At 68.3% G+C, this 110,549-nt stretch carries 113 protein-coding genes and 1 other RNA gene (1 of these 114 running past the window's edge); 52 read left to right on the top strand and 62 right to left on the bottom strand.

Features of this window, described 5'->3' with window-relative positions; all coding sequences use genetic code 11:
* Positions 1 to 694, bottom strand: the 5' portion of a protein-coding gene (locus tag IFE19_RS12680; protein WP_207822848.1) for a murein L,D-transpeptidase catalytic domain-containing protein. 11 nt of this gene lie to the left of the window's left edge; 694 of the gene's 705 nt are visible here — the first part of the coding sequence; its start codon is at positions 692 to 694; the stop codon falls past the left edge of the window.
* 127 nt (positions 695 to 821) lie between these two features.
* Between IFE19_RS12680 and IFE19_RS12675 the strand changes: the two genes are divergently transcribed.
* Together IFE19_RS12675 and IFE19_RS12670 are read left to right on the top strand one after the other, a co-directional pair.
* Complete coding sequence (locus IFE19_RS12675) at positions 822 to 2,138, top strand: metal-dependent hydrolase family protein (protein ID WP_207822846.1); 1,317 nt, start codon at positions 822 to 824, stop codon at positions 2,136 to 2,138.
* Positions 2,139 to 2,190: 52 nt separating this feature from the next.
* The gene (locus IFE19_RS12670) at positions 2,191 to 2,679 is read left to right on the top strand and encodes a DUF4136 domain-containing protein (protein ID WP_207822844.1); all 489 of its coding nucleotides are present in this window, start codon (positions 2,191 to 2,193) and stop codon (positions 2,677 to 2,679) included.
* Positions 2,680 to 2,682: 3 nt separating this feature from the next.
* On the opposite strand, the gene IFE19_RS12665 is transcribed toward IFE19_RS12670, so the two are convergent.
* From IFE19_RS12665 to IFE19_RS12635, 7 genes are all read right to left on the bottom strand, one after another.
* Positions 2,683 to 4,983 (bottom strand): CHASE2 domain-containing protein, encoded by a 2,301-nt coding sequence (locus IFE19_RS12665; protein WP_207822842.1) that lies wholly within the window; start codon positions 4,981 to 4,983, stop codon positions 2,683 to 2,685.
* 3 nt (positions 4,984 to 4,986) lie between these two features.
* Positions 4,987 to 6,333, bottom strand: coding sequence for a FecR domain-containing protein (locus tag IFE19_RS12660; RefSeq protein ID WP_207822841.1), 1,347 nt, complete (start codon positions 6,331 to 6,333; stop codon positions 4,987 to 4,989).
* An 11-nt stretch (positions 6,334 to 6,344) separates the two neighbouring features.
* Entirely contained in the window at positions 6,345 to 7,079 is a 735-nt protein-coding gene (locus IFE19_RS12655) for a response regulator transcription factor (protein ID WP_207822839.1), read from the bottom strand.
* A gap of 123 nt (positions 7,080 to 7,202) precedes the next feature.
* Positions 7,203 to 8,222, bottom strand: a complete 1,020-nt coding sequence (lpxK, locus tag IFE19_RS12650) for a tetraacyldisaccharide 4'-kinase (protein ID WP_207822838.1) — start codon at positions 8,220 to 8,222, stop codon at positions 7,203 to 7,205.
* Positions 8,219 to 9,520, bottom strand: a complete 1,302-nt coding sequence (locus IFE19_RS12645; RefSeq protein WP_207822836.1) for a 3-deoxy-D-manno-octulosonic acid transferase — start codon at positions 9,518 to 9,520, stop codon at positions 8,219 to 8,221. The genes lpxK and IFE19_RS12645 overlap by 4 nt, the downstream gene beginning before the upstream one ends.
* 3 nt (positions 9,521 to 9,523) lie before the next feature.
* Positions 9,524 to 10,210: a lysophospholipid acyltransferase family protein gene (locus IFE19_RS12640; RefSeq protein WP_207822834.1), complete on the bottom strand. Its 687-nt coding sequence runs from the start codon at positions 10,208 to 10,210 to the stop codon at positions 9,524 to 9,526.
* Complete coding sequence (locus tag IFE19_RS12635) at positions 10,207 to 12,063, bottom strand: ABC transporter ATP-binding protein (RefSeq protein ID WP_207822832.1); 1,857 nt, start codon at positions 12,061 to 12,063, stop codon at positions 10,207 to 10,209. Before IFE19_RS12635 ends, IFE19_RS12640 begins: the two co-directional genes overlap by 4 nt.
* Positions 12,064 to 12,154: 91 nt before the next feature.
* On the opposite strand from IFE19_RS12635, the gene IFE19_RS12630 reads away from it, so the two are divergent.
* Positions 12,155 to 12,820: a fused DSP-PTPase phosphatase/NAD kinase-like protein gene (locus IFE19_RS12630; RefSeq protein ID WP_207827623.1), complete on the top strand. Its 666-nt coding sequence runs from the start codon at positions 12,155 to 12,157 to the stop codon at positions 12,818 to 12,820.
* 12 nt (positions 12,821 to 12,832) lie between these two features.
* Here the strand turns inward: IFE19_RS12630 and IFE19_RS12625 are convergent, their stop codons facing one another.
* From IFE19_RS12625 to folE, 17 genes are all read right to left on the bottom strand, one after another.
* A complete protein-coding gene (locus tag IFE19_RS12625) occupies positions 12,833 to 13,033 on the bottom strand; it encodes a hypothetical protein (protein WP_207822830.1) in 201 nt (66 codons plus the stop codon).
* Entirely contained in the window at positions 13,030 to 13,218 is a 189-nt protein-coding gene (locus IFE19_RS12620) for a hypothetical protein (protein WP_207822829.1), read from the bottom strand. Before IFE19_RS12620 ends, IFE19_RS12625 begins: the two co-directional genes overlap by 4 nt.
* 99 nt (positions 13,219 to 13,317) lie before the next feature.
* On the bottom strand, positions 13,318 to 13,566 hold the full coding sequence (locus tag IFE19_RS12615; protein ID WP_207822828.1) for a DUF4170 domain-containing protein: 249 nt from the start codon (positions 13,564 to 13,566) through the stop codon (positions 13,318 to 13,320).
* Positions 13,567 to 13,598: 32 nt separating this feature from the next.
* Positions 13,599 to 14,393: a 3'(2'),5'-bisphosphate nucleotidase CysQ gene (locus IFE19_RS12610; RefSeq protein ID WP_207822823.1), complete on the bottom strand. Its 795-nt coding sequence runs from the start codon at positions 14,391 to 14,393 to the stop codon at positions 13,599 to 13,601.
* Entirely contained in the window at positions 14,390 to 15,736 is a 1,347-nt protein-coding gene (locus IFE19_RS12605) for a TldD/PmbA family protein (protein WP_207822822.1), read from the bottom strand. Before IFE19_RS12605 ends, IFE19_RS12610 begins: the two co-directional genes overlap by 4 nt.
* Positions 15,737 to 15,779: 43 nt before the next feature.
* On the bottom strand, positions 15,780 to 16,181 hold the full coding sequence (locus tag IFE19_RS12600; protein WP_404822172.1) for an MAPEG family protein: 402 nt from the start codon (positions 16,179 to 16,181) through the stop codon (positions 15,780 to 15,782).
* The gene (locus IFE19_RS12595) at positions 16,178 to 17,956 is read right to left on the bottom strand and encodes a M14 family metallopeptidase (protein ID WP_225910269.1); all 1,779 of its coding nucleotides are present in this window, start codon (positions 17,954 to 17,956) and stop codon (positions 16,178 to 16,180) included. Before IFE19_RS12595 ends, IFE19_RS12600 begins: the two co-directional genes overlap by 4 nt.
* A gap of 113 nt (positions 17,957 to 18,069) precedes the next feature.
* Positions 18,070 to 18,690, bottom strand: a complete 621-nt coding sequence (locus IFE19_RS12590) for a hypothetical protein (protein WP_207822816.1) — start codon at positions 18,688 to 18,690, stop codon at positions 18,070 to 18,072.
* Positions 18,691 to 18,721: 31 nt separating this feature from the next.
* The gene (locus IFE19_RS12585) at positions 18,722 to 20,251 is read right to left on the bottom strand and encodes a UbiD family decarboxylase (RefSeq protein ID WP_207822814.1); all 1,530 of its coding nucleotides are present in this window, start codon (positions 20,249 to 20,251) and stop codon (positions 18,722 to 18,724) included.
* A gap of 10 nt (positions 20,252 to 20,261) precedes the next feature.
* Positions 20,262 to 20,900 (bottom strand): Pr6Pr family membrane protein, encoded by a 639-nt coding sequence (locus IFE19_RS12580; protein ID WP_207822812.1) that lies wholly within the window; start codon positions 20,898 to 20,900, stop codon positions 20,262 to 20,264.
* Complete coding sequence (locus IFE19_RS12575) at positions 20,900 to 21,148, bottom strand: helix-turn-helix domain-containing protein (protein WP_207822810.1); 249 nt, start codon at positions 21,146 to 21,148, stop codon at positions 20,900 to 20,902. Before IFE19_RS12575 ends, IFE19_RS12580 begins: the two co-directional genes overlap by 1 nt.
* Before the next feature lie 39 nt (positions 21,149 to 21,187).
* Entirely contained in the window at positions 21,188 to 22,042 is an 855-nt protein-coding gene (locus tag IFE19_RS12570) for an aldo/keto reductase (RefSeq protein WP_207822808.1), read from the bottom strand.
* A 44-nt stretch (positions 22,043 to 22,086) separates the two neighbouring features.
* The gene (locus tag IFE19_RS12565) at positions 22,087 to 22,953 is read right to left on the bottom strand and encodes an alpha/beta hydrolase family protein (protein WP_207822806.1); all 867 of its coding nucleotides are present in this window, start codon (positions 22,951 to 22,953) and stop codon (positions 22,087 to 22,089) included.
* Between the two features lie 51 nt (positions 22,954 to 23,004).
* Complete coding sequence (locus tag IFE19_RS12560) at positions 23,005 to 23,805, bottom strand: hypothetical protein (RefSeq protein WP_207822804.1); 801 nt, start codon at positions 23,803 to 23,805, stop codon at positions 23,005 to 23,007.
* 24 nt (positions 23,806 to 23,829) lie between these two features.
* Complete coding sequence (locus IFE19_RS12555) at positions 23,830 to 25,665, bottom strand: gamma-glutamyltransferase family protein (protein ID WP_207822802.1); 1,836 nt, start codon at positions 25,663 to 25,665, stop codon at positions 23,830 to 23,832.
* A 137-nt stretch (positions 25,666 to 25,802) separates the two neighbouring features.
* Entirely contained in the window at positions 25,803 to 26,243 is a 441-nt protein-coding gene (locus tag IFE19_RS12550) for a biopolymer transporter ExbD (RefSeq protein WP_207822800.1), read from the bottom strand.
* A 185-nt stretch (positions 26,244 to 26,428) separates the two neighbouring features.
* A complete protein-coding gene (gene folE / locus IFE19_RS12545; protein ID WP_207822797.1) occupies positions 26,429 to 27,046 on the bottom strand; it encodes a GTP cyclohydrolase I FolE in 618 nt (205 codons plus the stop codon).
* A gap of 133 nt (positions 27,047 to 27,179) precedes the next feature.
* Between folE and cysS the strand changes: the two genes are divergently transcribed.
* The gene (gene cysS, locus IFE19_RS12540) at positions 27,180 to 28,646 is read left to right on the top strand and encodes a cysteine--tRNA ligase (protein WP_207822795.1); all 1,467 of its coding nucleotides are present in this window, start codon (positions 27,180 to 27,182) and stop codon (positions 28,644 to 28,646) included.
* Positions 28,647 to 28,715: 69 nt separating this feature from the next.
* On the opposite strand, the gene IFE19_RS12535 is transcribed toward cysS, so the two are convergent.
* The gene (locus IFE19_RS12535; protein WP_207822793.1) at positions 28,716 to 30,002 is read right to left on the bottom strand and encodes a lytic murein transglycosylase; all 1,287 of its coding nucleotides are present in this window, start codon (positions 30,000 to 30,002) and stop codon (positions 28,716 to 28,718) included.
* A gap of 368 nt (positions 30,003 to 30,370) precedes the next feature.
* Between IFE19_RS12535 and ykgO the strand changes: the two genes are divergently transcribed.
* The 3 genes from ykgO (at position 30,371) to IFE19_RS12520 (ending at position 31,570) form a co-directional block, all read left to right on the top strand.
* Positions 30,371 to 30,496, top strand: a complete 126-nt coding sequence (gene ykgO / locus IFE19_RS12530) for a type B 50S ribosomal protein L36 (protein WP_006274063.1) — start codon at positions 30,371 to 30,373, stop codon at positions 30,494 to 30,496.
* A gap of 220 nt (positions 30,497 to 30,716) precedes the next feature.
* Positions 30,717 to 30,995: a DUF2312 domain-containing protein gene (locus tag IFE19_RS12525; RefSeq protein ID WP_114817882.1), complete on the top strand. Its 279-nt coding sequence runs from the start codon at positions 30,717 to 30,719 to the stop codon at positions 30,993 to 30,995.
* Positions 30,996 to 31,267: 272 nt separating this feature from the next.
* Positions 31,268 to 31,570 (top strand): hypothetical protein, encoded by a 303-nt coding sequence (locus IFE19_RS12520; RefSeq protein WP_207827621.1) that lies wholly within the window; start codon positions 31,268 to 31,270, stop codon positions 31,568 to 31,570.
* A 393-nt stretch (positions 31,571 to 31,963) separates the two neighbouring features.
* On the opposite strand, the gene IFE19_RS12515 is transcribed toward IFE19_RS12520, so the two are convergent.
* Entirely contained in the window at positions 31,964 to 32,158 is a 195-nt protein-coding gene (locus IFE19_RS12515; protein WP_207822791.1) for a hypothetical protein, read from the bottom strand.
* Between the two features lie 89 nt (positions 32,159 to 32,247).
* Between IFE19_RS12515 and IFE19_RS12510 the strand changes: the two genes are divergently transcribed.
* Complete coding sequence (locus IFE19_RS12510; protein ID WP_207822790.1) at positions 32,248 to 32,829, top strand: DUF805 domain-containing protein; 582 nt, start codon at positions 32,248 to 32,250, stop codon at positions 32,827 to 32,829.
* 4 nt (positions 32,830 to 32,833) lie between these two features.
* On the opposite strand, the gene IFE19_RS12505 is transcribed toward IFE19_RS12510, so the two are convergent.
* The 3 genes from IFE19_RS12505 to IFE19_RS12495 form a co-directional block, all read right to left on the bottom strand.
* Positions 32,834 to 34,285, bottom strand: a complete 1,452-nt coding sequence (locus IFE19_RS12505; RefSeq protein WP_207822788.1) for a sigma-54-dependent transcriptional regulator — start codon at positions 34,283 to 34,285, stop codon at positions 32,834 to 32,836.
* Between the two features lie 113 nt (positions 34,286 to 34,398).
* Positions 34,399 to 36,195, bottom strand: a complete 1,797-nt coding sequence (locus tag IFE19_RS12500; RefSeq protein ID WP_207822786.1) for a DUF4153 domain-containing protein — start codon at positions 36,193 to 36,195, stop codon at positions 34,399 to 34,401.
* Positions 36,196 to 36,262: 67 nt separating this feature from the next.
* Positions 36,263 to 36,736, bottom strand: a complete 474-nt coding sequence (locus IFE19_RS12495; RefSeq protein ID WP_207822784.1) for a DUF1203 domain-containing protein — start codon at positions 36,734 to 36,736, stop codon at positions 36,263 to 36,265.
* An 83-nt stretch (positions 36,737 to 36,819) separates the two neighbouring features.
* Between IFE19_RS12495 and IFE19_RS12490 the strand changes: the two genes are divergently transcribed.
* A complete protein-coding gene (locus tag IFE19_RS12490; RefSeq protein WP_207822781.1) occupies positions 36,820 to 38,619 on the top strand; it encodes a M3 family oligoendopeptidase in 1,800 nt (599 codons plus the stop codon).
* Positions 38,620 to 38,624: 5 nt separating this feature from the next.
* On the opposite strand, the gene IFE19_RS12485 is transcribed toward IFE19_RS12490, so the two are convergent.
* Positions 38,625 to 39,443, bottom strand: a complete 819-nt coding sequence (locus IFE19_RS12485) for a universal stress protein (RefSeq protein ID WP_207822779.1) — start codon at positions 39,441 to 39,443, stop codon at positions 38,625 to 38,627.
* Positions 39,444 to 39,604: 161 nt separating this feature from the next.
* Here IFE19_RS12485 and IFE19_RS12480 point away from each other — a divergent pair, with 161 nt between their 5' ends.
* From IFE19_RS12480 to IFE19_RS12445, 8 genes are all read left to right on the top strand, one after another.
* Complete coding sequence (locus IFE19_RS12480; protein WP_225910268.1) at positions 39,605 to 39,853, top strand: aa3-type cytochrome c oxidase subunit IV; 249 nt, start codon at positions 39,605 to 39,607, stop codon at positions 39,851 to 39,853.
* 228 nt (positions 39,854 to 40,081) lie between these two features.
* Entirely contained in the window at positions 40,082 to 41,215 is a 1,134-nt protein-coding gene (locus IFE19_RS12475; RefSeq protein WP_207822777.1) for a Re/Si-specific NAD(P)(+) transhydrogenase subunit alpha, read from the top strand.
* Positions 41,215 to 41,541 (top strand): NAD(P) transhydrogenase subunit alpha, encoded by a 327-nt coding sequence (locus IFE19_RS12470; protein ID WP_207822775.1) that lies wholly within the window; start codon positions 41,215 to 41,217, stop codon positions 41,539 to 41,541. The genes IFE19_RS12475 and IFE19_RS12470 overlap by 1 nt, the downstream gene beginning before the upstream one ends.
* Positions 41,538 to 41,822: a hypothetical protein gene (locus tag IFE19_RS12465; protein WP_207822773.1), complete on the top strand. Its 285-nt coding sequence runs from the start codon at positions 41,538 to 41,540 to the stop codon at positions 41,820 to 41,822. Before IFE19_RS12470 ends, IFE19_RS12465 begins: the two co-directional genes overlap by 4 nt.
* A gap of 11 nt (positions 41,823 to 41,833) precedes the next feature.
* Positions 41,834 to 42,211 carry a hypothetical protein gene (locus IFE19_RS12460; RefSeq protein ID WP_207822772.1) on the top strand — a complete coding sequence of 126 codons (378 nt, stop codon included), beginning with the start codon at positions 41,834 to 41,836 and terminating at the stop codon, positions 42,209 to 42,211.
* Between the two features lie 32 nt (positions 42,212 to 42,243).
* Positions 42,244 to 43,662 (top strand): NAD(P)(+) transhydrogenase (Re/Si-specific) subunit beta, encoded by a 1,419-nt coding sequence (locus IFE19_RS12455; protein ID WP_207822770.1) that lies wholly within the window; start codon positions 42,244 to 42,246, stop codon positions 43,660 to 43,662.
* A gap of 68 nt (positions 43,663 to 43,730) precedes the next feature.
* Entirely contained in the window at positions 43,731 to 44,462 is a 732-nt protein-coding gene (locus IFE19_RS12450) for a hypothetical protein (RefSeq protein WP_225910267.1), read from the top strand.
* On the top strand, positions 44,456 to 44,923 hold the full coding sequence (locus tag IFE19_RS12445) for a hypothetical protein (RefSeq protein ID WP_207822766.1): 468 nt from the start codon (positions 44,456 to 44,458) through the stop codon (positions 44,921 to 44,923). Before IFE19_RS12450 ends, IFE19_RS12445 begins: the two co-directional genes overlap by 7 nt.
* Here the strand turns inward: IFE19_RS12445 and IFE19_RS12440 are convergent.
* Complete coding sequence (locus IFE19_RS12440) at positions 44,872 to 45,483, bottom strand: hypothetical protein (protein WP_207822764.1); 612 nt, start codon at positions 45,481 to 45,483, stop codon at positions 44,872 to 44,874. The two genes, IFE19_RS12445 and IFE19_RS12440, sit on opposite strands and share 52 nt — an antisense overlap.
* A 140-nt stretch (positions 45,484 to 45,623) precedes the next feature.
* Here IFE19_RS12440 and IFE19_RS12435 point away from each other — a divergent pair, with 140 nt between their 5' ends.
* Genes IFE19_RS12435 through IFE19_RS12425 form a run of 3 tightly spaced genes read left to right on the top strand, consistent with a single transcriptional unit; the run spans position 45,624 to position 47,930 of the window.
* Positions 45,624 to 46,016 (top strand): cupin domain-containing protein, encoded by a 393-nt coding sequence (locus tag IFE19_RS12435; RefSeq protein WP_207822762.1) that lies wholly within the window; start codon positions 45,624 to 45,626, stop codon positions 46,014 to 46,016.
* Positions 46,009 to 46,422 carry a DUF1801 domain-containing protein gene (locus tag IFE19_RS12430; protein WP_207822761.1) on the top strand — a complete coding sequence of 138 codons (414 nt, stop codon included), beginning with the start codon at positions 46,009 to 46,011 and terminating at the stop codon, positions 46,420 to 46,422. The genes IFE19_RS12435 and IFE19_RS12430 overlap by 8 nt, the downstream gene beginning before the upstream one ends.
* A gap of 41 nt (positions 46,423 to 46,463) precedes the next feature.
* A complete protein-coding gene (locus IFE19_RS12425; RefSeq protein ID WP_207822758.1) occupies positions 46,464 to 47,930 on the top strand; it encodes an amidohydrolase family protein in 1,467 nt (488 codons plus the stop codon).
* On the opposite strand, the gene IFE19_RS12420 is transcribed toward IFE19_RS12425, so the two are convergent.
* Together IFE19_RS12420 and IFE19_RS12415 are read right to left on the bottom strand one after the other, a co-directional pair.
* Positions 47,908 to 48,486, bottom strand: a complete 579-nt coding sequence (locus tag IFE19_RS12420; RefSeq protein WP_207822756.1) for an HdeD family acid-resistance protein — start codon at positions 48,484 to 48,486, stop codon at positions 47,908 to 47,910. The two genes, IFE19_RS12425 and IFE19_RS12420, sit on opposite strands and share 23 nt — an antisense overlap.
* Before the next feature lie 97 nt (positions 48,487 to 48,583).
* Entirely contained in the window at positions 48,584 to 48,826 is a 243-nt protein-coding gene (locus IFE19_RS12415; RefSeq protein ID WP_207822754.1) for a hypothetical protein, read from the bottom strand.
* A 93-nt stretch (positions 48,827 to 48,919) separates the two neighbouring features.
* Between IFE19_RS12415 and IFE19_RS12410 the strand changes: the two genes are divergently transcribed.
* The 3 genes from IFE19_RS12410 to IFE19_RS12400 all read left to right on the top strand — a co-directional run bounded on the left by IFE19_RS12410 (position 48,920) and on the right by IFE19_RS12400 (position 52,322).
* On the top strand, positions 48,920 to 49,909 hold the full coding sequence (locus IFE19_RS12410) for a WYL domain-containing protein (RefSeq protein WP_225910266.1): 990 nt from the start codon (positions 48,920 to 48,922) through the stop codon (positions 49,907 to 49,909).
* Positions 49,910 to 49,977: 68 nt separating this feature from the next.
* Positions 49,978 to 51,411, top strand: a complete 1,434-nt coding sequence (locus IFE19_RS12405) for a hypothetical protein (RefSeq protein ID WP_207822752.1) — start codon at positions 49,978 to 49,980, stop codon at positions 51,409 to 51,411.
* A 77-nt stretch (positions 51,412 to 51,488) separates the two neighbouring features.
* Complete coding sequence (locus tag IFE19_RS12400; RefSeq protein WP_207822750.1) at positions 51,489 to 52,322, top strand: universal stress protein; 834 nt, start codon at positions 51,489 to 51,491, stop codon at positions 52,320 to 52,322.
* Between the two features lie 180 nt (positions 52,323 to 52,502).
* Here the strand turns inward: IFE19_RS12400 and IFE19_RS12395 are convergent, their stop codons facing one another.
* Complete coding sequence (locus IFE19_RS12395) at positions 52,503 to 53,933, bottom strand: helix-turn-helix domain-containing protein (RefSeq protein ID WP_207822748.1); 1,431 nt, start codon at positions 53,931 to 53,933, stop codon at positions 52,503 to 52,505.
* A gap of 154 nt (positions 53,934 to 54,087) precedes the next feature.
* Between IFE19_RS12395 and aceA the strand changes: the two genes are divergently transcribed.
* Entirely contained in the window at positions 54,088 to 55,365 is a 1,278-nt protein-coding gene (gene aceA / locus IFE19_RS12390; protein ID WP_207822746.1) for an isocitrate lyase, read from the top strand.
* 14 nt (positions 55,366 to 55,379) lie between these two features.
* Positions 55,380 to 55,589: a hypothetical protein gene (locus IFE19_RS12385; RefSeq protein ID WP_105562892.1), complete on the top strand. Its 210-nt coding sequence runs from the start codon at positions 55,380 to 55,382 to the stop codon at positions 55,587 to 55,589.
* A gap of 13 nt (positions 55,590 to 55,602) precedes the next feature.
* Here IFE19_RS12385 and IFE19_RS12380 read toward each other — a convergent pair whose 3' ends face one another.
* Positions 55,603 to 57,888 carry an ATP-binding protein gene (locus IFE19_RS12380; RefSeq protein ID WP_207822744.1) on the bottom strand — a complete coding sequence of 762 codons (2,286 nt, stop codon included), beginning with the start codon at positions 57,886 to 57,888 and terminating at the stop codon, positions 55,603 to 55,605.
* A gap of 147 nt (positions 57,889 to 58,035) precedes the next feature.
* Here IFE19_RS12380 and IFE19_RS12375 point away from each other — a divergent pair, with 147 nt between their 5' ends.
* The 12 genes from IFE19_RS12375 to IFE19_RS12320 all read left to right on the top strand — a co-directional run bounded on the left by IFE19_RS12375 (position 58,036) and on the right by IFE19_RS12320 (position 70,203).
* The gene (locus tag IFE19_RS12375) at positions 58,036 to 59,460 is read left to right on the top strand and encodes a sensor histidine kinase (RefSeq protein ID WP_207822742.1); all 1,425 of its coding nucleotides are present in this window, start codon (positions 58,036 to 58,038) and stop codon (positions 59,458 to 59,460) included.
* 152 nt (positions 59,461 to 59,612) lie between these two features.
* Complete coding sequence (gene pstC / locus IFE19_RS12370) at positions 59,613 to 61,043, top strand: phosphate ABC transporter permease subunit PstC (RefSeq protein WP_207822741.1); 1,431 nt, start codon at positions 59,613 to 59,615, stop codon at positions 61,041 to 61,043.
* Entirely contained in the window at positions 61,036 to 62,331 is a 1,296-nt protein-coding gene (pstA, locus tag IFE19_RS12365; RefSeq protein WP_207822739.1) for a phosphate ABC transporter permease PstA, read from the top strand. Before pstC ends, pstA begins: the two co-directional genes overlap by 8 nt.
* A 4-nt stretch (positions 62,332 to 62,335) precedes the next feature.
* Positions 62,336 to 63,205, top strand: a complete 870-nt coding sequence (gene pstB / locus IFE19_RS12360; protein ID WP_207822737.1) for a phosphate ABC transporter ATP-binding protein PstB — start codon at positions 62,336 to 62,338, stop codon at positions 63,203 to 63,205.
* Between the two features lie 10 nt (positions 63,206 to 63,215).
* Positions 63,216 to 63,965 carry a phosphate signaling complex protein PhoU gene (gene phoU / locus IFE19_RS12355; RefSeq protein WP_207822735.1) on the top strand — a complete coding sequence of 250 codons (750 nt, stop codon included), beginning with the start codon at positions 63,216 to 63,218 and terminating at the stop codon, positions 63,963 to 63,965.
* Positions 63,966 to 64,008: 43 nt separating this feature from the next.
* Positions 64,009 to 64,698 carry a phosphate regulon transcriptional regulator PhoB gene (gene phoB, locus IFE19_RS12350; RefSeq protein WP_207822733.1) on the top strand — a complete coding sequence of 230 codons (690 nt, stop codon included), beginning with the start codon at positions 64,009 to 64,011 and terminating at the stop codon, positions 64,696 to 64,698.
* 49 nt (positions 64,699 to 64,747) lie between these two features.
* Complete coding sequence (locus IFE19_RS12345; RefSeq protein WP_225910504.1) at positions 64,748 to 65,227, top strand: YcgN family cysteine cluster protein; 480 nt, start codon at positions 64,748 to 64,750, stop codon at positions 65,225 to 65,227.
* A gap of 28 nt (positions 65,228 to 65,255) precedes the next feature.
* Complete coding sequence (locus IFE19_RS12340; RefSeq protein ID WP_207822730.1) at positions 65,256 to 67,685, top strand: PAS domain-containing protein; 2,430 nt, start codon at positions 65,256 to 65,258, stop codon at positions 67,683 to 67,685.
* A gap of 121 nt (positions 67,686 to 67,806) precedes the next feature.
* Positions 67,807 to 68,250 carry a hypothetical protein gene (locus IFE19_RS12335; RefSeq protein WP_207822727.1) on the top strand — a complete coding sequence of 148 codons (444 nt, stop codon included), beginning with the start codon at positions 67,807 to 67,809 and terminating at the stop codon, positions 68,248 to 68,250.
* Positions 68,251 to 68,382: 132 nt separating this feature from the next.
* The gene (locus tag IFE19_RS12330; protein WP_263972774.1) at positions 68,383 to 69,393 is read left to right on the top strand and encodes a phage terminase large subunit family protein; all 1,011 of its coding nucleotides are present in this window, start codon (positions 68,383 to 68,385) and stop codon (positions 69,391 to 69,393) included.
* 23 nt (positions 69,394 to 69,416) lie between these two features.
* Positions 69,417 to 69,680 carry a phage tail assembly chaperone gene (locus IFE19_RS12325; RefSeq protein WP_207822725.1) on the top strand — a complete coding sequence of 88 codons (264 nt, stop codon included), beginning with the start codon at positions 69,417 to 69,419 and terminating at the stop codon, positions 69,678 to 69,680.
* Positions 69,673 to 70,203, top strand: coding sequence for a phage tail tape measure protein (locus tag IFE19_RS12320; RefSeq protein WP_207822724.1), 531 nt, complete (start codon positions 69,673 to 69,675; stop codon positions 70,201 to 70,203). Before IFE19_RS12325 ends, IFE19_RS12320 begins: the two co-directional genes overlap by 8 nt.
* Positions 70,204 to 70,308: 105 nt before the next feature.
* On the opposite strand, the gene IFE19_RS12315 is transcribed toward IFE19_RS12320, so the two are convergent.
* Both IFE19_RS12315 and IFE19_RS12310 read right to left on the bottom strand, forming a co-directional pair.
* On the bottom strand, positions 70,309 to 71,013 hold the full coding sequence (locus tag IFE19_RS12315) for a DUF805 domain-containing protein (RefSeq protein WP_207822722.1): 705 nt from the start codon (positions 71,011 to 71,013) through the stop codon (positions 70,309 to 70,311).
* Positions 71,014 to 71,138: 125 nt separating this feature from the next.
* Complete coding sequence (locus IFE19_RS12310; RefSeq protein WP_207822720.1) at positions 71,139 to 71,777, bottom strand: DUF805 domain-containing protein; 639 nt, start codon at positions 71,775 to 71,777, stop codon at positions 71,139 to 71,141.
* 84 nt (positions 71,778 to 71,861) lie between these two features.
* Here IFE19_RS12310 and IFE19_RS12305 point away from each other — a divergent pair, with 84 nt between their 5' ends.
* From IFE19_RS12305 to IFE19_RS12270, 8 genes are all read left to right on the top strand, one after another.
* Positions 71,862 to 72,473: a DUF2460 domain-containing protein gene (locus tag IFE19_RS12305; RefSeq protein WP_207822718.1), complete on the top strand. Its 612-nt coding sequence runs from the start codon at positions 71,862 to 71,864 to the stop codon at positions 72,471 to 72,473.
* A gap of 2 nt (positions 72,474 to 72,475) precedes the next feature.
* Positions 72,476 to 73,012: a DUF2163 domain-containing protein gene (locus IFE19_RS12300; RefSeq protein ID WP_318780447.1), complete on the top strand. Its 537-nt coding sequence runs from the start codon at positions 72,476 to 72,478 to the stop codon at positions 73,010 to 73,012.
* Between the two features lie 113 nt (positions 73,013 to 73,125).
* On the top strand, positions 73,126 to 73,569 hold the full coding sequence (locus IFE19_RS12295) for an NlpC/P60 family protein (RefSeq protein ID WP_207822716.1): 444 nt from the start codon (positions 73,126 to 73,128) through the stop codon (positions 73,567 to 73,569).
* Entirely contained in the window at positions 73,570 to 77,253 is a 3,684-nt protein-coding gene (locus IFE19_RS12290; protein ID WP_207822714.1) for a baseplate multidomain protein megatron, read from the top strand. It abuts the gene before it with no gap.
* 81 nt (positions 77,254 to 77,334) lie between these two features.
* On the top strand, positions 77,335 to 78,240 hold the full coding sequence (locus IFE19_RS12285) for a DnaJ C-terminal domain-containing protein (protein WP_207822712.1): 906 nt from the start codon (positions 77,335 to 77,337) through the stop codon (positions 78,238 to 78,240).
* 37 nt (positions 78,241 to 78,277) lie between these two features.
* Positions 78,278 to 79,438 carry a phosphoserine transaminase gene (locus tag IFE19_RS12280; RefSeq protein ID WP_207822709.1) on the top strand — a complete coding sequence of 387 codons (1,161 nt, stop codon included), beginning with the start codon at positions 78,278 to 78,280 and terminating at the stop codon, positions 79,436 to 79,438.
* A 78-nt stretch (positions 79,439 to 79,516) separates the two neighbouring features.
* Positions 79,517 to 80,812, top strand: a complete 1,296-nt coding sequence (locus tag IFE19_RS12275) for an adenylosuccinate synthase (protein ID WP_207822707.1) — start codon at positions 79,517 to 79,519, stop codon at positions 80,810 to 80,812.
* A 127-nt stretch (positions 80,813 to 80,939) separates the two neighbouring features.
* A complete protein-coding gene (locus tag IFE19_RS12270; RefSeq protein ID WP_207822706.1) occupies positions 80,940 to 81,746 on the top strand; it encodes a response regulator in 807 nt (268 codons plus the stop codon).
* Between the two features lie 44 nt (positions 81,747 to 81,790).
* Here the strand turns inward: IFE19_RS12270 and rpoH are convergent, their stop codons facing one another.
* Positions 81,791 to 82,675, bottom strand: a complete 885-nt coding sequence (gene rpoH / locus IFE19_RS12265; protein WP_207822703.1) for an RNA polymerase sigma factor RpoH — start codon at positions 82,673 to 82,675, stop codon at positions 81,791 to 81,793.
* Positions 82,676 to 82,902: 227 nt separating this feature from the next.
* The gene (locus IFE19_RS12260) at positions 82,903 to 83,904 is read right to left on the bottom strand and encodes an RluA family pseudouridine synthase (protein ID WP_207822702.1); all 1,002 of its coding nucleotides are present in this window, start codon (positions 83,902 to 83,904) and stop codon (positions 82,903 to 82,905) included.
* Positions 83,905 to 83,983: 79 nt separating this feature from the next.
* On the opposite strand from IFE19_RS12260, the gene IFE19_RS12255 reads away from it, so the two are divergent.
* Positions 83,984 to 84,622, top strand: a complete 639-nt coding sequence (locus tag IFE19_RS12255) for a DUF2799 domain-containing protein (RefSeq protein ID WP_207822699.1) — start codon at positions 83,984 to 83,986, stop codon at positions 84,620 to 84,622.
* A gap of 65 nt (positions 84,623 to 84,687) precedes the next feature.
* On the opposite strand, the gene fba is transcribed toward IFE19_RS12255, so the two are convergent.
* The 11 genes from fba to tkt all read right to left on the bottom strand — a co-directional run bounded on the left by fba (position 84,688) and on the right by tkt (position 97,032).
* Positions 84,688 to 85,752, bottom strand: a complete 1,065-nt coding sequence (fba, locus tag IFE19_RS12250; protein ID WP_207822697.1) for a class II fructose-bisphosphate aldolase — start codon at positions 85,750 to 85,752, stop codon at positions 84,688 to 84,690.
* Between the two features lie 163 nt (positions 85,753 to 85,915).
* On the bottom strand, positions 85,916 to 87,109 hold the full coding sequence (locus IFE19_RS12245) for a phosphoglycerate kinase (RefSeq protein ID WP_207827615.1): 1,194 nt from the start codon (positions 87,107 to 87,109) through the stop codon (positions 85,916 to 85,918).
* Between the two features lie 104 nt (positions 87,110 to 87,213).
* The gene (locus tag IFE19_RS12240; protein ID WP_207822695.1) at positions 87,214 to 87,480 is read right to left on the bottom strand and encodes an endonuclease domain-containing protein; all 267 of its coding nucleotides are present in this window, start codon (positions 87,478 to 87,480) and stop codon (positions 87,214 to 87,216) included.
* A 169-nt stretch (positions 87,481 to 87,649) separates the two neighbouring features.
* A complete protein-coding gene (gene gap / locus IFE19_RS12235; protein ID WP_207822693.1) occupies positions 87,650 to 88,657 on the bottom strand; it encodes a type I glyceraldehyde-3-phosphate dehydrogenase in 1,008 nt (335 codons plus the stop codon).
* A gap of 114 nt (positions 88,658 to 88,771) precedes the next feature.
* On the bottom strand, positions 88,772 to 90,064 hold the full coding sequence (locus IFE19_RS12230) for a S41 family peptidase (protein WP_207822692.1): 1,293 nt from the start codon (positions 90,062 to 90,064) through the stop codon (positions 88,772 to 88,774).
* 56 nt (positions 90,065 to 90,120) lie between these two features.
* Entirely contained in the window at positions 90,121 to 90,378 is a 258-nt protein-coding gene (locus IFE19_RS12225; protein WP_263972772.1) for a YbdD/YjiX family protein, read from the bottom strand.
* Positions 90,371 to 92,458 carry a carbon starvation CstA family protein gene (locus IFE19_RS12220; protein WP_207822690.1) on the bottom strand — a complete coding sequence of 696 codons (2,088 nt, stop codon included), beginning with the start codon at positions 92,456 to 92,458 and terminating at the stop codon, positions 90,371 to 90,373. Before IFE19_RS12220 ends, IFE19_RS12225 begins: the two co-directional genes overlap by 8 nt.
* 175 nt (positions 92,459 to 92,633) lie before the next feature.
* Positions 92,634 to 93,827: a formate-dependent phosphoribosylglycinamide formyltransferase gene (purT, locus tag IFE19_RS12215; protein WP_207822688.1), complete on the bottom strand. Its 1,194-nt coding sequence runs from the start codon at positions 93,825 to 93,827 to the stop codon at positions 92,634 to 92,636.
* A gap of 3 nt (positions 93,828 to 93,830) precedes the next feature.
* Positions 93,831 to 94,223 carry a VOC family protein gene (locus IFE19_RS12210; protein WP_207822686.1) on the bottom strand — a complete coding sequence of 131 codons (393 nt, stop codon included), beginning with the start codon at positions 94,221 to 94,223 and terminating at the stop codon, positions 93,831 to 93,833.
* Positions 94,220 to 95,077 (bottom strand): alpha/beta hydrolase, encoded by an 858-nt coding sequence (locus IFE19_RS12205; protein ID WP_207822684.1) that lies wholly within the window; start codon positions 95,075 to 95,077, stop codon positions 94,220 to 94,222. The genes IFE19_RS12210 and IFE19_RS12205 overlap by 4 nt, the downstream gene beginning before the upstream one ends.
* Positions 95,078 to 95,082: 5 nt before the next feature.
* A complete protein-coding gene (tkt, locus tag IFE19_RS12200) occupies positions 95,083 to 97,032 on the bottom strand; it encodes a transketolase (protein ID WP_225910502.1) in 1,950 nt (649 codons plus the stop codon).
* Between the two features lie 144 nt (positions 97,033 to 97,176).
* On the opposite strand from tkt, the gene IFE19_RS12195 reads away from it, so the two are divergent.
* The 5 genes from IFE19_RS12195 to IFE19_RS12175 all read left to right on the top strand — a co-directional run bounded on the left by IFE19_RS12195 (position 97,177) and on the right by IFE19_RS12175 (position 99,712).
* Complete coding sequence (locus IFE19_RS12195; RefSeq protein WP_207822680.1) at positions 97,177 to 97,434, top strand: hypothetical protein; 258 nt, start codon at positions 97,177 to 97,179, stop codon at positions 97,432 to 97,434.
* Complete coding sequence (locus IFE19_RS12190) at positions 97,434 to 97,772, top strand: cell division protein ZapA (protein ID WP_207822679.1); 339 nt, start codon at positions 97,434 to 97,436, stop codon at positions 97,770 to 97,772. Before IFE19_RS12195 ends, IFE19_RS12190 begins: the two co-directional genes overlap by 1 nt.
* Positions 97,773 to 97,973: 201 nt before the next feature.
* Positions 97,974 to 98,134, top strand: a non-coding RNA gene (gene ssrS, locus IFE19_RS12185) — 6S RNA.
* Between the two features lie 214 nt (positions 98,135 to 98,348).
* Complete coding sequence (locus IFE19_RS12180) at positions 98,349 to 98,894, top strand: 5-formyltetrahydrofolate cyclo-ligase (protein WP_207822678.1); 546 nt, start codon at positions 98,349 to 98,351, stop codon at positions 98,892 to 98,894.
* Entirely contained in the window at positions 98,891 to 99,712 is an 822-nt protein-coding gene (locus IFE19_RS12175) for a TIGR00282 family metallophosphoesterase (protein WP_105563937.1), read from the top strand. Before IFE19_RS12180 ends, IFE19_RS12175 begins: the two co-directional genes overlap by 4 nt.
* On the opposite strand, the gene IFE19_RS12170 is transcribed toward IFE19_RS12175, so the two are convergent.
* From IFE19_RS12170 to IFE19_RS12150, 5 genes are all read right to left on the bottom strand, one after another.
* Entirely contained in the window at positions 99,709 to 101,097 is a 1,389-nt protein-coding gene (locus tag IFE19_RS12170; RefSeq protein ID WP_207822676.1) for a cytochrome P450, read from the bottom strand. The genes IFE19_RS12175 and IFE19_RS12170 overlap by 4 nt on opposite strands.
* A gap of 62 nt (positions 101,098 to 101,159) precedes the next feature.
* A complete protein-coding gene (locus IFE19_RS12165) occupies positions 101,160 to 102,236 on the bottom strand; it encodes a glycosyltransferase family 4 protein (protein WP_225910265.1) in 1,077 nt (358 codons plus the stop codon).
* Positions 102,237 to 102,255: 19 nt separating this feature from the next.
* Positions 102,256 to 102,630: an indole-3-glycerol-phosphate synthase gene (locus IFE19_RS12160; protein ID WP_207822674.1), complete on the bottom strand. Its 375-nt coding sequence runs from the start codon at positions 102,628 to 102,630 to the stop codon at positions 102,256 to 102,258.
* On the bottom strand, positions 102,630 to 104,840 hold the full coding sequence (gene purL / locus IFE19_RS12155; protein WP_207822672.1) for a phosphoribosylformylglycinamidine synthase subunit PurL: 2,211 nt from the start codon (positions 104,838 to 104,840) through the stop codon (positions 102,630 to 102,632). Before purL ends, IFE19_RS12160 begins: the two co-directional genes overlap by 1 nt.
* 46 nt (positions 104,841 to 104,886) lie before the next feature.
* Positions 104,887 to 105,684, bottom strand: coding sequence for a hypothetical protein (locus IFE19_RS12150; RefSeq protein ID WP_207822670.1), 798 nt, complete (start codon positions 105,682 to 105,684; stop codon positions 104,887 to 104,889).
* Between the two features lie 130 nt (positions 105,685 to 105,814).
* Here IFE19_RS12150 and IFE19_RS12145 point away from each other — a divergent pair, with 130 nt between their 5' ends.
* Positions 105,815 to 106,069, top strand: a complete 255-nt coding sequence (locus tag IFE19_RS12145) for a hypothetical protein (protein WP_225910264.1) — start codon at positions 105,815 to 105,817, stop codon at positions 106,067 to 106,069.
* Between the two features lie 61 nt (positions 106,070 to 106,130).
* On the opposite strand, the gene IFE19_RS12140 is transcribed toward IFE19_RS12145, so the two are convergent.
* From IFE19_RS12140 to IFE19_RS12115, 6 genes are all read right to left on the bottom strand, one after another.
* On the bottom strand, positions 106,131 to 106,781 hold the full coding sequence (locus tag IFE19_RS12140) for a MalM family protein (protein WP_207822668.1): 651 nt from the start codon (positions 106,779 to 106,781) through the stop codon (positions 106,131 to 106,133).
* Between the two features lie 8 nt (positions 106,782 to 106,789).
* Positions 106,790 to 107,491, bottom strand: a complete 702-nt coding sequence (locus IFE19_RS12135) for a hypothetical protein (RefSeq protein ID WP_207822666.1) — start codon at positions 107,489 to 107,491, stop codon at positions 106,790 to 106,792.
* Positions 107,492 to 107,574: 83 nt separating this feature from the next.
* On the bottom strand, positions 107,575 to 108,237 hold the full coding sequence (gene purQ, locus IFE19_RS12130) for a phosphoribosylformylglycinamidine synthase subunit PurQ (RefSeq protein ID WP_207822664.1): 663 nt from the start codon (positions 108,235 to 108,237) through the stop codon (positions 107,575 to 107,577).
* 33 nt (positions 108,238 to 108,270) lie between these two features.
* The gene (locus tag IFE19_RS12125; RefSeq protein ID WP_225910263.1) at positions 108,271 to 109,515 is read right to left on the bottom strand and encodes an MFS transporter; all 1,245 of its coding nucleotides are present in this window, start codon (positions 109,513 to 109,515) and stop codon (positions 108,271 to 108,273) included.
* Between the two features lie 119 nt (positions 109,516 to 109,634).
* The gene (locus IFE19_RS12120) at positions 109,635 to 110,060 is read right to left on the bottom strand and encodes a hypothetical protein (RefSeq protein WP_207822663.1); all 426 of its coding nucleotides are present in this window, start codon (positions 110,058 to 110,060) and stop codon (positions 109,635 to 109,637) included.
* Entirely contained in the window at positions 110,057 to 110,542 is a 486-nt protein-coding gene (locus IFE19_RS12115; RefSeq protein ID WP_207822661.1) for a YbhB/YbcL family Raf kinase inhibitor-like protein, read from the bottom strand. The genes IFE19_RS12120 and IFE19_RS12115 overlap by 4 nt, the downstream gene beginning before the upstream one ends.
* Between the last annotated feature and the right edge of the window lie 7 nt (positions 110,543 to 110,549).

Genomic DNA, 110,549 nt, shown 5'->3' with positions numbered 1-110,549 from the left:
CGAACAGAAGCCGACCCTCGCCCATGCGCTCGCGCAAGGGAACGAGATCGGCGTGGGACACCGAGAAGCAGCCGTAGGAACGGCCCAGCTTGCCTTCGCGCGCCAGGAAGGCCGGGTCGGCGTAGTCGGCGCCATGGATGATGATGGCGCGTTCGCGGGCGCGGCTGTTGGAATACTCCAGCCCGTCCAGCAGGACGTTCGGCCCCTGCTGCGACCCCCAGTTGGCGCCGGCCGTGGCGTAGGCGCCTATGGACGACATGTGGCTGTCCATCTCGTTCGAGAACCGCTGGGCGAAGCCCGAGTGCGCCGGGTCCGAGCCGCGACCGTGGCTGGTGCGATAGGCCGTGACCCAGCCGCCTTCCAGATCGACCTCATAGAGGCGGTCCTCGCCCGAGAACTTCTGAAAATCGACCAGGTACATGCGGTCGCGTCTGGAAATCTTGTGGCCGTGGGTGTCCAGCGCGGCGTGGGCGCGCTCCATCAGGTCCTTGCGGACGACGCCGTGGGGATCGATGACGGGGCCGCTGACCCTGGTTGCGGCGACCGGTTGCGGCGTCGCGGCGGGAATCGGAAGGACGGGGAGGCTGGCAGGCGCGGCGCCGGCGAGCTGGAGGTTGGTGGTCGAAGCGGCGGAAGAACATCCCGCCAACAGGGCCGAACCGCCCAGGATCAAGCCACGTCTGGAAAGCCGCATGCGACGCCCCTCGCACGATTAAACAACTGTATCGGCTTGTTTCACAAAGCCCCGTAACGACGCAACCTGAGCCTTGGCGAAAGCCGTCGAGCCGCTAAGGTGCCGTCCGTAGTTCTGGGAGGGACCGATGAAGAAACTGGCTCTGATTGTGACCGTCGCCGTTCTGGCCGCCACCGCGGCGCAGGCGCAGCAAGCCCCTGCGGTCGCAGCCGTTTCCGCCGAACAGCCGACCACGTTCGTCCAAGTGGGGCGACTTCTGGCCGATCCGGCCAGCGGGCGGGTGCTGCGAGATAAAACTCTCGTGATCAGAGGGAACCAGGTCGTTGAAATCCGCGACGGCTTTGTCGGCGACGGCAAGGTGGTCGATCTGCGCGGGGCCTTCGTCCTGCCGGGCCTGATCGACAGCCATGTTCACCTGACCGGCCAGCAGAACCCCAATGGGCGTCTGGAGAACGTCACCGAGTCGAACGCGACCCAGGCCATGATCGGCGCCCGCTATGCGCGTCGCACCCTGAACGCCGGCTTCACCACGGTCGCCGACCTGGGCGCCAGCAACGAGGCCATCTTCGCCCTGCGCGACGCCGTGCGGCGCGGCGATGTGCCGGGGCCGCGCATCATCGCGGCGGGCTCAGCCGTGTCGGTCCACGGCGGTCACGGGGACATCAACGGCTATCGTGAGGACGTCATGCACGTCCTGTCGCCGGAAAGCGTCTGCTCGGGCGTCGAGGACTGCATGAGGGCCGTGCGCCTTCAGGTCCGCAGCGGCGCCGACATCATCAAGATCACCGCCACCGGCGGCGTCCTGTCCAACACGGCGGCGGGCCTGGCCCAGCAGTTCAGCGAGGACGAACTGGCCGCCATCGTCGCCTCGGCTCACCGCATGGGGCGCCAGGTCACGGCCCACGCCCATGGCGTCGACGGCATCAACGCCTTCCTGAAGGCGGGCGGCGACTCCATCGAGCACGGCACCTATCTGGACGACGAATCCATGCGGCTGTTCAAGTCGCACAACGCCTGGCTGGTGCCGACCCTGATGGCCGGCGACTATGTGGCCCGCGTGGCCGCCAGCCCTGGAAACTTCTTCACCCCGGCCCAGACCGCCAAGGCGCTGGAGGCCGGCCCCAAGATGCTGGACATGGCGCGCCGCGCCCATGCGGGCGGAGTCCGCATCGCCTTCGGTACTGACTCGGGCGTCTCGGCCCACGGCGACAACGCCCAGGAGTTCGCGCTTCTGGTTCGCGCGGGTCTGACCCCGCTGGAGGCCATCCAGTCGGCCACGGTCGGCGCCGCCGAACACCTGAAGATCGCCAATGAGGCCGGGCGTCTTGCGCCGGGCATGCCGGCCGATCTGATCGCCGTCTCGGGCGATCCGCTGAGCGATGTGACCGAACTTGAGCGCGTCCGTTTCGTGATGAAGGGCGGCCAGGTCTTCCGTCAGGACTGACCGTCTTTCGACGGGCATGGCCCGCAAAGGTTGGACGGGCTAAGAACGGGTCATGGCCCGTTCTCCCATGCTCGCCTTGATCGCCGTCCTGCTCCTGGCGGGCTGCGCCTCTGCGCCTCGTGTCGAGGTCGTCGCGCCTTCGGCTTTCGCAGCCGAGGCGGCGACCTATCGTCTGGCCGACGCCACGTCCAGCGACGCAGTCGATGCGGTGAAGCGGCGCCTCGCCGCACGCGGCTGGCGTGAAACCGCGACGGCGCCCGACTGGATCATCGACGTGGCCTATGGAGTCCGCTCGCAAAGGACAGGCGCCTTTACCGATGAAGCGGCGCGCGAGGGCCAGTGGACGACCTCTCCGGTCCTGCCGCAGTGGTGGGCCAGGGGGCGCAGGCTGCATGTTCTCAGCCTGACCCTGAACAAGTCCGGCGCCGCCCCTGTCGTGCATGAGATCAGCGCCAGCACCGCCGTCAGCGACCGCAAGGCGTCGACGGCGCTGGAGGTCCTGGCCGAAGCGGTCGTCGCGGAGCTGCCCGCGGGGCTCTGAGGCCTAGGCCTCGGTCACGTGCGGCAGGACCAGCACGAAGACAGCCCCCTGGGCGTCGCCCTCATAGGCGACCCGTCCGCCGTGGCGACGGGCGACGGTGCGAACGAAGGCCAGACCCAGGCCTGAACCGCGATCATCGGCGTCGCCATGGCCGAAGGGCTGGAACAGGCGACGTTTCGCCTCGTCCGAGAGGCCCGGTCCCTGATCGCGGATGCGGACGATGCACACGGGACGCCCCTCTTCCTCTGCGGTGTCCAGGGTGCAGGCGATGACGCCGCCGGCCGGCCCGTACTTCAGGGCGTTGTCCAGCAGGTTGGTCAGCAGACGCCGCAGCAGGGCCGGATCGCCCTGAACCAGGTGCTCGTCCTCGCTCTCGGGCGTCTGGATGGCGACGCCCCGCGCCGAGGCCTGGGGCCACAGGGTGTCGGCGGCGTCCACCAGCACCTGACCCAGGTCGAGGACGAGGCTGCGATAGGGCTGGGTTTCAGCACGGGCCAGCTGGACATAGCCTTCGGCCAGATCCAGCGTCTGGCGGGCATAGTCGCCGATACGACGCTCGAAGGCGGGATCGGCGCGGTCCTGACGGCCTTCCAGAAGGGTCAGTATCGAGACCTGGGGCGCGCGCATGTCGTGGCTGAGCAGTTGCAGGGCCTGCTCTCTCTGACGTTCGGCGACGCGGACGCCGGTCATGTCGGCGAAACGAACAATGTGCCCCAGCGTCCGCCCCTCGGCGTCGGTCAGGCCGGCGGCCGCGACCTTCAGCACCTGGCCGGCCGGCGTCTGGATGTCGTCCAGTTCGTGGGCGTCGTCGGCGACGAAACGCCGCCAGGACGGCTCGCCCAGGATCAGGAAGAGGTCAGCCAGATGCGTCGTCGTCTCTTCTCCCTCGCTTTTCAGAGCTGAGCCGAACAGAGCCAGGGCCCGGTCGTTGGAAACCAGAACCCGGCCGTCGGGAGCGGCTACGACGGTGGCGTCGGGCAAACTGCGCAGGGCGTCGGCGATGAAGCGGTCCAGGTCCCGCAGCTGGCGCAGCGCGGCGCGCAGGGTGTCGACCTGGCGGGCCACCACGTCGCCTTGACGCGCGGTCGCGGCGACGGGGGCCAGCCCGGCGATCGGGATGGGGGCCGCCTCGCGACGGAAGGTCTCGACCTCGCTCTGCATATAGGCCGATGCGGCGGCAAGGCGTCGCCAGCTCCACAACGGATAGGCCAGGGCCAGGCCCGCCACGGCGGCAGCCGGCGGAAACCACAGACCCGCCATCAGGAAGGCGGCCGTCGTCAGCCCCAGCGTCAGGATGATCAGGCCCGCGCCCAGCATCATGTTGATCGCCGGACGCAGGGTCAGGAAGCCCCCCACCAACAGGCCCAGGGGCGCCAGGGACAGGATCAGCACCCAGACCGGGGAAACCGTGCGGGGGCCGCCCCCCTCCAGAAGGGTCTGCAACAGGGCGGCCTGGATCTCGACGCCGGGGCTCAGTTCGCCGTGCGGTGCGGCCGGCGTGGCGTAACGGTCGCCCAGGCCGGGGGCCGTCGCGCCGACCAGAACCAGTCGGTCTTTCAGAAAATCGGCCGGAACCTCGCCGTTCAGCACATCGACGAAGGACAGGGTGCGAAACCGGCCCGGCGGCCCGCGATAGGCGATGGCCTCGGGCGCGGCGGCGATCAGGGCGTCGCCGGGTTCGGGCCCGACAGGCGAAGAGGGCGGGGCGGCGCCCCCTGCCTCGGCCAGGGGCAGGATCAATTGCGCCCAACTGCGGGGGCCGGCCTGCATGTAGAGCGGCGCCCGGCGCACCACGCCGTCCCCGTCGATAATCATGTTGACGTGGCCCAGCCCGGCCGCCGCCCTGACCAGCTCGGGCGAAGGCTCGCTGACCTGCCAGGGCGCGCCGTTCTGGCCGGGGGCGTCGACCAGCAGGGGCAGGCGGACCCTGCCGGCGCGGGCCACGGCGGCGGCCAGGGCGGCGTCGCCAGCCTCTGGCTCGGTGAACAGGACGTCATAGGCGACGGCGCGGGGACCGGTTTCGGCCAGGCGGTCGATCAGGGCGGCGTGAACCTCGCGCGGCCAGGGCCAGCGGCCCAGGGCGTTCAGGCTGCGGTCGTCAATGGCGACGATGACGACGGATTCATTGGCTGGCCCGTCCTGAAGACGGATCAGGGCGTCGTACATCAGGTTGTCTGCGCGATCGGCCGTGGGGCTCAGGGACAACCAGCCGACCAGGACGGCGGTCAGCGCCGCGACCAGCCCCCATTCGATCAGGGCGCGCCGACCGGTCAGGCGCGCTCCCAGCCAGCCTTGCGCCTTCATGGCCTAGCGCCCGATGCGCAGTTGCTGCGGTTCCGACCAGACCTGCAGAAGGCGGCCGAAGCGATGGCGCGACCCCTGCACTCGCCATGTATAGACGCCTGGCGGCAGGTCGCTGAGCGTGAAGGCTTCCTCTGACACGCCGGGCTGATCAATCAGGGGCGGGCCTTCCGGTTGACCGTCGGCGCCCTCGCGCGACAGCTGAAAGCGGAAGCGGGCTTCGCCTTCGCCTTCGGCCTCCCAGCGGAAGCGGTAGAAGCGGCGTTTGTCGCGAGCCTCGCTGCCGACCGCCAGCCCGCCGACGCCGTTGCGGGCGCGAATGAAGCTGTAGGTCGTGCTGCGCCCCTCCAACCCTTCGCCGGACAGGGCGCTGAGGCGCAGGAAATAGGCGCCGTCAGCCAGTTCGGGATAGGTCAGACGCGCCGCGCCGGGGGCGCTGTCGGCTTCGGCGAAGGCGTCGATCATGCCGGCGTCCGTCGCCAGCCGTCCGCGATAGATAGAGGCGCCGTCCAGGGGCGTCAGGGCGAAGTCGATGACCGGACCCGACTGCACCGCATCCGGATCGTTCAGGGCCGGCGCGGGCAACAGCGGCAGCAGGCGGGTGTCGGCCGCGCCGCTGGAGACGCCCTGATCGGCCAGGGCGAGGGCCTCGCTGAGACCGTCGCCGGAATCGACCTCGACCACGCCCTCGATGACCTCGGTGGCGGAGCGGTCGGCGTCGTCATTGAACGAGACGCGGAAGTCGGTGCCGCGCACGGCCGAAACCGAGACCGGGGTGCGCACCACGAAACCACCGGGGCGACGGCGCGGCGTGACGCGGGATTCGGCGCGTCCGGCCTCGACGGTCAGGGCGTGATCGACGGCGCCGTTCAGGGCGTAACGGCGCAGGCGGCTGAGGCGCACCCGGCTGTTGGAGGGGACGACGACATGGCTGCCGTCCGACAGGGCCAGGCGGACGAAGGCGTTGGCGCCCGTGGTCAGGACGGCGTCCTCGATGACGGTCTGGCCCTGAACCGGCGTTGCAGCCCGCCCGCCCTGGGTCAGAAGCACCGCGCCTCGGAAGCCGGCGATGCGCGCCTGATCGGGATCGGCGCGCAACAGGGCGACCGGAATGGCCAGGCTGCGTCCAACAGCCATGCGACGCGGGTTGGTCACCCGATTGTCGCGCTGGACCTGGCGGTAATCCGCGGGCCGGTTCAGGTAGGCGACGGCCAGATCAACCAGGGTGTCGCCAGGCCGCACCACATAGTCGACGGTCTCGACCGGCGGCGTTGGCCGCGACTGGGCCATGGCGGGCGAGGCTGCGAGCAGCGCCGCCGTAAGGCCGACGACGGCCGCCCGGTGTCCATTCATGACTTCGCCTCTTACGCGTCCTCGCCCAGGGATTGGACGACTTCGCCGCCGACCGGATCGGCGTCGATCCGTTCCAGCCGGTATCCGTAGCTGTAGATGGGGGTCAGGCGGAAGCCCTGTTCAGGTCGCAGGTCCAGCTTGGTGCGGATGCGCGAGATGTGCATGTCCAGGGATCGGCTGTTCAGATTGGGCTCGTTGCCCCAGACCGTTTCGAGGATGTAGGTCCGCGACAGGGCGCGGTGCAGGTTGCGGAACAGCAGCCGGGCCAGGGCGAATTCCTTGGCTGTCAGGGTCACCGTCCTGCCGTTGCGGGTTACCGATCCGGCCGTTTCGTGGAAGGCGGTGTCGCCGTAGGTCTCCGGGCCGGGCGCGGCGGCCTGCGCATAGGCGCGACGCATCAGGGCCTTGATCCGCGCTTCCAGAACCACGGGCGACAGGGGCTTGGGCAGATAGTCGTCGGCTCCGGCGTTCAGCCCGGCGACAATGTCCTCGTCCTCGGCGCGGCTGGTGACCAGCAGCATGGGCGGAGGCGGCTTCAGATTCGTGCGGGCCCAGGCCAGAACCTCCAGGCCGGAACGGTCCGGCAGATTCCAGTCAACGATCAGAAGATCGAAGGTGTCCTTGCGCAGGGCCGAGATCAGCGCCTGGGCTCGTGAGAAGAGTGTTGGACGATAGCCAGCCGCTGTCGCTACGCCGGAAATGGCTTCCAGCTGGACGGGGTCGTCGTCGAGAACTGCGATCTTCATAACTACTGGACGCTCCGGGAGGTCGTCCGAGCATAACGCCTAAGGTCAGGCTTGGCGTCGCGCACACAGCCGCGAAATGTAAAATCTCGTCACTTTGATTGATGGATTCCGCTCCGAGCGGGATCAGGGGTGCGTAAAACCAAGTGTATTTACTAGGAAATTTTCCAGACCGGCCTCGTGCTCGAACCGCGCCCTGACCGGCCAGGCGGTGATTCGCATGCGCCATTCCGGCGACAGGCGCACCCAGTCCTTTTCCGTCGTCACCAGGCCCGCCCCGAACAAATTCGCCCGCTCGCTCAGGAACGCGAGGTCGCGATCCGACAGTTGGGCGTGATCGGGGAAGGGGACAAAGTCCTTCAGGTCGCAGCCGGCGGCGAGCAGCGAACGCTCGACCTTCCACGGCTTGGCGATACCGGCGAAGCCGACCTGCGGCCCGGACGGCGGGGCGGCGGCGGGCTCCAGCCGGGCGATGAAGACGGGCAGGGCGCCGAAGGTCGCGACCAGCTCGGGATCGGCTTCAGCCAGATCGGCGGGCAGCAGGATGACAACCGCGTCGGCGCGAGCAAGGCCCGCCTTCAGCGGCTCGCGCATCGGGCCGGACGGGAAGACCGAGCCGTCGCCGAAAGGCCATTCGTCGCCGCGCGTCTCGCCGTCGACGACGATCAGGCTGAGGGTCTTTTGCAGGGCCGTGTTCTGATGGGCGTCGTCCAGCACCAGGGCCTCGGCCCCGGCGGCGACGGCGGCCCTGGCGCCGGCCACGCGGTCGCGCGCGATCCAGGCGGGGGCATCCTGGGCCAGCATCAAGGGCTCATCGCCGACGTCGGCGGCGGCGTGGACGGCCAGATCGACCTGTACCGGCCCTTGCAGCGCACCGCCATAGCCGCGCGACAGGGCGGCGGCCTTGATCCCCTGGGCCTGCAGCAGACGCAGCACCTCGCGCGCGATCGGGGTCTTGCCCGAACCGCCGACGGTCAGGTTGCCGATGGAGATCACGGGGGCGCCGGGATCGACGGGCGCGGCGCGGGCGATGCGGCGCGCGGTGACTCCGGCCCAGATCCACGAGGCGGGCTTGAGCAGCATCCGCGCGACGGGCGCATGGCGACGGTCGCGGCTGTACCACCAGCGGGGCGTGTTCAGCTTCATCGGCGGCCTCGCGACGGGGCGGCGGGCAGATGGGCCTGAAGCGCCAGCCACAGGCGGTCCAGCCCGGCGGCGGCGGCCTCGGCGGCGCGGCGGGCACGCTCGCCCATGTCGCGCGCGGCGTCGGGATCGGCCAGCAAGGGGCCGACGACGCCCGGCAGTTCGGCAGGCGACAACACCGTGACCAGGCCGCCGGATTGCTTCAGCATCCGTGTCACAGCGGTCCAGTTGCTGGCGTCGGGGCCGGTGACGACGGGCTTGGTCAGACGCGCGGGCTCCAGCGGATTGTGGCCGCCGACGGCGCCGCCGCCGAGCGCAGGCGCGAACGAGCCGCCCATGACCACCACGTCGGCCAGGCGCATGAACAGGCCCAGTTCGCCGAGCGTGTCGGCCAGATAGATGTCGGTCTGATCCGTCACCGGCTGGCGCAGGCTGCGCCTGGCGAAGCTGTAGCCGTCCTGAGCCAGCGAGCGGGCGATCTCGTCGGCGCGGTCGGGATGGCGGGGCACGACGATCAGGAACAGGCGGTCGGCCAGATGATCCAGCGCCCCGACGATGGCCATTTCCTCGTGCTCGTGGGTGCTGGCGGCGACCACGACCGGGCGGTCGTCGATCAGGGCCGACAGGCGGCCGAACTCGCCCTTGTCATAGGGCAGGGGCTCGCCCGACAGCTTCAGGTTCACCTGACCGTCGACGCGGGCGCCCAGCGCCGTCAGCCGGTCGGCGCTGGCCTGATCCTGAGGCCAGACATGATTGAAGCTCGCCATCAGGGCGCGGGCCATGCCGGGGGCCTTCTTCCAGCCCTCGGCGGTCTTGCCGGTGATGCGGGCGCTGACCAGGGCCAGGGCGACGCCGCGTTTCCGGGCCGTCGTCAGCAGGTTGGGCCACAGCTCGCTCTCGACGAAGACGCCGACGGTCGGCCGCCAGTGGTCGAGGAAGGCGGCGACGGCGCCGGGGCTGTCCACCGGGGCGAACTGGTGGATGACGCCGGGCGGCAGACGTCCAGCCAGAATCTGCGCCGAGGTCAGGGTGCCGGTGGTGACCAGAACCGTCACGTCGGGGCGGTCCTTCCGGATGCGCTCGGCCAGGGGCAGGATGGACAGGGCCTCGCCGACGCTGACGCCGTGAATCCAGATCAGCGGCCCCTCGGGACGCGTCACGCCGGCCAGTCCCAGCCGTTCGTCGACCCTCTGCGGGTCCTCCTTGCCCTGCTTGACGCGGGCGTCCAGCAGACGCGGGGCCAGGGGCTCGATCAGCCGGGTCAGCAGGCGATAGGCGATCAGGGCGGGGCTGAAGATCACGGCCTAGACCCGTTCCAGTCCGGTGATGGCGTCGGCGCGGGCTTCGACGGCGGTCAGGCGTGCGGTCCATTCGGCGACGACATCAGCCATCTCGGCGCCTTCGGGAAACCAGGCCCTGTCCCACACGACGGCGCCCTTGCCGAAGGGCAGGGGCAGGACCGCCTCATCCCAGCTGTTCAGCCGGATGGCCGGCTTGCACGAAATGCCGATGAACAGGACGGGCGCGCCAGACAGCTTGGCCATCAGGGGCAGGCCCTCGGCCATTTGTCGCGCCGGGCCGCGCGGTCCGTCGGGAGTCAGGGCCAGGCCGCCGACCTTCAACTGTTTCAGACCGTCGCGCAGGGCCTGGGTGCCGCCCTTGGCCTGCTTGGCCTTGTCCTTGTTGCTGGATGAGCCGCGTACGGCGGGGATGCCGAGGCGTCCCACAGCCTTGGTGAAGAACTCGCCGTCAGGGCTGAGTGAAACCAGACCCTTGATCGGCTGGGCCCGCTTCATCGGCCAACTGGCTGGCGCAAGAGCCAGCCGCGAATGCCAGAAGGCGCACAGCACGCCGCCGCCGTCGTTCCAGACTTCTTCGGCGACCTGTTCGTTCTCATGCTCCCAGCGGATGGTGGCGTAGCAGAACCGCATCCATTCCGAGAGAATCCAGGCCATCGAGGTCTGGATGATCGGGTTGCGCAGCGGCCTCATGCGCCGGTCTCGTCGGGCAGGACGGAAGCGGGTGACGGGCCGTCCAGCGACTGTTGCCGGGCCAGGCGGGCGTAGAGGCCGCCCTTCTTGACGAGGGCCGCGTGAGCGCCCTGTTCGACGACGCGGCCGGCCTCGATGACATAGATGCGGTCGGCGTTCTGAACCGTCGACAGGCGGTGGGCGATCAGCAGGGTGGCGCGGCCGTGCATCAGCCGCTCCAGCGCCGCCTGGACCAGGGTCTCGCTCTCGGTGTCCAGGGCGCTGGTGGCCTCGTCCAGCAACAGGATGGGCGCGTCCTTCAGGAAGGCGCGGGCGATGGCGATGCGCTGGCGCTGGCCGCCCGACAGGCGCATTCCGGCCTCCCCGACGCGGGTGGCGTAGCCTTCGGGCAGGGCGGCGATGAAGTCGTGGGCGGCGGCGGATCGCGCAGCCTCGATGATCTGCTCGGCGCTGGCGCCCTTGCGGCCATAGGCGATGTTGGCCGCGATGGTGTCGTCGAACAGGAAGGGCTCCTGCGTCACCAGGGCGATGCGTTCGCGCAGGGAATGCAGCTTCAGCTCGCGAATGTCCTGTCCATTGACGGTCACGGCGCCGGCGGTGACGTCATAGAAGCGCGGCAGCAGCGACAGGATGGTGGACTTGCCGCCGCCCGACGGGCCGACCAGGGCGATGGTCTCGCCCGGCTTCACGCTGATCGAGACGTCCGAAAGGGTCGGCGGGGCGCCGGTCTCACGCGTGGTGTCATAGGCGAAGGAGACGTGGTCCAGCGCCACGGTCAGCGGGCCGTCGGGCAGGTCAGCGGCGTCGGCCGCCTCGCGGATTTCGGGTTCGATGTCGAGGGCGGTGAACAGACGGCGGGCGGCGGTCAGGCCCTCGCTCATCACCGTGGCCAGGTTGGTCACCTGGCGCAGGGACTGTCCGGCGGCCAGCAGCAGGCCGATGAAGGCGGCGAACCCGCCCACGGTCATGTCGCCCGACTGGGCGCGGAACCCGGCATAGGCCATGACGGCGGCGACCACGCCCATGGCCACCAGATCACTGGACGGGCCGGCGAAGGCGCGGGCGTCGGCGCCCTTGATGATGTGACGCTGGCGGCGGGCCACGACCTCGGCCACGCGGGCCTCTTCGGCCGCCTCGCGGTTCTCGATCTTGATCAACCGCACCCCGTCGAGGTTCTCCATCAGGGCGGTGGACAGGTTCTCGGTCTCGGTCATGGCCCCACGCGCGGCCTTGCGCGTCTTCTTGCCGAAGCGGCGCATGATCAGGCTGACGGCAGGGACGCCCAGCAGGACGATCAGCGTCAGCCGCCAGTCGATGAAGGCCATCGACGCGATCACGGCGATCAGGGTCAGGGCATGCTGGGTGTAGTTGACCACGCCGGTGGTGAAGGCCTCGCGCACCAGGTTGGCGTCGAACAGCACCGACGAGACAAAGGCGCCCGAGTGCTGGCTGCGCAGGCGCGCCAGGTCGGCGCGGATCATGGCCGCGAACAGCCGCACCTGGATGTCGCCGACGATGCCGTGGCCCAGTCGGTTGACCAGGGCGGCCTGACCCAGGGAGGCCAGGGTGCGGGCGAGGGCGACGGCGACGATGGCCAGGGGGATGAACAGCAGCGCCCGCTCGGGCGGAATGTCGAACAGGCCCCACAGGCGGATCGGCGCGCCTTGCTGCACGAACAGGCCGTTGACCGCCGGCTCCAGCAGTTTCAGCAGCACCGCCGACAGACCGCCGGCCAGGGCGGCGCACAACATGGAGATGAACAGGGCGGTCTTGTGCCGCGAGAGATAGTCGCGCCAGATCCGGCCCAGCAGGGGGCGAAGCGGTTCGGCCATGTCGGTAGCGGGCGTGGTCATCGGCTCTCGGTCGAACGGCTTGGGCGCCAAGTCAAGCCGCGTGGTGAAGCCTGCAGGTGACGCGGTGCGGTTTCATCGCTATCTGCGGCTTATGCAGCGCTATGATCTGACCACGGCGATGGGCCGATTCAAGGCGCATTGGTCCTATTTCTGGAAGGACCACGCCTTCCTGCGCACGGCCTTTACCAACGCCCACTGGCTGGGGCCGGATCTGGTGCGCACCAACCAGCCGTCGCCGGGTCAGCTGGCCTATTGGCAAAGGCGGGGGATCAGGACCGTCATCAATCTGCGCGGACAGCGGGACGAGGCCTATTACTGGCTGGAGAAGGACGCCTGCGAGCGGCTGGGCCTGACCTTGATCGACGCCCCGCTGGATTCGCGCGATGCGCCGGGCCGGGATCGCATCGACCGGGCGCGCGAACTGTTCCGCACCATCGAATATCCGGCCCTGATCCACTGCAAGTCGGGCGCGGACCGGGCGGGGATGATGGCGGTTCTCTATCGCCATTTCCATCTGGGCGAGCCGATCTCGGCGGCGATGTCGGAACTGGGCAAGCGCACCCTGCACAGCCGCGAGGGTCTGACGGGGATTCTGGACTATACGCTCGAAAAATACGTCGCCGAGGTCGAGCCGACCGGCGTCAGCTTTGAGGACTGGGTCGCCAGCGACGCCTATGATCCCAAGGCGATCCGCGCCGAGTTCAAGGCCGGCTGGTGGGGCAAGCTGGTCGTGGACCGCTTGCTGAAGCGGGAATAATCGGCCTCGGTCTTAGCCCCACGGGCCGCGCTTGGGGCCGTGCTGCGCTGTCTCGGCGTCGCGTCGCGCCTTGCGGTCGGCTTCCCACTGGCGGAACCAGCGGGCGTAGTTGCGCTCACGGCCGAGGACGATCAGCCACAGGGCCAGGACGCTGACCAGGGAAACGATCCCGAACAGCTGTTGTCCGTCGAGGGTCTGGCCGAACAGGGTCACGGTCGCGGCTCCGGATTGCGGGATGGATGATGATGCCCGGATTCGGCCGGGGTGATGGGGTCGTTCCAGGCCGTGTCCTGATCCTCGCCGGGGCGGGGCGTGTGCGCGGGGCCCTTCTTCACGACCCAGACGACGGCGACCACGGCCAGGATCACCAGCAGCAGGACGATCAGAGTGGGCGTCATGACGATCACCTCTTCAGAAACGCCAAAGGCGGCTGACGGGAAAGCGCGTCAGCCGCCTGTGCGGTTCCGTAAACCTCGCCGCGAGGCGAGGGCGGCGGATCAGACGTCCGAGCGCGGGTCGATCAGCTTGTGCGCGTGCAGGATGAAATAGCGCATGTGGGCGTTGTCGACGGTGGCCTGGGCGCGGGCCTTCCAGGCCTGCTTGGCTTCGTCATAGCTGCCGTAGGCGCCGACGAACTCGACCTGGGCCAGGTCGCGGAAGACGGGCTCGGCCGGGTGGCGCATCTCGCCGCCGATGACGAGGTGAAGCAGTTGGGGGTCGTGGGGGCTATGGAGGGCGTCAGCCATGGAGAGGGGGTTCCATTGCGAGAGAGGGGAGATCAGATCGCCAGCGGGATAGGCGCTGTACGCCTCACGATCAACGGGTGAAGGGCCGGCGCGGCGCAGATCAGGCTGGTTTGGCGCGGATCAGGGCGATTAAATCGCCAGGCGCGGCCCATATGATCGCTGACCTTGGCCCCCGCTTCCTCGGCGATCAGGGCGCCGGCGCAGACGTCCCAGTCCCATTTGGGGCTGATGGCGATGGCCGCATCGAAGGCCCCGGCGGCGACCAGGGCCATGCGATAGGCCAGGGCGTTGCGCTTGGTGAAGCGCATTTCGGGCCAGGGCTCGGCCCATTCGCGCGCTTCCATCAGCCGGGCGTCGGCCAGAAGCTCGGCGTCCTCCAGGGTATCCGTGTCCGAGGCGCTGATCGGGCGGCCCTGCAGCCGGGCGCCGCCGCCGAGCGTGGCCTCGAACATCTCGCCCAGCATGGGGGCGTGGATGACGGCGGCGACGGGGCGACCGTCCTCGACCACGGCGATGGGCACGCACCACCACGGCTTGTTCTTCATATAGGCGACGGTGCCGTCGATCGGATCGACGACGAAGATGCGCTTCCTGGTCAGGCGCTCGGGACTGTCCGCCGTCTCCTCGGACAGCCAGCCGTAATCGGGGCGGGCGCCCAGCAGCGTGTCGCGCAGCAACTGGTCCACCGCCAGATCGGCGCTGGTGACCGGCGAGCCGCCGTCCTTGGACCAGACCTTCAGTCCCGCCTCGCGATGTTCCAGCGCCAGCTTGCCCGCGGCCAGGGCCGCGTCGCGGATCAGTTCGAGGTCGGACAGAAGGTCGGTCATTTTCCGGCGATGGCCACCGCGTCGAACATCAGGGAGGGGCTGTTGAAGGAACCCCGGAACTCCAGATCCGATCCGCGCACCAGTCGGGCGTAGAGGTCGATCAGATTGCCCGCCACGGTCACTTCGCTGACCGGGTAGGCCAACTCGCCGTCCTCGAACCAGAAGCCGGACACTCCGGCCGACCAGTCGCCGTTGTTGGCGTTCAGCGACGGGCCGAACATGGAGGTGATCAGCAGGCCCGACCCGGCCACGGCCATCAGGCCCGCCTTGTCGCGCTCGCCCGGCGCCAGATGTAGGTTGTGGGTCGAGACGCCGGACGGTCCGGCCAACCCGCGCGAGGCGTGGCCGGTCGAGGCCATCCCCAGTTGCGCTGCGGCGGCGGTGTTCAGCAGCCAGGTGGTGATGACGCCGTCCTCGACGATGTTGCGCCGTTCGACCGCCACGCCCTCGTCGTCGAACGGGGTGGAGCCAAGACCGCGCTGGCGGAAGGGGTCGTCGATCATGTCGACGCCTTCGGGCAGGACGCGCTGACCCAGTTTGTCCTTCAGGAAGGAGCTGCCGCGCGCGATGGCCGGGCCGGAAATGGCGCCCAGCAGGGGCGACAAAACCTGGGTGGCGATGCGGTTCTCGAAGATGACCGGGGCGGTGGTCGAGGCGATCTTGCGCGGGCCGACGCGGGCCACGGCGCGCTCGCCCGCCTTCAGGCCGATCTCGGCGGCGCCGGGCAGGTCGGACAGGTGGCGCACAGCTCGGCTTTCGCCGCCGCGCTCCATGGCGCCGTCCTTTTCGGCGATGACGCCGACGCCCAGCGAGAAGGCGCTGCCTTTGTGACGCCCGTCAAAGCCGTGCGAGGTGACCAGACGCCATTCGCTGGCTGACCAGGAGGCGTGGCCGCCCTCGGACTTGGACACCCCTGCGACGGCCAGGGCTGCGGCCTCGGCCTCGGCGGCGGCGGCTTCCAGCGCCTCGGCGGTGCGCTCGGACGGGTCGAACAGGTCGAGGTCGGCGTGCGGGCCTTGCGCCAGCCGGTCCTGCGGGGCCAGGGAGGCGTAGGGGTCTTCGGGCGCCAGCTTCGCCATCGCCACGGCGCGCTCGACCAGGCGGGTGCGGGTGGCGTCGGACAGGTCGGAGGCGGACACTGTGGCCTGACGCCGGCCGATGAAGACGCGCAGGCCCAGGTCGCGGGCCTCTTCGCGTTCGACCTCCTCCAGTTCGGCGTTGCGCACGCCGACGGACAGGGAGGCGCGGTGGGCGGAAACCGCCTCGGCGGCGTCGGCCCCGGCCTTCAGCGTGGCGGCGACCAGATCGGACAGGATGTCGGGGGAGGGCGTCTTATCGGACATGCCCCGATATGGCGGACCCGCCCCCGCATCGCAACAAGTGGCTTCAGATCACCGACCAGGCGATCAGGCTGACGGCGGCGACTAGCAGGGCCAGCCAGGTCAGGACCATGCCCGTCACCCGGCCCAGCGACGGCCCCTTCTGGAACAGCAGGCCCAGGGCGTGGATGATCCGGCCCGCGAACAGCACCCCGCCGACGCCGTGGATCAGCAGGGGCGGCGCTCCGACGAAGGCCAGCAGGATCAGGCCGCACATGCCTGCCGGGATGTATTCAGCGGCATTGCCGAAAGCGCGGACGGCGGGCGTCATCTCGGGGTTTCCGCCGTCGCCGAACTCGATCAGGTGACGGCGGCGCCGGCTGACCACGACGCTGGACAGGACCAGCAGCAGCAGGATCAGCAGTCCGCCCCACAGGGTCGCGGCTTGAATCGACGGGACCATGCTCAGTTCTCCCGCCCGACCGGATAGAGGCGGAAGCGCTGATCATAGAAGGGCGTGCGCTCATAGAACCAGGCCAGACGCGCGTCGCCGTCGGCGGCGAAGGCGGGCTCGGCCGCCAGCTTGGCCTCGAACTCGGCCTTCAGCGCCGGATCGGCGGCCAGCATCTTCTCGGCCAGCGGGGCGATGGCGTAGGCTTCGATATATTCGACGCGGTTCAGCACCTCGGGGAACATGCCCCAGGCGAAGAAGCTTTCCGATGACTGCGGTTCCAGCAGCAGGATGGCGACGTCGCCCATCGGCTGATCGGTCGGCACGCGCACCGAACCGACGGGGAAGGTCCAGTCCTTGGCCTCGGCGCGGACCTCGCCGACCGTGATCGGCACATGGCCTTCGTTGGTGCGGGCCGAGACCTTGGGATCGACCAGGCGCAGCATGTCGACGGCGACCGTGCGCGGCGCAGCCAGCGTTTCCATCTGCACGCCGTGGGTCTTCAGCCGCTCGATGATGTCGGCGCGATAGGACGGCACCCAGTAGGCGGTGGGGCGCTTCAGCGTCAGGGTCGGGCTGGAACCGTAGTAGGGCACCTGCCACAGCACCGGGTCCGGCTGGCCCAGCCAGCGCAGTTCGGGCCGGCCCGAGGCGACGCTTTGATAGGTGTCGTAGAGGATGCCCTTGAAGGGGCGGATGCGCGTCGGCTGGTCGTCGCCATCGAAGTTGGCGGGCAGTTCGGCGGGGCGCAGGGCGCGGTCGGCGCTGATGGCGGCGCGCAGGGTCTGCGACTTCTCGGCCAGCAGCTTCAGCGCCTCCTCGAGGAAGACATAGGTTCCCAGAACTCGCTGCTCATGCGGTTTCAGGCTGTGGTTCTCGATCAGGATGGTCGGAACGTGGGCCGCCGAGCCCCAGCCGTTGGAATAGCGCTCGCCCAGACCGCCGTCGTTCATGCCCTTCTTCGGGTCGCGGTCGTCGATGGCGAAGACCAGTTCGCCGGGGATGTGGCCTTGCGCCTCCAGGGCGGCGTTCATGTCGGGTTTGAAAGCGTCGTCCAACCACTTTGCGATGGCCGGGCTGCGGCTCCAGACGCCGTCCTCGCCGTTGTAGCCATAGGTGACGTCGTATTGGTAATCGATGCCGTCGGTGACGTGGATGTCGACATAGAGGTCGGGCTTGTACTTGTGGATCAGGCCCATGACGGCCTGCATCTCGGCCTGGTCCAGCTTCATGAAGTCGCGGTTCAGGTTCTGGTTGGTCGCCGTGTGACGCCAGCCCTGATTGCGCGGTCCGCGCTGGTTGGGGCGGGAATAGGGGCTGGTCCGTTCATGCCCGTCCACGCTCAGGATCGGGATGAGGATCAGGTTGGCGCGGTCCAGCAGGCCGTCCTTGCCGTAGAAGGCCATGTCGCGCAGCAGCATCATGCCCGCGTCCTTGCCATCGATCTCGCCCGGATGGATGCCGGCCTGGGCCAGCAGGACGGGCTTGGACGGGTCCAGGGTCGCGTCGTCCTTGGACGCGATCACCGCATAGATGGGACGGCCCTCGGGCGAGACGCCGAACTGCTCGATGCGGATCAGGTCCGAGGCCGTATCCAGCCGGTCGAACCAGGCGCGGGTGTCGGCATAGGAGGGGCTGAAATCATGCGCCGCATCGGCCTCGAAGGCCGTGACCCAGGGATCGGAGGCGTCGCGCAGCAGGGCCTTGGACGCGCCGTTCCACGTCGGTGCGGGCGGCAGGAAGGCCTGATCCCACGGCGCGACGTTGGCGATTGGGGTCGGGGTCTGGGACATGGCGGGGCTCACACAGGCGACAAGGGCGGCCACGGCCGCCGCAAGGAAACAATCAGGGCGCATGGCTCTTCGTGGGCTGATCGTCATCGTCTGGCAAGTCTTCGGCAATGTTCTCAGCCCGTCCCGAAGACGGGGCCCCAGGCCGCCAACTCCGCCGCCGACCGGGCCATCTGCCACAGGCTGTAGAGCAGGACGACGGCGAGGGCCCCGACCGCCACCCGTCGCCAGGGCGCAAAGGCCGCCGTCGCCGTCCCGGCCACGAAGACGGCCATACCCGTCCACAGCGCTACGGAATTGGCAACCTTGGCGAAACCGGCGTCTGCCTGGCCCAGGATGATGACCATGAGCGCGACGATCAGATTGGCCCCCAGGATGCAGCCAAACACCAGCTTGCGATGGGCCCAGAAGTGGGCGTCCAGATCGACCCGCTCATGCGCGCCCTCGGCCGAGACGCGGGGGAAGGTGACGCTGGCCGCCACATAGAAGGTCGCGGCGATGCTCAGGCTGACCAGCAGGAGGAAGGTGTTGAACGGCGCCCCGCGAAAGATCACCCAGGCCTGGTTCCAGAAGGTGGCGATGTCGATGGCGACGAACAGGGCCAGAGCGGGCGTCAGCCAGCCGAAGCGGATGCGCTCGCGCTCGTGCAACACCCGCGCGAAGCCGCCGACCAGTTCGGCCACCGACAGACCCAGCAGCAGGCCGTAAAAGCTGAAAAAGAACTCGAACGCGCTCAAAATCGCCCCCCGGCGCTGCTAACGGCTCAGCCTATTTCCAGATCGGGGTCCCGTCACCTGGCAATCCGAGGCGGTCCCACAGGTCGTTGACCCGTTCGACCACGGCCTCGTCCATGCGGATCTCCTCGCCCCATTCTCGCTTCGTCTCGGGCTCCCACTTGTCGGTGGCGTCCAGACCGATCTTGGACCCCAGTCCGCTCTCGGGGCTGGCGAAGTCCAGATAGTCGATGGGGGTGTTCTCGATGACGGTGATGTCGCGCGCCGGGTCCATCTTGGTCGAGACGGCCCACATGACGTCCTTCCAGTCGCGGGCGTTGATGTCGTCGTCCACGACGATGATCCACTTGGTGTACATGAACTGGCGCAGATAGCTCCAGCAGCCCATCATCACGCGCTTGGCGTGGCCGGGATAGGCCTTCTTCATCGACACCACGGCGATGCGGTAGCTGCAGCCCTCGGGCGGCAGCCAGAAGTCGGTGATCTCGGGGAACTGCTGGCGGATCAGGGGGATGAAGACCTCGTTCAGCGCCTCGCCCAGCACGGATGGTTCATCCGGCGGGCGGCCGGTGAAGGTGGTCAGATAGATGGGGTCCTTGCGCATGGTGATGGCCGTCACCTGGAAGACCGGGAATTTCTCGACCGAGTTGTAGTAGCCGGTGTGGTCGCCGTAGGGGCCTTCGTCCTCGAACTCGTCCAGCAGGACGTGGCCTTCCAGCACGATCTCGGCCTGGGCCGGGACCATCAGCGGCACGGTCTTGCACGGCACCAGTTCGGCCTTGGAGCCGCGCATCAGGCCCGCGAACTGATACTCCGACAGGGTTTCCGGCACCGGGGTGACAGCAGCCAGAATGGTGCCGGGGTCGGCGCCCAGAACCACGGCGCAGGGCAGGGGCTCGCGCTTGCCCGCCTTCTTGTGCCGGGCGTAGTGCTGGGCGCCGCCGCGATGGGCCAGCCAGCGCATGATGGCCTTGTCCTTGCCCAGCACCTGCATCCGATAGATGCCCAGGTTGAAGTCATCCTCGCGCTCGTCCGACGGCCCCTTGGTCACGACCAGACCCCAGGTGATCAGGGGCGCGGGCTCGCCGGGCCAGCAGCCCTGAATGGGCAGGGCGGTCAAGTCGATCTGATCGCCCTTCAGCACCACCTCCTGCACCGGGGCCTTCTTCACTGTCTTGGGCCGCATGGACATGACGGTCTGGGCCAGGGGCAGCATCTCCATGGCGTCGCCCAGGCCGCGCGGCGGCGTTGGATTGCGCAGGAAGGCCAGCAGTTCGCCGACCTCGCGCAGCTCGCCCGCCGTGGTGCGGGCCTTGCCCTCCAGCGTGACGCCCATGGCGACGCGCTTCACCGTGCCGAACAGGTTGGCCAGGCAGGGGATGGGGCTGATCGAGCCGTCGGGCATGACCGGCTTCTCGAACAGGACCGCCGGGCCGCCGTTGCGCAGCAGCCGGGTCTGGATCTCGGTCATCTCCAGATGGGTGGAGACGGGCTCGGACACGCGGACCAGTTCGCCGTCGGCTTCGAGGGTCGCAAGAAAATCGCGCAGGGACTTGTAGGCCATGCGCTGACGCTTAGGCGGACGCGAGCCGTCTGTCACGCCGTCCGAAGGTGCGATCAACGGCCACGACGATCAGACCCACGATCAGGAAGAAGACCAGCAGCCCCGTGAAATAAAGCATGACCTTGCCCAGCCCCAGCTTGCCCACGTCCGTGAACCAGTAGGGCCACCAGCCGCTCAGCTTGCCGTGCAGCAAGGTCCAGCCGCCATAGATCAGCACCGGAACCACCCACTTCACCGGATCGATCCAGCGCAGTCGGCCCTTGGGCGTGAAGAACAGCCAGTCGGCCACGAAGGCGGCAGGCATGACGTAGTGCAGCAGATTATTGGCCAGAAGCGACCATCCCTGCGGCGCCCAGATCCCCGCCAGCAGGAAGTGATAGACGACGCCGACCACGACGATAAACATGGCCACCGCCGCGCGAACCCCCTCGCTGGCGGACCAGCGCCCCAGGCGGCTGTTCGGCGCCACGACCGGGGCGGTCAGGGCCAGGGCCGCCAGAATATTGCTCAGGATGGTGAAGTAGCTGAAGAAGTTCAGCGTCAGCTCGCCCGCGCCCATGTGCGGATTGCCGCTGATCGTCAGCCCATACTGCAGGATCAGGGCGAACCAGCCGACGCAGGCGAAGACGGCGCTATAGAGGCGGGCCATCAGTAGCCCGGCACGTCTGACACCAGCGCCCACACCGGCAGGCGAAGGGCGCGGGTGGCGGCGTCGATGCCGGCGGAATCCAGATGCTCGCGGCCCGCCTCGATACGGCGCAGGGCCTCGGGCGTCAGGTCGAGGGCGGCGGCCAGATCATCGGCCGCGACCCCCCTTTGGTCGCGCCAGCGCCGCATGCGGGCGCCGACGACGGCGTCCATCGGATCAATCCCCGGAAAGCCCAGAACCGAACCCATGGCGTCCTCCCCGACGCTGCGTCCTGTGACGCGACTGGATCAGCTATCCTGATCCCAATGGAAGGCCGCGTCCAGCCAGTCGCCCAGGCGACCCTCGGGACGGGCCAGGGCGTGGATGCGGGCCATTTCGTCCGCCGACAGTTCGAAGTCGAAGATGTCGAAGCTCTCGCGGGCGCGCTCGACCTTGGTGGTGCGGGGAATGGCGATCACGCCCTGTTGGATGAGCCAGCGCAGGGTGACCTGACCGTTGGACTTGCCGTGGACCTTGGCGATCTCGCCGATTACGGCGTCGTCCGCGATCTTGCCCTGGGCCAGAGGCGACCAGGCGGTGATCGAGGAACCCAGCTCGCGCGCCGTCTCGATCAGGGTCTTTTGCGACAGATAGGGGTGATACTCGACCTGATTGGTGATCAGCGGCGCCTTCGACAGAGCCGCCGCCTCGCGGAACTGAGGCGAGGGGAAGTTCGACAGGCCGATGTGACGGGTGAAGCCCTTGTCCTGCGCCTCGTTCAGGGCGTCGATCGTCTCCTTGAGCGACGGCGTCGGCTTGGGCCAGTGCAGCAGCAGCAGGTCCGGCGTCAGGCCCAGGCTGATCGCAGACTCCTCGGCCTGACGCAGCAGGGCGTCGCGATGGAAGTGCTCGACCCAGATCTTGGTGGTGACGAAGATCTCGTCGCGGGCCACGATCCCCTCGGCCACGGCGTCGCCGATGCCGTCGCCCACGGCCTTCTCGTTCTTGTAGATCCAGGCCGTGTCGATGTGGCGATAGCCGATGCGCAGGGCCTCATGGACCATGCGCCGCGCCTCTTCCGGTTCCAGCATCCAGGTGCCGAAACCCAGCAGGGGAATTTCCACGCCCGAGGCGATGACGGTCGGCTGATCGGAATAGGGCATGGGAGGCTCCGCGTGTTCAGGGAGCGCTCGATATAGGCGCCCGATCAGTTGTCGCCATTGTCCAGCCAGTGGAAAATCCGGTCCCACAAAGGCTCCATGCCCTTGCGGAAGGCGCCCTCGTGGCCGATGCGGCGCGCGCCGAAGTCGGCTGGGACGTGGACGCTGATTTCGGACGGGGCGCTGGGATAAACCGTCAGCAGGTCCCGTGCGGTGTTCGGCGTGGCGATGGGGTCGTCGGTGAAGATCCAGGACCGGATCGGCGCGGTCACCGCCTCATAATGATGCGGCCGCAACGTCGTCTCCAGCTCGCGCGAGAAGTACTCCCGCTTCAGGCACCAGCGCCGCCAGGTGGTGAAGACCCCGCGCGGCAGGTCGGTCCCGCCCCACAGGCCGCCGCCCTTGATATAGCCGTGCCGCATCAGGCTGAACGGCCCGAAGCCCAGCCAGAAGAAAAGCTCCAGCGGATTGTAGCTGCGGTGGTGCCCGCCCCACCAGCCAGTCCCGACCGATACGAAGGCGTGACGGTCGATGCGGTCCTGATTGGGCATGAAGCCCAGGAAGTGCCCGCCGACGCTGTGGCCGACATGGACGACGCGCAGGCCCGGCGCCGCCTCGATCAGGGCGTCCAGGGCGGCGGGCATGTCCAGCCGGCCCCAGTCGGGATAGTCCATCGCCATGGCCTTCAGGTCGTCAGGCCGCGACCCGGCTATGCCCCGGAAGTCATAGGTCAGCACCGCTGCGCCTCGCTCCGCCAGATAGCGGGCGAACCGTTCGTAGAAGCCCTTGGGGAAGCCGGTGCCGGAGGAAACCAGCACGGCCATTCGGGGTTCCGCCGCTGACACCAGCCGCATCGACAGCGGATAGCCGTCGGCGGCATGGCCGGTGAAATCGCGGGTCACGAGTTCGGTCATCGGGTCCGTCCTGTTTGGAAACGAACTCTAGGCGATTGACGCGGCGTCAGGTCAAGGCTTCACCGGCGGCGACGCCGTCACGGGGCCGAGGGCCAGCAGGCCGTCGAACCTGCCGTTCTGCTGGGGCGCCAGAACGACGCCGCGCGCGGCGAGGTCGTCCGTCGTCGGGATCGGCGCGGCGCCGCATTCGTCCAGGCACATCCAGGCCTCGCCGCCCTGATGGGCGAGGGTCAGGGACAGGGTTTCCTCGGGGCGGATATGGGCGGCGGCGGGCAGGCCCAGCGGCGAGCCGACACGGCGGACCTTTTCCGCATGGACCCGTCCGACCAGAGCCAGAACGCGAGCCTGCGGCCGCGCCATGGCCTGTCGCCCCCAGAGGACCGCGCGATCCATTTCCGAATAGGACTGGCGGAAGCCCTCGACGCGGGGGCTGTCCGGCACGGAGGCGACCAGGGTCAGGTCCTGGCCCGCCTTCGCCATGCCCCGCAGGCGCAGCAGCAGGTCCAGCATGGCGCCGCTGCCGCGCCCGTCATGATGGACGAAGGGGCCGTACCCATAGGCGGCGAGGGCGGCCCGCGCCGCCGTGTCGCTGTCGGCGGCCATGAAGGCGTCGAGCGTCGGCTGCATCTGCACCGGATACTCGACCGAGACCGTCACAGGCCCCTGTTCCAACGCCGCGCAGACCAGGTCGGCGAAGGCGGCGGGGGCTTCGGTCGTGCCGTGGGTTTCGCCGACGAAGACATAGCGGACGTCGTCGCGCCACAGGACTTCGGCACCCGGCATGGGGCGGCATTCGGCGGGGGCGTCGAGGGCGGCGGCGTGCAGGCTGGCGGCCAGAAGGGCGGCGATCATGGCGTCTTCCTCAAACAGGTCGGATCAATAGGCCAGGGCGTTGCCGTCCTTGCGCATTTCGGTCGCCGCGCCGTAGGTCCAGCGGCCCTGTTCGTTGATCTGCTTCATGACGTTCTGATAGCCGCCGAAGCCGCCGTCGGGCGGGCCGAGGTCCCAGCCCATGGCGGTCAGCTGCTGCTTGGTCGCTTCGGGCACGCCGGATTCCAGATGCAGCTTGCCGACGCCCTCTGCGGGCTGGCCGGTCGGCTCGGACGAGCCGTAGTGCTGCCAGCGCGGGCTGTCGCCGGCCTGTTGCGGGTCCAGGCCGTAGTCGACCATGTTGATGATGATCTGGGCTTGGCCCTGCGGCTGCATGCCGCCGCCCATGACGCCATAGGCCAACCACGGCTCTCCGTCCTTGCAGGCGAAGCCGGGGATGATGGTGTGGAAGGGCCGTTTGCCCGGCGCATAGACGTTGGGGTGGCCGTCGGTCAGGGCGAACAGCTCGCCCCGGTCCTGGAACATGAAGCCCAGGGTGCCGCCGTCGGGGCCGTCGGGCGTCAGGCCCGAGCCCATGCCGCGATAGTTTGACTGGATCCAGCTGACCATCATCCCGTCCTTGTCGGCCACGCTGAAATAGGTGGTGTCGCCCTGGGTCGGGGCGTCGCCGGGGAAGACGCGGTCCATGACGCGGTGCGGGTTGATCAGTTTCGCCCGCTCGGCGGCGTATTCCTTGGAGTTCAGCCAGGCGGTCGGAGCCTTGCTGAAACGCTCGTCGGCGAAGTAGCGGGCGCGGTCCTCGAAGGCCAGACGCTTGGCCTCGGCCTGGACGTGGATAGAGGCGGCGGACTGGAAGCCCATGGCCTTTAGGTCGAACTGCTCGCAGATGTTCAGGATCTGGTTGGTCGACAGCCCCTGGGTGTTCGGCCCCAGGGAATAGACCTCGACCCCGCGATAGGTGGTCATCAGCGGCTCGACCCATTCGGTGCGGTGGGCGGCCAGGTCGGCGCGGGTCATCCAGCCGCCGATGCGCTTGAAATAGCGCTCGATGTGGTCGGCGATGGCGCCGTCATAAAAGGCGTCGCGGCCGCCCTCGGCGATCATGCGGTAGGTGCGGCCCAGGTCGGGGTTGGCGAAGATCTCGCCCGTCTTCGGCGTGCGGCCGTGGGGGCGGTACACCTTCTTCCTGTTGTCGTTCTCCTCGATCTGGGCGGCGCTCCGGTCAAAACCGGCCATGTTGCGTTCCAGATACCAGGCGATGACCTCGGGCACGGGCACGCCCTGTTCGCACAGTTCGGCGACGGGGATCAGGACCTCCTTCCACGGCAGCTTGCCGTAGCGCTGGTGGGCGCTCCACCAGGCGTCGACCGTGCCGGGGACGTTGACGGTCACGGCGCCGTACTTGGGCAGGTAGCCGTCCACGGCCTTTGAGCGGGCGGTCGCCAGCGACAGGCCGCGGGGGCTGTTTCCCGAGCCGTTGAAGCCGACGACCTTCTTCTGCGCCGGGTCCCACATCAGGCAGAAGGCGTCGCCGCCGATGCCGTTGGCGGTCGGCTCCAGGAAGCCCAGGGCGGCGTTGATGGCGATGGCGGCGTCGATGGCCGAGCCGCCGCGCCTCAGGGTGTACAGACCGATCAGGGTGGCGGCGGGATGGGCCGTGGCCGCTGCGCCGTTGGCGCCCCAGACGGTCGAGCGGCCGACGAACTTCGGCCCTGTCACCCGGTCGCCTATGCCGATCCCGGCATAGGGATCTGCGGGGCGAGGCGAGGGAGCGGCTGCTGTCGTCGCCGGTGTCGGGCTTGTCGCCTGGGCGACGACCGAGCCGGCCCCGGCCAGAAGGGCGCCCGCAGGCAAACTGGACAGGAAGGTGCGGCGACGCATGACGGATTCCCCCGAAAACTGACGACCGCATCAAGGACCGGGAGCGGGGCGGGGGCAAGCGGGCGATGAAGCCAGGGCAAAGAAAAAGGGCCGCCCCCGGAGGAGCGGCCCTGATTCATGAGAGAGGAGGTTAAATCCTACTCGATGTCTTCGTTCAGCAGGCCGACCTTGTAGAAGCCGTTTTCCTGAAGCTTGTTCATGACTTCCATGAACTGGTTGTACTTCACTTCCGGCTGGGCGCGGACGAAGACGCGCTCTTCGCGGCAGTCGGTGGTCACGTTCTGGGCGGCGCAGACGTCGGCCGGCAGGGCGGTGATCGTGGTTTCCTTGTCGGCGATGTAGATGCCGCCAGCTTCCTGGATGCTGATGTACACCGGCTCCTTGGGCTTCTCGTTCGAGGGGTTCGGAACCGCCGGCGGCAGGTCCAGCTTGATCGACACGGTGGCCAGCGGCGCGGCGACCATGAAGATGATCAGCAGCACCAGCATGATGTCGACGAACGGGGTGACGTTGATCTCCGCGTTCTGTTCGATCGTTTTGCCGCCCTGGCCCGAGGGACCGGAAAGTTTAGAGCCCATACGCCGTCGTCTCCATCATGGCCCGCGTTCTTCGGCGAGCAGCACTCAAAGGTATGGATCGTCTCTTGGCGTCCCGCGTCGGGCTTGTAAAGCCGTCTTGCATGACGAATTCGCGTCAGCCGGCAATAAGATTGCATAACCGGCCGCTTCGCAGGTGCGAGACGACCGGTTCAAACCCTTTGGACTCAGGCGCGCGCCAGTTTCAGGAAACGGTCGGTCAGGGCCTGGTCGTCCTTGAAGGCGCCGGTGAAGCGGGTGGTGATGGTCGTGACGTGGCGGTGGTGCACGCCGCGCGTGGTCATGCACTGGTGCGCCGCGTCGATCAGAACGGCCACGCCGCGCGGCTGCAGGTGCGATTCGATGGCCTCGATGATGTCGTTGGTCAGGGTCTCCTGGTTCTGCAGGCGACGGGCGAAGATCTCGACCACGCGCGCCAGCTTGGAGATGCCCACGACCTTCTCGCCCGGCAGATAGGCGACATAGGCCTTGCCCAGGAAGGGGGCCATGTGGTGCTCGCAGTGGCTCTCGATCTCGATGTCGCGCAGGATGACCATGTCGTCATAGCCGGTCACGTCCTCGAAGGTGCGCGACAGCTCCTTGCCCGCATCGGCGTCATAGCCGTCGAACCATTCGCCATAGGCGTCGACCACGCGCTTGGGCGTGTCGATCAGGCCCGGACGCGAGGGATCGTCGCCGGCCCAGGCGATCAGGGTGCGCACGGCGTCCAGCGCCTGCTCGCGGCTGGGGCGCTGGGGGGCTTCCTCGTTGGCGACGAGAACGGGCTTGGCGGGCGTGGTGCTCATGAATCTGTCCAACGGCGGCGGGGGAGGGTCCGCTGCGGCTTACCTTTTACCAATGGGCGCAGGATGTGTAATCAGGCCGCTATATGGGACACGTTGTCCGTCCCGCAAGAAAACTCGCAAAAGACTGTCCACCATGCCGTTGCACATCCACGACACCCTTCGCCGTGAAAAGCGCGTTTTCACGCCGCGCGATCCGAACCGGGTGACGCTCTATGTCTGCGGCCCGACGGTCTATGACTACGCCCATATCGGCAACGCCCGTCCGCCGGTGGTGTTCGACGTCCTGGTGCGGCTGCTGCGCCGGACCTATGGCCCGGACAAGGTCATCTATGCCCGCAACGTCACCGACGTGGACGACAAGATCAACGCCAAGGCGGCGAAGGAAGGCGTGGCCATCGGCGAGATCACGGCGCGATATGAGGCCGCCTATCTGGCCGACATGGGCCTGCTGAACGTCAGCCCGCCGGACATCGCGCCGCACGTCACCGACTACATCGAGGCCATCACGGCTCAGATTCAGGCCATCATCGACGCCGGCAACGCCTACGCCGTCCATGACGACAAGGAGGGGGGCCACGTCCTGTTCGACGTCTCGTCCTATCCGTCCTACGGCGCGCTGTCGGGGCGCAATCTGGACGACATGATCGCCGGCGCCCGCGTCGAGGTCGCGCCCTATAAGAAGAACCCGCACGACTTCGTCCTGTGGAAGCCGTCCAAGGCGGACGAGCCCTCCTGGCCATCGCCCTGGGGCGAAGGTCGCCCCGGCTGGCATATCGAATGCTCGGCCATGATCGAGAAGGCGCTCGGCCTGCCCATCGACATCCACGGCGGCGGCATCGACCTGGTCTTCCCGCACCACGAGAACGAGATCGCCCAGGGCGTCTGCGCCCATGGTCACGCCCATGGCGATCAGGCGCACGACGAATACGCCCGCTACTGGATGCACAACGGCTTCCTGACCGTGGACGCCGAGAAGATGTCCAAGTCGATCGGCAACGTCCTGCTGCTGCATGATCTGGTGAAGGCCATGCCGGGCGAGGTGGTGCGCTGGGCCCTGCTGAGCGCCCACTATCGCCAGCCTCTGGACTGGAACCAGACCCTGCTGGACCAGAGCCGCAAGAACCTGGACCGTCTCTATGGCGTCCTGCGCGACGCCGACGCCCGGTTGGGCGACTTCGACCTCTCGACGCTGGACGAGGCCGAGATGGAGCTGGCCGAGAACGCCCTGGACCCGGTGCTGGACGCGCTGGAGGACGATCTGAACACGCCGGGGGCCATCGCCCAGCTGTTCGGTCTGGGTAATGCCCTGCGCGACCTGCTCAACGATCCCGAGGCTGACATCAATGATGTGGCCATGGCGCGCTGGACGCTGCAGGAGGCCGCCGGCCTGCTCGGCGTGCTGGCCCTGACCTCGGACGCCTGGTTCGAGGGCGGCGATCCGGCGCTCAAGGCCGAGGTCGAGGCCCTGCTGGAACAACGCGCCAGCGCCCGCGCTGAAAAGAACTGGGGCGAGGCCGACCGTATCCGCGATCGCCTGAATGAACTGAACGTTGTCGTCATGGACGGCCCCCAGGGCGCCACCTGGCGGGTGAAGGGCTGATCCCTCAGCGATAATCCGAAATGAAAAGCCCCGCTGTCGCCAGCGGGGCTTTTTGTTTGTCTAGGGGTCTTACCGCGCCCGTCGGATCAGCTCGTCCGCCAGCACGTCGGTCAGGTAGCCGTCCGCGACCCGCCCGTTGGCCTGCTGCCAGCGGCGCAGGGCGGCGCGGGTGTTCGAGCCGATGACGCCGTCCACGCCTTGTGTGTCGAAGCCCAGGCGCGTCAGGGCCGTCTGAGCGCCGACGCGCTGTTCGCGGGTCAGCGGGCCGTCGTTGGGCCAGGTCGCGGTCAGTGGCGGCTTGCCCTGCACCCCGTCGGCGATCAGGCCGATGGCCAGGGCGTAGCTGACCGAGTTGTTGTAGCGCCGGATCACATAGTGGTTGGGCAGGGCCAGGAAGACCGGCCCCTTGGCGCCCTGCGGCAGCAGGATGGTCGCGCCCTCGGCGGCTTCATCGGCGTTCAGCGCCGCGCCGTTGGCCAGACGCACGCCGCGTCCCGACCAGTAGGCCCAGTTGTGCTTGGGGCCCTCGGCCTGGCTGTAGTCGAAGTTGGCGGGCAGGATGACCTCATAGGCCCAGCCCTGACCGCGCTTCCATCCGGCCTGGGCCAGCAGGTTGGCGGCGGACGCCAGGGCGTCGGCGTCAGAGCCCCAGATGTCGACCTTGCCGTCGCCGTTCTGATCCACGCCCAGCTTCAGATAGCTGTCGGGCATGAACTGGGTCTGGCCCATGGCGCCGGCCCAGCTGCCCTTCAGGCCGCTGCGGGCGCGCTTGCCGTCCACGACGATGTCGAGGGCGTTCTTCAGCTGGTCCTCGGCCCAGGCGCGGCGGCGGCCGTCATAGGCCAGGGTGGCCAGCGAGCGGATGACGTCGAAGTCGCCCTGGACCTGACCAAAGGCGCTTTCCTGAGCCCAGACGCCCAGCAGGATCTCGGTCGGCACGCCGAATCTCTGGGTCACGTCCCACGGCACGCGATCGACGCGCTGGCGGGCCATGCCGATTCGGGCGGGGGCGGTGGCGCTCTGGATATAGGCGCCGGCGGGGCGCGAGAACTCGGGCTGGTTGCGGTCCAGGCGGATGACGCTGGCGTTGGGCGTGACGCCGTTCAGCTCGCGCGAGTATTCCCATTTCCGCGCCCCGCCGAGGCGGTCGAGGAAGCTCTTCTTCCACGCCTCGAAGCTGGCCTGATCATAGGCGTCGGACAGGTCCGTGGCCGCGGGCGGGGCGGTCGGCGCCGGCGTGGCGGGCGCGGGCTCCACGACGGCGGGCGGGGCCGGCTGCGGCTGAGGCGGCGTCGGAACCATGGGCGCACAGGCCGCAACGGAACCAATCAGGGCAAGACGATAGGCGATACGCATGACCACAGGCTAACGCCCCCGAATTCCACGACCAATCACAAGCGCGCGAAGCCGAAAGGGGTTTCCGTGAAAAGGGTTAAGTCCACGCTAACCATTTGCGACAGGTTGCTTTTAAGGAACGGTGTTTTACATTCCGGCTCCCTTGGACACGGCCTGGTGGCGGAGGGGCGACGCGCCGGACGTGCATGTCCGGAGACCCTCCGTTCGACTCGGAGGCCAGGCCTCCAGCGGAATCCCCGCGCGGAATGTTGACGAAAGGCCGGGGCCTCTCTATACGCACCGCTCCGCCGCAAGGTCCTGTCCGCAGGCTCTTCGCGCATTTGTTTTTGACCGCCCTCACGGGCCTCCAATTTTCGGGACGTCCGACCATGAAGGTCCGCAGCTCGCTCAAGTCGCTCAAGGGTCGCCATCGCGACTGCAAGATCGTTCGCCGCAAGGGCGTGGTCTATGTCATCAACAAGACCGACCCGCGCTTCAAGGCCAAGCAAGGCTAAGAACCGCGTCGGCGCCTGAACGGCGCCGCGGTTACGATGTTCAAAGGCTGCAGGCTTCGCCTGCGGCCTTTTTCGTGTCCGGCGTCAGGCTGCGGAATCGGACGCGATTCGTCCTTGCGGCCTGTTCAGGCGATTCCCTTCTTGCCCTGTCGGCCCCCGGTCTGCTTGAGAGTGGGGTCACGGTCGCCCGCCGGCCAATTCAAGTTTCGGAGCTTTCCTCATGGCCGACGACGCCCCCGCCTTTGACGCCTCTTCCGACGTCCTGACCGCCACGGCCCAGGGCCGTCTGCGCTCGATCATCGAGCGCCTGGAGCGTCTCGAAGAGGACAAGCAGGCCGTCATGGTCGACATGAAGGAGGTCTTCGCCGAAGCCAAGGGCGAGGGCTATGACGTCAAGGTCCTGCGCAAGGTCCTGCGCCTGCGCAAGCAGGACAAGGCCAAGCGTCAGGAAGAAGAAGCAATTCTCGACCTTTACCTGTCGGCTCTCGGCGAGATCTGAGGGAGGCGGGCCTGAAGCGCACGCCCTTCAAGCCCCCCAGCGACCGCCCTTCACGCTCCGACAGCCTGAAGGGCGGCGACGCATCGAAGCTGCGCTCCAGCGGGCTGGCGCGGGCCAGCAGCCTAAAAGCCAGTGGCGCCGACAAGCTGCGCTCAAGTAGTCCGAAGGACGGTAGCGCCCTCAAGACTCGCTCAAGTAGTCCGAAGGACGGTAGCGCCCTCAAGACGCGCTCAAGTAGCCCGAAGGGCGATAGCGCCACTAAAAAGAAGACGCTGCTGAGCCCTTGGGATCAGCAGCGTGAGGCCGCCAAGCGGTCAGCTCTGAACGCCCTGAAACGCGCCCGCCGCTCGGCCGAGAAGGCGGGCGTTTCGCTGTCCGAATGGGAGGGCGATTTCCTCGATTCGGTGGGCGAACGCATCCAGACCCACGGCCGCGCTTTCGCCGATCCGGAAAAGGGCGCCCCCGGTCAGGCCCTCTCGGCGATGCAGGGCCGCAAGCTCAAGGAAATCACCGCCAAGGCCAACGGCGAGGAAACCCGCCCCTGGATGCGCAAGGGGAAGAAGGCTGAGGAGTGAGGAGGCCACGGCTCAGTTTTTTCAATCGCCTCATTGTGAACCGCCACTTGTTCAGAGATGCTTCCGTGATGAGGACCTCGCTACTCATCGGGCTGTCGTCACTGATTGGCTTATCAGGGTGCGCTACAGGCTCAGCGGTGGAACGCTGTCAGGCGGCCGCAGCGAAACATGGCGTGATCCTTGAAGATTTCGGCCCGAGCACAACTGAACTTCTTGTCGATGCCGAGATGCTGACCGAACGCTGGCCGGAAACGGGAGATCGGCCCGCCGCCGAGTGTACGATCACTTCAAATCGACTGACTTACCTTCAAGTGGGCGATCGCGTGTTGATCCGACGTTGAGCCGTCATCCAAGTAATGGAAGGCGACTCCCGCGGATCCCCCATGGCGACTTTCAGCCCTTGCTGCTCCACGGCCGCACGGCCCCGCTGCGGACGCGGGCGGCCTGTTCGCGCTGGAAGCGGCCGCCGCGCGGGGGCTTGGGGCGGGCGGCGATGGCTTCCTGCTTTTCACGCAGGGCGCGCTGGATCGGGGTCTCGGTCGGCGCGGCCTCGGGGGAGGCAGGCAGGTCGTCGCTGTGATCGCTCATGACCACAGACTAGCACATCTTCGCAGATGACCCGGCGCGGCGTCCGACGTAACCCTGTCCCGCGAATGTGATTCTGCGGGGGGCGGCGAATGTCGGCGGTATGGGACGGTTTCAGGCGGTTGGCGGATTTCCGCGGGCGAGATCGGCGCGGGCGCTTCTGGCCCTATGCCCTGGTCGTGGCGGTCCTGCTCTATGTCGGCATGGCGGCGGCCATGATCCCGATGATGTCCGGCTTCTTCGAGGAGGCGACCCGATACGCCGCCGAGAACCCGGAGCAGGTGACGGTGACGGCGGGACCCGGTCAGTACTCGGTCCAGATTCACGATCCCGACGCCGAACTGATGCCCGACATGAGCGGGTTGTTCTGGGCGGTGCGGCTGGTGTTCGTCGCGGCGGGGGTCTTGCTGGCGGCGGCGGTGACGCGGCGGCTGCATGACACGGGGCGTCCCGGCTGGTGGGGGCTGCCGCCGCTGGTCTTCGCGGCGATCGCCTCCACCCTGTTTCCGATGGTCATGGAGCGTTTCATGCAGTCGGACGAGGCTGCGTTCGGCCCCTTCCTCCTGCTGTTCGCCAACAACGTATTCTACATGATCAGTCTGATCGGGTTGATCGTCCTGCTGTGTCTGAGGGGAACGCCCGGACCCAACCGCTACGGGCCGGAGCCGGGCTGAGGGCTCAGCCCGCTTCCTTCAGCTGCTCCTCCAGCCCCTGTTCGCGGACCTTGCGATACAGGGTCGAGCGGCCGATGCCGAGGCGCCGGGCGATCTCGCTCATGTGGCCGGAATAGACCTCGATGGCGTGCTGGATCAGGTCGCGCTCGATCTCTTCCAGGGTGCGGACATGGCCGCGCGCATCGATGATGCGGACAGGGCTGTCGGGCAGGGCCTCTGCGCCCTCGTCGCCGACGGGCGCCGAGGCCCGCTCATGCGAGACCACCGGGTTCAGCGGCATGGCGACGCCGGAAATGGCCGGGAAGTCGTGCGGCTGCAGCAGCGGCGAGTCGGCCAGGACCAGGGCGCGATAGACGGCGTTTTCCAGCTGGCGCACGTTGCCGGGCCAGTCGTAGCCTTGCAGCAGGGCCAGGGTCTCGGATGAACAGCCGGCGACGCGCTTGCCTTCCTCGACATTGAAGCGGGCGATGAAGTGCTCGACCAGGGCCGGGATATCCTCGCGCCGTTCACGCAGGGCCGGGGCCTCGATCGGGAAGACGTTCAGACGATAGAAGAGGTCCTCGCGGAAGGCGCCTTCCTTGACCTGCTGGGCCGGGTCGCGGTTGGTGGCCGAGACGATGCGGACATCGACCTTGACCGCACGCTTGCCGCCGACGGGATCGACCTCGCCTTCCTGCAGGGCGCGAAGCAGCTTGACCTGCATGTCCAGCGGCAGTTCGCCGATCTCGTCCAGGAACAGGGTGCCGCCGTTCGCCTCGACGAACTTGCCCGCGTGCTTTTCGTGGGCTCCGGTGAAGGCGCCCTTCTCGTGGCCGAACAGGATGGATTCGACCAGATTGGCCGGCAGGGCGCCGCAGTTGACGGCGATGAAGGGCTTGCCCGCCCGGTCCGAAGCGCCGTGCAGAGCGCGGGCGATGACTTCCTTGCCCACGCCGCTCTCGCCGGTGATCAGCACCGGGATGCCGGACTTGGCGGCGCGCACGCCGAGCGCCTTGACCATGCGCATGGGTTCGCTGTCGCCGACCATGTCGTCGAACGAGGTGCGGCCCGAGACGTGTTTCTTCAGGCGGCCGATCTCGGCGGACAGCTGGGTCAGTTGCAGGGCGTTGCGCACCCCGATCAGCAGGCGCTCCGGCCCGACCGGCTTGACGAAGAAGTCCTGGGCTCCGGCCTGCATGGCCTTGACCACGGTCTCGATGCCGCCGTTGGCGGTCAGGACGATGACCGGCACGGCCACGCCCGCCGTGCGGATTTCCGCCAGGGTCTCAAGGCCCGACAGGCCCGGCATGACCAGATCCAGCAGAACCACGTCGGCGCCGCCGCCCTTGGTCAGGCGGTCGATGGCCTCGCCCCCGCTCTCGGCGTGGACGACGGCGTAGCCCTCGCGGTCGAGCACCGCCTGAATCAGGCGGCGCTGCGTGGGATCATCGTCGACGACCAGAACGGTCTTGGCCATGTGAATACACCCTAAATCATCACCGTAGCGGCCGTCCTCATTGTGCGGGATCGGCTCGTTTCGAGACAAGTCCTAGCAGGCAGGGGGTGAAGATCGGGTTTCGGAGAACTGAGTCAGGGGTTAACGGCGACGGGCGGCGGGCAGGCTTCGTTCGGGTTCAGCCGGGCGGTTTCGACGCCCAGTTTCAGATCCGGCCATTCGGACGGCCTGGGGGCGACATCGGGTGACTTCAGCCGTTCGCGCGGATCATCGTTGCGCGAGCCGGGGCAGCGCCGCACCTGATAGTCGCCGCGATGGCTCCAGCGGCCATCGGCGTCGGCGGCGAACAGGGCGATGTTGAACCGCGTGGCCATCAGGATTTCCTCGCGGCCGTCGCCATTCAGGTCGCGCATGGTCGCGATGCAGCCATCCGATTGCCCGCAGGCGTATCGGGGGTCACCCGATGCGACAGGAGCGCTGAAGGAGGGCGGCAGGCGCCGACCCTTTGGCCAAGCCTCGATCGTCGGCGTGCGTGGCGGCACGCCTGTCTGATCCATGTCGTAGCGCGAGGTGGTGGTCTGGGCCTGCCGGGCCAGCCGCGCGATGCGGGCGTCCGGCGAGCGGGCCCGAGCGGCCAGGGCGACGCGGCCCGGCTTTCCGGCCTCGAAGCGCAGGAAGGCGTAGTCGAAGTCGGCGGCGGCCACCGCGCCACGCTTCAGTCGGGCGACCTGGTCCCCGACCGACAGGCGGGCAGGGTCCGCGAGGGGGCTGAACAGGGCCAGGATGACGCCGACCGTCAGGATGGCGGCGGCGACATTGGTGCGCTCCAGCGGCTTCATCCAGGCCATGCGTTTCAGGAAGGGGGCCAGCGCCGCCCAGCCGTAGCCCGCCGCATAGATGACGCCGACCAGGGCGCAGGCCGAGGCGATGATCCGGTCCGGCGTCAGGCCGTGCTGGCCGATGCGCAAGGACAGCCCCCAGATGGCGATCAGGATCAGCGGCGTCAGCAGGACGGCGGCGACCCGCACGGCCACGCGCAGCACCACCGGCGGCAGGTTGTCCTCGCGCCCGTCCTGATAGGCGGTGTTGATCAGGACGATGAGGGCCGCCGCCGCAGATAGCACCAGGGCCGTGGCGCTGCCCGTCTTCCACAGACCGTCCAGCCCGGTGAAGGGCAGGGCCGCAAGGAAGCCCGCCACCAGAACCGTGATGACCAGCAGCAGCCAGGACAGCAGCATCAGCGCCACGGTCCGCACGCCCCGGATCAGTCCGGCGCGCACATCGGTCAGTTGCACCGCGACGGCGAAGACCAGGCAGGTGACGGGGATGGAGAACCACTCTTCGCTGATCAGATCGGACAGGAAGCTGAGGCCGATGACCCGGAACAGCGCCGCGCCGAGGAAGAGCAGCAGCCAGAAGGCCCCGGTGAAGCCCAGCGACAGGGCCAACTGCACCCCAGCCTTCCACGCCGTGTCGAAATAGTCGTCGAAGTCCGCGATCCAGCGCCCCGCCGCGACGGCCGGGACGATCAGGTGATGGGCGATAAACAGGGCGGCGGCGCTGAAGGCGACCGCGGGGAAACGCAGATAGGGCGGTCGGAAATGGTCTTGCGCCTGCTGCGCCGCATCGTGCCAGCCTAGCAGGGCCAGAATCGCGGCGGCGCCTACGCCCCAGAGCGCCAGCGCCTTGATCGACAACCGTCCGACCCCCGCCAGCAGCATGACGGGCGTAAAGGCGCAGGCCAGAACCAGGGCCGCGAACAACGCCGGATGGGTCGCGGGCCAGGTCAGGGCGTCATGCGTCGCCATGCTGCGATAAAGGCCATAGAGCAGCAGCCCCTGAATCAGGCCGATGCCGAGGCGGACGGCGGCCAGTCCGCGGGCTCCGCCCAGCGAGGCGCGGCCGGTCTGGTCATGGAACGGGTCGGTCATGGCGTGGCCCTGGCAGCTTTGCAGGCAGGGTGGACCGGGACGCGATCGATGGGAAGCCTGCTTGACCCTAGGCCGGTCGCGAGGCGGCGGCCATGTAGCAGCCGCGTCGGGCGGTATGGATATGGATGGTCTGGATCGAGGAATCGGCCAGTCGTTCGCTGAGCCAGGTTTCGACGGCCTCGCCTTGCGCCACCTCGGCGTCCACCATCATCCAGTCGCGATCATAGGCGCGCAGGGATAGCAGGCGGCTGGCCAGAATGGCGGGCAGGGCGTTCACGACGAGCGGCGATTGAACGGCGGCTTCCCGCACGAAGATCGGTCCGTTCGCGCGATAGGGAGAGGCGGCCTCCGTCAGATGGGCGTGGTTGAGCAGGATCAGGCTTTCGCCCGGTGCGGCGTCGATCAGGGAGACGCGTCCCGGCGCGCTGTTCGGCGTCCCGGCGGTCATGCGGCGGGCTCCGCGCGCCAAAAGCGCCGCGTCGTCGAGAGCGAAGAACGGCTGGAAGGGCGCGAGCGGGAGGGGCGTGATGCAATAGGTCATGCGGCGTCATCGCCCGGCCGTCGGCGGGTGTCTGGCGTCTTTCGGACGTTGCGTCCCGGGCGCGACGTCCCCACAACAGAGACATGAACGCCCCCGTCAAGACGACCGAATTCGCCGACGCTCCCCTGTGGGACCTGTCCGACCTTTACGCCTCGCGCGAGGATGCGCGTATCAGCGCCGACCTCGACCGCGCCAAGGGGCTGGTGGATCAGATGAACGCCTTCCAGGGCCAACTGGTCGCCCGGCGCGGCGACGCGGCGGTCCTGGGCCAGGCGCTGGACGAAACCATCGCCCTCTATGAACAGGCGGCGGACGTTATGGGCGGGCTCGGCGCCTACGCCTTTCTTGCGGCCTCCACGGCGCGCGACGACGCGGGCGCGCAGGGCTTCGAGGCCGATATCCGCGAGAAGATGACGGTCATTGCGACTCCGACCGTCTGGCTGACGCTGGAGATCAACCAACTGGACGAGGCCGAGATCGCCGCGGCGCTTTCCGCCCATCCGGCCGCCGCGCGCTGGTCGCCGTGGCTGCGCCGGGTGCGGGCGATGAAGCCGCACGAACTGTCGACCGAGCTTGAGACCTTCATCGCCGAGCGCGGCCCCATTCAGGCCCAGTGGCCGCGCCTGTTCGACGAGACCCTGGCGGCGCTGCGGGCCGAGGCCGACGGCGAAAGCCTGACCCTGTCCGAAGCCCTGAACCGCCTCAGCGACGCCGACGGCGCCAGGCGCGCCTCAGCCGCCGAGGGCCTATCGCAAGCCTTCGCCGACAAGGCCCGGACCATGGCCATGGTCATGAACACCGTCGCCGCCGACAAGGCGCTGGAGGACAAATGGCGCGGCTTCAAACGCCCCGCCGACAGCCGCCACCTCGGCAACGAGGTCGACGGCGAAAGCGTCGACGCCATGGCCGAGGCGGTGGCGCAAGCCTATCCGCGCATCTCGCACCGTTATTATGCGCTGAAAGCCAAGGCCATGGGCAAGACGGCGCTGGATCACTGGGACCGCAACGCCCCCATCGAGGCCACGCCGCCGCGCACCTATGACTGGGCGCAGGCGCGCGAGGTGGTGCTGGCCAGCTTCGCCGACCTCGGCGGCGACTTCGCCGAGCGCGCGGCCTGGTTCTTCGACCGGCCGTGGATCGACGCGCGGGCGCGGCCGGGCAAGCAGTCCGGCGCCTACGCCCACCCGGTGACGGCGGACCGCCATCCCTATGTCTTCCTGAACTGGATGGGCGAGCGGCGCGACCTGCTGACCCTGGCCCACGAACTGGGCCACGGGGTGCACCAGACCCTTGCGGCGGCGCAAGGCTCGCTGTTGGCCGACACGCCCCTGACCCTGGCCGAGACCGCCTCCATCTTCGCTGAAGGCCTGACCTTTGACCGCCTGCTGGCCGAGGCGACGCCGCAGGATCAGCGAGCGCTTCTGGCGGGCCGCATCGAGGACGGGCTGAACACGGTGGTGCGCCAGATCGCCTTCCACCGCTTCGAGACCCGCTTCCACGACGAACGCGCGATGGGCGAGGTTTCCGTCGAGCGCCTCGGTGAAATCTGGATGGAGGAGCTGGGCGCCAGCCTCGGCCCGGCGGTGACGCTTAACGACGGCTATGAGAACTGGTGGGCCTACGTCAGCCACTTCGTACACTCGCCCTTCTATGTCTACGCCTACGCGTTTGGCGATTTGCTGGTCGCGGCCCTGATGGAGACGCGGGCCAAGGACCCGGCGGCCTTTACGCCCCTCTACCGCGAGCTGCTGTCGGGCGGTGGGGCCCGCACCTATGTCGAGGCGCTGAAGCCCTTTGGCCTCAACCCGCGCGACCCGGCCTTCTGGACCATCGGGACGAAGCGTCTGGAGCGTCTGGTCGATCAGTTCGAGGCGCTGGCCTAGCTGCGTCAGGCCTTGGTCTGACGTACGACCAGAACATCGGACGGCAGGCGCTTCAGCAGGTTGGACGCCTGGCTGCCCAGGGTCGCCTGCACCCAGCCGCTGCGGCCGTGCGAGCCGATGACGACCAGATCGGGTGCGTCTCTGGCGATGCGTTGATCCATCACCGTCTCCACGTCGCCCTTGGCGACGACCGTGTGCACGGCGCCGGAGCGCAGCGGGGCGGCGCGGGCGAGGAAGGCGGCCATTTCGGCCTCGGCCTCCGCGCGCGCCGCCTCGGCGACCTCATCGGATGGCATGCGCGACTCGAAGGGGACGCTGTAGGCGTTGACGACCTCGAAGGCGGCGTCGGGGAACAGACGCAGCGCAGTCTGGAAGGCGTGCAGCGCCCCGTCGGAATAGTCGGTCGCCAGCAGGATGGAACGATAGGGGCTGCTCGCCCGGCGTTTGACCACCAGCACGGGCTGGTCGGCGTGGCGCACCAGATGGTCCACCGCCGTGCCCAGGAAGAAGTCGCTCAGCCCGTTGTAGCGACCCGTTCCGGTGACGATGACGGCGGCCTTCTCGCTCGCCGCCAGATCGGCCAGGACACTGGGCGCGGCGCCGTGGTCGAAGACGACCGCGGCTTCGGTCAGTGCGGGCGGCAGGGAGGCGCGGACGGCGCGCAGGATCGCCTCGTCCTGTTCGCGGTCGAAGCCGGGGCCTTCGACGACGTGGGCGACGGTCACGGCGGCGCCGATCTGCTCGGCCAGCAGGGCGGCGCGATCCAGCGGACGGTCGCTGCGCGCAGTCAGATCGGTGGCGACGAGAACGGTCGGGGCGGGCATGAAGGCTCCTTGATCCGGCGGGACGTTCGCAGTCGCATCATGAAGGCTGATCGGCGTGCGTCAACGCGACAAGCTGGACGGCTTGTGATCAGCACCCTTGAGCAGCGCGCGCCGACCGCTATAAGAACCGTCGAAATCTCGACTCTTTTCCGGAAGACGCCATGGCCGACCCGCACGCAGACAACGCCGAACACGCCTATGTGCACGGCTCGATGGAAATCTCGGAACAGGTTTCGACCTGGCATCTGTTCGTCTTCCTGGCCAAGTGGGGCTCGCTGCTGACGGCCGCCATCCTGCTGCTGCTGACGGTCTGGTTCGCGGTTGGCGCGGGCTTCTTCGCGGGCTTCATCAGCGGCGCGGCCCTTTTCGTGGTCGGCTTCTTCGCCCTGCGTTCCAAGCCCGCTCACTGAGTTTCGCGTCGCGTCAGCGCCGTCGAAGGCTTGAAAGCCCGTCGAACCGCGTGTTCGACGGGCTTTTTCATGCGGCGCGAAAGTGCCTGTGGGTGGAAATTTGCGCGCATCGCGAAAAATTCCGCATGCGCTGCAACAAAATGTCAGGCGCGAGGGGTGTTTGCGCTTTGACGCGCCCTTTCGCTTCGTCCTAACGTCTCGGGGCTGAGGGATAAGGGAGGGATTCGCTTGGCTGTCGCCATCGCCGTGACCCGCGAACGCCGTGAAGGCGAGACGCGCTGCGCCGTAACGCCGGAGACGGTGAAGAAGCTGATCGCGCTCGGCGCGACTGTCTCGGTCGAGGCCGGGACGGGGATCGGCTCGTCAATTCCCGACGCCGACTACGCCGAGGCCGGGGCCACGGTGAAACCCGACACCCGTGCGGTGCTGGATGGCGCCGATGTCCTGCTGAAGGTGCGTGGTCCGACGGCGCAGGAGACCAGCGCCCTGAAGCCCGGCGCCATCGTCATCGCCATGCTCGATGCCTATCGGGAGAAGGATACGGTCGAGGCGCTCAAGGGCGCGAACGCCACCGCCTTCGCCATGGAGTTCGTGCCGCGCATCACCCGCGCCCAGGTCATGGACGTGCTGTCGTCCCAGGCCAATCTGGCCGGCTATCGCGCGGTGATCGAGGCGGCCTACGCCTTCGGCAAGGGTTTCCCGATGATGATGACGGCGGCGGGCACGGTCGCCCCGGCCAAGGTCTTCGTCATGGGCGTGGGCGTGGCGGGCCTGCAGGCCATCGCCACGGCGCGGCGCCTGGGCGCGGTGGTCACGGCCACCGACGTGCGGCCCGCGACCAAGGAACAGGTCGAGAGCCTGGGCGCCAAGTTCCTGGCCGTCGAGGACGAAGAATTCAGGAACGCCCAGACGGCGGGCGGCTACGCCAAGCCGATGTCGCCTGAGTATCAGGCCAAGCAGGCCGTCCTGACCGGCGAACACATCAGGAAGCAGGACATCGTCATCACCACCGCCCTGATCCCCGGCCGCGCGGCGCCGGTGCTGGTCAGCGCCGAACAGGTGGCCTCGATGAAGCCGGGCTCGGTCCTGATCGATCTGGCGGTCGAGGCGGGCGGCAATGTCGCGGGCGCCAAGGCGGGCGAGGTCGTGACCACGGCGAATGGCGTGTCCATCGTCGGCTACACCAACCTGCCGGGCCGCATCGCCGCGGACGCCAGCGCCCTCTATGCGCGCAACCTGGTCGCCTTCGTCGGGTTGATGGTCAAGGACGGCGCACTGACGCTGGATCTGGAAGACGAAATCCTCAAGGCCGCTGTCGTGACGCACGGCGGGGCCGTCGTGCATGAAGGAGTGAAGGGCTGATGGAACACGTCGATCCTACCGTCTTCCGGCTGGCCATCTTCGTGCTGGCGATCTTCGTCGGCTATTATGTGGTGTGGAGCGTGACGCCCGCCCTGCACACGCCGCTGATGGCCGTGACCAACGCCATTTCCAGCGTCATCATCGTCGGCGGCCTGATCGCGGCGGCGGCCATGAGCGCCCAGGCGGGCGGGCCGAACGCCTGGATCGCCAAGGGGGCGGGCGTGGCGGCGGTGACCCTGGCCAGCGTCAACATCTTCGGCGGTTTCATGGTCACGCGACGGATGCTGGCCATGTACAAGAAGAAGGAAAGGCCCAAGGCCTCGTGATTTTCTCGCCTGCCCTGTTCGCCTTCTATGTCTCCTGGGCCGTCACCGGTCTGGGCGTGGCCCTGTGGATATGGAGCTGGGTGCGGGTGAAGGACCCCATCGGCAAGCTGCGGTTTCAGGACTGCGGCGTGGTGCTGGTCTTCGCCGCCGTGCTGACCCGCATCGTCATCCAGAACCGCGAGATGACCGTCTTCGACTGGGCCATGATATTCCTGGGACCGCTGTTCATCGCCGCCGCTCTGTGGCGATTGAATCGCACCCAAGGCCTGACCAAACGCTGAGAGTAACTGTAATGAAGACCTCCCTGATTTTCGCCTCTGTTCTGACCGCCGCCGTCGCCGTATCGGGCGCCGCCTCGGCCCAGAAGACCGAAGAAGTCGGCCAGAATCCCTATAACGGCCTGCACTGGTCGGTGGCCGCGCCCCAGGGCGCCAGCTGGGCGCTGGAATGTCAGTTCGCCCCCGTCACCGTGCGCGGCATCCACTTCAACCGCATCAACCACACCGGCACGGGCCACATGGCGGGCCGTCTGCCGAGCGACAACGGCAGCTGCCGCGTGACCAAGACGGGCGGCGAGGGCGGCGTCGGCGTCGCCCTGGTCAAGAATGGCGTGGCCACCGCCGCCGGCACCAACGACCCGGCCAAGCCGGCCGTCATCAACGTTTTCTGACACGCTGAAACAACCCTGGGGGAGGGGATCCGATGAACGCATCCATAGCCGCGCTGGCCTATCTGGCCGCGGGGGTCCTGTTCATCCTCTCCCTTCGGGGCCTCTCCAGCCCGGAGACCAGCCGTCGGGGCAATACTCTGGGCATGATCGGCATGGCCCTGGCCGTCGGCGTGACCCTGCTGACGCTGGGCACGTCGGGCGCGTTGGATATGATGACCCTGGCCCTGATCGGCGGCGGGGTCGTGGTCGGCGGGGGCGCAGGCGCGCTTATCGCCCGACGTGTGCCGATGACGGCCATGCCGCAACTGGTCGCGGCCTTCCACTCCCTGGTCGGTCTGGCCGCCTGTCTGGTGGCGGTCGGCGCCGTCTATGCCCCGGACGCCTTCGGCATCATGACGGCCGAGGGCGGCATCAAGACCCTGTCGATCGTTGAGCTCAGCCTCGGCGTGGCCATCGGGGCCATCACCTTCACCGGCTCGGTCATCGCCTTCGCCAAGCTGGACGGCCGGATGAGCGGCTCGCCGATCCTGCTGCCCGCGCGGCACCTGATCAACATCGGCCTGGCCCTGGCGCTGGTCTTCCTGATCGGTGTCCTGATCGGCACCGGCGGCACGGCCATCTGGGCGTTCTGGGGCGTCTTCGCCATCGCCCTGATCCTGGGCGCGACCCTGATCATCCCCATCGGCGGGGCGGATATGCCGGTGGTGGTGTCGATGCTGAACTCCTATTCCGGCTGGGCCGCAGCGGCCCTGGGCTTCACGCTGGAGAACATCGCCCTGATCATCACCGGCGCCCTGGTCGGCTCGTCCGGCGCCATCCTCAGCTACATCATGTGCAAGGGCATGAACCGCAGCTTCGTCAGCGTCATCCTGGGCGGCTTCGGCGGCGGGGACGCGGCGGCGGCGGGCGGCGGCGTGGTCGAGACGCGCCCGGTCAAGCAGGGCTCGGCCGAGGACGCCGCCTTCATCATGAAGAACGCGTCCAAGGTCATCATCGTCCCCGGCTACGGCATGGCTGTGGCCCAGGCCCAGCACGCCCTGCGCGAAATGGCTGACAAGCTGAAGGAAGAGGGCGTCGAGGTGAAGTACGCCATCCACCCCGTCGCGGGCCGGATGCCGGGCCATATGAACGTCCTGCTGGCCGAGGCCAACGTCCCCTATGACGAGGTGTTCGAGCTGGAGGACATCAACAGTGAGTTCTCCTCCGCCGACGTGGCCTTCGTCATCGGCGCCAACGACGTCACCAACCCCGCCGCCAAGACGGACCCACAATCGCCCATCTATGGGATGCCGGTGCTGGATGTGGAGAAGGCGGGGACGGTGCTGTTCATCAAGCGCGGCATGGCGGCGGGCTATGCGGGCGTCGAGAACGAGCTCTTCTTCCGCGACAACACCATGATGCTGTTCGCCGACGCCAAGAAGATGGTCGAAGGGATCGTGAAGGCGCTCTAGACGGCGTGCGAACCGATCGCCGGCCGATGCGTTGGCTTGCGACGCTCAACCTGAGCCGTGGAGAGATCATGACCGTTGCCCGATATCTGAAAGCCGCCGCCGTTCTGGGTGTCGTGGCGGGACTGGCCGCCTGCGGGCAAGGGGAAAAGGCGCCCGCCAAAACCGACGCCGCCCCGGCCGGGACGGCGTCGGCCAGCGCGCCTGCAGCCGCGCCCGCCGCTACAGGCGAGGCTGTGTCGATCGATCAGATGTTGGGTGTTCAGGTCGCCTATCTGGAATCCAAATTGGGTCCCGCCCGCACGGTCCAGGACAAGGAACGGACCTATGAGATCGGCGACTGCACGGTCCGGGTTAGCGCCGAGGGCGGCGAGGTTGTCGGCTACGCCGTGCCGATGACGCCGGCCTGTTCGACCCAGGCCCTGGCGACGCTCAAGGACTATGATCTGCCGCAGAAGATCAACCTGACCATGGGCGAGTTCGCGGCGGCGCGCGGCAACGCCGACTTCAAGGCCGACTGCCTGACCCTGTGCGGCAATGCGGCCGACCCCTGGGTCTATCTGGAAAGCGCCGGTCCGCGCGCCTCGCCGGGCATCCGCGCCTCGGCCGTGATGGTCAGCGACGCCACGATCGACGCCTCCTTCCGCATCCGCGACGCCATCAAGGCGGCCAAGGGCGAGGACTATGTGATCGACACGACCTTCAACTGCAGCGCCGACTTCGACCAGATGGCTGTGCGCGAGCTGAAGAATGTCCGCATCGACGAGATCGAGGTCGGCTACATCCCCTACGCAGGGTGCTGAAACGCCGTGCGGCCTGGCGAGCGGGCGTCGCGCTGGTGGCGGCGGCGACCTCTATGGCCGCCTGTTCGGCCATGATTCCAGTCATTATCAGTGGTGATCCGGAGCGGCCGACTGCGAGCTTCGGCGCCGATCCGGCGCGTCCGGAAAAGGCCTGCCTTGGCGGCCTGGCCGTGCATGAGCTGTCCAACGCCATGATGCGGCCTGTCTGGTCGATCGAGGCGCGCGGCCGCGACTGCCGGGGCCTGCGCCAGATCGTCTATGGCGAGACGCCGGACGGGTTCGCAACGACGGTGTCGCCGGTCCCGCTGAAGCCCGGTGTGCGCTACGCCGTCGTCGGCTATGGCCTGACCGGCGGAGCGCTGAGTCGCATCCCCTGGCGCGGCGGCGGCGACTTCATCTTCGAGGACGGTCAGTGGCGTCCGGCCGCCGCCTTTTCGGCCGCGGCCGCGCAGGAGCCGTAGGCCTCGTTATAGGGGCGATCGAAGCAGGCGATGAAGCCGTCGAGGACCTTGAGGTTCGCGGGCCACTCCAGATCGAAACCATAGGCGGCTTTGAAACGCTGGGCCGCTTGATCAAAGTCGGCTGGCTTGGGCAGGGCGGCCAGTCGTTCTCTGGCCGCGATCAAGCCGGGGCGGTCCTGATGCAGGAAGGCGATGGTCCCAAGCGCGTAGTCGGAAAACCCGCTGCGGGACATTTCGGGGTTCACCCCGGCCATCATCAACCGCGTCGCCGCCTGCGTCTGGCCCAGTCCCGCGCGGAGTTGACCTTCATGCCAGTAGTTGGTGTGCAGTTCGCTTTGCGTCAGGTCGGCCCAACGGGCCTTGCGATAGGCGGCCAGCAGGTCGGCGGCGATAGCCGCGCACTCGGGCTTTTCGCCCAGGGGCCGCCAGCCCCCCTCCAGATCCTGGTCAAAGTCTGCGGGCGACAGGGCCAGAAGCGCCGCCCGGTCATGGGGGCAGGGCTCGTTGACGGAAACAGGTTCAACCTGCGCGATAGCCAGCGCCATGAGTGCGATAAACATCCGAAATCCCCCCGGTATTTCTGGTCATGAGAACGGCGTTTTGCGGCTGAAGTGCGGCCGGCCCCGTCGCGCCATTGGCGCCGCCCGCGAACAGCGCCATCAAGGCTCCAATGCGAAGAGGCTCAGGACAGGGAGGGGAAGTGGACTTCAGCGCCGACGAGATCATCGCCAACCTGTCGCTAAGCCCCCATCCCGAGGGCGGGCATTTCCGGCCGATGGCGCGCGATGCCGGGTTGGCGGTTTGCGGCTCGGAGGCTGCGACCGAATACCGGCTGCTGACGGCGGAGGATGCGGACGACTGGCGTCCGGTCGAGGCGACCGAGATCTGGGCCTTCTACATGGGGGCACCGCTGGAGATCGAGATCGCAACGGATCTGGGGCTGCGGCCGTTGGTTCTGGGTCCGGATCAGCGTCAGATCGCAGCGCCCGCCGGGGCGTGGCGTCGGATGCGCAGTCAGGGCGACTGGAGCCTGGCCGCCTGTTCGACGGCGCCGGGTCTGGCGATCGAAGCGGTGGAGGCGTCCCATGTCTGAGCCCAAGACCCAGCCCACGGAGGCCTCGGTCGAGGACTTTCTGGCCGCCGCCGAACCGGCGCGACGGCGCGAGGAAGGCCGTATCCTGTGCGCCCTGATGCAGGAAGTGACGGGCGAGGCGCCGGTCATGTGGGGACCGTCCATCGTCGGCTTCGGCCGCTACACCTACGTCAACACGAGCAAGAAGCCCGCTGACTGGCCGCGCATGGGCTTCTCGCCGCGCAAGGCGGCCCTGACCCTCTATCTGGCCTCGACGTCGCAGACCGAGGCGATGCTGACGCGTCTGGGGCCGCACACGACCAGCGTGGCCTGCCTCTACATCAAGCGTCTGGATCAGGTGGACATGGGCGTGCTGCGTGACCTGTGCGTCGCCAGCCGGGACGAGATGAACCGCCGCTATCCCTGATCTGCTTGCCGGGCGAGATGAGCGGCCTATAGCGGATGGTCATGCGCACCATCCTGATCGCCGCAGCCGCCCTCTTGTCCGCCTGCGCCACGGCACCCCTGACGGCCGTTGAAAGCCCGGTTGAGACCGTTGACCTGCTGCTGACCTCGGCCACGGTGGTCGATGTCGAGAAGGGGACGACGACGCCCGATCAACTGGTGGCCGTGCGCGGCGGGGACATCGTCGCTGTCCTTCCTGAAAGCCAGGCCAATCGCTATCGCGCCACGCGGACGCAGGACCTGGGCGACCGCTACGTCATGCCGGGCCTGTGGGACATGCATGTCCACTTCGGCGGGGGCGAGGCCCTGATCGAGGAGAACGCCGAGCTGATGCCGCTATACGTCGTGAACGGCGTGGTCGCGGTGCGCGACGCTGCGGGCGACCTGGCGCAGCAGGTGCTGGACTGGCGCGACAATCCGCCGATGCCCGACAGCCCGCGCATCTTCACCTCCGGTCCCAAGATCGAGGGCATCGCTCCCGTCTGGAAGGGCGTGATCGAGACCGGCGACGAGGCGGACGTGGACGCGGCCCTGGACCGGCTGCAGGCCCTGCGCGTCGACTTCGTCAAGATCACCGACAACACCCTGAAACCCGAGCTCTTCCTCTACGCCGTGCGCGAGGCGAAGAAGCGGGGCATGAAGACCTCGGCCCACATCCCGGCCAGCATCACCGTGCTGGAGGCCGCCGAGGCGGGCCTGTCGTCCATCGAGCACCTCGACTACGCCATGAAGGCGGGCTCGAAGGACGAGGCGGCCATCGCCGCGGACTATCTGGCTGGCAAGTACACCTACGCCCAGACCATGCGGCGCTATGCCGACACCTTCGATGTCGAGACGGCGCGGCGGGTCTATGCGCGGTTGAGGGAGCTGGGCACGGCGGTGTCGTCGACCCTCTATGGCTCGACCACGCTGGCGAACCTCGATCTGGACGACCACTCGCACGACGACGGCCTGGCCTATGTCGGGCCGGGCATCCGCGCCACCTATGCCTGGCGCGTCGAGCGGGCGGCCAAGGCCACGCCGCAGCAGGTAGCGGACCGCCACTTCGTCAAGGACGTCACCGCCCGCACCCTGCCCATGTTGCGCGACGCGGGTGTGGTCATCCTGACCGGGACGGACGCGGGCTTCCTCAACTCCTTCAACTATCCGGGCTTCTCTCTGCACGACGAGCTGGAGCTTTACGTCAAGCTGGGGCTGACGCCGCGCGAGGCCCTGATGGGGTCGGTCGTGGACGGGCCGCGCTTCCTGAACCAGGGCGAGCGCTACGGTGCGGTGGCGGCAGGCAAGTCGGCTGACCTGCTGGTGCTGGAAGTGAACCCTCTGGCGGACGTCAGCGCCACGCGCGACGCCGAGGCCGTGGTTCTGCGCGGCCGCCTGATCGATGCGGGCGAGCTGGAACGGATGCGCGCCGAGATCCGTGCCCGAGTCACGGCGCGCAACGCCCGTTTTACGCCTTCGCCAGCTTCCTGACCCGGAAGGCGACCCAGATCAGCAGCAGGCCGAACAGCACGGCCCAGGCCGCGATCAGCCACAGCAGACCCATAGCCCCCGCGCCCGGTGCGAAGACCAGGATCAGGCCGAAGATGACCGACAGGGCGCCGGCCAGGCCCAGGGACCATTCGTTGGGAATCTCTTTCCTCAGGCGGATGGCGCCGACGATTTCCAGAACGCCGCGCATGATCGACCAGAAGCCGATCAGATAGACCAGGACTAGGGCCGTCAGACCCGGCCAGACGAAGGCCAGTCCCCCGGCGACCAGGCTGGCGATCCCGCCCAGGGCCAGCCACCAGCGTGGGGCGACGCCGCCGCCGCGAATGGCCGCGATCAGGGCCAGAATGCCGTCCGCCACGGCGTAAATTCCGTAGACCAGGATCAGGCTGACCAGGCTGATACCCGGCCACACGAAGGTGGCGACCCCGAAAGCCACGGCGATGATCCCGCGCAACAGCAGCAGCCACCACGAGCGATGCAGAGCGGATTTGACGAGGCCTTCCAGCGAAGGCGCGGCGGTGTGGGACGATGTCATCGGTAGCTCCCCTCGAGCATGACCGGAATGGTCATGCTTCGGCGAACGTTGGATGGGGAGCCGGGTTCCCGTCTCGGTATTCTCACCAGGCCAGGCGTCAGGCCGCCATACGCCAGTCGGCATGAGCGGCTGCAGCGGGCGCGTGAAACTCGTCCCACAGGGCGTCCTCGTCCGAGTAGCGGCTGCTGGCCGAGGCCGAGATCACGTCCACGACCTGTTCTTCCTGGCGATCCCAGATGACGGCCAGGTCGCCCTCGGCCTCGCACGGCACGATCATGTAGCGGTCGGCGAAGGTCTTCTTGGCGGGCTTTTGAACCGTCGGGGTGCGGGCGAAGGCCATGTCGTGATCTCCTGAAGCGATTGCCTCTTGCTGATGTTGAGAGGATGCGACAGCATTGCGTCAGTTTCGGACGTAGTTCTGTGGAGAAGTTTCTTGCGGCATGACAAGGCGGCGATGGTCATCGATCTGGCGCGCGGCATGGCGGCCAGCGCCGAGGGCCTGACGCTGAACGAGATGGCGGGGCAGCTGCGGGTCGGGCGCCGCACCGCCGAGCGGATGCGCGACGCCGTCCTGATGCTGTTCCCGCAGGTCGAGGAGATCAGCGATCCGCCCAGCAAGCGCTGGCGCATTCGCGGCGGTCTGTCCGCCTTCGAGCAGGCGCCGACCGCGACCGAGATGCTGGAACTGACCAAGGCGGCGGCGGCGTTGCGGGCGGCGGGCGAACCGGCGCGGGCGGCGGCGCTGGAGGGGCTGGAGCGCAAGGTCAAGGCGGCCATGCGCTCGACCACCCTGAACCGCATGGCCCCCGATCTGGAAGCCCTGGTGCGGGCCGAGACCATCGCCGTCCAGGCCGGGCCGCGGCCCACCGCCGATGAGACGGTGCTGGCCGAGATCCGCGGCGCGGTTCTGGCCGAGCGGCCGCTCAGCTTTATCTACGCCCGCCCCGGCGCCGAGGCGCGCGGCCGCAGCGTGGCCCCCTGCGGCCTGATGTTCGGACGGGCCAACTATCTGGTGGCGGCGGATCGCGAGAGCGGGCGTATCCAGACCTTCCGACTGGACCGCATGAGTTCGGTCGAGGCGGGAGAGGGGACGGCGCGCCCGCCCGCCGACTTCGACTTAGCCGCCTTCGCCAGCCAGTCCTTCGGCATCTATCAGGACGAGATCGAGGAGGTGGTGCTGCGCATCGCCCCCGAGGGCGCGGCTGAGGCGCGCGGCTGGCGCTGGCACCCGACCCAGGCCATCCAGGATCAGGCGGACGGATCGGTTCTGGTGCGGTTCCGCGCCTCGGGGATGCGCGAACTGGCCTGGCACCTGTTCACCTGGGGCGAGCAGGCGACCATCGAGGCGCCGCAGCGGTTGAAGGCGGTCATGGCGGCGGAACTGGCGGCGGCGGGACGCGCCCTGTCCCGGGCGCAATCCTGAGCAATCCGTAAGCTGACGCCGCGCTGGTGGCGGCTATGTTCGAGCTGAACCGTATGGAGTCCGTCGCCTTGCGTTTGAAAGCCCTTGCCGTCTCGACTGTTCTGGCCGCCGCCTTGCTGGGCGCCTGCGCCGCCGCGCCCCTGCCGCCGGGGACCTGGGACGCCCGCGCCGCGCCGATGGTCGAGGTCACGCGCGACGGCGATCGCTGGACGGCGGACTACGTCTTCAACCGGGATGCGTTCGTCTGGGCCTTCATGGACTCGGCCCTGATGACGGACGTGCGTCAGCCCTGGCGGCCGACGCAGTGGGCGCTCGAGACGCCCGGCGTCGTCATGGAGCGGCGCGGCCATTACGACGTGATCCGCAGCCTGGACGGCGGTCCCGTGCCGCGTCACGTCCGCTTTTCGTTGAAGCCCAAGGCCGTCTATCTGGAGGCGGAGTATGGCACGCTGACGTTTTCCGATGGCGCGGTGGCCCTGCCGACGCGCCAGTTCGACGTCTTCGCCCTGCCGTCGGTCGAGGCGGCGGAAGCCATGCCGGCGGACCTGAACGGCGTTGATCTGGAAGGGGGAGCCTCCACCGTCACCTGGCGCGATACGGCCGGGCCGGTGCTGTTCAACGGCGAGCGTCGGGCTGACCTGACCACGACCGGCGAGCGCTCCTATGTCCTGCTGGGGCAGGCGCGGGTGACGCCGGGCAGGGGACTGACCACGGTCATAGACCCCAACCTGCCGCCGTGGATCGGCGAGGAGATCCGCAGCTTCGCCCCTCATGTCGGCGACTACTATCTGCGTCGTCTCGGCGCGCCGGGCGTCGGCAGCGAGACCTCGACCGTCATGGTCAGCTGGAACGGCCCGACCGAACGCCTGTCCAGCATGGGCGGCAGCGTCCTGCCCGGCCTGATCGTCATGAAGTTCGAAGGCGTGGGCGTGCTGAACCCCAGCCAGCAGGTGCTGGAACGCTCGCGCTGGTTCATCGGCCACGAGAGCGCGCACTTCTGGCTGGGGCAGGCGGTGCGCTATAAGTTCGCGCGCGACGCCTGGATCACCGAGGGCGGGGCCGACCTGATGGCCGTGCGGGCGCTGAAGGCGCTGGACCCGGCCTATGACGATCGCGCCGAACTGCAGACCGAGGTGGACGACTGCATCGATCTGGCGCGCCAGCCTGTGGCCGAGGCCGGCGACCGGGGCGAGCATCGGGCCTACTACGCCTGCGGCGCCGTCTTCGCCATGGCGGCTGAGGGGGCGCAGAAGCGGCGAGACGGCGGCGACTGGTTCGATTTTCTGCGTCCGGTGCTGGCGGCCAACCGCGACGACGGGGTCCTGAGCCGTGCTGAATGGCTGGACGCCCTGACCCGCGTTTCGGGCGATCCGTCGCTGGCGCAGACGGTCGAACGGATGCTGGATCAGGGCGCGACCGATCCGGCCGCCGAGATCGCCAGCCTGTTCCGCAGGGCCGGCGTCCCGCACCGGGTCGAGAACGGCAAGGTCGTGCTGGTCTGATCGTTGTTATTTGATCGGGATCAAGGACCGAACCTCGGCTCAGGCGTTCTATCGTTCTGGAACGAGAGGAGGTCGCCATGACCTGGTCCAGCCTGATCGTCTATGTCGATGACGAGCCCGACAACACGCAGCGGATCGAACAGGCCGCCGCTCTGGCCAAGGCGCACGGCGCTCATCTGATCGGGGTGTCGGCCTGCGCGCCCGAAACCCCGATGGCCGACGCCTATGGTGCGGGCATCCTTCTGGGCGAGGTGCTGAGCGCCCAGCACGAGCGGGCCGAGAGCGCGCTGAAGGGCGCCGAGGCGCGGTTCCGCGAGATCGCGACAAAGACTGGAGTGTCGTGCGAATGGCGCGCCGACGTGGGGGACCCGACCGGCTTGCTGGTCAAGCACGCCCGCGCCGCCGACGTGCTGATCGTCGGGCGCGACGCGGCCAACGCCAGCGGCTGGCGCGCGCCTGTTCCCTCCGACCTGACCATGCGGGCCGGGCGCTCGGTTCTGATCGTGCCGCCGAACCCGGCGCGGGCCGTCGCGGGCGCGCCGGTGCTGCTGGCCTGGACCGACAGCCGCGAGAGCCGGTTGGCCGCGGTGGCCGCCATCCCCCTGCTGCGCGAGGCCGAGAGCGTGCGCGTGCTGGAACTGTGCGATCCCGAGGACATGGACGGCGCCCGGCTGCGCACCGCCGACGTGGCCGCCTGGCTGCGGCGTCACGGCGTCAAGGCCGAGGCTGAGGCTCGCGCCCATGACGACCGCGCGGCGGGCCGTCGCCTGCTGGACTGCGCCGCCGAGATGAAGGCCGGCGCCATCGTCAGCGGAGCCTGGGGGCATGCGCGGATGCGTCAGTGGATCTTCGGCGGCGTGACCCAGACCTTGATCACCGAGAGCCCGGCGGCCCTGCTGCTGGCGCACTAAGATCATCCCTTCTCCCCTTGAGGGAGGAGGTGGCAGGCGAAGCCTGACGGATGAGGGGTGTGTGCGGCGCCTATCCGATGCTGGCCGTCACGTTGGATCGATACAAAATCTACCGGCTGCGCCGACACCCCTCATCCGGCCCTGAGGGGCCACCTTCTCCCTCAAGGGGAGAAGGGCGTCTTACGCGAACGGATACGGGCTGACCGACTTGGACCAGTCGTCGACGGTCAGGGCGCGGCCGACTGGCGGGGCGGCGCGTTCGGCGCAGGGGTGGCGTTCACACAGGCGGCAGGCGGGGCCGATGGGGGTGACCTCGGGCTCTTGCAGGTCCAGACCGCGCGCATAGATCAGCCGGTGGGCGTGCTTCAGCTCGCAGCCCAGGCCGATGGCCAGGTCCTGACCCTCGGTGAAGGCGTCCTGACCCTGGCGGTCCACGGTGCGGGCCAGGGTGAACCAGCGCGATCCATCCGGCGTCTCGATGATCTGCGTGACAACGCGGCCGGGCGTGCGGAAGGCTGAATGCAGCCGCCAGCGCGGACAGGCCCCGCCGAAGCGCGAAAATGGAAAGGCGCCGGAGGCGTACCTCTTGGAGACGTTGCCCGCCTGATCGACCCGCATCAGGAAGAAGGGCACGCCTCTGGCCGTTGGCCGGGAAAGCGTCGTCAGTCGGTGCGCCGCCTGCTCGAAGCCGACGCCGAAGCGGGCCTGCAGCCGGGCCAGGTCGTAGCCGGTCTCTTCCGCCGTGCGCTGGAAGGCGGCGTAGGGCATCAGGATGGCGGCGGCCAGGCTGTTGGTCAGCGAGGTCTTCAGCAGGTTGCGGGTCGGGGCGTCGGGCGCATTGGCCGCCTCGGTCAGGGCCTGAAGCTCGGCGCCATGCTCCATCAGGGCCAGCTGGCAGGCGACGGCGAAGGCGCGCGACGACGGGCCGAGCGTATCGGACAGCAGCAGACGGCCCCGGTGCGGATCGAAGCGGCGGGTCCATTCGACCATGACCTCGGCGGGCAGGGTGCGCACCGTCAGGCCGTGGCGGGCGAACAGGCGAGCGCGAGCCAGGGCCTCGAAGCTCTCGTCCGGCGAAGACGCCTCGGCCTTCAGGGCGTCGTGCAGGGCCTCGCCCAACGTATCCAGTTCGGGGACATGGTTGTGGCGGCTCTGAATGTATTCGCGCACCCATTCCGACGGGCTGTCGGCGGGGGAGGCGGCGCCCGCCACCTCGGCCTCGGCCCGGTCGCGCACGCGGCGGTCGGAAAAGGCGCGGTAAAGCCTCAGAATGGCGTCGGCGGCGGCGGGTTGATCCTCGGCCAGTTGCACGATCTCGTGGCGCGGCACGGCCAGGCCCTGGAACAGGGGGTCGGCGAAGGCCTCGGCCAGTTCCGCCTCGGAGGCCGGGCCGCCGGATTGGCCGAGGTTGCGCAGGTCCACGTCATAGGTCTCGGCCAGGCGCAGCAGCAACTGGGCCGAGACGGGTCGCTGATTGCGCTCGATATGGTTCAGATAGGAGGGCGAGACGCCCAGATCGCCCGCCATCGCCGTCTGCGACAGGCCGAGGTCGCGCCGCAGCCGCTTCAGGCGGCCGCCGAGGAAGAGTTTGCGATCGGCGGCGGCGTTCATGGCGCGATGATGTCACGATATGACTGATTGGCAAGTGTCATGATGTGACTGTTTGACTTGAATCGTGCGGATCGTGCTGTGTCAATCGTGACGGCGGCGTGTTCTGGTTCGGTGACGGCGGCTGCTGCCGCGCCCTTTCAAAGCCGAGACGAACATGACGACCTTCGCTGATCTGGTTCCTTCGCCCGCCGGCCGCTTCGACGGCATCGAACGCCCCTATACCCCGGAGGACGTTCTGCGCCTGCGCGGCTCGGTGCCGATCACCCACACCCTGGCCGAGCGCGGCGCCAATCGTCTGTGGCAGCTGTTGCACGACGAGCCCTTCATCAATGCCCTGGGCGCCGTCACCGGCAATCAGGCGATGCAGATGGTTCGCGCCGGTCTGAAGGCCATCTATCTGTCGGGCTGGCAGGTCGCCGCCGACGCCAACACCGCCGGGGCCATGTACCCCGACCAGTCGTTGTATCCGGCCAACGCCGCGCCGGAACTGTGCCGCCGCATCAACCGCACCCTGCAGCGGGCCGACCAGATCGAGCATGCCGAGGGCGGCGCCAAGCGCGAGTGGTTCGCCCCCATCGTCGCCGACGCCGAGGCCGGTTTCGGCGGGCCGCTGAACAGCTTCGAGATCATGAAGGCCTTCATTGAGGCCGGCGCCGCGGGGGTCCACTTCGAGGATCAACTGGCCAGCGAGAAGAAGTGCGGCCACCTGGGCGGCAAGGTTCTGATCCCGACCCAGGCGCATGAGCGCAATCTGGTCGCCGCCCGTCTGGCCGCCGACGTCATGGGCACCCCGACCATCACGGTCGCCCGCACCGACGCCGAAAGCGCCCAGCTGATCACCTCGGACATCGACGAGCGCGACCAGCCCTTCATCGACCGCGAAAACCGCACGCCCGAGGGCTTCTTCCGCCTGAAGGAAGGCACGGGTCTGGACCACTGCATCGCGCGCGGTCTGTCCTACGCCAACATCGCCGACCTGCTGTGGTGGGAGACCTCGCACCCCGATCTGGACGACGCCAAGAAGTTCGCCGAGGCGATCCAGAAGAAGCATCCGGGCAAGCTGATGGCTTACAACTGCTCGCCCTCGTTCAACTGGAAGGCCAAGCTGGACGACGCCACCATCGCCAAGTTCCAGCGCGAGCTGGGGGCCATGGGCTACAAGTTCCAGTTCGTGACCCTGGCCGGCTTCCATAGCCTGAACAACTCGATGTTCGAGCTGGCCGACGGCTACCGCGATCGCGGTATGGCGGCCTATTCCGAGTTGCAGCAGCGCGAGTTCTCGAACGAGGCCGCGGGCTATACCGCCACCCGTCACCAGCGCGAGGTCGGCACCGGCTACTTCGATCAGGTCGCCACGGTGATCTCGAACGGCCAGTCCTCGACCACGGCCCTGAAGGACTCGACCGAAACCGCCCAGTTCCACGCCGCATAGGAAAGGACAGAGACATGGAACCGATGACCCGTCCGCAAGCCATCATCGACTTCTGCCTGGCGCCCCTGGCGCTGGATGGATCGACCGAGGCCGAACGCGAGGTGCGCCGCCGCTTGGAGCATGTGCTCAAGACCTTCGAGGCCAAGGCCGCCAGGCCTCTGAGCGTGGATTTCTCGTCCATGCCCAGTCAGGTCATCAACGAAGCCGCCCACGGCTACGAGTAGGAGAAGAAGACCCTCAGGCCGCCGCGCTGGCGGCCTGAGGCGCGTCCGCCGTCAACTCGGCCACCATGGCCAGCAGGGCTTCGATGCTGAAGGGCTTGGCCAGATGGCGGTCGGCGCCGGCGTCCATCCCCGCCGCGATATGTTCGGGCAGGGCGTTGGCGGTCAGCATGACGATCGGGGTGCGGGCCATGCCCATGGCCACCTCGTGCAGGCGAATCTCGCGGGTAGCGGTCAGGCCGTCCATCACGGGCATCTGCATGTCCATCAGAACCAGATCAAAGGCGGAGGCGCGACACGCCTCGACCGCCTGGGCGCCGTCCTCGACGGCGACCAGTTCGACCGACGCCTGATCCAGGATCAGCTCGACCACACGCCGGTTGGTGGGGTGGTCGTCGGCGACCAGGATACGCAGGCGACGTCCCCCTTCGCCGCTGGAAGGGACCTCGACCGGGGGGGCGGCGGTCGGGGCGACGGGCGCCTCGGCTGGGCGCAAGGGCAGGGTCAGGATGAAGGCGGCGCCGCCGCCCGGCTCGCTCTCGCAGCCGAGGCCGCCGCCCATCATGGCCGCCAGTTCCTGGCTGATGGCCAGGCCCAGGCCCGAACCGCCGAAGCGGCGGGTGATGTCGCCGTCGGCCTGCTCGAAGCGGCTGAACAGCCGCTCGCGCGTCTCGGCGTCGAAGCCGATGCCGGTGTCCTGCACCACGAAGCGCAGGCCTTGGGGCCCGGCATCGACCGTCAGGCTGACGAAACCGGCGGCGGTGAACTTGACGGCGTTGGACACCAGGTTGGTCAGAATCTGTTTCAGGCGAACCGCGTCGCCGTGAACCCATATGCGGGCCTCGGGGGACACCTCGACGACGAATTGCAGACCCTTGTCGCGGGCGGCGGCGGCGTAGAGCTGGGCCGCCTCCTCGGTGGCGCGGGCCAGGTCGAAGGGCTCGTCGCCCAACTCCAGCCGGCCTGATCCGACACGGGCCAGATCCAGGATGTCGCTGAGCAGGGTCTGCAAGGTGCGGCTGGAGGAGTGGATCAGGTCCAGCATCTCACGCTGCTGCTCGTCCAGGTTGGTGCGGGCCAGGGCCTGAGCCACGCCGATGACGCCGTTCAGGGGCGTGCGGATTTCGTGGCTCATATTGGCCAGGAACTGGCTCTTGGCGCGGTTGGCGGCGTCGGCGGCGTCGCGCGCCTCGGCCAGGGCCTGGGCGTCGCGCTTCATGTCGGTGATGTCGGAGCAGACCGTGACCGTGCCTTTTTCAGCCGTGCGGCGGTCCTGAACCCTCAGCCAGCGATCGCCGACATTCTGCTCCATCGCGCCCTGGGGCCGACGCCGGTTGGCCATGCGTTCGGCGATCCAGGCCTGTTCCCGGCCCCTGGCGCAGGGATAGATGTCCGCTTTCAGCCCGGCTTCCAGGATTTCGCGGAAGGTCACGCCGACCTTGAGGGCGCTGGCTACCTCGGGGTTCACGTCGGCGTAGCGCTGGTTCCAGATCGCCAGCCGGTCGTCGGCGTCGTAGAAGCCGAGGCCGTCGGGCATGGCCTCGATGGCCTCGCGGAGCTGGCCCAGGGCGCTGTGGCGCGACCACCAGACCATCGCGGTCAGGAAGGCGGCGATGACGACCAGCAGGCCGACGCTGGCGCCGATCCAGACGGTCAGGGCGGTCTCGGCGAAGGCGGCGACCGGCAGCAGCACGCCGGGCGTCGGGGTGATGACCACGGCGCTCATGGCCACGAAGTGCAGCCAGCAGACGCTGAGCGCGCCCAGGGCGGTGGCGCCGATCACCCGCTTTATTCCGCCTCGCCAGGGCAGGAAGGCCATGGCGCCGACCAGGGCCAGACCGCCGACCACGGCGAGCACGACCAGAGGAGCGTTCCACGACAGCACGGCTCCCGACAGGCGCAGGGCGCCCATGCCGAGGAAGTGCATGGCGGCGACGCCCAGACCGCAAGTCAGGGCGGCGACGATTCGGCCGATGCGGCCCGCCTCGGCCAGGGCCAGATGCATGGCGATGTAGAAGGCGAAGACGACGATGAGCAGGGAACCGCCCGTTTCCCAGACCTCGTAACGGACCGGAACGCCGACGTCATAGGCCTTCATGGCGATGAAGTGGGTGCTCCACACGCCCAGCCCGGCCACCAGGGGAGCGGCGATCAGATAGACTCGCCGCGAGCGCCGCGCCACGCTGCGGGCGCGATCGAACAGGGACAGGGCGATCAGAAGACTGAAGACAGAGACAAGAAGGGCGAATGGCAGGATGCGCCAGTCGTGTTGCTGAACCAGGCAGTTCAGGATCGTATTCACGTCAGAAACCCCTCGGTCTGTCGTCGTGACTGCCGCAAATCGGTGAACAAACTAAGCTAAGCGAAAGAATCCCGACGCCCGGTCGATGACCCCGTATTTCTGACAGGTTAGGGGCTGTCGCTGAACAATGAGATAACGTCGATCCCTATGCCGTACGAGCATTCGCCTTCCCCTGTTGCGCCCACCGCCTCGTCCCGGCTCTGGACCGCCGGCGCCAGCGGCGGGGTGGCCATCCTGGTCATGGCGGTGCTGGCGGTGATGAAGCCGGAGCTGGCGGGCTGGCTGGCGGCGGGGGCGGCGGCTGTGGCGACGGCGACCTGGCTGGTCAATCGCCGTCCGCCGGCCCCCGTCAGCATCAGCGACCTGGACGGCAGCGTGACGGCCGATCTGGCGCCCGACGGCGCCCTGCTGGGCGATGTCTTCGAGGCCCTGGGCGATCCCGTTCTGATCGTCAGCGGTGGAGAGGCCGATGACATCGCCGGACGGCGAATCGCCCTGGCCAACGCCGCCGCGCGCGAGCTGTTCCGTCTGGACGGCGCAGGCGGCGGGCTTCTGGTCTCGGTGATCCGCGATCCCAAGGTGCTGGAGGCCGTGGACGAGGCCCTGTTCGGCGCCGTCAGCAATACGGTCGACTATGTGGGGGGCGGCGCCCAGGAAAGACACTGGCGCGCCTTCATACGGCCCCTGCCGGAGCGGGACGCCCATCTGTGGGGCGTCGGGGCCCTGGCCCTGCTGGCCCTGCGCGACGAAACCGACGCCCGTCGCATGGAGATGATGCGCGTCGACTTCCTGGCCAACGCCAGCCACGAGCTGCGCACGCCCCTGGCCTCCCTGTCCGGCTTCATCGAGACGCTGAAGGGCCACGCCAAGGACGACCCCAAGGCGCGCGACAGGTTCCTGGATATCATGGCCATCCAGGCTGATCGCATGGGCCGTCTGGTCGCGGACCTGCTGTCGCTGAGCCGCATCGAGCTGAACGAACACATCGCGCCCCTGGGACGTGTCGATCTGGCGCGTGCAGCCTCGGACGTGGTTGACGCCGTCAGCGTCATCTCGCGCGAGCGCGGCGTCACCATCAGGGCGAATCTCGGCCAGGGCGGCGCGACCGTGACCGGCGACCGCGACGAGATCGTTCAGGTGATTCAGAACCTAGTGGACAACGCTCTGAAATACTCCAGCAGCGGCGGGGTCGTCGAACTGTCCATCGATCGCGGCCGCACCCTGGATGAAGCCATGGCGGCGCGCATGCCCGAGGGGACGCGTCTGTCGCTGGAAACGCCGGACCGGGAGGCGGGGCTGAAATACGCCGTCGTCACCGTGCGCGACCACGGTCCCGGCATGGCGCGCGAGCACCTGCCGCGACTGACCGAGCGATTCTATCGCGTCGAGGGCCAGAAGAGCGGCGAGCGTCAGGGCACCGGCCTGGGTCTGGCCATCGTGCGCCACATCATCATCCGTCACCGGGGCGGTCTGAGCGTGGACAGCGCCCTGGGGCAGGGCGCGATCTTCGCCGCCTGCTTCCCCCTGGCGCCTGCGCGCGAGCTCGACCCGTCGGGCGGCGCAGGGTCCTGAGCCGGGGTGCGACATAGGCTGCGACACGGAGGACGGGCGTCGTAACAGAACTGTCACGCAGCCGTCTTATTCCGCTCGCCAATCACAGGCAGTTTCCCGGCCGAAACGCGCCGGACCCGGCACGTTAATGATTCACGCGTGCACGGACCCGGATGATCTGGATTTTCCTGTTACTGCTGATCGCCTTCTCCGGGCTCGCCTATCTGGGCGGGCGCGCGCTGGCGACGCGCCGCAGCGCGGGGGCGAAGGCCCATTCGCGTCCCGGTCAACACGGCCTTTACGCCCTGATCTGGGTCGGCATGCCGGCTCTGGTCATGTTGGCGGCCGCCTCCATCTTCTCGGCGCCGCTGGAGCGCCAGATGCTGGCCGCCGGCGCGCCGGAAAGCATCGTCCAGCTGGAGCCCTTCCGTCGCGAGGCCTTCTTTTCGGACGCTCGCCGTATCGGCCAGGGGCTTGAGGCCCAGCAGATCTGGCCCGCCCCCTATGCCGAGGAACTGCCCGCCGAAGGTCGTCGCGCCCACAGCATTTCGTCGGCCCTGAACTGGGGCGGCGGCGTCGCGGCCCTGATCGCGGCCGTCCTGGGCGGCGTCTTCGTCTTCGTTCGCATCCGTCCCGACCTGCGCGCACGCAACAAGGTCGAGGGCTGGATCAGCCTGGTCCTGTTCGCCTGTTCGGCGGTGGCGGTGCTGACGACGGTCGGCATCATCTTCTCCCTGGTGTGGGACAGCCTTCGCTTCTTTGCCTCTGTGCCGGTCACCGAGTTCCTGTTCGGGACCAAGTGGAGCCCGCAGATGGCGATCCGCGCCGATCAGATCGGCTCGTCGGGCGCCTTCGGGGCCGTGCCCCTGTTCGCGGGCACCTTCCTGATCATGCTGATCGCCATGCTGGTGGCGGGTCCGATCGGCCTGTTCTCGGCCATCTATCTGTCGGAATACGCCGGGCGCCGCACCCGCGCCGTGGTCAAGCCCATGCTCGAGGTTCTGGCGGGCGTGCCGACCGTGGTCTACGGCTTCTTCGCCGCCCTGACCGTCGGCCCGGCGTTCCGCGTCTTCTTCAACACCATCGGCGGCTGGCTGGTCGGCGGGCCGCTGGACGGCATGGGCCAATATCTGCTGCTGGTGCAGAACCAGATGGCCCTGGTGGCCGGCGCGGTCATGGGCATCATGCTGATCCCCTTCGTCAGCTCCCTGTCCGACGACATCATGAACGCGGTGCCGCAGTCCCTGCGCGACGGCTCCTACGCCATGGGCGCCACCAAGTCGGAAACGGTCAAGAAGGTGCTGCTGCCCGCCGCCCTGCCGGGCATTGCCGGGGCCTTCCTGCTGGCCGTGTCGCGCGCCATCGGCGAGACCATGATCGTCACCATGGCCGCCGGCCTGGCCGCCAAGCTGACGTTGAACCCGCTGGATACGGTCACCACCGTCACGGTGCAGATCGTCACCCTGCTGACCGGCGACCAGGAGTTCAACAGCCCCAAGACCCTGGCCGCTTTCGGTCTGGGCCTGACCCTGTTCGTGGTCACCCTGCTGCTCAACATCGTCGCCATGCGCATCGTGCAAGCCTATCGGGAACAGTATGACTGACGCCGCCCAGAATCCGAGCGCTGTCAGCCCGCGCACCCAGCGTCTGCAGGCCCGTCTGCGCGGTCGCTACGCCCGCGAGACCCGCTTCAAGTGGTATGGCCGCGCGGCCATCGGCTTCGCCCTGGTCTTCCTGGTGATCCTGCTGGGCAGCATCATCATGCAGGGCCGCACCGCCTTCTACAGCCACAGCGTCACCCTGCCGGTCCACATGGACGCGTCGCGTATCGACCGGTCCTATCCGCAGGGCGCGAACTTCGAGCAGATCGTCGCCGAACAGCAGCTGCGTCGCCTGGGCGTCCAGGACGACGCCTCAGGCTCCAAGGCCGCGGCCATGAAGGCCCTGTTCTCGTCGGAGCTGAAGTTCCAGGCGGCGGGCATGATCGCGCGCCAGCCCAGCCTGCTGGGCCAGACCGTTCCGGTCACCGCCCCCCTGTCCGACAACGCCGACCTCTATCTGAAGGGCGAGATCTCCAAGGCTACGCCCGAGGACCAGCGCCGTATCAGCAATGAGCAGATGGCCTGGCTGGACCGGATGAAGGCCTCGGGCGCCGTTCGCGCCCACTTCAACACCGCCCTGTTCACCAAGGGCGACTCGACCCAGCCGGAGCTGGCGGGCCTGCTGGGCGCTGTGGTCGGTTCGGCTCTGATGCTGCTGGTTACGGCCCTGATCGCCATTCCGGTCGGCGTCGGCGCCGCCGTCTGGTTGGAAGAATACTCGCCGCGCAACCGCATCACCGCGATCATCGAGGTCAATATCAACAACCTGGCCGCCGTGCCGTCGATCGTCTACGGCCTGCTGGGTCTGGCCCTGTTCATCAACTTCATGCACCTGCCGCGCGCCAGCCCGCTGGTCGGCGGTCTGGTCCTGGCCCTGATGGCCCTGCCGACGGTGATCATCGCCACGCGCTCGTCGCTGAAGGCCGTGCCGCCGTCGATCCGCGAGGCCGCCCTGGCCATGGGCGCAAGCCGCACCCAGACGGTGTTCGGCCACGTCCTGCCCCTGGCCATGCCAGGCGTCATGACCGGCTCGATCATCGCCATGGCCCATGCCCTCGGCGAGACGGCGCCCCTGCTGCTGATCGGCATGATCAGCTTCGTCCCCGGCGTGCCGCACGCCATCGACGAGCCGGTCGGCGCCCTGCCTTCGCTGATCTACATCTGGGAGAACGCCTCGGAGCGCGCGTTCCACGAGCGGACCGCCGCCGCCATCCTTGTGCTCCTCGCTTTCATGATCGTCATGAACGCCGCCGCGATCCTGCTGCGCCGGCGCTTCGAACGTCGGTGGTAGTCTTATGATGTCCAAAATCTTCCGCGCCCCCGAGGGTCTGGCCGACGGCGGTTCCGCCGGGGCCGCGCCCCTGACGACCGCCCCGACCGTGGGCGCCCATGCCTCGGCGCCCCTGGGGCCGATCAAGATCGCCGCGCGCGACGTTTCCGTCTTCTACGGCGAGAAACAGGCCCTGTTCGGCGTCTCGCTGGACATCCCGGACAAGACCGTCACGGCCCTGATCGGGCCGTCGGGTTGCGGCAAGTCGACCTTCCTGCGGACCATGAACCGCATGAACGACACCATTCCGGGCTGCCGCGTCACCGGCGAGATCGAGATGGATGGCGGCGACATCAACGACCGCAAGATCGACCCCGTGCTGCTGCGCGCTCAGGTCGGCATGGTGTTCCAGAAGCCCAACCCCTTCCCCAAGACGATCTATGAGAACGTCGCCTATGGGCCGAAGATTCACGGTCTGGCCTCAAGCAAGGGCGAGCTGGACGACATCGTCCAGAAGGCGCTGAAGCGCGCCGGCCTGTGGGACGAGGTCGCCGACCGCCTGCACTCGCCGGGCACCGGCCTGTCGGGCGGCCAGCAGCAGCGTCTGGTCATCGCCCGCGCCATCGCGGTCGAACCCGAAGTGATCCTGATGGACGAGCCCTGCTCGGCGCTGGACCCGATCGCCACGGCCAAGATCGAGGAGCTGATCGACGAACTGCGCGAGCGCTACTGCATCGTCATCGTCACCCACTCGATGGCCCAGGCGGCCCGCGTGTCGCAGCGCACGGCCTTCTTCCACATGGGCAAGCTGGTCGAGACGGGCGACACCGAAGAGATCTTCACCAACCCGCGCGAGCGTCGCACGCTCGACTACATCACCGGCCGCTTCGGCTAAGGGCGCGAGCATGAACCAGCATACGGTCAAGGCTTACGGCGACGAACTGAACCAACTGACGGCCGAGGTCGTCCGCATGGGCGGTCTGGCCGAGGCCCAGGTGGCGGACGCCATCGAATCCGTCGCGCGCCGCGATGTGGCGCTGGCCAAGGCGGTGGTCGAGCGCGACAACCGCCTGGACGCCCTGCATCGCGACATCGAGAAGAAGTCCATCCGCCTGATCGCCCTGCGTCAGCCGGTGGCGTCTGATCTGCGCCGGACGTTGGGGGCCATGAAGCTGGCCTCGGATCTGGAGCGCACCGGCGACCTGGCCAAGAACATCGCCAAGCGGGCGCTGATCCTGGCCGAGGGCGAACCGATGCAGCCCCTGACCCGCTCGATCGAGCGGATGGGGCGTCTGGTCTCGACCCGCCTGCGCGACGTGCTGGACGCCTATACGGCCTCGGAGGTCGAGCGCGCCCTGTCGGTGTGGAGCACCGATGACGAGGTGGACGAGCACTACAACGCCCTGTTCCGCGAGCTGCTGACCTACATGATGGGCGACCCGCGCACGATCACGGCCTGCACCCATCTGCTGTTCATGGCCAAGAACCTGGAGCGGATCGGCGACCACGCGACCAATATCGCCGAGACCGTCCACTATGAGATCACCGGCGAGGAAATGCTGGGTGAACGGCCCAAGGCCGTGCCTGGTCCAGGCGAAGAGCCCACGCCGACGCCGCACATCTCGACCCCGCCGTCCGATCCGACGGACGCCTGACTTCCCTTCCTGCTGACGACTTCGACCGACCGGAGAGCCTGACGTGCAACCCTATATTCTGGTGATGGAAGACGAGGACGCCCTGGCCACCCTGCTTCAGTACAATCTGGAGAAGGAAGGCTATGACGTGACCGTCGCCGCCGACGGGGAGGAGGGCCTGCTGCAGGTCGACGAGCGCCTGCCGGACCTGGTGCTGCTGGACTGGATGCTGCCGAAGCTGTCGGGCATCGAGGTCTGCCGTCGTCTGCGCGGCCGGGCCGAGACCCGCAATCTGCCGATCATCATGCTGACCGCGCGCGGCGAGGAAACCGACCGCGTGCGCGGCCTGGACACCGGCGCCGACGACTACATGACCAAGCCCTTCTCGATGACCGAGCTGACCGCCCGCATCCGCGCGGTGCTGCGCCGCATCCGTCCGGGCCTGGCCGACGACCGGGTTAATCACGCCGACATCGTCATCGACCGCGTCGCCCACCGCGTTCGCCGCGCGGGCAAGGAAATCCACCTCGGCCCGACCGAGTTCCGTCTGCTGGACCACCTGATGAAGCACCCCGGCCGGGTGTTCAGCCGTGAACAGTTGCTGGACGCCGTCTGGGGTTCGGATGTCTATGTCGAGGCCCGCACCGTGGACGTCCACGTCGGTCGCCTGCGCAAGGCCCTGAACGTCGAGGGCACGGTCAACCCGATCCGCACCGTGCGTTCGGCGGGGTATTCGCTGGACCTGAACAACTAGGCGTCCTCGTCTCGACATGGGAGGGGCGACATGTCGGGCGCAGGCGCGTATAGCCCCGCGCATGAAACCCTTCTGGGAAACCAAGACGCTGGCGGAGATGTCTCCGACCGAGTGGGAGAGCCTGTGCGACGGGTGCGGCCTGTGCTGCGTCATTCGCTTCGAGGACGAGGACACCGGCGAGATCATCCCGACACGGGTCCACTGCAAGCTGTTTGACACCGAGGCCTGCGCCTGTTCGGACTACGCCAACCGCAAGGCGCAGGTGCCGGACTGCATCAAGTTGACGCCCGGCAATATCGAGGCGCTGGAGTGGATGCCGAAGTCGTGCGGGTATCGGCGTATCCATGAGGGGCGAGGCCTGGCCTGGTGGCACCCTCTGGTCTCTGGCGATCCGGAGACCGTGCATACGGCCGGTGTTTCGGTACGGCGTCAGACGGTGTCGGAACTGGCGCTGAAGGAGGCGGAAGACGCCCTGGATTTCGAAGCCCCGGAATGGCGGACAGAGCGAGGCGGCGACGCTAACGAATAATTCGTCGGGCGCGGGGATAAGGGGCGGTATGGCGATCGTGGTTACGCAGACGGGATCGGGTGAGACGGGCGGACGGGATGCGTTCGACCGGCTGACCGCTGTGGCCTGTGCGGCCTTTGACACGCCGCACGCCATGATCGCGGTGCTGGACGACGATCTGGCCGTGTTTCGCGCCGGCGTCGGTCTGGATGAGACCAGCGTGCCGCGGCTCGAGAGCGTCAGTCATGTCCTGGTGGGCATGGGGCCGGGCGCCGTGGTGGTCGTCGAGGACGCGCTGGCGCATCAGGACTTCTGCAAGCATCCGATGGTCGTGGGCCCCCCCTATGTGCGGGCCTTCCTGGGCGCCACGGTCTGTACGCCGGACGGCGCGCCGGTCGGCGCCATCGGCGTCATGGACGTCAAGCCGAGGTCGGCGCCCACCGAGGCGCAGGTGCGGTTGATCCTGGAGCTGGCGGGCCTGGCGGGGCAGCTGGTGGAACACGCGGAAGCCATGCGTCAGGAGGCGGCGCGTCTGGAAACCCTGCGCCTGGCCGAAGACATGGTCGGGGTCGGGCGCTGGCGCTATGAGGTCACGTCGGGCGACGTGAGCTGGTCGGATGAGATCTATCGCATCCACGGCGTGGCGCCGGGGGCGTTTTCACCCTCGCTGGAAGATGTCTTCGGCCACTATCACGCCGATGATCGGGCCGAGATCCAGCGCCTGGTCGAGCGGGCCTTGCAGACGGGCGAGGGCTACAGCTTCAAGCTGAGGCTGATCGGGACGGACGAGGTCGAGCGGGTGGTCGCCGCCGAGGGCGCGACCGAAAGGGATGCGACAGGCCGGGTCGTGGCCCTGTTCGGGGTCCTGCAGGACGTGACCGAGCGCGAGCGCCTGTTGCGGGCCGCCCAGACCAATGAGCGGCGCTATCGCCTGCTGGCCGAGAACACCGGCGACGTCATCACCCGCGTCAAGATGGACGGGTCGAGCAAGTATATTTCGCCGGCCATCCAGCAGCTTCTGGGCTGGACCTTCGAGGAAATGAGCGGCCAGTCGACCGACTATGTCCATCCCGAGGACGGGCATCTGGTGCTGGGGGCCATCGGCAAGGCGGTGAAGACCGGTGAGCCGACGCGCCTGGAGCACCGCGCCGTGCACAAGAACGGCTCGGTCGTCTGGGTCGAGTGCACCTTCAAGGCGTTGAGGGACGAGAACGGCCACGTCGACGACGTGGTGGTGGTGATCCGCGACATGACCCAACGCAAGGCCCTGGAAGCCGAGGTGCTGGAGGCCAAGGAGACGGCCGAGGCGGCGGCGCGGGTGAAGAGCGAATTCCTGGCCAACATGAGCCATGAGTTGCGCACGCCCCTGACCAGCGTGATCGGCTTCTCGGGCCTGTTGCAGGCGTCGGAGGCCCTGCCGGACGAGGAGCGGGTCTATGTCGAGCGGATCGCCACGGCGTCGGAGGCCCTGCTGGGGGTCATCAACGACATCCTCGACTATTCCAAGCTGGAAGCGAACGCGATCGAGATGGACCCCGAGCCCTTCCAGGTCGCGGCCCTGGTCGACGGGGCCGCGGCCATCGTCGAAGGGCAGTGCGTCGCCAAGGGGCTGAACCTCAAGGTGGTGGTTGATGCGGCCATGCCTGAGGTGCTGACCGGGGACGCCGGGCGGCTGCGCCAGGTCATGCTGAACTTCCTGTCCAATGCGGTGAAGTTCACCGGCAAGGGCGGGGTGACGTTGCGGGTTGGCGGGACGGCGGACTCCGAAGGACGCTGGCGGTTGCGGGTGGCGGTGACGGACACCGGCATCGGCATTCCGGCCGAGAAGATCGAGGTCCTGTTCCAGCGGTTCTCGCAGGCCGACGCCTCGACCACGCGGGTCTATGGCGGCACCGGCCTGGGGCTGGCGATTTCGCGGCGGCTGATCGAGATCATGGGCGGCGAGATCGGCGTCGACAGCCAGCCGGGCGAGGGGGCGACCTTCTGGTTCGAGGCGCCCTTGACCGAGGGCGGCGCGATGGGCGGGGCGGTCGGACGGCTGGTCAGCGGCGACGAAGATCTGGTGGCGCCGGGCGGCATGGACGGACGGCGTATCCTGATGGCTGACGATGCGCCGGGGAACCGGGAGCTGGTCAGCGCCATCCTGCGCGGGCTGGGGCTGGAGATCGACACCGTCTGCGACGGCGCCGAAGCGGTGCAGGCGATGCAGACGGGAACCTATGACCTGGTGCTGATGGACGTGCACATGCCGGTCATGGACGGGCTGACGGCGACGCGCGAAATCCGGCGGATGCAGGCGGGGACCGGGCATCGCACGCCGATCCTGGCGCTGACGGCCAACGTCCAGGCGGATCAGGTGGCGCGCTGCCTCGATTCCGGCATGGACGGGCATCTGGCCAAGCCGATCCAGATTCCCGAGCTGGCCGGGGCCCTGGCCCACTGGCTGGCGGGTGGCGATCCGGCGGCGCTGGCGAGCTGATCTGACGCTATCGTCTAACGGCTGTCGCAGTCGGCGGGCGCAAACCCCGTAATTTGCCGGGATTGATCCGTGCTGGCGGCTGTTCGCCAGCCTGAGGACGCTGCTCGGCTATGGTTCAGGCATGGCGGGAAAAGCGGATGAGACGGAGTGGCTGGAGGCGGTTTTCGACCGGCTGAAGGCCCTGACCGATCAGGCGATCGCGGTTGTGGCCGCCGCCGAGGCGCCGGCCGACGTGGCCGAGGCCGAGAAGCGGGCGCGGGCGATCGGCGTGATGGCGCGGACGGCCAAGGCGGTGGCGGCGTTGACGCTGAGCCCGGCCCGCAAGAACCGGAACCCCGAAGAGGATGAAATGAGCGAAGACGATCGTGATGTCAGCGACGCCGAACTGGTCGGGCTCCAGGCCGAATTCTTCGCCCGTATCGATCATCTTGTCGGAGGGTTCGAACGCAAGTCCCTTGCTGCTGGACTGGCTCGAGAGCCTGCCGCGCGAGAAGAAGATCCGGGCGCTGAGGGCGGGGATCAGGGCGGCGCCGAGGCTGGCCGAGGATCAGTTCTGGTCGCGTGACAGGGACTGGCGCACCTGGGTTCTGTTGGGCGGGCGGGGGTCGGGCAAGACCTTCGCCGGGGCTTCTGGCTGAACGAACTGGCGCGGGGCAAGGACCGGACCTTTGCTCTGGTCGGGCCGGCGCTGCACGACGTGCGCGAGGTCATGGTCGAGGGGCCGTCGGGGCTGAAGGCGCAGGCGCCGCGGGACAACCGGCCGCGCTGGGAGGCGGGAAGGCGACGGTTGATCTGGCCGAGCGGTTCGGCGGCCTATGCCTTCTCGGCGGAGGACCCGGACAGTTTGCGGGGGCCGCAGTTTCATGCGGCCTGGGCGGACGAGTTCTGCGCTTGGCGACACGCGGAGGCGACGTTGTCGAACCTGAGGTTTGGATTGCGGTTGGGGGCGGACCCGAAGCTGGCGATCACGACGACGCCGAGGCCGATTGCGGCGCTGAGACGCTTGCTGGCCGAGCCGGGGGTGGTGAAGGCGCGCCTAGCGACGAAGGATAATGCGGACAATCTGGCGCCGGGCTTCCTGTCGCATCTGAAGGCGCTTTACGCCGGGACGCGGCTGGAGGCGCAGGAGATGGAGGGGCTGATCGTCGAGGCCGACGGCGCTCTGTTCCGGGCCGAGGACTTGGCGCGGGCGCGAGGGAGCCGACCGGCGCGATTCGAGCGGGTGGTGGTGGCGGTGGACCCGCCGGCCAGCGCCCACGGCGACGCCTGCGGCATCGTGGCGGCGGGGCGCAAGGATAAGACGGGATACGTGCTGGCGGACCGTTCGGCGCGGGGGTTGTCGCCCGCCGGGTGGGCGCAGCGCGTGGCCGAGACGGCGAGAGAATTTGAGGCCGACCTGGTGCTGGCCGAGGCCAATCAGGGCGGAGAGATGGTGCGGACCCTGCTGGGCCAGGCGGACTGTCCGGCGCAGGTGAAGCTGGTCCACGCCAGCCGATCGAAGAAGGCGCGGGCCGAGCCGGTGGCGGCCCTCTATGAACAGGGGCGGGTGGTCCATTGCGGGGCGTTTCCGGCGCTGGAAGAGGAGATGATGGCGCTGGGGAGCGAGGCGGCGGGGGCGAAAAGCCCCGACCGCGCGGACGCCCTGGTGTGGGCGCTGACGCACCTGTTGCTGGTCGGGAAGACGCAGCCGAGGCTGCGGGCGCTCTAGCGCGACATTCAAAGGAGAACCACATGGATTGGCGACGACCGTTCGGTCGGCGGCGCATCGCTGCGCCTGAAACCAAGGATAGTCGGGCGGGGCCGCTGATCGCCCTGACCGGCGCGGGTCGGGCGCGGTGGACGCCGCGCGATTATGCGCATCTGGGCGTGGGACCGGAAGGCTTCTGGCGGCTGTCGCTGAAGGAGTGGCGGATGCTGACAGGGGGGCCGGTTCAGGCCGCGCCGCTGGGGCGCGGAGAGCTGGAGCGGATGAAGGAGATGTGGCCGGATGACTGACAGTTTCAGGCCGGACGGGATCGACGCTGTGCCGGTGAAGGCGGCGGAGGCGGCGCAGGCTCTGGAGGGGTTGCGGGAGCCGGCAGAGCGGGCGGCGGCCTCGATCGAGGAGGCGTTCGGCCGGGCGGGCGAGAGCCTGACGCGGTCGCTGACGCGGGCGGCGGCGGACGGTGAAGTGACGCTGGCCGAGCTGGCGCGGGCGGTGCTGAACGCGGTCAATGCGGCGGCGGGATCGGGCGGCAAGGGCGGGCTGTCGGACGCGATCTCCGCAATCATGAGCGGTTTCGGCGGGGCGCGGGCTGAGGGCGGGCCGGTGCTGGGCGGGGGCGCCTATCTGGTCGGCGAGCGCGGGCCGGAGGTGTTCCGGCCGGCCGGTACGGGAAGCATCGAACCGATGGGCGGCGGTGCGGGGGTCACGGTCAACGTCAGCGTGGACGGCGGGGCGCAGGGCCTGTTGCGATCCGAGGCGCAGATCGCGCGGATGCTGGCGCGGGCCACGGCTCTTGGCGCGCGAAGGATGTAGCGAGAAGGGGCCGAGCGAGACCCAAGTCAAAGGCTCAAGCAGCAAGAGCCGCGCGGGACGATAGCCTTCAAAGGAAAGGGGCGCTCCGAAGAGCGCCCCTTGGTTTTATTCGCCCTTTGGGTTGGGGCCGAAGCGGTTGTCGCCACGCTCGCTGTCGGTGATGCCGATCCAGAGCAGGAAGGCTAGGTTGACCAGGAAGAGGACGGCGATGCCGCCCATCATGGAGCCGAACATGGCCAGTACGGCCGAGGGATCTTCGTTTTCGAAGGCCTGGGGATTGGTGATGATCGACATGCCGACAGCGCTGATGATCATGACGATGCCGACGATGTTGGCGACCCAGGGAATGACGGCGAACCAGCCGGTCTTGCCCATGTCGTGCAGGCGTTTGACGGTGATGGCCACGTTCGGCCAGATCAGAACCAGGCCGATCAGGCCGCCGATAATGGGGATCAGGCCGGTGACGAAGCCGGCGCCGAACAGGATCAGCCAGCTGATCCAGAAGTGCTGGCGACGCAGGCGGCCGTTGAACGAGAACATGGCGCTGGCGAAGTCGTAGCCGCCGCCTGTGTCGCGGGCGACGTAGGAGCTGTTCGCGGCCTGGCCGAAGGCGGCGGCGGCGGGTGAACCGCCCAGAACCATGATCTGGGTCGCTTCAAGGCCTTCGGGCACGAAGTCGACGCGGGCGCCCACGGCGATGACGCCGCCAGGCTGGATCGCTGAACGGCCAAAGCCGTAGCGGAGGCTGTCGTCGCCGCTGATCAGGCCAGTGCCTGACACATCATCGTAGCTGAGAATTTCACCGCGCACTCGCAAGTCTCCCTGGATCTGAACGGCCCCCGGCCGTCTGGACGCGAGCATGGCCGAGCAGCGGTTTCCAGACAAGTCGAAGCGTGACCTTAGGTGCGGATTTTAAGAACGAATCTCAAATCGGGTCAGAAGCGTCGCGGCGCCGGACCATAGGCGTTGGGATGCGGCTGGGAGGGAATGCAGCCGATGACCAGCATGAACAGGCCCCCGACATAGGGAATGAAGGTCAGAAGATAGAGCCAGCCGCTGAGGCCGACGTCGTGCAGGCGACGCACCGCGACGCTGATTCCGGGAATGGCCAGCAACAGCATCCATCCGAAGACGAGCAGCAGAGCGAACATGGTGGTGACGGGCGGAGTGTCTCCATCGAAGCCGCCGAGAAGCGCCGTGACCATGAAGATCGTCAGCATGGCCCCGGTCATCGTCAGCCAGGCGAACAGGACGAAGGACCAGTATTCCAGACGGCGGGCGCGACCCTCGCCGTCGACATATTTCTGGCGGATGCAGCGGACGAAATAGGCCCACATGCCCAAAGGCGCCTCGCCCGGTGCGAAGGCCGAGGCGGGCAGGCCGCGGTCCTGCACCTGAAGCAGGATGATCTGCGAAGCGCGCTCTTCGAGCGGAATGAAGTCGACGCGCAAGCCGGGGACAGGCTCTTCGCGGCCGGCGACGTCCGCGCGCGAGAAGCCGTAGCGCATCAGGTCGTCGCCGCTGATCAGACCATGATCGGTGATGGCGTCATAGCTGAGAACTTCACCGCGCATGCCGGCTCCTCCGACGCGATCGGAGCGACCGCTTCTGGTCCCTGAACGGGCCGTTGCTGAAAATCAAGAGAACGGGAGTCTTTGATGGCCTTTCATGAGGTGCGTCTGCCGACACGGCTGGCGTTCGGATCGACCGGCGGGGTCGAGCGGCGGACGGAGATCACGACCCTGGGGTCTGGGTTCGAGCGGCGCTCGACGCCCTGGGCCGAGGGGCGACGGCGCTATCTGATCGGGGCGGGGCTGCGGTCGCTGGACGACATGGCGGCGCTGACGGCCTTTTTCGAGGCGCGACGCGGGCGGCTGTACGGGTTCCGGTTCCGGGACTTCGCTGATTTCAAGAGCTGCGCGCCGGGCGAGGCGGTTTCGGCGACGGATCAGGGGATCGGCGTCGGTGATGGGACGCGGCGGAGCTTTAGACTGAGCAAGGCCTACGGCGACCATGAACGGCGGATTGCGAAGCCGGTCGAGGGTTCGGTGCGGGTGGCGGTCGGGGGCGTCGAGACGACGGGGTTTGAGGTCGATCACACGACGGGTGAGGTGACGCTGGCGGCGGCGCCAGGCTCGGGCGCGGCGGTGACGGCGGGGTTTGTCTTCGACACGCCGGTGCGGTTCGACGCCGACCGGATCGAGGTGACGCTGGAGAGCTTCGGCGCCGGACGGATGGTCGCCATGCCGCTGATCGAGGTGCGAGTCTAGGCATGCGCCATATACCGGAGGAGATGGCCGCCCGCATCGAGAGCGGGGCGGCGACGCTGTGCCATGCCTGGGTGCTGAGGCGGGTGGACGGCGCGGTGATGGGGTTCACCGATCATGATCGGGACCTGATGCTGGAGGACGTGGTCTGTCGGGCGGGCAGCGGCTGGACGGCGGGCGCGGGCGAGGGTGAGGCGGGGCTGACGTCAGGCGGACTGTCGGCGTCGGGCGGACTGGACGACGAGGCGATCACCGAGGCGGATATCGCTGCGGGTCTCTATGACGGGGCGCAGATTGCGCTGTGGCGCCTGGACTGGGCGCGACCGGATCTGGCGGTGCGGCTTTGGGCCGGCGCCCTGGCGCGGATCCGGCGGGACAACGGAGCCTTTGTCGCCGATCTGGACGGGCCGATGGCGGCGCTGGAGCGGGTGGTGGGGCGGACCTATGGCCGGACCTGCGACGCGGTTCTGGGCGACGGGCGCTGTGGGTTGAGCGCGGCGACGATTGGCGGGCGGAACTGCGACAAGCGGTGGGCGACCTGAGTCGGGACCTTTGAAAACGGCGTCAACTTCCAGGGCTTTCCCGACATTCCGGGCGACGACTTCCTGACGGCGCGACCGGTGGAGAGCGCACGCAACGACGGCGGGAGCCGGCGATGAGGGGGGATGTGGTGGCCGCCGCGCGCGGATGGCTGGGGACGCCCTATCGGCATCAAGCCAGCGTGAAGGGCGAGGGGGCGGACTGTCTTGGCCTGGTGCGCGGGGTGTGGCGCGAGCTGGTGGGCGAGGAGCCCGAGGCGCCGCCCGCCTATCGCGCCGACTGGGCCGAGGTCGGGGGCGAGGAGATGCTGTTGCAGGCGGCAAGGCGGCGGCTGGTCGAGATTCCGCTGACGACGGCCCAGGCGGGGGATGTGTTGCTGTTCCGCATGAGCGCGGGCTGTCCGGTCAAGCACTGCGCCATCCTGTCGGCCCATGACGGCCCGGAGTGGAGGATGATCCACGCCTATTGGGGGCGGTCGGTGGTCGAGAGCTGGATGGGGCCGTGGTGGCGGCGAAGACTGGCCGCGGCCTTCCGCTGGCCGGTGATGAAGGAGACATAGATGGCGCAGGTGGTTCTGACGACGGTCGGCGGGTCCATCGGCGGGCCGGTGGGCGCCTTTGTCGGCGCGACGATCGGGCGGGCGATCGACAATCGCGTGATCGCCAGCCTGTCGCCGGCGCGGCAGAAGGGGCCGCGGCTGGAAGGCTTGAGCCTGCAGTCGTCGGCGGACGGGGCGCCGATGGCCTGTGTGTTCGGGCGGGCGCGCGTGGTGGGTCAGGTGATCTGGGCTGCGCGGTTTCTGGAGACCAAGCACAAGCGGTCGGGCGGCAAGGGCGGGCCGAAGACGGTCGAGTACGAATACTCGCTGAGCTTCGCCATGGGGCTGGGCGAAGGCGCGATCGACGGGGTCGGCCGTGTCTGGGCCGACGGTCAGCCGCTGGACCTGACCGGGGTCACGATGCGGGTGCATCGCGGCGCGGCGGATCAGACGCCCGATCCGTTGATGGAGGCGGTCGAAGGGGCGGCGTCGGCGTTCCGGGGCACGGCCTATGTAGTGTTCGAGGACCTGCCGCTGGGGCCGTTCGGCAATCGGGCGCCGCAGCTGGCGTTTGAGGTGTTTCGTCGGCCGAAGGGCGCCGAGCGGCGGCTGGAGGACCGTCTGGAAGGGGTCTGTCTGATCCCCGGCGCGGGGGAGTTCTGTCTGGCGACGGAAGCGGTGATGCGCCGCGAGGGGCTGACGAAGAGCACGGCCGAGAACGTCAACAATGCGGAGGGGCGGGCCGACATTGAGGTGTCGCTGGATCACCTGATGGTCCAGGCGCCGAACCTAAAGCGGGTGAGCCTGATCGTCGGCTGGTTCGGCGACGATATGCGGGCGGGGCATTGCCGCATCCGGCCCGGCGTGGACCGGCGCGACAAGGTCACGAAGCCGCTGGCCTGGAGCGTGGCGGGGCTGGAGCGGCATGAGGCGCATCTGGTGTCCCAGGTGGACGGCGGGCCGGCCTATGGCGGGACGCCGTCGGACGAGAGCGTGCGCCAGGCGATCCGCAGCCTGAAGGCGCGGGGGCTGGAGGTGACGCTGTATCCCTTCGTCTTCATGGACTGCCCTGGCTATCCGTGGCGCGGGCGCGTGGCGGGAACGGACGGCGCGGGGGCGGCGGCTGAGGTCGCCGCCCTGTTCGGGACGGCGGAGGGCTGGGGGCTGAGGCGGCTGGCGCTGCACTATGCGCGGATGGCGGCGGAGGAGGGGGCGGACGGCCTGCTGATCGGCTCGGAGATGCGGGGGCTGACGGGGACGCGCGATGCGGGCAGCGGTTTTCCGGCTGTGGCGCAGTTCCGGGCTCTGGCGGCGGAGTGTCGGGCCATTGTCGGGGCTGAGGTGAAGCTGAGCTACGCCGCCGACTGGTCGGAGTATTTCGGGTTCCACAAGGACGGCGAGGTCCGGTTTCATCTGGACCCTTTGTGGGCCGATCCGAACATCGATTACGTCGGCGTCGACTGGTATCCGCCGCTGGGTGACTGGCGGGCGGGCGATGGCGGGCTGGATGCAGCGGCGTTCGAGGGGGCGTCTGATCCGGCCTATCTGGCGGCGCAGGTGGCGGGCGGCGAGCATTTTGACTGGCATTATGCGAGCGCCGCGGATCGGACGGCGCAGGTGCGCACGCCCATCGTCGATGGGGCGCACGGCGAGGACTGGCTGTATCGACCCAAGGACCTGAAGGGGTGGTGGTCGAACCCGCATCATGAGCGGGTCGCGGGCGCGCGGTCGTCGATGCCGACGCCCTGGGTTCCAGGAATGAAACCGATCCGGCTGACCGAGTTCGGCTGTGCGGCGGTGGACCGGGGCGGCAATGCGCCCAACCTGTTCCAGGACCCCAAGAGTTCGGAGAACGCCCTGCCGCCGTACTCGAGCGGGGCGCGCGACGACCGGATGCAGCGGCGGGCGCTGGAGGCGGTGCTGACGCATTTCGAGGATGTGCAGAACAATCCGGTGTCGAGCGTCTATGGCGGGCGGATGGTCGAGGGGGCGGACGCCTGGTGCTGGGACGCGCGGCCGTTTCCGGCCTTTCCGGCGCGGGGCGAGGTCTGGGCCGACGCCGGGGCGTGGCGGGCCGGACACTGGCTGAACGGGCGGATGGGCGGCGAGGCGGCGGATATGGTCGCGGCCCTGTTGAAGCGCGGCGGGTTGGAGGAGGAGGCGTTCGAGATCGGGGCGCTGGACGGTGAGATCGCCGGCTATGTGATTGACCGGCCGATGCGGACGCGCGACGCGCTGGAGCCGCTGCTGGCGGGGCTGGGCGCGACGGCGGCCGAGCGCGGCGGGCGGATCGCCGTGCTGGGCGAGATGGCTGCGGGGCTGACGCTGATGGCGGCGGCGCTGGCCCTGCCGGACGAGGGTGCGAGCGTCGTGGCGGATCGGTCGCTGGAGCCGAGGCCGGGCGCGGCGCGGGTGCGGTTTATCGACGAGGCGGCGGATTATCAGACCGGGTCGGTGGTGGTGCGCGGCGCGGGCGACGGTGGCGGAGTTGATCTGGAGCTTCCCGCCGTGTGCGGGGCGGGCGTGGCCGGGGCGCTGGCGCGGCGGACGCTGGCGACGACGGGGGGCGAGACGGATCGGCTGACGGTGAGACTGGGGCCGCTGGAGGCGCTGCGGCTGGAGCCGGGCGAGATCGTCCGGGTGGAAGGCCGGGCCGGCGACTGGCGCGTGACGCGACTGGACGTGGATGAGCAGCCGTCGGCGGTGCTGGAGCCGGTGGTGGTCGTGCGGGCCGACGAGGCGCCGACGGACTGGCGGCCGGGGGACGGTCCAGCGGTGATCGGCGCACCCTTCCTGAGGTTGCTGGATCTGCCGCCTCTGCCCGGGGCTGAGGAGGACGTGCGGCCGGTGGTGGCGGTCGCCGCCGACCCCTGGACGCCGATGGTGGTGCATGGAGGGGAGAATGCAGCGGTTCTGACGCCGCGCGCCATGGTGGAACGGTCCGCGACGGTCGGGGTGCTGACCGAACCGATCGGGCGGGGCGTGGTCGCGCGCTGGGACGAAGCCAACGCCATAATGACGCGCATCGAAGGACGGGCGCCGGAAAGTCTGGAGCCGAAAGGGGTTCTGGGGGGCGGGAACAGCCTGGTGCTGGAGACGGCGGCGGGATGGGAGCTGGTGCAGTATCGCCGGGCGGAGCTCATGGGAGGCGGCGTCTGGCGGTTGACGGGCTTGTTGCGGGGACAGCAGGGAAGCGAGGCGGCGACGGCGGCGGGCGCGGCAGCCGGCGCGGTTCTGGTGTTTCTGGAACGGGACATGCCGCGCGCGGACGTAGCGGCGGCTGAACGGGGGCTGTCTCGGGTCTGGCGGGCCGGTACTGCAGGCGCGCCGCCGGGCGGGAGCGGTTCTGCCGAGGTCGATTTCGTCTGGCGTGGTCGAGCGGTGCGGCCCTGGCGGCCAGCGCGGCTGCGGGTGCTCGCAGCGACGGGTGGCAGGCTGATCTCCTGGACGCCGCGTGTGCGGGTGCACGGCGAGGGCTGGGACGTGGAGCAGGCCGAAGTCGATCCGCGCCAATTCCGGGTGCGTGTTCTGGACGGTGCGGTCGAGAAACGGGCTTGGGAGGTCGAGGGGCTGGAGACCGTCTATTCGGTGGCGCAGATGGCGGCGGACTGGCCCGGCGGCGTTGGCGAGGGCGCGCGGTTCGCCGTGGCGCAGTGGGGGGATGGCTATGGCTGGGGGACGGAGGCGGTCGCACGCCTAGTCTAAACCATATCAACCCCTTCCAGCGGGGGGGCGCATGGCTTAACTGACGCTCTGGTCTTTTTCTGATCTCGGAGTGAAGCGAACGTGGCTGGCGATCCCTACAAGGAACTGGGCGTTGCCAGAGGCGCGAGCGCGGACGAGATCAAGAAGGCGTTCCGCAAGCTGGCCAAGGAACTGCATCCGGACAAGAACCCGGGCGACAAGGCCGCCGAGGAGCGGTTCAAGCGCATCACCGCCGCCTTTGACCTGCTGGGCGACGCCGAGAAGCGGGCCAAGTATGATCGCGGCGAGATCGACGCTGACGGGCGTGAGCAGTTTCGCGCGCCGCCGGGGGGCGGCGGTCGCTCGGGCGGTTTTGGCGGGTTCGGCGGTTCGGGCGGACGCGGCGGCTTCGAGGATATCGATCTGGAAGAGCTGTTCGGCGCCTTTGGCGGCGGCGGGCGCACGGCGGGTCGCGGCGGTTTCGGCGGCGGCAAGGGCCAGGACGTGCGGGCGACGCTGGACATCAGTCTGGAAGACTCCATCGCCGGGACGACGCGCCGCATCCAGTTCTCGGACGGACGGATGCTGGACGTGGTCATTCCCAAGGGGGCGTCGGACGGGCAGACGATCCGGCTGAAGGGCCAGGGCGCGCCGGGACGCGGCGGTCAGGCGGGCGACGCCCTGATCGAGCTGAAGATCGCGCCGCACCCGGTGTTCAAACGCGACGGGGCGGACCTGACGATGGACCTGCCGGTGTCGGTGCCCGATGCGGTGCTGGGCGGCAAGATCCAGGTGCCGACGCCCGAAGGCGCGGTGATGATGACCATCCCCAAGGGCTCGAACAGCGGCAAGGTGCTGCGGCTCAAGGGGAGGGGCGCCTATGCCGGCGGCAAGCGCGGCGACCTGCTGGCCAAGCTGGCGGTGACCCTGCCGGAAACGCCGGACGACGAGCTAATCCGGTTCGCGACCGAATGGCGCGAGAAGCGCCCCTACAAGCCCGGACGTTGAGCCGACCTTCTATCCTTCTCCCCGAGGAACGACGCCTATGACTGCCAAGCCTGACGCCAAGCCTGCTCGCCCGTGGTTCTCCGCCGGTCCGACGGCCAAGCGTCCGGGGTGGTCGCTGGCGGGGCTGCCGACCAATCTGCTGGGACGGGGCATTCGCGCGCCGGAGGTGGTGGAACGGTTCGCTTATGGCTTGCAGCTGACGCGCGAGGTGCTGAGCCCGCCGGAAGACTATGTGCTGCTCTATACGCCGGGATCGGACACGGGCGCGGTCGAGGCGGCGCTGTGGGGGATGCTGGGCGAGCGGCCGGTGCAGGTCGTGGCCTATGAGAACTTCGGCCAGGTCTGGGCGACGGATGTGCGCGACCATCTGAATCTGGAGCCCGAGGTGCTGACGGCGCCCTGGGGCGAGTTGCCGGACATGACGCAGGTCGATCCCAAGAAGGACGTGGTGTTTCCGTGGAACGGCACGACCTCGGGCGTGCGGGTGGATAACGCCGATTGGGTCGCCGACGACCGCGAGGGTCTGATCATCTGCGACGCGACCTCGGCGGCCTTTGCAATGGACCTGCCGTGGGACAAGCTGGATGTGACCACCTTCAGCTTCCAGAAGGCGCTGGGCGGCGAGGCGGGCATCGGCGTCATGGTGCTGTCGCCGCGCGCCGTGGCGCGGCTGGACAGCTATCGGCCCGAGCGGTCGATCCCCAAGGTGCTGCGCCTGACCGACAAGACCGGCTTTGACCGGACCTTGGCGGACGGGGTGGTGATCAACACCTTCTCCATCCTGACCATCGAGGACTGGATCGACGCCCTGGAGTGGGCCAGGGGCGCGGGCGGCTTGCCCGAATTGATCCGGCGCACGGAGCGGAATTATGCGGCCCTGGCGGAATGGGTGGAGCGGACGGACTGGGTCGCTTTCCTGCCGGATCGGCCCGAAATCCGTTCGACCACCTCGGTCTGCCTGCAGTTCACCGATCCGCGCATCGCGGCGATGGACGAGGCGGGGCAGAAGGCCTTTGTGAAGCGGTTCAAGGCTTTGCTGGAGACCGAGGGCGCGGTTTATGACATGGAGCCGCACCGTTATGCGCCGCCGGGCCTGCGTCTGTGGTGCGGCTGCACGGTCGAGACAGCGGACGTGGTGGGTGCAACGCCGTGGCTGGAATGGGCGTTCCAGACGGCGGTCAGTGAACTGGCCGGATAATTCTGCGCGTTCGGGGCGACTCCGGACGATTCAGGGGGTATAGGCTCCCACCGCATTCTGGATTGCGGAGAAACGATCTTGGCGAACGTCGCGGTAGTCGGCGCCCAATGGGGCGACGAGGGCAAGGGCAAGATTGTGGACTGGCTGTCCAATCGCGCCGACATGGTGGTGCGCTTCCAGGGCGGCCATAACGCGGGCCATACCCTGGTCGTCGACGGCAAGGTCTACAAGCTGGCGCTGCTGCCGTCGGGCGTGGTGCAGGGCAAGCCCTCGATCATCGGCAACGGCGTGGTGGTGGACCCTTGGCACCTGGTCGGCGAGATCGAGAAGATCCAGGCCCAGGGCGTGGCCATCACCCCCGACATCCTGACCATCGCCGACAACGCCTGCCTGATCCTGCCGATCCATCCGGCGCTGGACGTGGCGCGCGAGGCCGCCGCCAGCGCGCCGGGCGCCAAGATCGGCACGACCGGCCGGGGCATCGGCCCGGCCTATGAGGACAAGGTGGGCCGTCGCGCCATCCGCGTCTGCGACCTGGCCAACGAAGACGATCTGAAAATCAAGATCGATCGCCTGCGCTCGCACCACGATCCCTTACGCGCCGGTCTGGGGCTGGAGCCGATCGACCCGACGGCCCTGCTGGCGCAACTGCTGGAGATCGCGCCGAAGATCCTGCCCTATGTGAAGCCGGCCTGGCGCGTGCTGGACCAGGCCCAGAAAGAGGGCAAGCGCGTGCTGTTCGAGGGGGCGCAGGGCGCCTTCCTGGACGTGGACCACGGCACCTATCCCTATGTCACCAGCTCCAACACCGTGGCCGGACAGGCGGCGGCGGGTTCGGGCATCGGGCCGCGCGGCGTCGGCTATGTGCTGGGCATTGTGAAGGCCTATACGACGCGCGTGGGCGAGGGCCCCTTCGCCTGCGAGCTGAATGACGAGGTCGGCGAGCATCTGGCGGTCGTGGGCCGCGAGGTCGGCGTCAATACGGGCCGGGCGCGTCGCTGCGGCTGGTTCGACGCCGTGCTGGTGCGTCAGTCGGTGGCGATCAACGGCATCGACGGCATCGCCCTGACCAAGCTGGACGTGCTGGACGGCCTGAAGACGCTGAAGATTTGCGTCGGCTATCGCATCAACGGCGAGGTGCTGGATTACCTGCCGTCGAGCCTGAAGGATCAGGCTTCGGCCGAGCCGGTGTTCGAGGAGCTGGAAGGCTGGAGCGAGAGCACGGGCGGCGTGCGGACCTTCAAGGACCTGAACGCCCACGCGCTGAAATACGTGCGCCGGATCGAGGAGCTGATCGGGGCGCCGGTGGCCCTGCTGTCGACCAGCCCCGAGCGGGACGACACCATTCTTATGAGAGACCCGTTTCAAGGGTAGGCCTTGAAACAGGGGCCTGATGCACGACCCCTTCCAGGGTTGAGGTTGAGAGGCGCGGCGTCCCGATAAGGGAAACCGCGCCTTAACCCCCTGAGTTTACCTTCCCGGTTCCAGATGGAGCCGAGCCTTGTTCGCTTTAGACGCCAAGACGATGCAGAAGATCGCCCCGGTCGTGCGCCGGGTGCTGATCGTCGATCCCAATCCCGCCGCGGCGCGGCTGTTGTCCGACCTGTTGAAAGGCTTTGGATCGCGCGATGTCGCGGTCGAGGGCGACGAGGCGCGGGTGATCGATCTGGCGCGTGAGATGGAGCCGGGTCTGATCCTGACCGAGCGGACCGGGCCGAAGCTGGACGGCGAAGCCCTGGCGCGACGTATCCGGCGCTCCAGCCTGTCCTGCCGCCGCGTGCCGATCATCATGGTCACCGCCGAGGCCACCGCCAGCACTATCAAGGGCGCGCGAGATTCCGGCGTGCACGAGTTTCTGAGGAAGCCCTTCACCAGCGGCGACCTGTTCCGCCGGGTCGAGAACCTGGCCACCAAGCCGCGCGACTGGGTCGAGGCCGTGGGCTACATCGGCCCGGATCGCCGCCGCTTCAACTCCGACGACTACGCCGGGCCGGGCAAGCGCAAGGCGGACAAGCCGGCGTCGGCGGCGGAAGCCGTGGTGGCGGTCAAGGATCAGGCGATGCGGATTCTGGCCTCGGCCCTGACCCAGTTCGACACTGATCCCATGCAGGCGGTGCGGGCCATCAAGCAGCAGGCCGAGACGCTGAAGGCCCTGGCCATCAAGACCGGCGACGCTTCGCTGGCCATTGCAGCGGCGGGTCTGGAGACGAATCTGGCGGCGGGTGCGCCGACCAAGGCGACCCTGGCCGGGCCAGTGGGGGCCGTGCTGGCCCTGGCCTCGCCCGAGAGCCTGTCTCGGGCGGGCTGAGGCTCATCTTTTTTGCGCTACCGCCTTCGGCTGCTTGAGCGCGATCAGGCGTCGACCAGGTTCCGTTCTTCGGCGGCGGCGCGCATGGCCTTCTGCAGCTTCTCGAAGGCGCGGACCTCGATCTGACGCACGCGTTCACGGCTGACGCCGTATTGGCTGGCCAGTTCTTCCAGCGTGACCGGATCGTCCTTGAGGCGGCGTTCCGTGAGGATGTGCTTCTCGCGGTCGGTCAGTTCCTGCATGGCTTCTTCAAGCAGGCTCATGCGGATGGACTTTTCCTCGGAGTCGGCCAGGGCCGTTTCCTGGGACACTGCATCGTCGTCGGCCAACCAGTCCTGCCACTCGCTTTCGCCGTCGGCGCGAAGGGGCGCGTTCAGCGAGGCGTCGCCGCCGAGGCGGCGGTTCATGTTGGTGACTTCTTCTTCCGTCACCCCTAGCTTGGTGGCGATGGCGGCGAGGTGCTCGGGGTGCAGGTCGCCTTCCTCGAAGGCCGAGATCTGGCTCTTGGCCTTGCGCAGGTTGAAGAAGAGCTTCTTCTGGGCGGCGGTGGTGCCCATCTTCACGAGCGACCAGGAACGCAGGATGTATTCCTGAATGGACGCGCGAATCCACCACATGGCGTAGGTGGCCAGGCGGAAGCCCTTGTCGGGATCGAATTTCTTGACGGCCTGCATCAGGCCGACGTTGCCCTCTGAGATCACTTCGCCGATCGGCAGGCCGTAGCCGCGATACCCCATGGCGATCTTGGCCACGAGACGAAGGTGAGAGGTGACGAGGCGGTGGGCCGCTTCGGGGTCCTGGTGCTCGCTCCAACGCTTGGCGAGCATGAACTCCTCGTCCTTGGTGAGCATCGGAAACTTGCGGATTTCCGTGAGATAGCGCGACAGTCCCTGTTCAGGCGACATCACCGCGAGTGTCGAGTTAGCCATTAGACGTGGTCCCTCCGACCGAAAACACAGAGCAGGCGTCGCGGCTCTGACCACATGCGTGCGCCATCGCCTCACCCCTCAACCGATCCAGATGGGTATGGGTTGCCGCCTTGTGTAGGGGCGGATCGTCACACGAAGGCGTGACTGTGGCTCCCAAGCCACCCGTTTCGGGTGAAGGCTTATTAGCACAGTGTGTGTTGCGGATCAAATCCGGTGGTGGAAGGGCGTCAGAGCTCGGCGAGAAGCTCCTCCAGCCGGCGCATGTCCTCGGGCGGGGCGGTCTCGAAACGCAGGGCTTCTCCCGTCACGGGATGGACGAAGCCGAGGACGGCGGCGTGCAGGGCCTGGCGGGTCAGACCGGCTTCGGCGACGGCGGTGCGGACCGGCGTGGCGGGGCTGCCCGAGCCATAGACGGGGTCGCCGAGCAGGGGCGAGCCTTTCGACGCCATGTGGACGCGGATCTGGTGGGTGCGTCCGGTGTGCAGGGTGCAGGCGATGCGGGCGGCCATGGGGGCACCGGACGCCTTGGCGGGCTGGCCGAAGGTCTTTTGCACCACATAGTCGGTGACGGCCTCGCGCCCACCCCCCTTGAGCACGGCCATCTTCTTGCGGTCATGGGGCGAGCGGCCGATCAGGGTCTGGATGCGGCCTTTCTCAGGCGTAGGCGCGCCGCGCGTCAGGGCGATATAGGTGCGCTCGATGTCGTGGGTGGCGAACAGGGCGGACAGGCCCTGGTGGGCGCGGTCGGTCTTGGCGGCGACCATGACGCCCGAGGTGTCCTTGTCCAGGCGGTGGACGATGCCGGGGCGGGCCACGCCGCCGATGCCCGACAGACTGTCGCCGCAGTGGGCCAGAAGGGCGTTGACCAGGGTGCCGGTCTCGCAGCCCGGCGCCGGGTGGGCGGCCATGCCGGGGGCCTTGTCGATGACGATCAGGTCGGCGTCCTCGTAAAGGACGGTCAGGGGGATGGCCTCGGGCAGGGGCGTGGCCGGGACGACGGGCGGGAGGATGACGGCGTAGAGGCCCGCCTGCGCCTTGGCCGAGCCGCTGGTGATCGGCTGGCCGTCGCGGGTGACGGCGCCCTCGGCCAGCAGGGCCTGCAGACGCGCGCGTGACAGGGTCGGGAAGGCGGCGGCCAGGGCCTTGTCCAGACGGACGCCGGGCGCGTCGATCCGCGCCTCGAGCATTTCCGCGTCGTCGTCTTCCGTCAGCAAAGGTTCATCGGCCATGGGGCGAAATAGCATGGCTTGCGGGACGAGGCCTCATCTGTCCTTGGTCGCAGCGTGAAACGCCCCGGAGAGGACGAAGATGAAGTTTCTGATCGCCGCCGCCGTCGCCGCAACGGGCGTGGTCCTGCTGTCCGGCTGCGCCACCATGAACGAGGATCAATGCCTGGTCGGAGACTGGGGCGGTCAGGGTTGGCGCGACGGGGCGGCCGGGCATCAGACCAGCCGTCTGGACGACCATGCCAAGGCCTGCGCCAAATATGGCGTGGCGCCGAACATGAGCGCCTACCTGTCGGCGCGCGAGGACGGGCTGCGGACCTATTGCACCTGGGAGAACGGTTTCCGGCAAGGGCGGCAGGGGAATAGCTACGGCGGGGTCTGCGCGCCGGCCGAGGAGCGTGACTTCCTGCCGGCCTATCAAGACGGGCGACAGATCCATGCGGTCGAACAGGCCGTGTCCTCGGCGGAGAGTGCGCTGAACTCGGCCATCAGCCGCATTGACGATCGTGAGGACAAGCTGGACGCCAAGCAGCGCGAGCTGCGGCAGGACGGGCTGACCGACGAGCAGCGCCAGCGTATTCGCGAGCGTATCCGAGAGGTGCGCGGCGAGCTTCAGGACGCGCGCCGCGATGCGCGCCGGGCCGAGGAGGAGCTGCGTTATGCCGAGATCGAGGCGCGGGCGGTGATCGGGGCCGTCGGTGGAAGGTATGGGGTGTGGTGAAAATGAAGACGCCCGCCTTCGGCAAGAAGGCGGGCGTTTCAGTCAGTCTGACCTGTTGAGGCCGATCAGCCGATGCGCGGATCCAGGTCGCCAGCGGCGTAGAGCTTGGCCATCTGGGCGGTGGACAGGGGCTTGATCTTGGAGGCCTGCCCCTCGCAGCCGAACTGCTGGTAGCGCTCGATGCACAGCTTCTTCATGGCTTCCTTGGCGGGCTTCAGATAGGCGCGCGGGTCGAACTCGCTGGGCTTCTCGGCCAGAACCTTGCGGATGGCGCCGGTGATGGCCATGCGGTTGTCGGTGTCGATGTTGATCTTGCGCACGCCGTGCTTGATGCCGCGCTGGATTTCCTCGACCGGCACGCCCCAGGTCTGGGGCATCTGGCCGCCGTAGGCGTTGATGATGTCCTGCAGGTCCTGCGGCACCGAGGACGAGCCGTGCATCACCAGGTGGGTGTTGGGCAGGCGACGGTGGATTTCCTCGATCACGTTCATGGCCAGGACGTCGCCGTCCGGCTGGCGCGTGAACTTGTAGGCGCCGTGCGAGGTGCCCATGGCGATGGCCAGGGCGTCGACCTTGGTGGCCTTGACAAAGTCGACGGCCTGATCCGGGTCGGTCAGCAGTTGCGAGTGGTCCAGCTTGCCCTCGAAGCCGTGGCCGTCTTCGGCCTCGCCCATGCCGGTCTCCAGTGAGCCGAGCACGCCCAGTTCACCCTCGACCGAGACGCCGCAGCTGTGGGCCATTTCGGTGACGCGACGGGTGACGTCGACGTTGTATTCATACGAGGCGGGGGTCTTGGCGTCTTCTTCCAGCGAGCCGTCCATCATCACCGAGGTGAAGCCGTACTGGATGGCGGTGGCGCAGGTCGCCGGGCCGTTGCCGTGATCCTGGTGCATGCAGACCGGGATGTGCGGATACAGCTCGGCCAGGCCGTCGATCAGCTTGGCCAGGATGATGTCGTTGGCGTAGTTGCGGGCGCCGCGCGAGGCCTGGATGATGACCGGGGCGTTGACCTCGTGGGCCGCCTCCATGATCGCCAGACCCTGCTCCATGTTGTTGATGTTGTAGGCGGGCAGGCCGTAGTCGTTTTCCGCCGCGTGATCGAGCAACTGTCGCAGCGTGATGCGCGCCATGGGTAGTCTCCTGAGCCAATATTATTTTGCGGAGGCTTTAGCCCGGAGGCGGATGGAAGTCACGCCGTGTAACAGGACCAATCCGGTGTTCTGTAAAGCCTGTGGCAAAGAAAACCCCGTCTCTGCAAAGAGACGGGGCTGAAAGATCCGGAAAAAGGTCAGGTCAGGCGCGCAGGGCCTCGACGCCCGGCAGGACCTTGCCCTCCATCCATTCCAGGAAGGCGCCGCCGGCGGTGGAGACGAAGGTCATGTCGTCGGCCACGCCCGCGTGGTTCAGGGCCGCGACGGTGTCGCCGCCGCCGGCGACGGCGACCAGCTTGCCGGCCTTGGCCAGTTCGGCGGCGTGTTTGGCGGCGGCCACGGTGGCCTTGTCGAAGGGCGGGACCTCGAACACGCCCAGGGGGCCGTTCCAGATCAGGGTCTTCGACAGGTCCATGGCGCGGGCCAGACGGGCGACGGTTTCAGGACCGGCGTCCAGGATCAGGTCGTCGGCGGCGATGCGGTCCAGGGCGCGCACGCCCGACTCGATGCCCGGCTTCACGCCCTTGGCCACGACCACATCGACCGGCAGCAGCAGCTCGCAGCCCTTCTGACGGGCTTCCTCGATGATCTCGCGCGCGGTGTCGGCCAGGTCCTTCTCGCACAGCGAACCGCCGACATCGACGCCTTGCGCGTGCAGGAAGGTGTTGGCCATGCCGCCGCCGATGGCCAGGTAGTCCAGCTTGGCGACCAGGTTCTTGAGCAGGTCCAGCTTGGTCGAGACCTTGGCCCCGCCGACGATGCCGATGACGGGCTTTTGCGGAGCGCCCAGCGCAGCGTCCAGCGCCTGAAGCTCGCGCTTCATGGCCTCGCCGGCATAGGCGGGCAGCAGGCGGGCCAGCCCCTCGGTCGAGGCGTGGGCGCGGTGGGCGGCCGAGAAGGCGTCGTTGACGTAGAGGTCGCCCAGTTCCGCCAGTTGCGCGGCGAAGGCGGGGTCGTTCATTTCCTCGCCCTTGTGGAAGCGGACGTTCTCCAGCAGCAGCACGCCGCCGGCGTCCAGATCGGCCACGGCGGCCTTGGCCTCGTCGCCCACGCAGTCGTCGGCGAAGCGGACGGGGCCGTGCAGCAGCAGCTCCAGCGGCTCGACCACGGGGCGCAGGCTCATGGAGGCCACGCGCTCGCCCTTGGGACGGTCGAAGTGGGCCAGCAGGACGACCTTGGCGCCGGCTTCGCGCAGGCGGTGGATGGTGGGCAGGGCGGCCTTCAGGCGGGTGTCGTCGCTGACCTTGCCGCCCTCCATCGGCACGTTGAAGTCCACGCGGACCAGAGCGGTCCGGCCGGACAGGTCAGCGGCGTCGTCGAGGGTGCGGAAGGTCATGGGGAGCAGTTCCAAGTCTTCCTTCTCCCTGTGGGAGAAGGTGGCCCGCAGGGCCGGATGAGGGTCGAACGTATCAGTCGGCGTAAGCCGTGGTCAGGGCGTGATCAAGCCGCGTGCGCGCGAATGGCGGCGGCGATGAGCTCGGGCTCGCTCAACACCTGGGTGTTGGTGAAGCGCAGGACGGTCCATCCCAGGGCTTCGAGCTCGGTCTGTCTCAGGTGGTCGCGGGCTACAACGCCGTCTTGATCGTGAATGCCGCCGTCGATCTCGACCACCAACCGCAGGTGGTCGCAGGCGAAATCCGCGACATATCGGCTGATCGGATGCTGGCGACGGAACTTGTGCCCGTCGATCCGGCCGCTGCGTAACAAGGCTCAGACGCGCTGTTCGGCAAGGCCGGACTTTTGTCGAAGCGTGCGGGCGAACGCGGTGCGTTCCACAGTCATGGCCGCCGACCCTCACCCTTTCGCGCAGCCAATCGCCTTCGGCTCTTGGGCGCTCAAGCCCTCTCCCAGCGGGAGAGGGCTCAGCATTTCGCTTTTAGAGGAACTTGGCCATCACCAGGGCGGTGTCGGCCATGCGGGTCGCGAAGCCCCACTCGTTGTCGTACCAGCTCAGGACGCGGGCCAGCTTGCCGTCGATGACTTGCGTTTGCGGCAGGGCGGCGGTCGACGAGGCGGCGATGTGGTTCAGGTCCGACGAGACCAGCGGGTCGGTCGTGGTGAACAGGACGCCGTTCATCGGGCCGTCGGCGGCGGCTTGCAGCGCGGCGTTGATTTCCTCGACGGTGACGTCGCGGGCGGCGACGACCTTCAGATCGACGACCGAGACGTTCGGGGTCGGGACGCGGATGGACGAGCCGTCCAGCTTGCCCTTCAGTTCCGGCAGGACCAGGCCCAGGGCCTTGGCGGCGCCGGTCGAGGTCGGGATCATGGACAGGGCGGCGGCGCGGCCGCGGTACAGATCCTTGTGCATCGTATCCAGCGTCGGCTGGTCGCCGGTGTAGGCGTGGATGGTGGTCATGTAGCCGCGCTCGATGCCGAACAGGTCGTTCAGCACCTTGGCCACCGGGGCCAGGGCGTTGGTGGTGCACGAGCCGTTCGACACGACGATGTCGTCGGCGGTCAGGGTCTCATGGTTGACCTTGAAGACGATGGTCTTGTCGGCGTTGTCGGCGGGGGCAGAGACCAGGACGCGCTTGGCGCCGGCCTTCAGGTGGGCCGAGGCCTTGTCCTTGGAGGTGAAGATGCCGGTGCACTCAAAGGCGATGTCGACCTTCAGTTCGGCGTGGGGCAGGTTGGCCGGATCGCGCTCGGCGGTGACCTTGATCTTGCCGGTGCCGACGTCGATCCAGTCCTCTCCGCTCGTCACGGTGCCGGGGAAGCGGCCGTGCACCGAGTCATAGCGCAGCAGGTGGGCGTTGGTCTCGACCGGACCCAGGTCGTTGATCGCCACGACCTCGATGTCCTTGCGGCCATGCTCGACGATCGAGCGAAGCACGAGGCGGCCGATGCGGCCGAAGCCGTTGATGGCGACGCGAACGGTCATGGGGAGGTCTCCTGAGCGAGGGCGGTTATGATTGGCGCCTTAGTGGGACGGAGCGCGCGCGGTTGCAACCCCGTCGCCGTAACAAGGTGTGATCGCCTGTAACGGAAAGCCGACCTAGGCGGCGCGGCGCAGCAGGCGGCTGAGGCCTGTCTGGCTGTCCAGGACCTCCAGCGCCGTGACACGGCCCGCCTCGTCACGGACGAAACGGATGCGGCGATAGGGTTCGTCCACGTCGAAGAAGAGGTCGGGGGAGAGGGGACGCAGCCGCCAGGCCGGACGGCGCTCGTTCTTCCACGTCAGGCCGTCATCGCTGGCCTGGACCACGGAACCGCCGTAGGCGCCGAGGTAGGGGGCGAGGTCGAGGGCTGCGGGGTTCGCGTTCAGGGCTTCGCGGACCCAGGCGGCTTCGGTCGCGGCGGCGGGCGCAGCGCTTGATTGAGCTGCAAGGGCGGCCTTCCAGGCTGTGTCCAGCGCGTCCTCGGCGGGGACGGCCACGTCGGGGCGGACGCCGATCTTCTCCCAGTTGCCGCCGGTCAGGGGATTGGTCGGAGAGCCGGTGGAGATGAAGGCGCGATAGCCCGAGGGCGTGAAGACGGGACCGCCCGGATTGGCCGCGCCGCCCGAGGTCTCGCCAACGATGGTCGCGCGCTTGGCGGCTTGCAGCGTGTAGGCGAAGGCTTCCGCCGCCGAGCCGGTGCGGGCGCTGATCAGGACATAGACCGGCACGTCCACACGCGGCGCGGCATAGGGATGGGCCGGGGCCTCGCGGCTTTCACCCTGGCGGGAATGGAAGCGGTTGTAGACATCGGCGTCCGGCCCGACGAAGGCGCTGACCAGATAGCCGACCATGGCGGGCGAACCGCCGCCGTTGTTGCGCAGGTCGATGATGACGGCGTCGGTGTTGGAAACCAGCTGAAGCGCGGCGTCGACCTGTTTGCGGGCGGGATCGTCGGGCCCGTCGAAGTTGGCGAAAAAGCGCATGTCGATCAGGCCGACATTGCCGGGCAGGATCTCAACTGCGCGGAAGCCTTGCCCGGTGCGGGCGGCGACCACGGGGAAGGGCGCCGGGACGAGGCTTGATGACGCGGACGCCGATGGTGCGGCGGGCGTTGAGGGCGCGGGGCGGCCCACGCTGAAGTGTTGGTCCCAGGGTTCCAGCCGCGCGGTCAGCGCCGTTTCCAGATCGCGTGGATCGGTCAGCCCGTCGTAGCGGCCCTGTGCGGCCTCGGCCTCCAGCGCGGCGGCGATGGTCTCGGCCTTGGCGGGGTCGAAATAGGCGTCGCGGATGGCGGCGGCGATCTGGTTGACGACCACGCGGGGCGCAGCGGGGGCCTCGGCCTGTCGCGCCAGCGCGGGCGAGGCGGCGAGCATCAGGGCGGCGACGAGGCTGAGGGCGGGGGCTTTCATGCCCTCAGCTTATGCCGTCGCCCCGGCTTGACGAGTGAACTCGCGGTAAGGTCGTCTCAGCAGCAGCGGAAAGCCCCGCCGGACCCGAAACGCCGCGCTTCGTGCAGGCGGAAGAAGGCGGTGCGGTCCAGCGGCGGCTGCTCGGGGTGCGTCGCCTCGGCGTGGGCGACATAGACCTCATAGTCGGGCTGGCCGACCATGAGGCTGGCGGTGCGGCGGGCGTCCTTGCCCCACCGCACCAGAGTGTCGCGGCAGACGCAGAGCAGGTCTGCGCCGCCAGCCGGTTCCGGGGGGACGGGCGAGGACCTAGCCACGGGCCATGTCCATGGCTTCGTCTTCCAGCGTCAGCTCGTGGGCGGCGGGCTGCTCGACCACGGTCGGGTGGTTGATCTTCCGGGCCTTGAGGCAGGCGCGCACGCCGTAAACCACCATGGTCAGGACCACGAACAGGAAGCCCGCCGTCAGGGCCGAGTTGACGTAGTCGTTGATGATGATCCGGTGCATGTCGCCCGCCGTCTTGGCCGGAGCCAGCAGGTCGCCAGCGGTCAGGGCGTCCTGATACTTCCGCGCATGGGCCAGGAAGCCGATCTTGACGTCGGGGTGCAACAGCTTCTGGAAGCCCGCCGTCAGGGTGCAGATCAGCAGCCAGACCGCCGGAACCGCCGTGGCCCAGGCGAAGCGCTCGCGCTTCATCTTGAACAGGACCACGGTGCCCAGGATCAGGGCGACGGCGGCCAGCATCTGGTTGGCGATGCCGAACAGCGGCCACAGGCTGTTGATGCCGCCAAGGGGATCGACCACGCCGGTGTAGAGGAAGTAGCCCCACAGGCCGACCGTCAGGGCCGTGGCCACGACGTTGGCGGTCCAGGACTTGGTCTCGCGCATTTTCGGCATGGCGACGCCCAGCAGATCCTGGATCATGAAACGGCAGACGCGGGTGCCGGCATCGACCGTGGTCAGGATGAACAGGGCCTCGAACAGGATGGCGAAGTGGTACCAGAAGGCCATCATGGCCTTGCCGCCGATGATGCCCGACAGGATGTGGGCCATGCCGACGGCCAGGGTCGGGGCGCCCCCCGCGCGCGACAGGATGGAGTGCTCGCCCACGTCGCGGGCCAGTTGCTCCAGCTCGCCGGGGGTGATGTGGAAGCCCCACTGGGCCACGGCGGCGGCGGCCGAGGCCGCGTTGTCGCCGATGATGCTGACCGGGCTGTTCATGGCGAAATAGACGGCCGGGTCCAGCACCGTGGCGGCGATGAGGGCCATGATGGCCACAAAGCTTTCGCACAGCATGGCGCCATAGCCGATCAGCGGGATCTGGTTCTCGTTCTCCAGCAGCTTGGGCGTGGTGCCCGACGAGATCAGGGCGTGGAAGCCCGAGACGGCGCCGCAAGCGATGGTGATGAAGAGGAAGGGGAAGAGGGCGCCGGAGAAGACCGGGCCGCTGCCGTCGATGAAGGGGGTGATGGCGGGCATCTGCACGTGTGGGCGCACGATCAGGATGCCGACGGCCAGGGCCAGGATGGCGCCGATCTTCAGGAAGGTGGACAGGTAGTCGCGCGGCGCCAGCAGCAGCCAGACCGGAATGACCGAGGCGACGAAGCCGTAGGCCATCATGGCGATGGCCAGCGTCGTGCCCGACAGGGTGAAGGCCGGGCCCCAGAAGGGATCAGCCGCGATATGACCGCCGCCGATGATGGCCAGGATCAGCAGGACCACGCCGATGACCGAGACCTCGCCCACGCGGCCGGGCCGCAGGTAGCGGGTGTAGAGGCCCATGAAGACGGCGATGGGGATGGTGGCGGCGACGGTGAAGGTTCCCCACGGGCTCTCGGCCAGGGCCTTGACCACCACCAGCGCCAGAACCGCCAGAATGATGACCATGATCATCAGCACGCCGACCTGGGCGATGATGCCGGGGATGGGGCCCATCTCGGTGCGGACCATGTCGCCCAGCGAGCGACCGTCGCGGCGGGTGGACATGAACAGGACCATCATGTCCTGCACCGCGCCCGCCAGAACGGCGCCGACGAGGATCCACAAGACGCCGGGCAGATAGCCCATCTGCGCCGCCAGCACCGGCCCGACCAGTGGTCCCGCGCCCGCGATGGCCGCGAAGTGGTGCCCGAACAGGACGTTGCGGGGCGTGGGCACATAGTCCAGCCCGTCGTTGTGCCGCACGGCCGGCGTGGGCCGTTTCGCGTTCAGCCCCATGACCTTACCGGCCAGATAGCGGGCGTAGAAGCGGTAGGCGATGGCGTAGACGCACAGCGCCGCCACCACGATCCACACGGCGCTGATGCTCTCGCCCTGGTGCAGGGCGATGACGGCGACGGCCACCGCCCCCAGTATGGCGATGGCGCCAAAAATTAGCGCGGTCTTGAGCTTGCCCATGGCGAAACGGTCCTCCGGGCCGACTTGGTGCGACCTTTCGTCATTTCTGGACCCATTAGGGCCCGGGCGCCAACCGACTAAAGTCGAAGGTTAGCCGCTTTATTTACAATCAGGGCAAGCTTTGCGGCGGCGCAGGCGCTGCTTTCCTCCCCATTTCATGGGGAGGAAAGAGGCATCAGGGCCTGATGACCCGAACCCTGCCCGCCGCCTCGGTCGCGCGCTGGCGGGCCTGATCCGTGTCGGCGCCGCGGGCCAGGGCCACACCCATGCGGCGACGCTCGAAGGCCTCGGGCTTGCCGAACAGACGCAGGTCGGCGGTCGGCACCGACAGGGCCTCGGCCACGCCTTCGAACACCACGCCCTCGGCCTCCAGGCCACCGTAGATGACGGCGCTGGCGCCCGGCTCGCGCAAGGACACGTCCACCGGCAGGCCGAGGATGGCGCGGGCGTGCAGGGCGAACTCGCTCATGGTCTGGGTGGCCAGCGTCACTAAACCCGTATCGTGCGGACGCGGCGAAACCTCCGAGAACCAGACCTGATCGCCGGTGACGAACAGCTCGACGCCGAAGACGCCGAGGCCGCCCAGTGCCTCCGTCACCTTGCCCGCGATGTCTTGCGCCGCCTTCAGTGCGGCCTCGCTCATGATCTGCGGCTGCCAGCTCTCGACGTAGTCGCCCTTCTGCTGGCGATGGCCGATGGGGGCGCAGAAGTCGGTGCGGACGGCGCCGTCGCGCAACGACCGCACGGTCAGCAGGGTGATCTCATAGTCGAAGTCGATCTTGCCCTCGACGATGACCCGGCCCCCCGCGACCCGGCCCGAGGCCTCGGCATAGGTCCAAGCCTCGGCGACGGCGGCCGCGCTCTCGACATAGGACTGGCCCTTGCCCGACGACGACATCACCGGCTTGACGAAGCAGGGGAAGCCGACGGCCTCGGCCCCCGCCGCCAGTTCTTCGGCCGATCCGGCAAAGGCGTAGGGGCTGGTCGGCAGGCTCAAGGTCTCGGCGGCCAGACGGCGGATGCCCTCGCGGTTCATGGTCAGTTGGGTGGCGCGGGCGGTGGGGATGACGCGGGCCAGGCCCGCCGCCTCGATGGCCGCCAGGGCGTCGGTGGCGATGGCCTCGATTTCCGGCACGATGATGTGCGGGGCCTCGGCCATGATGATCCCGTTCAGCACCTGAGGATCTGTCATGGGGATGACGTGGCTGCGGTGGGCCACCTGCATGGCCGGGGCGTTGGGATAGCGGTCGACCGCGATCACCTCGGCGCCCAGACGCTGCAGCTCGACAGCCACCTCCTTGCCCAGTTCGCCCGAGCCGAGCAGCATGACGCGGGTGGCGTGGTCGGTAAGCGGCGTGCCGATCTTCATGGCTCAGACTCCGGTAGCGGGTTCGATCAGGTCCCAGGCGTTGCCGTAGAGGTCTTCGAAGACCACCACCTTGCCATAGGCTTCGTGACGGGGCGTTTCGCGGAAGACGACGCCGGCCTCCAGCCAGGCGGCGTGATCACGCATCAAGTCGTCGGTATAGAGGAACAGCCAGACGCGGCCGCCGGCCTGATCGCCGATACGGGCCAGTTGTTCCGGCGTCGCGGCGCGGGCCAGCAGCAGGGAGGTCTGGCCGCCTTTGGGCGTGACCCGCACCCAGCGTTTGCCGCCGCCCATGTCGGTGTCTTCGCTGAGGTCGAAACCCAGCTTGCCGACGTAGAAGGCGATGGCCTCGTCATAGTCGCGGACCAGCAGGCTGACGGCGCCGAGATGGCTCATGGGGTGGTCTCGGGCGCCGGCACCGCATAGAAGCGGCGGAAGGCGTCCAGGGCGGCGCCGTGATAGATGCTGGCGTGGGTCTCGCTTGGGCGCGGGGTGAAGTCCCATTTGACGCCGGGCAGGGCGTGGTCGCGCAGGTTGGCGGTCAGTACGTCCATCGGCGCCTGCATCTCCTCGCCCTCGTCGCCGAGCGTCAGGATCAGGGTGTGCGGGTCATTGGAGTGGTCGCGCAGATGCGCCCCCGACTGCCGCGCCAGCTTGCCGCCGTCCCACCACAGGCTGGGGCTGACGGCGACATAGGCGTCGAACATCTGCGGCTCTTTCAGGAAGGTCTCAACCACGAACAGCCCGGCCAGGGACTCGCCCATCAGGGCCGTCTCGCCGCTGGTGCGGAAGCGGCCCTCGATGAAGGGCATGACCTCGTCGGAGACGAAGCGGCGGAAGCGTTCGGACTGTCCCTGCGTCGGGTAACGGGCGATCAATTCGGCGTTCTCGGTCGGCAGGGCCAGCTCATTGCGGCGGTCGACCGAGGCGATCCCCACGACGATGACGTCGCGGGTCGTGCCGACGATGGTGCCTAGCTGGGCGATGCCCGAGATGTGGTGGAAGTCCTGATCCTGACCGCCGTCGAGGACATAGAGGACGGGATAGGTTTGGCTGCCTTTGTCATAGCCGGGCGGCAGCCAAACGTTGATCTCGCGCGTCTGGTTCATGACGGCTGAGGGCAGGGCGTAGGAGCGGCCGATGACGACGGGCGTCTCGACCACGGGGGCGACTTCGACCGTCTCGGCGAAGGCGGTTGCGCCGCCCGCCATCGACAAGCCGAAGCTGAGGACGAGGGCGAGGCGGCGCATCAGGCTTAGAGCCGGGCCTTGGCGGCTTCGACCACGGCCTCGGCGGTGATGCCGAACTCGCGGTAGAGGACTTCGGCCGGGGCCGAGGCGCCGAAGCCGGTCATGCCGACAAAGCCGCCGTCCTCGCCGATGAAGCGTTCCCAGCCCTGCTTGATCGCGGCTTCCACGGCGACGCGGACGGTGCCGCGGCCGATGACGGCGTCCTGATAGGCCTTGGGCTGCTGCTCGAACAGTTCGAAGCAGGGGACCGAGACCACGCGGGTCGGCACGCCTTCGGCCTCCAGGGTCTCGGCGGCCTTCAGCGCCAGGGCGACTTCGGTACCGGTGCCGAACAGGGTGACTTTCGCCACGCCGTTGGCGGCCTTCAGCTCATAGGCGCCCTTGCGCGACAGGTTCTCGCCGGCGTCGGTCAGGCGGACCGCCGGGGTCTTCTGACGCGACAGGCACATGCCCGACGGCGTCTTCTTGTGCTGCAGGGCGACCTGCCAGCACTCCAGCGCCTCGACGGTGTCCGCAGGGCGGAAGACCATCAGGTTGGGAATGGCGCGAAGCGCAGCCAGGTGCTCGACCGGCTGGTGGGTCGGGCCGTCTTCGCCCAGACCGATGGAGTCGTGGGTCAGGACGTGGATCGCGCGCACGCCCATCAGGGCGCCCAGGCGGATGGCCGGACGGCTGTAGTCCGCGAACGCCATGAAGGTGCCGCCGTAGGGGATGACCCCGCCGTGCAGGGCCAGGCCGTTCATCGCCGCGGCCATGCCGAACTCGCGAATGCCGTAGTTCAGGTAACGGCCGGCGTAGTCAGGGGCGTCGAGGATCTGGGTGTCCTTGACGAAGGTGTTGTTCGAGCCGGTCAGGTCGGCCGAGCCGCCGATCATCTCGGGGATGGCGTTGAACACCGTCTCCAGAGCCTCGCCCGAGGACTGGCGGGTGGCCAGCGCAGGCTTGTCGGCGACCAGTTGCTTCAGCTTGGCGTCCAGCGCCTCGAAGGCGCCGGTGGGCAGGTCGCCGGCCATGGCGCGGGTGAAGTCGTCGCGCTGGGCGTGGTTCAGCAGGCGGGCTTCCCAGGCCTTGCGGGTCTTGGCGCCCTGTTTGCCGACCTTGGCCCAGGCCTTCTGGATGCCTTCCGGCATTTCGAACGGGGCGAAGGGCCAGTGCAGGGCCGTGCGCGTGGCGGCGATCTCGGTCGCGCCCAGGGCGGCGCCGTGGGTCTTGTGGCTGCCTTCCATGGTGGCGGCGCCCTTGCCGATCTTGGTCTTGCAGGCGATCAACGTCGGCTTGGACTGCTTGGTCGCCCAGGCCAGGGCCTTCTGGATCTGCTTGTGGTCGTGGCCGTCAATGGCCTTGACCGCCCAGCCCGAGGCCTTGAAGCGGGCCAGCTGGTCGGTGGCGTCCGACAGCGAGACCTTGCCGTCGATGGTGATCTCATTGTCGTCCCACAGGACGCAAAGCTTGTTCAGCTTCAGGCGGCCGGCAAGTGCAATGGCCTCCTGCGACACGCCTTCCATCAGGCAGCCGTCGCCGGCGACGACCCAGGTGCGGTGATCCACCAGATCCTTGCCGAAGCGGGCGGCCAGATGGCGCTCAGCCAGGGCGAAACCGACCGAGGTGGCCAGACCCTGACCCAGGGGGCCGGTGGTGGTCTCGACGCCGGCCAGGTGACCATACTCCGGGTGACCGGCGGTCCTGGAGCCCCACTGGCGGAAGTTTTCCAGCTGTTCCTTGGTGGCTTCCTTGTAGCCGGTCAGGTGCAGCAGGGCGTAAATCAGCATCGAGCCGTGGCCGGCCGACAGGATGAAGCGGTCGCGATCGGCCCAGTCGGGGCGGCTGGCGTCGAACTTCAGGAATTTCGAGTAGAGGACGGTAGCGACGTCGGCCATGCCCATGGGCATGCCGGGGTGGCCGCTCTTGGCCTTTTCGACGCCGTCCATGGCGAGGACGCGAATGGCGTCGGCCATCTGCTTGGGCGAAGGTTTGGCGAATGCAGCTTGGGCGTCGGTCACGGCGAGACCTTTCCTCAGGAACAGGATAAAGCGGGGGCGCGCCGCCTTTACCCCGACGCGCGCACAGGTTCTATACGGAATCTGGACGAAAGGACCCCAATGGACGCCGTTACGGCCGCAAAGACACGCATCGACAAGGCCCTGGCCCTGCTGGAACGCAGGGTGCTGGAGCTGAAGGCGCGTCCGGCCACCGCCCCCGCCATCACCGACGATGACCTGTTCGCGCCGCGCCCGTCGAACACCGCCGACCTGGTGCGCATCGCCGAACTGGAAGCCGCCGGTCGCGACGCCGCCGAGGCCCTGGGCCGCGCGGCCGAGGCCGTGCGCGAGGTTCTGGCCGAGCAGGAGGGGCGCTGATGGCGACCGTTACAGTCGAGGTCAATGGCCGCTCCTACGCCGTCGGTTGCGCCGACGGTCAGGAAGAGCGCGTCGCTATCCTGGCTCGCCAGTTCGACACCCATGTACGCCAGATCGCCGGAGACGTGGGCCATGTAGGCGACCTGCGCCTGTTCCTGATGGCCTCGCTGATGCTGGCCGACGAACTGCATGAGGCGCGACAGCGCCTGGAGAACGGGCAGGGCCCGGTGGTCGAGGACGGTCCGAAAAAGGCCCCGCCGCCCCCGCCTGGCGACGGCGTGGCCGAGGCCCTGAACGCGGTGGCCGCCCGCATCGAGAAGATCTGCCAGACGATTTAAGCCTCTTTCCTCCCTGTTCGCGAAGCGAATGGGGAGGTGGATCGGCGGCGTAGCCGACGAGACGGAGGGGGCGACTCCACGTCTGCCGTCCGTGCCGCCCCTCCACCGCTGCGCGGTCCCCCTCCCCCACGAGTGGGGAGGAAAGAGTGAGCGTTCGCCATTGTTGAAACGCCCCGGACCGCCTATCTTGTCCGGCGGCGGGTCCTGCTGCGGCTCACGTCGAAGACAACATATCCTTCTGACCTTAATTCACTCATAGGGATCTGTCCCTGTCCGGGCTCGAGGGCCTGGGCATATGGAGCCCACCTGGCTACCCAGGTCGAGAGGATTTAAACCGTCTTCACGGTTCACGCGGCGCCGCCACCCTCTCATTTTTGTGCGCTATGCTTGCGACGCGGTCGCTCGCGGCTTGAGCGCATTTTGCGCTATCGTTCTCCTGCTCAATCCATTTGCCGTCATCCTCGGGCTTGACCCGAGGATCGGGTTGCGCGACGCGCTCAACCTGTCCGGCCTTTAGCGTGCTGGTCGGCTCGATCCTCGGGTCAAGCCCGAGGATGACGGCGGAAGGCAGGGTCCATGACCTCCAAACACGAACTCCGCGCTTCCATGCGCGCCCTGCGCAAGCGGCTGGCCGAGGTCGATAACGAGGCCGCCGAGCGCGCCGCTGGGCACGCCGGGGCCCTGCCGACAGGCGACGCCGTCGCTCTCTATCGCGCCATGGGCTCGGAGCTGGACACGGACGCGCTGGCCGTCGCCCTGCATCAGGCGGGACGTCGCCTCTGCCTGCCGGTGGTGATCGAGCGCGACGCGGCCATGATCTTTCGCGCCTGGGCGCCGGGCGAGCCGCTGGAGCTGGACGCTGCCGGCTGTCCCGCGCCCCTGCCGCTGGCGGAGGCCGTGACGCCCGACCTGATCCTGACGCCGCTGCTGGCCTTCGACGCCCACGGCGGGCGGTTGGGGCAGGGCGGGGGCTATTACGACCGGACCTTTGCGGTCCTGCCCGGCGCCGTGCGCGTCGGCTTCGCCTACGCAGGGCAAGAGGTCGAGCGGCTGGCGCTGGAGCCTCATGACATGCGTCTGCATGGCGTTTTGACCGAGAAGGGCTATAGAGCCGTCCAATGAGACTGGCATTTTTCGGTGACGTGGTCGGCAAGTCCGGGCGCGATGGCTTGACGGATCATCTTCCGGGCTTGAGGCGCGACCTCAAGCTCGACTTCGTGGTGGTCAACGCCGAGAACGCCGCGGGCGGCTTCGGCATCACCGAGAACACCGCGCGCGAGATCTTCGCCGCCGGGGCCGACGTCCTGACCCTGGGCAACCACAGCTGGGACCAGCGCGAGGCCCTGACCTATATCGTGCGCGAGCCGCGTCTGATCCGTCCGGCCAACTATCCGCGCCTGATGGATGCGCCGGGCCGGGGCGCCGACGTCTTCGTCACCGAGGACGGCCGCCGGGTGCTGGTCATCAATGTGCTGGGTCGCGTCCACATGGACCCGATGGACGACCCCTTCAGCGCCGTGGAGCGCGAGCTGGAGGCCGCGCCGCTGGGCGTGGTCGCCGACGCCGTCATCGTTGACATGCACGCCGAGGCGACCAGCGAGAAGATGGGCATGGGCCACTTCTGCGACGGCCGCGCCAGTCTGGTGGTCGGCACCCACACCCACGTCCCGACCGCTGACGCGCAGATCCTGCCCCACGGCACGGCCTATCAGACCGACGCGGGCGGCTGCTGCGACTATGACTCGGTCATCGGCAACGACAAGGAAGAGCCGCTGCGCCGCTTCACCACGCGGCTTTCCGGCGGGCGCTACACCCCCGCCAGCGGCCCGGCCACCATCTGCGGCGTTTTCGTCGAGACCGACGACCGCACGGGTCTGGCCAAGCGCGTCGAGGCCATCCGCGTCGGCGGCCGGCTGAGCCAGGCTATCCCGCAGGTCTAGGCGCCGGGCTGATCCCGCCGCGCCCTCAGCCGCAGCCGCATGGTTCGGCTGCTGCGCAGGGTCACCTGATGGATGGGGCGGGGTTCGACCGGGGTGATGGCCTCGACCTCGGCGGCTTTCAGGATTTCAGCCAGGGCGATGATGGCCTCCTGCATGGCGAAGGCGGCGCCGATGCAGATGCGCGGGCCGCCGCTGAAAGGCAGCCAGGCGTAGCGGTCGATCGACTTGCGGTTTTCGGGCAGGAAGCGTTCGGGGTGGAAGGCGTCGGGCTCGGCCCACAGCTTCTCATGCCGATGGATGACCCAGGGCGCGATCAGCACGCTCTGGCCGGCCTTCACCTCATGACCGCCGATCACGTCGTCTTCCAGGGCCTGTCGGATCATGGCCGGGGCCGGCGGGAACAGGCGCATGGCCTCTTCGATCACCGCCCGGTGCCAGATCAGGTCGCGCAGACCCCCGGCGCTGCGGTCCCAGGCGTCGGCCTCGGCCTTGAGGATATCGGCCACGCGACGGTCGCGGCTGATCAGGTGCAGGGTCCAGCCCAGGGTCCGGGCCGTGGTCTCATGTCCCGCCAGGATGAAGGTCAGGATGTTGGAGGCGACCTCGTGGTTCGACAGGCCCGAACCGTCGCCTTCCTCGTCACGGGCGCTGAGCAGGGCGGTCAGCAGGTCGTCGGGCGCGTCCCCTTGTTCCAGTCGCGCACGGCGACGGGCCACCAGGGCGTTGACCCTCTCCTTGAAGAAGCGCGCGTCGCCGCCGGACGCCACCCGGCCGAGGCGGGGGATCCAGTCGGGCGCCTTCAGGGCGTCCAGCGGGCTGATCCGGGCGCCGACCGCCAGGAAATGGTTCAGCGCCTTCTCGAACCCCGCCGCGTCGCCGTCCAGATCGTCCGAGAACAGCGTGGCCGACAGGATGTCGAAGGTCAGGCCGCTCATCTCGCTGTCGATGTTCAGCACCCGCGCGCCGTGTTGCAGCCGCCAGCCCTCGACGCGGCGCCGACAGACCCTGTCCATGGCCTCGACCGTGCGCGTCGTGTGGGCGGGGGTGAACAGGGGGGCCATGATGCGCCGCGCGCGCCGCCATTGCTCGCCCTCGGTCAGCAGAAGGCCGTCCGCCAGCATGGGACCCAGAACCCGTCGTTGCAGGTCGCCCTTCACATAGTTGGCGGCGCTGTCGGTCAGGACATGGCGTACGCCCGCCGGATCACTGACCACCAGGGATCGGCCCAGCGGCGACTGGCCCGAGATGTAGAGCTCCTGGAAATGCGCCTCGCCCCAGATGGCGAGTGGATCGCGCCAGCTCTGCCACAGGAAGGGCAACAGGCTGAGCCTTTCCGTCCGGCGCGGCGGCGTCCAGGGCCGAAAGGTCGAGGCGGCGGCGGTCATGGAACGCTCCTTCTCAGGTCCGCTCCATAGTTATTGACGATGATGTCAAAATAAAGGGGCGGCTAGTCGCGCACGGCCCTGACCATCTGGCGGCGCAGCGCATCCAGTTGGGCGGCGCGACGTTCGGGCGCGTGGGTCTCCAGCACATGGGTCTGGGCCGCGCGCGCCATGGCGAGGCGACGGGCGGGGTCGGCGATCAGGCTTTCGATCGCATCGGCCAGACCCTGCGGCGTCAGGTCGTCGACATACAGGGCATGCGGACCACTGGCCTCGCGCAGGCCGCCACGTCCGGAAGATATCAGGGCGGCGCCAGCCGCATGGGCCTCGAGCGCGGTCAGACCCAGGGGTTCGGCCCAGACCGAGGGCGTCAGGGCGATTGCGGCGCGCTGCATGACGTCGCGCACCTCGGACAGCGGGGCCGAGCGCATGACTGTGATGCGATCGCCGTAGCGCGCCAGAGGCTCCACGTGGGGGGCGGCCCAGTCGGCGTGCATGCTCCAGTCGTTCAGCATCAGGACCGCACGCCAGTCCGGGTGACGGTCCAGTACGCCGGGCAGGGCGGCGCAAACCAGATCCAGGCCCTTTTCGGCTATGGCGCGTCCGGCGAAGGCGATGACCGGTTCGCGCTCTTCCGGCGAAGCGCGCCACAGGGGGGTGTCGATGGGGTTGGGCACGGCGTGGGCGCGTCGACCCAGATCAGGATAGTCGCGCAGGAAGTTCAGGCGCTCGGACTCGCTGACGAAGACCAGTCCGTCCATGCGGCGATAGTCGCGGTGGTAACGCCACCGGTTGACCGGGTTGCGCGAGGTCTTCAGCGCGTTGTGGCGATAGAGGATGAGCGGGGTTTGGGGAAAATGCGGCGCGATCTGCGCAGCCTGTCGCACCTGCTGGTGGAATTCGATCAGGTCGGGCTGAAAGGCCTTGAGCGCGGCCAGAAGGGCCTTCAGTCGCGGGCGACGGCGCTGCGGCAGGGTGTGAACGGGCAGGTCGCCATGATCCTCGGCCCCGGCACAACAGAAGACGCGCAGCGTGTCGTCCCCTGCGTAGGCATGGGCCAGAGTGCGGACCACAGTCTCCATGGAGTTGGGCTGGGCCTGGGAGAACCGGCTGCCCGGAGGCAGGACAATGGCGATCTTCACGCGCTTTTCCCGTCGCCCGTCAGCGACCTGCGTCGTGCGCGGTCGCCGACGCCATATGTCGCCCTTCCAGGACCTGAAGTCGTGCTTCCTCAGCTTTGAGATCGCTGGCCAATTGGGCCTTCAGGGCAGGATCGGTGGTGGCGGCCAGCAGGGCGCGGGTGTCCTCGACGGCACGGCGACGCGAGGTGATCAGGCGCGACAACTCGTCGTCCTCAGCGGGCGCGGCGCGTTTGGCGGCGGCCGCCTGTTCTTCTTCGGTGGTCTTCAGCGCGGCGGCTTGCCGGGCGGCCGCCGCGTCGCGCAGGGCGTGCTGGACCGGGTCGCCGCCCTCGAAGTCGCAGGCGGCCAGCAGGGCCGCGCCGGCGACGACGAAGACGAGGACGCGCAGGTGCATCAGCCCTCGATCCAGTTCGGCATCCAGCCTTCGTGGATCTCGCGCAGGTGGGCGACGGGGATGCGGTAGAGCTCGCCCTTCGGACCCGAGGAGGCGAAGTCCGCGCCCTTGGCCACGCCGACGACCGAGGCGTGCAGACCGGCTTCCTGAGCCTTGGCGATCAGGCCCTCGGCGTCCGGGACGGCGACCAGATAGCGGGCCTGGTCTTCGCCGAACAGGAAGCCGTGGGCGTGGGCGGCGCTGGAGGCGTTCAGCTCGATGCCGACGTCCGAGGCCAGGGCCAGGTCGGCGGCGGCGCCGACCAGACCGCCGTCCGACAGGTCATGCACGACCGTCAGCTCGCCCGTCTCGATCAGACCGCGCACGAAGTCGCCGGTCTTGCGTTCCAGCTTCAGGTCCACCGGCGGCGGGGCGCCGTCTTCACGGCCCAGAACTTCGCGCAGATAGATGGAGGCGCCCAGCTCGCCGTGCGTCTGGCCGATCAGGACCAGCGTGTCGCCCTCGACCACGCCGCCGAAGCCGGTGACCACGTCATAGTTGGTCAGCAGGCCGACCGCACCGACCGTCGGGGTCGGCGGAATGGCGACGCCGTTGGTCTCGTTGTAGAGGCTGACGTTGCCCGAGACGACGGGGAAGTCCAGTTCACGGCAGGCCTCGGCCATGCCGTCGGTGGCGCGGACGATCTGGCCCATGATCTCGGGGCGCTGCGGGTTGCCGAAGTTGAGGTTGTCGGTGATGGCGATGGGACGCGAGCCCACGGCGGTCAGGTTGCGCCACGCTTCTGCAACCGCCTGCTTGCCGCCCTCATAGGGGTCGGCCTGGACATAGCGCGGGGTGCAGTCGCTGGTCACGGCCAGGCCCTTGTCGGTGCCGTGGACGCGGACCACGCCAGCGTCGGCGCCGGTCGAAGAGTCCTGCAGGGTGTCGGCCATGACGTGGCGGTCGTACTGTTCCCAGATCCAGCGCTTGGACGCCATGTCGGGGCAGGCGATGACCTTGATGACCGCGTCGTTCCAGCTTTCGGGAGCGGGGACTTCCGCCGGGTCGAGGCGCGGTTGCAGCTCAGGTTGAACCCAGGGGCGGTCATACAAAGGCGCGTCGTCGAACAGCGGGGCCAGCGGCACGTCGCAGACCACCTCGCCGTGATGCTTCAGCACCAGATGGCCGGTGTTGGTCGTCTTGCCGATGATGGCGAAGTCCAGGCCCCACTTGGTGAAGATGCGATAGCCGACGTCCTCGAAGCCGGGCTTGAGGACCGCCAGCATCCGCTCCTGGCTTTCCGACAGCATCATCTCATAGGCGGTCATGCCGGTTTCGCGCTGGGGCACCTTGTCGAGGTCCAGCTCGACGCCGACGCCGCCCTTGCCGGCCATCTCGACCGACGAAGAGGTCAGACCCGCCGCGCCCATGTCCTGAATGGCGGCGACGGCGCCCGAGGCCATCAGCTCCAGCGTGGCTTCGATCAGCAGCTTCTCGGCGAAGGGATCGCCGACCTGGACGGTGGGGCGCTTCTCTTCCGAATCCTCGGTGAACTCGGTCGAGGACATGGTGGCGCCGTGGATGCCGTCGCGGCCCGTCTTGGAGCCGAAGTAGACCACGTCGTGGCCGGCTTCCGGCGCGGCCGAATAATAGATCTCGTCGGCGCGGGCGAGGCCCACGCACATGGCGTTGACCAGGATGTTGCCGTTGTAGCCCTTGTGGAAGTTGGTCTCGCCGGCCACCGTCGGCACGCCGACGCAGTTGCCGTAGCCGCCGATGCCGGCGACCACGCCCTTGACCAGACGCTTCGACTTCTCGTGCGACGGATCGCCGAAGCGCAGGGCGTTCAGCAGGGCCACCGGGCGGGCGCCCATGGTGAAGACGTCGCGCATGATGCCGCCCACGCCCGTCGCCGCGCCCTGATAGGGTTCGATGTAGGAGGGGTGGTTGTGGCTCTCCATCTTGAAGATGCAGGCGTCGCCGTCGTCGATGTCGATGACCCCGGCGTTCTCGCCCGGGCCGCAGATGACGCGCGGTCCCGTGACCGGGAACTTCATCAGCTGCTTCTTGGAGGATTTGTAAGAGCAGTGCTCGGACCACATGACCGAGAAGACGCCCAGCTCGACCTGGTTGGGCTCTCGACCCAGCCGGTCCAGCAGGACCTCATACTCGTTCGGAGCCAGACCGTATTCAGCGGCCAATTCTGCGGTGGTCTTTTGCGGAGCGCTCATGGGCGGGGCTTCTAGCCGGGTCTGAGCCTCCTGTCAGCCCGTCCCTTCAGTGGGGCCGCTCGATCCCGCGTTTAAGGCCGAAGACGAGGATGACGGAGGCGACCACCAGCAGGAAGGCGGCGCCCAGGGCTGTGAACCCAAGTATCGGATTCCGCGCCTGTTCCGCCACGAAGGCCCCGGCCAGACCCCAGGCGATCGGCAGCGAATAGGCCAGGGTCCGCAAGTAGAGCGTGACCTCGATGGCCACCAGAACCACCACGACAATCGCGGCGATGGCCCAGCCGGTGGGTGACAGGAAGCCGGGCAGGGCGTCGAACGCCGTCGCCGTGGTGATCAGGTTCAGAGGCGCGGCGATGGTCAGCCACCCCGCCAACGCCGCCAGCGGCCAGATCAGGAACCAGCGGTCGCGGTCCATGACGCCGGTCGTGCGGATGGTCTTGCCCAGTGCCAGCAGGGGAACCAGCAGGGCCAGCAGGGAGGCGAAGATGACGGCGACGCTGGCCGCCTTCAGGTTCAGCGCCGCGACCACGATCCACAATCCGATGCCGAACATGGCCACCGCCGAGGGCCAGCCCAGGCGGTTGATCAGCACGCTCTCGCCCGTCTGGGGCAGGGCTTGTCGTCCGGCGTAAGTCAGCAGGCCGAGATACAGCAGGCCCCAGATGGAAAAGGCGTAACCCGCCACCTGCAGGGTCTGGTCGCCGTCCGCCGCGAACTCGGCCTGTGACAGACCGAAACCGCCCAGACGCTGAACGATCGGAACCACAACGGCGAAGACAGCTGCGGCCAGCACGACCAGGCGACGGGTCCGCTGGCGCGGCGTGGGGCGTTCGATGGCGGACATACCTGTGTCTCCGGCTCAGCTTCACCGTACATACGCATCGGGCGCCGGTTTGGTTCAAGGGGCGGCGACGGAACCCTCGGCGGGTCGCCTCGATTAGGTCAGGACAGACCGCTAGCTCAGGAGAAGCGCCATGGCCGACCCCGACGACCTGCCGGACGATCCGGCCCTCGACACCGAAGAGGTGGAAACCAACCGCGCTCTTGAACAGGGGCTGGGCGTCGGCGCCCGCGAACTGGCCGCCATTGGCGAATCGGGGGCCGCGGGCACGTTGGAGCGCCCGTTGGACGAAGACGGCGAACCGGTCGAGGAAGAGATCGAAGTCGACGAAATGGGGCGCAGCGCCAGCGTTCTGGATCGCAAGGGCAAGGCGTCTTCAGAAGACTAGCGCGTAGCCGCGCATCAAGGATCGACGCGCCGCCCCGTGTCACAGGAGCGGCGCGTCCGGACTAGGTCGTGGGCTTTTCTTCGGTGTCGGTGTCGTTGATCGCAACGCGTACCGTCCCGTCGTAGGAGAAGGTGCGCATCTGCTTGGCCTCGGTGCCTGTCTGTATGACCGCGCTGTAGAGGCCGGTTGTCACGACGGTGCTGGCGACGCCGATCTGGATGGCGTCGTACTGCTGGCCGACAAGGTCATGCGCCGCGGTCACCAGCAGATAGGCTTCACCAGGACGCGGGCGGAACTGCACGGAATAGACCGGGCCGCGATAGAAGTACTCGCGCCGCTCGAAGGTGCGAATGACGTTGCCCTGACCGTCCAGAATTTCGACGTTGGGAGCGAATATACGCATGTGCTCCAACGTCGAGCCGACGTTCAGCGTCTTGTCGCCGAAATCCGCCGGAAGAGCATAGAGCACATAGGGCGCGGCGACGCCGGCGCGAACAAGACATGAGGTTTCCGGCCCGACGGGCGAGGCCACCAGATGAACGGCCCGTTCCTTGTCGGGTGTCAGGCTGACGGCGGTCGACAGATCAGGCGTCGCAGAACAGTCCTGTCGAGCATAGGTCAGGGCTGGCGGCGGCGGGGGCGCGGCGGTAGCGCAAGCCGCCGCCGTCATCCCGAGCAGACCGACAGCCCCCAGGGTGCGAAGGCGTGTCATCAGCCGTCCTATTGCAGCAGACGGGCGGCCGTGTCGGCCACCTGGTTCAGCGCGTCTTCGATCCCGGCGGCGAGGCGGTCGGGGTTTTCGAGCAGTTCGGCGCGATTGGAGAAAACGTACTGCGGGTTGGGCGGCAGGGTGATGACGCCTTCAATCGGGGTCAGCGGATTGTAGACAATGGTGTTTTCCATGAGGGTCGATCGATCCGACACCTTCACCAGCCGTACCTCCGCGCCGACGCTGGGGCGGAAGGGCTGGCCCGCGCCGGACGACATGTAGCCGTAGTGCGTGACCGAGACGTCGAGATAGGCGTCGACTCCTTCCGCGGCCGCCGGATAGGTTTCCAGCAGGTCACGCTTGGCGCGAGGTTGATCGGTCAGCGGCGCGACCTTGTAGCCATGACCGGCGAGGGCCGAGACCAGGCGGGTCTCCAGCTTGTCCTCGGCGTCGAACTTGGCGCCGATCAGGGCGTCATTGACGGCGTCCTGACGGCTGGCCTGGATGCCGGCGTCCACCAGAGCGCCGATCAGCCCGAAGTTGGAGCCGACCGATGCGACTTCGTAGGCGATGGCTTTTTCAGGCAGCGCGTCGTCCATCATCGTGATGGATTGCACATTGTGCGCCGCTCGGTCGTACGGCGTGGCGACATAGGGCGACGCGCACGCGCCCAGCGACAGGATCGCAGCGATCCCGAGAATTTTCTTGATCATGAAAGCCCCCCTTGGCTGCAGGCACAGATGCCGTGCAGTCGCCGGGGCGTCAAGATTGGAAAACGACGTTCGCCTTGGTTCGGTTAGGCTGCGGCGTAGATGCTCTGGAACAGGGTGGCGCCGTCGGCGCTGCCCAGCTCGGCTTCAAAGGCGCGGTCGGGGTGGGGCATCATGCCCAGGACATTGCCGCGTTCGTTCTGAATGCCGGCGATGTCGGCGACCGAGCCGTTGGGGTTGTCGACGTAGCGGAAGACCACCTGGCCCTGGCCCTCGAGGCGGGCCAGGGTCTCGGCGTCGGCGAAGTAGTTGCCGTCGCCGTTGCCCTGGGTCATCACGACTTCGCGTTGGCCCTGATAGCCCGAGGTGAAGCGGGTCTGGCCGTTGGCCACCGTCAGGCTGATCGGCTTGCAGACGTATTTCAGGCCGGCGTTGCGCAGCAGGGCCCCCGGCAGCATCCCGGCTTCGCACAGGACCTGGAAACCGTTGCAGATGCCCAGAACGGCGACGCCGTCGTCGGCGGCCTTCTTGACCGCCTGCATGATGGGGGCCTGGGCCGCCATCGCGCCGCAGCGCAGATAGTCGCCGTAGGAGAAGCCGCCCGGCAGGACGATCAGATCGAGGCCCTTCGGCAGCTCGGTCTCGGCGTGCCAGACCATTTGGACCTGTTCGCCAGTGGAACGTTCGACGGCGACCTTGCAGTCGCGGTCGCAGTTGGAACCCGGGAAGACGATGACGGCTGCGCTCATGGGCGGGCCTCCTAGCATCAATTGTTCAGGATGTCAGGCGTGGCTTTGTCCTGTCTTGCGGCCGGTCAGCCAGGCGACCACCCAGACCGCGAAACCGCCCAGCGACAGGGCCACGCCGACCCAGCCGGTCGAGGTCCAGCCCCAGCCCGCCGCCACGGCCATGCCGCCCAGCAGGGGGCCGATGGCGTTGGCGGTGTTGAAGGCTGAGTGGTTCAAGGCGGCGGCCAAGGTCTGGGCGTCGCCGGCCACGTCCATCAGGCGAGTCTGCAGGATCGAGCCCAGCCCGCCCCCGCCGCCGATCAGGAAGACCACGATCAGCATGGCCCACAGGTGCGGGGCCGCGAACGGATAGAGCGCCAGCGCCGCCGCGCTCCACAGCAGCAAGCCGCCCGCCGCCTTCATGCCGTACCGGTCGGCGGCCCAGGCGCCCAGCAGGTTGCCGCTCATCATGCCCAGGCCGAACATGGCGAAGACCCAGGGCAGGACCTCAGGCCCCACGCCGGTCACGGCGGTCAGGGTCGAGGCCAGATAGGCGTAGACCGCGAACATCCCGCCAAAGCCGATGGCCCCGACCCCCAGCGTCAGCCAGACCTGCCCGCGCTTCAGGGCGCCCAGTTCCCGCAGGGGACTGGCGTCGGCATGGGCCGGATCGCGCGGCGCGAACAGGGCCACCAGGGCCATGGTGACGACGGCCAGGACGCTGACGATGGCGAAGGTCCAGCGCCAGCCGAAACTGTGGCTGACGGCGGTGGCGATCGGCACGCCGATGACGGTGGCCACGGTCAGGCCCAGAAGAATGGTCGAGACGGCGCGCGTCCTGAGCCTGAGCGGCACCAGAGACGCCGCCACCAGGGCCGCCACGCCGAAATAGGCCCCGTGCGGAATACCGCTGAGGAAGCGGAAGGCCAGCATCCACTCATAGGTCGGGGCGAGGGCGCTGAGCGCATTGCCGACCGCGAACAGGGCCATGAAACCGATCAGCAACAGCCAGCGCGGCAGGCGCGCGCCCAGCACGGCCAGGATCGGCGCGCCCACCACGACGCCGGCGGCATAGGCGCTGATGACGTGACCGGCGGTGGGTTCATCGACACCAAGGCCCGCCGCGAAGTCGGGCAGGACGCTCATGGCCGCGAACTCGGTGACCCCGATGGCGAACCCGCCCATGGCCAGGGCCAGCAGGACCAACGCCACCTTGCCGGGGGCGGCGACCGTCTCCATCGCGGGCGACGGCGCGCAGGCGCGGTCGTCGATACAGACGGCGGTGTCAGTGGGGGCCATGAACTATCGCAATGCAACAAAATTACTGTGCGTCGCAAAATAGGGGCCGGGGTCGAGGGCGCAACCTTGGCCGGACGATCAGTTCATCACGCTTTGTTTGCGACCAGATTGGGCGGAGCTCAGGCGGCGGCCAGTTCGGCACGGACCTTGGGGTGCGACACCGACAGGCCCAGGGTTTGGGCGGCGTAGAGCTCCAGCAGCAGCCGGTCGTGACTATCGTGCACGCTCAGCCAGCGGGCCTTGATCGGCTTGCGGCGGCCGGGACGCGGCGCGGGTTCGCTGACGCTGATCCGGGGGGCGCCGATGCTCGGCTTGTGCATCCGTGCGGACAGCGCCAGACGCAGCGACGGCGCCAGCATCCGCTCCTCCAGATGGGGAGGGCTGCCCACATGGACCGGCTCGTCCTCCTGATAGAAGACATAGACGGCGCCCTGCGCAGGCAGGCGCGCCCGGGTCAGGGCCTTGAGCGGCTGGGCCATCAGGCGGCGGAAGAGGTCGGGAACCGCCGCCAGCCTTTGATCGTGATCAGGCTTTGTCGCCGTCACCCGCCGAGGTTCTCGTAGGTGGCGGTGATCGAGGCCTTCGCCAGCGTATGGAAATGCAGGTTGAAGCCGAAGATGGCGCCCGAGTTGTCGGCGCCCACCGGCAGATGGTCCACGTCCACGGCGAAGACGGTGAAGATGTAACGGTGCGGGCCGTGGCCGGGGGGCGGAGCGGCGCCGCCGAAACCGGCCTCGCCATAGTCGGTGCGGCCCTGAACCGCGCCTCTGGGCAGATTGGCGCCGCCGACGGCGCCTGCGCCCGTCGCCAGTTCAGTCACCTTGGCGGGGATATTGGCCACTGTCCAGTGCCAGAAGCCGGACCCGGTCGGGGCGTCAGGGTCGAAACACGTGACGGCGAAGCTCTTCGTGCCCTCCGGCGCGCCGGACCACGACAGTTGGGGCGAGGTGTCGCCAAGGGCCTTCACCTGGGCGTCAGGCAGGACGCCGCCGTCGCGGATATCGGCGGAGGTCAGGGTGAAGGTCATGACGGTG

The sequence above is a fragment of the Brevundimonas pondensis genome, assembly GCF_017487345.1.
GTDB lineage: Bacteria > Pseudomonadota > Alphaproteobacteria > Caulobacterales > Caulobacteraceae > Brevundimonas > Brevundimonas pondensis.
The sequence above is the reverse complement of the archived record's forward strand: the minus strand, read 5'-3'. Positions and strand labels throughout refer to the sequence as shown.

What these genes read in the sequence shown, in the direction of transcription:
- IFE19_RS12220 (WP_207822690.1), bottom strand. Translation starts at nt 92,458, where the DNA reads ATGGGCAAGCTCAAGACCGCGCTAATTTTTGGCGCCATCGCCATACTG.
- IFE19_RS12605 (WP_207822822.1), bottom strand. Translation starts at nt 15,736, where the DNA reads ATGTCCGATAAGACGCCCTCCCCCGACATCCTGTCCGATCTGGTCGCC.
- IFE19_RS12450 (WP_225910267.1), top strand. Translation starts at nt 43,731, where the DNA reads ATGACCGTTGCCCGATATCTGAAAGCCGCCGCCGTTCTGGGTGTCGTG.
- IFE19_RS12485 (WP_207822779.1), bottom strand. Translation starts at nt 39,443, where the DNA reads ATGCCCGCCCCGACCGTTCTCGTCGCCACCGATCTGACTGCGCGCAGC.
- IFE19_RS12325 (WP_207822725.1), top strand. Translation starts at nt 69,417, where the DNA reads ATGGATTGGCGACGACCGTTCGGTCGGCGGCGCATCGCTGCGCCTGAA.
- IFE19_RS12510 (WP_207822790.1), top strand. Translation starts at nt 32,248, where the DNA reads ATGTCGGCGGTATGGGACGGTTTCAGGCGGTTGGCGGATTTCCGCGGG.
- IFE19_RS12335 (WP_207822727.1), top strand. Translation starts at nt 67,807, where the DNA reads ATGGCGGGAAAAGCGGATGAGACGGAGTGGCTGGAGGCGGTTTTCGAC.
- phoU (WP_207822735.1), top strand. Translation starts at nt 63,216, where the DNA reads ATGAACCAGCATACGGTCAAGGCTTACGGCGACGAACTGAACCAACTG.
- IFE19_RS12290 (WP_207822714.1), top strand. Translation starts at nt 73,570, where the DNA reads ATGGCGCAGGTGGTTCTGACGACGGTCGGCGGGTCCATCGGCGGGCCG.
- IFE19_RS12670 (WP_207822844.1), top strand. Translation starts at nt 2,191, where the DNA reads ATGGCCCGTTCTCCCATGCTCGCCTTGATCGCCGTCCTGCTCCTGGCG.
- IFE19_RS12515 (WP_207822791.1), bottom strand. Translation starts at nt 32,158, where the DNA reads ATGAGCGATCACAGCGACGACCTGCCTGCCTCCCCCGAGGCCGCGCCG.
- aceA (WP_207822746.1), top strand. Translation starts at nt 54,088, where the DNA reads ATGACGACCTTCGCTGATCTGGTTCCTTCGCCCGCCGGCCGCTTCGAC.
- IFE19_RS12665 (WP_207822842.1), bottom strand. Translation starts at nt 4,983, where the DNA reads ATGAAGGCGCAAGGCTGGCTGGGAGCGCGCCTGACCGGTCGGCGCGCC.
- IFE19_RS12125 (WP_225910263.1), bottom strand. Translation starts at nt 109,515, where the DNA reads ATGGCCCCCACTGACACCGCCGTCTGTATCGACGACCGCGCCTGCGCG.
- IFE19_RS12660 (WP_207822841.1), bottom strand. Translation starts at nt 6,333, where the DNA reads ATGAATGGACACCGGGCGGCCGTCGTCGGCCTTACGGCGGCGCTGCTC.
- IFE19_RS12180 (WP_207822678.1), top strand. Translation starts at nt 98,349, where the DNA reads ATGACCTCCAAACACGAACTCCGCGCTTCCATGCGCGCCCTGCGCAAG.
- IFE19_RS12620 (WP_207822829.1), bottom strand. Translation starts at nt 13,218, where the DNA reads ATGACGCCCACTCTGATCGTCCTGCTGCTGGTGATCCTGGCCGTGGTC.
- IFE19_RS12175 (WP_105563937.1), top strand. Translation starts at nt 98,891, where the DNA reads ATGAGACTGGCATTTTTCGGTGACGTGGTCGGCAAGTCCGGGCGCGAT.
- IFE19_RS12210 (WP_207822686.1), bottom strand. Translation starts at nt 94,223, where the DNA reads ATGAGCCATCTCGGCGCCGTCAGCCTGCTGGTCCGCGACTATGACGAG.
- IFE19_RS12400 (WP_207822750.1), top strand. Translation starts at nt 51,489, where the DNA reads ATGACCTGGTCCAGCCTGATCGTCTATGTCGATGACGAGCCCGACAAC.
- IFE19_RS12535 (WP_207822793.1), bottom strand. Translation starts at nt 30,002, where the DNA reads ATGCGTATCGCCTATCGTCTTGCCCTGATTGGTTCCGTTGCGGCCTGT.
- IFE19_RS12565 (WP_207822806.1), bottom strand. Translation starts at nt 22,953, where the DNA reads ATGACCGAACTCGTGACCCGCGATTTCACCGGCCATGCCGCCGACGGC.
- IFE19_RS12580 (WP_207822812.1), bottom strand. Translation starts at nt 20,900, where the DNA reads ATGGCCCGCCTCTATAGCGCCGTCTTCGCCTGCGTCGGCTGGTTCGCC.
- IFE19_RS12555 (WP_207822802.1), bottom strand. Translation starts at nt 25,665, where the DNA reads ATGCGTCGCCGCACCTTCCTGTCCAGTTTGCCTGCGGGCGCCCTTCTG.
- IFE19_RS12160 (WP_207822674.1), bottom strand. Translation starts at nt 102,630, where the DNA reads ATGCACCTGCGCGTCCTCGTCTTCGTCGTCGCCGGCGCGGCCCTGCTG.
- IFE19_RS12320 (WP_207822724.1), top strand. Translation starts at nt 69,673, where the DNA reads ATGACTGACAGTTTCAGGCCGGACGGGATCGACGCTGTGCCGGTGAAG.
- purL (WP_207822672.1), bottom strand. Translation starts at nt 104,840, where the DNA reads ATGAGCGCTCCGCAAAAGACCACCGCAGAATTGGCCGCTGAATACGGT.
- IFE19_RS12500 (WP_207822786.1), bottom strand. Translation starts at nt 36,195, where the DNA reads ATGACCGACCCGTTCCATGACCAGACCGGCCGCGCCTCGCTGGGCGGA.
- IFE19_RS12480 (WP_225910268.1), top strand. Translation starts at nt 39,605, where the DNA reads ATGGCCGACCCGCACGCAGACAACGCCGAACACGCCTATGTGCACGGC.
- IFE19_RS12385 (WP_105562892.1), top strand. Translation starts at nt 55,380, where the DNA reads ATGGAACCGATGACCCGTCCGCAAGCCATCATCGACTTCTGCCTGGCG.
- IFE19_RS12575 (WP_207822810.1), bottom strand. Translation starts at nt 21,148, where the DNA reads ATGGGTTCGGTTCTGGGCTTTCCGGGGATTGATCCGATGGACGCCGTC.
- IFE19_RS12420 (WP_207822756.1), bottom strand. Translation starts at nt 48,486, where the DNA reads ATGACATCGTCCCACACCGCCGCGCCTTCGCTGGAAGGCCTCGTCAAA.
- IFE19_RS12570 (WP_207822808.1), bottom strand. Translation starts at nt 22,042, where the DNA reads ATGCCCTATTCCGATCAGCCGACCGTCATCGCCTCGGGCGTGGAAATT.
- rpoH (WP_207822703.1), bottom strand. Translation starts at nt 82,675, where the DNA reads ATGGCTAACTCGACACTCGCGGTGATGTCGCCTGAACAGGGACTGTCG.
- IFE19_RS12205 (WP_207822684.1), bottom strand. Translation starts at nt 95,077, where the DNA reads ATGCGCCGCCTCGCCCTCGTCCTCAGCTTCGGCTTGTCGATGGCGGGC.
- IFE19_RS12425 (WP_207822758.1), top strand. Translation starts at nt 46,464, where the DNA reads ATGCGCACCATCCTGATCGCCGCAGCCGCCCTCTTGTCCGCCTGCGCC.
- tkt (WP_225910502.1), bottom strand. Translation starts at nt 97,032, where the DNA reads ATGGCCGACGCCATTCGCGTCCTCGCCATGGACGGCGTCGAAAAGGCC.
- IFE19_RS12295 (WP_207822716.1), top strand. Translation starts at nt 73,126, where the DNA reads ATGAGGGGGGATGTGGTGGCCGCCGCGCGCGGATGGCTGGGGACGCCC.
- IFE19_RS12140 (WP_207822668.1), bottom strand. Translation starts at nt 106,781, where the DNA reads ATGACACGCCTTCGCACCCTGGGGGCTGTCGGTCTGCTCGGGATGACG.
- IFE19_RS12415 (WP_207822754.1), bottom strand. Translation starts at nt 48,826, where the DNA reads ATGGCCTTCGCCCGCACCCCGACGGTTCAAAAGCCCGCCAAGAAGACC.
- pstA (WP_207822739.1), top strand. Translation starts at nt 61,036, where the DNA reads ATGACTGACGCCGCCCAGAATCCGAGCGCTGTCAGCCCGCGCACCCAG.
- IFE19_RS12675 (WP_207822846.1), top strand. Translation starts at nt 822, where the DNA reads ATGAAGAAACTGGCTCTGATTGTGACCGTCGCCGTTCTGGCCGCCACC.
- IFE19_RS12635 (WP_207822832.1), bottom strand. Translation starts at nt 12,063, where the DNA reads ATGACCACGCCCGCTACCGACATGGCCGAACCGCTTCGCCCCCTGCTG.
- IFE19_RS12615 (WP_207822828.1), bottom strand. Translation starts at nt 13,566, where the DNA reads ATGGCTGACGCCCTCCATAGCCCCCACGACCCCCAACTGCTTCACCTC.
- IFE19_RS12395 (WP_207822748.1), bottom strand. Translation starts at nt 53,933, where the DNA reads ATGAACGCCGCCGCCGATCGCAAACTCTTCCTCGGCGGCCGCCTGAAG.
- ykgO (WP_006274063.1), top strand. Translation starts at nt 30,371, where the DNA reads ATGAAGGTCCGCAGCTCGCTCAAGTCGCTCAAGGGTCGCCATCGCGAC.
- pstC (WP_207822741.1), top strand. Translation starts at nt 59,613, where the DNA reads ATGATCTGGATTTTCCTGTTACTGCTGATCGCCTTCTCCGGGCTCGCC.
- pstB (WP_207822737.1), top strand. Translation starts at nt 62,336, where the DNA reads ATGATGTCCAAAATCTTCCGCGCCCCCGAGGGTCTGGCCGACGGCGGT.
- IFE19_RS12280 (WP_207822709.1), top strand. Translation starts at nt 78,278, where the DNA reads ATGACTGCCAAGCCTGACGCCAAGCCTGCTCGCCCGTGGTTCTCCGCC.
- IFE19_RS12305 (WP_207822718.1), top strand. Translation starts at nt 71,862, where the DNA reads ATGGCCTTTCATGAGGTGCGTCTGCCGACACGGCTGGCGTTCGGATCG.
- IFE19_RS12440 (WP_207822764.1), bottom strand. Translation starts at nt 45,483, where the DNA reads ATGTTTATCGCACTCATGGCGCTGGCTATCGCGCAGGTTGAACCTGTT.
- IFE19_RS12340 (WP_207822730.1), top strand. Translation starts at nt 65,256, where the DNA reads ATGGCGATCGTGGTTACGCAGACGGGATCGGGTGAGACGGGCGGACGG.
- IFE19_RS12245 (WP_207827615.1), bottom strand. Translation starts at nt 87,109, where the DNA reads ATGACCTTCCGCACCCTCGACGACGCCGCTGACCTGTCCGGCCGGACC.
- IFE19_RS12525 (WP_114817882.1), top strand. Translation starts at nt 30,717, where the DNA reads ATGGCCGACGACGCCCCCGCCTTTGACGCCTCTTCCGACGTCCTGACC.
- IFE19_RS12495 (WP_207822784.1), bottom strand. Translation starts at nt 36,736, where the DNA reads ATGACCTATTGCATCACGCCCCTCCCGCTCGCGCCCTTCCAGCCGTTC.
- IFE19_RS12610 (WP_207822823.1), bottom strand. Translation starts at nt 14,393, where the DNA reads ATGACCGACCTTCTGTCCGACCTCGAACTGATCCGCGACGCGGCCCTG.
- IFE19_RS12455 (WP_207822770.1), top strand. Translation starts at nt 42,244, where the DNA reads ATGAACGCATCCATAGCCGCGCTGGCCTATCTGGCCGCGGGGGTCCTG.
- folE (WP_207822797.1), bottom strand. Translation starts at nt 27,046, where the DNA reads ATGAGCACCACGCCCGCCAAGCCCGTTCTCGTCGCCAACGAGGAAGCC.
- IFE19_RS12595 (WP_225910269.1), bottom strand. Translation starts at nt 17,956, where the DNA reads ATGTCCCAGACCCCGACCCCAATCGCCAACGTCGCGCCGTGGGATCAG.
- IFE19_RS12560 (WP_207822804.1), bottom strand. Translation starts at nt 23,805, where the DNA reads ATGATCGCCGCCCTTCTGGCCGCCAGCCTGCACGCCGCCGCCCTCGAC.
- fba (WP_207822697.1), bottom strand. Translation starts at nt 85,752, where the DNA reads ATGGCGCGCATCACGCTGCGACAGTTGCTCGATCACGCGGCGGAAAAC.
- IFE19_RS12585 (WP_207822814.1), bottom strand. Translation starts at nt 20,251, where the DNA reads ATGGCCTACAAGTCCCTGCGCGATTTTCTTGCGACCCTCGAAGCCGAC.
- IFE19_RS12430 (WP_207822761.1), top strand. Translation starts at nt 46,009, where the DNA reads ATGTCTGAGCCCAAGACCCAGCCCACGGAGGCCTCGGTCGAGGACTTT.
- IFE19_RS12310 (WP_207822720.1), bottom strand. Translation starts at nt 71,777, where the DNA reads ATGCGCGGTGAAGTTCTCAGCTATGACGCCATCACCGATCATGGTCTG.
- IFE19_RS12255 (WP_207822699.1), top strand. Translation starts at nt 83,984, where the DNA reads ATGAAGTTTCTGATCGCCGCCGCCGTCGCCGCAACGGGCGTGGTCCTG.
- IFE19_RS12145 (WP_225910264.1), top strand. Translation starts at nt 105,815, where the DNA reads ATGGCCGACCCCGACGACCTGCCGGACGATCCGGCCCTCGACACCGAA.
- IFE19_RS12150 (WP_207822670.1), bottom strand. Translation starts at nt 105,684, where the DNA reads ATGTCCGCCATCGAACGCCCCACGCCGCGCCAGCGGACCCGTCGCCTG.
- IFE19_RS12195 (WP_207822680.1), top strand. Translation starts at nt 97,177, where the DNA reads ATGGACGCCGTTACGGCCGCAAAGACACGCATCGACAAGGCCCTGGCC.
- IFE19_RS12505 (WP_207822788.1), bottom strand. Translation starts at nt 34,285, where the DNA reads ATGGCCAAGACCGTTCTGGTCGTCGACGATGATCCCACGCAGCGCCGC.
- IFE19_RS12550 (WP_207822800.1), bottom strand. Translation starts at nt 26,243, where the DNA reads ATGGGCTCTAAACTTTCCGGTCCCTCGGGCCAGGGCGGCAAAACGATC.
- purQ (WP_207822664.1), bottom strand. Translation starts at nt 108,237, where the DNA reads ATGAGCGCAGCCGTCATCGTCTTCCCGGGTTCCAACTGCGACCGCGAC.
- IFE19_RS12135 (WP_207822666.1), bottom strand. Translation starts at nt 107,491, where the DNA reads ATGATCAAGAAAATTCTCGGGATCGCTGCGATCCTGTCGCTGGGCGCG.
- IFE19_RS12115 (WP_207822661.1), bottom strand. Translation starts at nt 110,542, where the DNA reads ATGACCTTCACCCTGACCTCCGCCGATATCCGCGACGGCGGCGTCCTG.
- lpxK (WP_207822838.1), bottom strand. Translation starts at nt 8,222, where the DNA reads ATGAAGCTGAACACGCCCCGCTGGTGGTACAGCCGCGACCGTCGCCAT.
- IFE19_RS12655 (WP_207822839.1), bottom strand. Translation starts at nt 7,079, where the DNA reads ATGAAGATCGCAGTTCTCGACGACGACCCCGTCCAGCTGGAAGCCATT.
- cysS (WP_207822795.1), top strand. Translation starts at nt 27,180, where the DNA reads ATGCCGTTGCACATCCACGACACCCTTCGCCGTGAAAAGCGCGTTTTC.
- IFE19_RS12460 (WP_207822772.1), top strand. Translation starts at nt 41,834, where the DNA reads ATGAAGACCTCCCTGATTTTCGCCTCTGTTCTGACCGCCGCCGTCGCC.
- IFE19_RS12470 (WP_207822775.1), top strand. Translation starts at nt 41,215, where the DNA reads ATGGAACACGTCGATCCTACCGTCTTCCGGCTGGCCATCTTCGTGCTG.
- purT (WP_207822688.1), bottom strand. Translation starts at nt 93,827, where the DNA reads ATGAAGATCGGCACGCCGCTTACCGACCACGCCACCCGCGTCATGCTG.
- IFE19_RS12375 (WP_207822742.1), top strand. Translation starts at nt 58,036, where the DNA reads ATGCCGTACGAGCATTCGCCTTCCCCTGTTGCGCCCACCGCCTCGTCC.
- IFE19_RS12260 (WP_207822702.1), bottom strand. Translation starts at nt 83,904, where the DNA reads ATGGCCGATGAACCTTTGCTGACGGAAGACGACGACGCGGAAATGCTC.
- IFE19_RS12230 (WP_207822692.1), bottom strand. Translation starts at nt 90,064, where the DNA reads ATGAAAGCCCCCGCCCTCAGCCTCGTCGCCGCCCTGATGCTCGCCGCC.
- IFE19_RS12170 (WP_207822676.1), bottom strand. Translation starts at nt 101,097, where the DNA reads ATGACCGCCGCCGCCTCGACCTTTCGGCCCTGGACGCCGCCGCGCCGG.
- IFE19_RS12630 (WP_207827623.1), top strand. Translation starts at nt 12,155, where the DNA reads ATGCAGCGCTATGATCTGACCACGGCGATGGGCCGATTCAAGGCGCAT.
- gap (WP_207822693.1), bottom strand. Translation starts at nt 88,657, where the DNA reads ATGACCGTTCGCGTCGCCATCAACGGCTTCGGCCGCATCGGCCGCCTC.
- IFE19_RS12190 (WP_207822679.1), top strand. Translation starts at nt 97,434, where the DNA reads ATGGCGACCGTTACAGTCGAGGTCAATGGCCGCTCCTACGCCGTCGGT.
- IFE19_RS12490 (WP_207822781.1), top strand. Translation starts at nt 36,820, where the DNA reads ATGAACGCCCCCGTCAAGACGACCGAATTCGCCGACGCTCCCCTGTGG.
- IFE19_RS12640 (WP_207822834.1), bottom strand. Translation starts at nt 10,210, where the DNA reads ATGAGGCCGCTGCGCAACCCGATCATCCAGACCTCGATGGCCTGGATT.
- IFE19_RS12300 (WP_318780447.1), top strand. Translation starts at nt 72,476, where the DNA reads ATGCGCCATATACCGGAGGAGATGGCCGCCCGCATCGAGAGCGGGGCG.